The sequence below is a fragment of the Psychrobacter sp. CoH-33_TS_01 genome (assembly GCF_058189395.1).
The window spans coordinates 286,199-401,541 of the sequence record NZ_JBVGQI010000003.1 but is presented as its reverse complement, the minus strand read 5'-3'; the positions used below and the strand labels follow the sequence as shown (position 1 = coordinate 401,541).

Sequence of the window (115,343 nt, the reverse complement as noted above, 5' to 3'; positions counted from 1 at the left end):
GGATGATTGACTCTTCATAAAGATGTTCTCATTAAAATAGACCTCTTAAGGCGACGATTCAGGCCAATGCAGCCCAGTCGCTTAAAAAGTTATATTCTCAAAGTGTTAAAGTATTTTTCAAATTTGCAACAGGCTATAAAAGACACGACTCTGTACAGAGCCATTACGGACAATAAGCCGTATGGTCAAAATTCGCCCTGAGTGATAATTGACAGTGACTAGCGAATAATTGCTAGCTATAAGAAAGGTTTACCACAAACGCCTTATAAACCCCAGAAATGTCGCCGGTTTGTAACATTACTTTAACGTTCATTACATCATTATTACCAAGCAATAAAAAAGGCAACTTGTTAGTTGCCTCTTTTATAGTTATTGATAATATTTACCGAGAAATGTCTATTGCCAGTAGTGCTTTATATTATTTTGCATTTAAGCATTGATGATAGCGGCCAATTGTTTCGCCTGCTCAGCCAGCTCGTCTTGATTGGCCATCGTAACCGCATGCTTGCCAAGCTCATGGATACTAGAGGGAATCAAATGGACATGGTAATGAAATACCGTCTGCCCTGCTTCTGAGCCGTTTAGCTGCATCTGGATAATACCATCACGTTCAAATACTTGGCGCTGCGCCTGCAGGACTTTTTTGGCGGTCATAAACACCGCACTGGCGTATTCAGGCTCCAAATCACTTAGCTCGACCGCTTGCTGCTTGGGGATTACCAAGACATGGCCTTTGGCTTGCGGCATAATATCCATGAAAGCCAAGGTCTTATCATCTTCGTAGACCTTGTGGCAAGGGATCTCACCTTTGAGCATTTTGGCAAAAATATTGCCTTCTTCATAAGTTTTAGTCGTTTGGGTCATCACGTACTCCTTGTGTTATATTGCCTACATCTTAGAATTAGCACTAAATATGAGCTAAATAATAGCTGAATAAGAACTAAGATAAAAATCATCATTAAAAACAGCTCAAACTCTAGCATAGATAGGCCATTAAACCCAATAATGGCGCAAGTCATTTACCAATACTATGCGGTCGCTCAGTCTAGCCAAACTGCATTGATAAAGCCTGTCGATGCCCTAATTATATAAGTTACCGCCCAGACCACTCTTATAAAAGTAGCGAAACTATGATTGCAGCAGACACCACGGACGTAACCCCTTCATCTTTTTCAATACCTGCCAACACTCTATGGCTTAACGAGTTGCTAATTGATGCCTCTATTAAATGGCAAGTACACAATTGCAAAATCACTGATGAGACCGTGACGCAAGATGCCACATTGCCGTTTTTATATCACTATGATACTTTAAGTGCCGATTTAAAGGCGGCGCATCCGCTGACCCCTGCTCTCTTAAAACGCTTTAATGAGCCTATGTCGGCCGCTGAAGCTGCGTACCTTTTGCAGCTGCCTGTCGCTACTATTCCCGCGCCATGGCAAGTCAAGGTCATTGGCACCTTAGTGCTGTTTTCTGAGTCGCTACAAATTGCGGTACGCTTAAGGTTTACCAATACCGCCAAGGCATTAGAGCCTATTTATATTAGCGATAAAACTCAGGCGGTGGCTCAGGCGATGCAGACTTGGCACTTCTTTAGCGATGTCTTCGTGTTGAATAAATGCGCTAAGCCTATAGGAGTATTGCCAGCGGAATCTTATGCTAGTACGCTCATAGGGGCTAACGATGCTGACCATCAAGCCGCTGCTATAAACACTGCTACCATCGATACTGAAACAACTGGTAATACTGAGGCGACTCACGACTCTAGTCGCTATTCTCATAACGCCAATAGTGTTGCTAATGTTAATAGTACGAATAGTGCTAGCAATGACGCTACCGGTCTGTTGGATGAGCGCGCATTACTGCAAAACACGGCGCTATTATTGCCACGAGAAAATCAGTATCAGCACTTGCAACCGCGTTATGCCGTCGCCTTATTGAGCGAACTTGAAGCGCATAAAGCCGATCTACCTGAACTGGATAAAGCTATACAAGCTCGGATTGCCTAGGCCGTATAACTTTTAATTATGAAATAGTTATTTATTCAGACCTATAGCTTGGCGCCGTTCTTAGGTACAATAAGGTATTAGATATAATATTTGATGAAATGGCATGTTTTATTAACTAGCATTGTCTTTAAATAGCCTATTTTTATTAACTAGGGTTATACCGTAAAACTCCACCTCGCTCGATAGTTATCTTATTCCTAAGATTATTATACAGCTCAAGCGCATAACACGGTCATGCGCTGCATTGGCTTTATCTTGTTTAGCCCTAACATTATCAGAAAGGACATCTCATGGACTACCGCTCAAAAACTTCAACTGGCGGCCGTAATATGGCCGGTGCTCGTGCCCTATGGCGTGCTACAGGTATGACTGACGGCGACTTTGGCAAGCCTATTATTGCCATTGCCAACTCATTTACTCAGTTTGTACCGGGTCACGTGCATCTAAAAGACTTAGGGCAGATGGTCGCGCGTGAGATTGAAAAAGCTGGCGGTGTCGCAAAAGAGTTTAATACTATCGCAGTCGATGACGGTATCGCCATGGGTCACAGCGGTATGTTGTATTCCTTGCCGAGTCGCGATTTAATTGCCGACTCTGTCGAATACATGGTCAATGCTCACTGTGCCGATGCCTTAGTGTGTATTTCTAACTGCGATAAAATCACCCCAGGTATGTTGATGGCGGCTATGCGCCTAAACATCCCGGTAGTATTTATTTCAGGTGGCCCAATGGAAGCCGGCAAAATCTTAGCCAGTACCGTCGGTAAAAGCCATAATAGTGAAGACAGTGATGGTAGCGCCATCCGTAAGTTAGACCTCGTCGACGCGATGATGGACGCGGCTGATGACAATATTAGTGATGAAGATGTCGCCGCTATCGAAGCCTCCGCTTGTCCTACTTGTGGCTCATGCTCGGGCATGTTCACCGCCAACTCGATGAACTGCTTGACCGAAGCCTTAGGTCTAGCCTTGCCGGGTAATGGCTCACTATTGGCCACCCACTCGCTACGTCGCGAGCTGTTCTTGGAAGCGGGCCGCACCATCGTAGCCCTAGCCAAACGTCGCTATGAGCAAGATGATGATTCGGTACTGCCGCGCTCTATCGCCACCAAAGCCGCTTTCGAAAATGCCATGACCCTAGATATCGCTATGGGCGGCTCTACCAATACTATTTTGCATTTATTAGCCGCTGCCAATGAAGCGGAAGTTGACTTTAAAATGCATGATATCGACCGTTTAAGTCGCAATGTGCCTTGTTTATCTAAAGTCGCCCCAGCCTCACAAAAATATCACATGGAAGATGTGCACCGTGCTGGCGGCGTCTTTGCGTTATTGGCTGAGCTCGATCGTGCCGGCTTGCTGCATACGGACTTGCCGACTATCCACAGTGCTACGATGAGAGAAGCTATTGATAAATGGGATATTATGAATCCTGACAATGCTGAAGCACGCGCCCGCTATATCGCAGCACCAGGCGGCATCCGTACTACTGAAGCCTTCTCACAATCGCAAGAATGGTCAAACCTTGATGTCAACCGCGAGTCAGGCTGTATTCGTAGCGCCCAACACGCCTATTCTACCGATGGCGGCCTAGCGGTATTATACGGTAATATCGCCGAGCGTGGCTGTGTAGTCAAGACCGCTGGCGTTGATGACAGCATCCTAGTCTTTACCGGTCGTGCACGTATCTTTGAATCACAAGATGATGCAGTAGCGGCTGTGCTTGCGGATCAAATCGTCGCGGGCGATGTGGTCATCATCCGTTACGAAGGCCCTAAAGGTGGCCCAGGTATGCAAGAAATGCTGTACCCAACCACTTACTTGAAATCAAAAGGTTTAGGCAAAGAGTGCGCGCTACTCACTGATGGTCGCTTCTCGGGCGGTACCTCGGGATTATCCATTGGTCATGCCAGCCCAGAAGCGGCTGAAGGCGGCGCTATCGGTCTAGTACAAGAAGGCGATACCATCCATATCGACATCCCTAACCGTACTATCAACATGCAGGTCAGTGATGCTGAATTAGCCGCGCGTCGTGAAGAGATGGAGAGTCGCGGTAGCAAAGCTTGGAAGCCAGTGAGTCGTGAACGTTATGTCACGCCTGCGCTACGAGCCTATGCCGCAATGACCACCAGTGCCGATACTGGTGCTGTCCGTGATGTCAGTCAAGTCGAGCGTTAATAGCTTTAGACTTAGGGTCACGCGAGCCTAGTCTTAGCAAGGCTATAATTTTTAAAAAAGTAAAATCTCAGAAGCAAGTCAGTCTTTACTGGCTTGCTTTTTTTATTGCTAAATTTGTCTACAAAGCGTGTATATTTTATTTAACTTTGGTGTATTTTGCGCTTGCTGTTTATTTTTTGAGCCCTTGTTAAGTTAAACTACGAGCTTCTTAACTAATATTGGCACAGCTCATGATTGAAAATTACAATCTGTTTTTATTAGTTTGTGGTATTGCCTTTTTATTTGGTACGTTTTTCCCTATTTTGTTCCGTCGTATACCGGTCTCCTTACCTATGCTCCAAGTCGGCTTCGGTATTGCCATGGGCTATTGGTGGTTATCGCTGCCCTTTTTAGACCCTATACAAAATGGCCTAGTTATTGAAAAAATGACGGAATTCGTGGTCTTGGTCTCTTTGGTAGGTGCAGGGCTCAAACTCGATACGCCTTTGAACTGGCAGCTGTGGCGACCCACCGTGCGACTGCTATTAATTACTATGCCTATCGGTATTCTGCTCATGGGCACCTTAGGCTATTATGCGTTTGGTTTAAGTTTGGGCGCAGCGATATTGTTAGGTGCCGTATTGGCCCCTACCGATCCCGTATTGGCGTCTAGCATTCAGGTAGGCCCGCCCAATAGCGGCGGCGAAGATAAGACCCGCTTTGCTTTAACGTCTGAAGCTGGCTTAAACGATGGTTTGGCTTTTCCCTTCGTCTATCTGGCTATCAAAATTGCTGAGGCCAACAGTCAAGGTCGAGTCATCACTTCCTCATTAATGTGGGAGTGGTTTACCCATGATGTGTTATGGAAGATTATTGTTGGGGTGTTGGTAGGGATTGTCGTAGGCAAGCTGGTGGCTAAGATTGTCTTTTCTAAAAAGGCTAGCGAGACCACATTGTCGCAAGGCTATATGGTTATCGCCTTAACCTTACTGGCTTATGGTTTAGCAGAATTCGTCCACAGTTATGGCTTTATCTCAGTATTTGTAGCCGCACTGGCCTTCCGCCGCTCTGAGCGTGACCATGACTATCATGCCAAACTGCATGATTTTGCTGAGCAGTCCGAAGGGCTATTTATGTCCGTGGTGCTCATAGGATTTGGTATCTTAATTGGCCAAGCTTTAATGTCTGGCATCGAGCTGACTTGGCGGGTTTATATTGTTAGCTTTGTTTTCTTGCTAGTAATTCGTCCGCTTGGCGGTATGATTGCCTTGGCAGGCATGGACATGCAGCGTAATGAAAAATATGTGATTTCTGCCCTAGGTATCCGCGGTTTGGGCACGCTTTATTACTTATCTTATGCGCTTAACCAAGGCTTCTTTAATGAGGCCGATTCGTTAAAGTTATGGATTGTCTGTATTATAGTAATTTTAGTGTCCATCGTCTTACATGGTATGACGGCGTCAAAATTATTAAAGTTAACCCCTAGACCCAGTTAACCAGCAGACGCCATACCTCCTTCCGCTTTAGATTATCTGTAGTTTATTTTTAATCGTATTACCCACAAAAAAGCGCCCAGTAGCAATGATCTGCTGAGCGCTTTTTTTATTAAAGGGTTAAGCTAAGTCAAAGTGCTGATTCATCAGTCATCACATAAGTCTAAAATAGCTTCATTTAACGCAAACTGGCGAATATCGCTAAACATAGTGCCATTATGATTATGCACATAAGCGACCGCTAAACCGCGCGAAGGATCGCACCAAGCTACCGAACCGTTATAGCCCATATGCCCAAAAGCATAGGCTGTATCATGACAAGGGCTAGGCAGACGATGGTACCCAAGGCGCCACTGCATACTAGCAATAGCAGGCTCAGTAGGCGCACCTACCGCCGGCATGACCGCATCCATACCTGTAACATGAATATGCGACAGCTCAGCAAAAGTAGCGGCATCAATGATTTGTTTACCTTGCCAAACGCCTTTATTAGCCAACATGGCATAAATGGTCGCTAGAGCTTTAGCAGAAGCCACCCCATTGGCCGCAGGAATACAACCTTGCAGCACTTCAATACTATGATAATTGACCGGGGTCTCGCCTCTAGGGCTTAGCGCTGCTTTATAAGCCTCTAAATCCATCAGCCTAGGGTCAAAATACAAGCGATTAATTTGCGCAGCGGTAAGGTCATGTTGCTTGGCAATCCCTAGGGCTTCAGCACGAGCTTGCCAGCAGTCATAAGCAGGAAACTGCTTAAACAGTGACTGCTTCTCTTCTTCGCTAAAAGACGCCCGCTCAGACTTATCTAAAGGCACCGTGAAATTTCTAGGTAATCGCGCTACTTGTCCTAACTGCTCCGTCGGCACACCAAAATAACAAGCCTCAGCTATCCCGAGGGGCTCGGTGAGATATTGGCGCAGCGCTGCCGCTAGACTTAATTGGGTAGCCTGCTCTATCAAACCGCCAATCACCCAACCATACACCAGCGCGCTATAGACACTCTGATACTGTGGCGGGCTAGCTAGATTGTTTGGACTGTCTGAGCTATCCGCATCGGGATGCGTCTTTTTCCAACGTCTCTTGGCTGCTGAGCCTAAGAGAATAGGCTCGGCAATAGGCATAGCCGCGATACGCGCCAACATAGTGTCCCACGCTAGCAGCTCCAAACTGTCATCGACAAGGGCAGCAATATTAAACAGGCCGGCTTGGTGCGATAACACTTCGCGTAAAGTAATGTCCTGCTTACCGTTCGCTGCAAAGTCTGGCCAATAGTGAGCAACGGCCTGGTCGTAATCCAAGATACCATTCGATACTAAAACATGCACTAAAGTGGCGAGCACCCCCTTCCCCGTCGAATAATTGAGTGACAAGGTATCGGCGGTCCAAGGCTGCTGCGTTTGCGCTACCCCAGTACTGACCTCAGCGATACATTCGCCATCTCGGAAGACGACCAATGAGCCGCCAGAAGGCGCATCATCACTAGATACTAAAGTTAGCAGGTCTTGCAGATCACTCGTTATACTCTCTGGCGTCCGTATCACAGTATTTTTCCTATCTTAAAGCGCATTATTTTTATGGGTTTTATGACTTATCTGAATATTTACCGCATCATTGAATATTTACTGCAGCACTGAACCACGTTATCCTTTTAGCGCGGTACCAATAAGCGATTATGGACTTCTTGCTCTAAGGTAGTCAGACCATGAGCCCGACCACGCTCTAACGCCGTCTCCATCTTACGACCACGTAACCACCCTGCCCGCAAGGCCATAGCTGCCCCAACCCGATTGCCGGTCTGACAATGCATCGCAATTTTTTTGCCATGATGCTCACGCAGCAGTCGATCAAACGCCAATAGATTGACCTGCTTCAAATCCGCGGCCCCACTAATAGGCAACTGACTGTAAGTCATGCCATGACGACTGGCGGCCTCAGCTTCATCAAAGGCCAACTCTTCATCGGGTTGCAGGTTGATAATATGCTGGACGCCAGCTGCGGCTAAAGCAGCAATCTTGGTCTCATCCAATGCCCCGCAAACGATAGTATTGGCATCGGGATGAAATAGCGTATCAAAATATTCGTTTAATACTGCAGTAATTTGCTCCTGCGTAGGTTCTGTATCAAGGGTTACTTCGGCAGTGTCTAGTCTCGTATTGGCGCTCGTCTCACTCATACTTTTCTTCTTTATTCTGCTAATAGGATAATAGGGTTTTATTAAAAGCCATGAAATTATACCGTTAAAACCCTTCAAGGCCTAAATTGTTGGTTAAAAACTTATAAAAAAAGGCCAGCGAATTGTACTCGCTAACCTTTTTTCTATTCTCAACAGCAAGTATCGACTCACCCACTGCTTAAGTTTATTCTACTAAAATTAACTCTACGCTTAGCGTTAGTCGTTATCTTCAGCCACTAAACGGATATCGCCCGAAAGATGTGGCTTTTCGTTTTTAGCATTATATAGCGCAAACTGGCAGTGGCTATCAGTATCTTCTAAGACACTGACTGGCTCTGCTACTAACACGACTTCGGCAGGCAATAAGATAGGTAATTTAAAAGCCACATCGACGGTATAAGCGTCTGGTAAATCACCAATCAATGCCAAGCATTTGGCTTTAGACCACATACCATGCGCGATAGCTTTTGGAAAACCAAAGGCTTTTGCAGACAAAGGATGTAAATGAATCAAGTTATAGTCCCCAGATACTGAGGCATAACGACGGCCGATATCTTCGGGCGCTTCAAAGACACTGTTGGCGCCGCCTTCTCTAAAGATAGGCTTGGTAGTGACCGTTTTTTCTCGTTTGACGGTTGGTCTAGGCTTGCTACTGCGCGAAAGATACGTTGAGGTGCCTTCCCAAACCACGTCTTCGCCAGACTTCACTACCGTGACAAAATCAAACTGCTGACCTCTGTCATGGTCACGTAAATTAGCAAATTTAACCGACATAGCGACGGTCTCACGCTCACCAATAGGACGGTATTGCGTGACGCTATTGTTCACATGCACCATGCCTAGCATAGCAAACGGGAACGGCTCTTTGACCATCATATTCATCTGTAAGGCTTGGGATAATACGGCAAAATAAGTTACTGGTACCTTACCGTCATCTGCGAAACCACAAATCTTGCGGTAATCATCAAGATTATTTTGATCGATGTGCAAGCTCGACACGCTATAAGTGGCGTCCGATAGCTGGTCTTTAGTTGCCTTTTTATTATCCCCAATCGGCAATAGGCTCTTGATGATATTGGCATAAGTGGTATGCGCTTTTGGCAGCGCGTCATAATGTTTATCTGACATAATTACGTCCTGATAGTCGAGTCAAATGACGATAGTGCTAGTGGCAGTAACGAGCGAATCCCCTAGGCTATCGTATAGAAAGGTAAAACAAATTTTTTGTCATAGTGCTTTTCAGACCAAGGCTTTAAAGCTATCCGTTGAGCCTAGTAGTAAGCTAATGGCTTTTATCTTACCTGATTGCTTTACGGCGACAAAGATAAAGCCGTCTTTGTAAACTTTGCTTACTAAAAAATTGCTAGATGCAGTAACACAGATTTTTATAAGGCAGCCTATTGTGGCAATAGCCCTAATCACTATAGTGGTATTAGTTAATATAATAAACAATTTCAGTACACGTTTGTAAGCTGATTTTTATTACTTTATGTGACCACTCTTAAACATGATAAGGGCATATTCATATCATAAAGGCATGATGTCCCTTATAAAAAAGCCGCCCGTAGGCGACTTCTTTTAGGCCACTACCAGAGCAGCTTGCTATTGCCTGCCCCTCTCATAGTGTCCACACTATCATGGGCAATTAAGCACCCAATAGGTTTTGACCACAGACGCGTACGATGTTGCCGTTTAGGCCACCTGAAGCTGGTGAAGCCATCCACGAGATAGTCTCTGCGACATCGATAGGCAGACCGCCTTGGCTCATAGAGTTCATACGACGACCCGCTTCACGGATAGCGAAAGGAATGCTAGCCGTCATTTCAGTTTCAATAAAGCCAGGCGCTACAGCGTTGATTGTCATACCAGAACCACTCGCTGCAAACTGCTTAGCGGTCGCTTCTACTAGACCGATAACACCGGCTTTAGAAGTCGCATAGTTGGTCTGACCATTGTTACCCGCGATACCAGCAATAGACGATACACAGACGATACGTGCGTTGTCATTGAGCGCGTTTTGTTCAAGTAAATAACGGTTTAAGGTAGCGATACTGGCCAAGTTAATGTTGATGACCATATCCCATTTTTTCTCATCCATATTCGCTAGAGTCTTATCACGGATAACACCAGCGTTATGTATGATAGCGTCTAGGCCACCACGTTTAGTAGCGGCAGCAGTGATTTGCTTGCCCGCATCTTCAGCGGTGATATCGACGGTCAATACAGAACCACTGATTTCGCCGGCGACTTTCTGTAAGTCAGACTGCTGCTGTGGCACATCTAAGCAGATGACATGCGCGCCGTCACGGGCTAGAACACGGGCGATAGCTTCACCAATACCACGGCTCGCACCAGTGACCAGCATAGTCTTACCCGCTAACGACTGATTCCAGTCCACATCGATAGCTTCACCGTCTTTCACACGAACCACTTGGCCTGAGACATACGCCGAACGGGCTGAGGCAAAGAAACGCAAGGTAGAATCAAGGTTTTTCTCATTGCCTTCGCCGACATAAACTAGCTGGGCAGTAATACCACGCTTAAATTCTTTACCAACTGATCTCACAAAGCCTTCTAGTGAGCGTTGGGCTAAAGCGGTATCGATATCGGTAATATCTTCTGGTGGACGACCAATCACGATCACACGGCCTGATTGCTCAACGCGGCGCGCTACCGGATGGAAGAAGTCATACATTTGCTTTAATTCAGCAGCGTTGCTGATATTGCTGGCATCAAATACCAATACTTTAAACTTATCTTCTGTGCTGCTAGCGACTTTGGCATCGACGCCAATCTCGTTTAGCGCTTCAGTGTCGGTCGCATCATCGCTCACATACACTTCGGCATGCAAGTCGGCTAACACATGAGCCACTGCCTCACGCACACGGTTGTCTTCACCAGCAGCGCTGCCTATCAAGACGCTACCACGAACAATACGCTGACCACTCTCGAAACGGTCTAGGGTAACGGGTAACGGTAGGCCTAAGTTTTTAGCTACTTTTTTGCCTATTGAAGATTGGATGAAATCACCATAACGATCTGACATAAATGCTCCTTTGCAGTTTTATTAACGAATTAATTAGGAAATTAAAATGTAAAAATGACTAAAAATAATGCTTTATAGTCAAAAAATATAACGCATCATAACGAATAATAAGGGCTACGTAAAACCGCAAACCTTATCTGGCACCAACAACACGGTGGACAAAATAGCTAACGGATTAAAAAAACCGCTCTATTCCCAACCTACCCTTAAACTAATATTGTAAAAAAACCCCAACAGCTTGCAGGCTATTTATGCCCCCTTCCTCAAGCCACTAAAGCAACTTTATCGCGGCTTGTACTGCAACTTGTATAATAGTCAATCCTGTTTGCCACTAGCACATAGTAAGGCATCTTTGTAAGTCGGACTGACTATTACTGCTAGTCGAATAAACTACTACCACTAGTCGCTCTGCCAACTTATCGCTATTAAAACATATTCCTTAGCAGCGGCCCGTAGCATAGTTTAGGTTTTTCGCAGTGTTATGCGTAGCGACTGTTGCTATTTATTAAAGACTTAAGCTATTAACAAATAACAACTATCTACGCCAACCCTCTAACAGTAAAGCCGCAAAAATGCTAGTCACTATCTCATTACCGCACAGACACGCTAATAGTAATAAGAATTACTAACTGGTAATTGCCATTTAACGAAGTTGTGCTAAAATGAAACTCTTAGTTCTAAGTGATTTTATCACTAATAACTTTATATTATTTGACTTATCAGTTTATTTTTGTTTTTTTCATTAATTACAAACTTATTTTTTGGCAATAAATTATCCTACTAGCCTTTATACTGACAACGGATTGCTGAAGACGGTGACATTTTATTGCACCTTGGACTTAATTTAGTCACTTTACGTGGTCATAGTGGGTCATTATTAACGCATGGTAGGTGCAGCAATATTAAGAACAGCACTGCTGGTGGTCAAGCCCCACGGTAATCAAGCCTCACTGTTATTAAGCTTCAATTTTATATTTGGAGCAGGCTATTTATTTAACTATCGTTTATTTAGAGAGCTTTGATCTAAGTCAGTTTTATTTAAGTACTATGCTCCGCGATAAAGCGATGCTAGCCACGCTTTATGCTTTTTTTCGAATACTATTTCATTAGCCATAATTTTATCCACTACTACTTAAGGAATAACCATGAGTAATAAAAAAGACAGCCCAATAGTGGCAGCGACTGTAGTTAAAGCCGGTGCTACTGCCAAGACTGAGTCAAATTCTGCTAAGACTGCTGAGTCAAAACCCAATGAGTCTACAGCGCATTTTGATTCCATCGCAGAGCTAAAGGCTGAAGTATTGGATGGACAACCAGAGACTAATGACAAGGCAGCAGATAGCAAAGCTAACGACGCTAAAGCCAGTGAAAGTAAAACGGCTGAGAAAAAAGCTGACGACAAAAAAGTGGCAGATAAAGAGTCAAATGTGACCAAAGCACCTGTAACTAAAGCTGCTGAACCTAAAACAACAGATTCTAAAACAACTGAAGCAAAGCCAGAAACTGCTAAGCCTGCTGCTAAAGCTGCGACCACTACGGAAACAGATACAAAGGCACAGACTAAAACTGAAACCCCTAAAAAACCCACCACTAAACAAGAAGACACTATGAAAGATGACACTAAAAAAGACGCCGCTGATAAAGCCCCTGCAGCCGCGACTAAATCACAAGCCGCACCTAAATCAGCTTCTAGAAACGGTCAAATCCCTGTAGCTATCATAGGCGGTAATCGCATCCCATTCGCTCGCTCTAACGGCCCTTACGCCAACGCTAGCAACATCGATATGCTAAGCGCTGCATTGAACGGCTTGGTAGAGCGTTTTGACTTGCAAGGCAAGCGCGTTGGTGAAGTCGTCGCTGGTGCTGTACTGAAGCTAAGCCGCGATTTAAACTTAACTCGTGAAGCGGCCTTGAACACGGCACTAGACCCACACACGCCAGCTTATGATATCTCACAGGCTTGTGGTACTGGCTTGCAAGCGACTTTCGCTGCTGCGAACAAAATCTCTTTAGGCATCATCGACTCTGCTATCACTGGTGGCGTAGATACCACTTCTGATGCGCCTATCGCTGTGGGTGATGGCCTACGTAAAGCCCTAATCCAATTGGGCGCAGCTAAGACCAACAAAGACCGCCTAAAAGCGCTATTAAACATCAACCCTAAAGAGTTGATCGATGCGCCGCAAAATGGTGAGCCACGTACTGGTCTATCAATGGGCGATCATCAAGCCATCACAACGCTAGAGTGGAACATTAGCCGTGAAGACCAAGATGAGTTGGCCTTTAACAGCCATAAAAACTTGGCGCGCGCTTATGACGAAGGTTTCTTTGATGACCTAATCACGCCATATAAAGGCCTGACTCGTGATAATAACTTGCGTCCTGATACCAATAAAGAAAAGCTAGCGACGCTTAAGCCTGCCTTTGGTAAGAAAAATGCTAACCCAACCATGACAGCAGCGAACTCTACGCCACTAACTGATGGTGCGTCTTGTGTATTACTAGCGAATGACGAGTGGGCAGCAGCCAACGGCTTTAAACCACTAGCTTATCTAGTGCATCAAGAGACTGCAGCGGTAGACTTCATCGGTAAATCAGGTGAGAAAGAAGGCCTATTGATGGCACCAGCTTATGCCGTACCACGTATGCTTGAGCGTGCTGGTCTAACTTTACAAGACTTTGATTTCTATGAAATCCATGAAGCTTTTGCTTCACAAGTATTGTCTACCCTAGCCGCTTGGGAAGACGAGACTTTCTGTAAAGAGCGTTTAGGTCTAGACGCCCCACTAGGCTCAATCGACCGTAGCAAGCTAAACGTCAATGGCTCGTCGCTAGCCGCAGGCCATCCATTTGCCGCTACTGGTGGTCGTATCCTAGCGTCAGCCGCTAAGATGCTAGATCAAAAAGGATCAGGCCGTGCCCTAATCTCTATCTGTGCTGCAGGTGGCCAAGGCGTAACTTGTATCCTAGAAAAATAAGCCCTTGGTAAATTAGGCTTATCAATAGAGATGAGGCTGTTAACAATAAAATAGCCCCTCTCGTAAACCCCCTCTCACTAAGGTTGGAGGGGGTTTTTTTATGGCTGCATATTAGGGTAAACGAGCCTCAGACTCTGCTCTAAAATAACTAAGATTTTGCTCTAAAATAAATAATAGTAACGACAATTTGCTGTCATTAAGCCATGTTATGATTAATTATGAGCCCATCAAAGCTTTACTTACTAAAGCCACTTATGCCGTCATCTTACAGGAGCTATTATGTCAACACCCCCTACCTCGCTTGACCTTGACGCGTTATCTACCCAAGAAAATATCGAGCTGACAGCCCCCGAAAAAGATATCTTTATCCAGCGCATGGAAAAAGAAATATATAACGATGAGCTGCGCCGCAAGATGCATCAAGACCTGATTGATACTTACGATGAAGAGCTTGAAAATGAAATTGACGATTATGTGCGTGATTATCGCTTTACCGGCCAAGGCCTGAGCGAGCAAGAGAAGCTCGATCGCCAGACCTATTTTCAAGAATTGGTGCGCCTGCAAAGAGAGCTGATTAAATTGCAGGACTGGGTCGTTGAGACCGGCGAGCGCATCGTAGTCATCTTTGAGGGCCGAGACTCTGCGGGTAAAGGAGGCGCGATTAAGCGTATTACCCAACGGTTAAATCCGCTTGTTTGCCGTGTGGCTGCGCTACCAGCTCCGACAGAGCGCGAACAAAGCCAGTGGTACTTTCAGCGTTACGTCTCGCACCTACCTGCAGCGGGCGAGATTGTCTTGTTCGATCGCAGTTGGTATAACCGGGCTGGGGTTGAAAAGGTGATGGGCTTTTGTACTGACGCTCAGTACGAGGAGTTTTTTCAATCGGTCCCTGAGTTTGAGCGCATGCTGGTGCGCTCTGGGATTCGTCTGATTAAATATTGGTTTTCTATTACCGATGAGGAGCAGCATTCGCGCTTTCTCAGCCGCATCCATGACCCCTTAAAACAGTGGAAACTGTCGCCTATGGACTTAGAATCACGGCGCCGTTGGGAGGACTATACCAAGGCTAAAGAGACCATGTTTGAGCGTACCCATATCCCAGAAGCGCCTTGGTGGGTGGTTGAAGGCGATACGAAAAAACGGGCGCGGCTAAACTGTATTGCCCATTTACTCGAGCAAATACCTTACCAAGAAGTCCCCCGTGATGAAGTCGCTCTGCCTGAGAGAAAAAGTGGTGAAGAATACTACCGTGAGCCTATCCCCGATGATATGTATGTGCCGTCACGCTACTAAGCCTAATTATGCAGCGGGCCTGTCTTATAGAAGCTACTTAATCACTCAACAAAAAGCCCTGATAATCAACAGGGCTTTTTTAATATAACAAATATCAGCTACATCGTATAAGTAGACTGCGCCGATTCAATCTTACCGGCGAGTAATCGTTCTATTTCATTCTTTACTTTAAGACCTACTGGGTCTTGGCCAAACTGTACGGCAAACCCTGCCGGACGACCTGCTTGCGCCTTGTGATTAATCCAGACGACTTTACCATTGAGCGGCATACGCTCACTAGAGCCCGGTAAAGTCACGGCGACAAACACTTCATCGCCCAATTTTTGCAAGCGGTCACTGGTCACGAATAAAGCACCATTGGTGACAAAGGGCAGATAACTGGCATACAGCGTTGCCTCATCTTCGATATTGCAGGTAATGATCCCGCCCATTCCCGGCATGGCCACGGCGACTCTCCAAATATGATGAATAGATAATGATGAATAGACAATAATTAGTAGGTAATAAAGTGGTAAATAATAAGTATAGTTTGCTGATTTTAAGTCTGAGCAATACTTTGCATTAGCTTATCATAAGCTAATTTTTCCTGCACGTTTTGTTGGATGGCCCGTTTGCTGCTAGCAATGACGCGTGCCAGCTCCTCTAAAGCCGCTATTGACGGCATAAACTCTGCAGGGACTGCCTCGGCAATATCGCAATCTTGTTGTAGGCTGTCGAGCCCTAAAACTATACGGTTAATATCAATCAGCATCAGCTCGGTCAATTGGGTAAATTCCGCTAGGCTGAGCTCTTTTTGCCAATAGTCACTGGCCGCTAATGCACTGCGCTTGCCCGCCCGTAAAGCCAGCCAAACGGTCAACCATACTTTGCGCTTGCCATACCACGGCGCACTGGCCATAGCCACTGCCGCTAATGGCGCCCCGTTCGCTAAAGACAACAGCTGAGCCACCTCAGCATCACTCACTTGCCCGCCCAACTGCTCTTTAATATAACCTGTCGCTAGCTCGTAAGGGATACGCTGTAGCGGCAGTTGTTGCACCCGACTTTTAATCGTGGGCAGAAGCTGCGCTGGGCTGTCAGTGATTAATAATAAATGTACTTTAGGCTGCGGCTCTTCTAAAGTTTTTAAGAGCGCATTGGCGGCACCAATCGTCATCTGCTCGGCATAATCAAAGACACAAACGCGGATGCCTTGGCTGCCTTGATGCACAAAAGAAATCAATTGGCGAATATCATCCACCTTAATCGTGCGCTTTGGAATATCCGAGCTATCTTTAGTCGTGGACTTACTCGCCTTAGATTTACCCGTTGGCTCTTCTTCAGTCTCTACCATTGGCAAGCTATGCAGCGGCAAGACTTGCAGATTGGGATGGGTACCCGACTTGAGCCAATCGCAACTCTCACAGACTCCGCACGCCCCAAGCGGATGGCTGGCACGCGCGCGGCATAATAACCAAGCTACCAGCCGCCAAACAAACTGCCGTTTACCCATGCCCTCAATACCTGCTGCCAATAAAGCATGCGGCAAAGCAGCCTGATTTTGCGGAGCCGTCAGTTGCGTCCATGCCTGCTGCTGCCAAGGCAGTAACGGGGCAAAGAAGTCCAGACCACTATTCTCTAATGGCGAACCCATTGCAGCATTTTGTGAGGGAGTGGTCGTCATAGCATATCCTACGGTGCGCGCTTATATTTATATCTATTTTTATTTCTATTCAAATAGGCTGAGCGGCATGGCATTGAGTCGGTCCAAGTCTTCTTGAGTATCGACACCGGGGGGCAACAGCAGCTGGGCTTGGGCGACAGCAATCTTGCCACCATTTTCTAAAATACGCAGCTGCTCTAGGCTCTCTAACATCTCTAACGGGCTTTGTGGCCAGCTGACGAATTGCTTTAATAGTCCCACGCGATAAGCATATAGGCCCAAATGACGGTAGGCATTTTTAGGCACAGCTAAAGTGGGGTTGTCTACCAAGCCATCGTGGTTGGCTAAAGCCAGCGCATGATCTCGGTCACAAGGGATAGGCGCGCGGCTAAAATATAAAGCTCGCTGATTTTGATCCGAGACTACCTTAACTACGGAGGGTCGCATAAAGGTTTCATGGTCTTCGATGGGCTCACACAACGTCGCCATCACACTGTCCTCATCCTGCTCTAGCAATTGCTGGCACTGCTCTAATAATTGTGCCGGCACTAGCGGCTCATCCCCTTGCATATTCACCACGATATCATGGTCGGGCCAGCCTTTTACATCAGCAACTTCTGCTAATCTATCGGTTCCTGAGACATGGTCGCCACTGGTCATGACCACTTCATAGCCCGCCTCCTCGCATAAGCGGGCAATATCATCATTGTCCGTAGCAATGCAGACGTCATCTGCAAACTTAGCCGCGCTGGCCTTCTCCGCCACCCATAAAATCATTGGTTTACCATGGATTAGCAGTAAAGGCTTACCCGGTAGACGCGTGCTTTTAAAACGAGCAGGAATCACAATATGAGTACGCGCCACCGGAGTCTGAGACGCCGCTGACATATAGCCAGTCGACATAGAGCTTTTTGGCATAAGAGAGAGTCCTATCTGATAAAAATAATAAAGAGTTGGTTAGAATTAGCGCATAACTACTGATTATTGCGAGCCACTAATTATTGAATAACCATAAACAAGTAAGAAAATGCTAGCACCATGACCTCATTACAAGGGTAGCCCGACTGCCTTAAGTTGACGTTGCAGCGTCTCGTAACAAACCGGTGATAACTGGGCTTGTACCGGTAAAACCCATAGTCTGGCCAATAGCTGGATTAAATCTTGGCGCTGTTGCGGAGCGGTGGCTGCCTGTTGTAGTTCTTGTTCAGCCAACACCCGAAACTTAATGGCGTCTTTACTGGTCATCACAATAGGATAATCAGTATAGCCTGAGAGTTCTGTCCAAGTAAAAGCGTGGTGGTCTGGGTAAGGATGCTCAATCACCGTAAAGCCTAAATTGCGCAAAGTGGTAAAAAACCGCTGTGGATAGCCGATACCGCTCAGTGCATGGACGGGAGTATTGCTATCTAGTAAGGGCAGGTAGTAGTCTAGTGGCAGTAATGGCAGCAGTCCGCTGGGCTGTAGCGTCATGGTCAATGCGGTCGCTAAATTGCTATCCACTTGCGCATAGTGGGGCAGGTTTTGGCGCTGCTGCTGATTAGCAACCGATTTATCTTTACCCGTCACCGTATCCGGAGTTTGATGCCAAATCACCGTAGCCCCTTCGAGGCGGCTAATCGGCTCACGTAAAAACCCGGTCGGTAGCAATTGTCGATTACCAAAGCCGCGGCTAGCATCCACGACTATCCATTCAATATCGCGGGCTAGCGCATAATGCTGCAGACCATCATCCGCGATAATTAATTGGATATCCGGATGCGCTGTTAGCAAGATCTCGATGGCTTGTTGGCGATTCGGACACACGGCCATCGCCACCCCAGTTTGCGCGACGATTAAGCAAGGCTCATCACCGACTTGGCTGGGCAAACTATGCTGAGTTACTAGCAGCGGCATAGCGGCCTCATCGCCCCCATAACCGCGACTGATAACCCCAACCTGAATACCGCGTGGTTGCAAATAGTCGACTAGCGCCATAATTAATGGGGTTTTACCGCTACCCCCCACCGTAATATTACCAATGACTAAAACGGGGACGGGTGCTCGATACTGCTGACGCCAACCCCGCTGATAGCTGAGCTGACGTAAGCGGCTCACTAATGCGAATAAGCCGGTCAGTGGCCAAAATAACCACAGCCACCAAGCTTGTCGCTGCCACGCCTGCGTAATCCGGGTTTCAAGACTCATCTTGACGCTGTATCTTCATTATCTACGGGGTCTACTCCCGAGCTAGCCTTGGCTAAACTAGGGAGAGCAGAAGGCTGTAACGGCTTTGCAAAAGGCGCCTCATTATTGAAATCGCGGGCATACATTTGCGCGTAATGACCGGCCGCAGCCATCAACTCGGTATGGGTACCAATCTCCAATAAACGCCCACCATCTAATACGGCGATGCGATCAGCCGACTCAATAGTTGTCAGGCGATGCGCAATCACAATGGTCGTCCGGTCTTTCATCACATTATCTAACGCTTGCTGAATATAGTATTCTGACTCATTATCTAGCGCACTGGTGGCTTCATCTAAAATAAGAATCGGCGCATCTTTTAATAAGGCGCGGGCGATCGATAAACGCTGACGCTGGCCGCCGGACAGTTGTAGCCCTTCAGCCCCAATATGGCTGTCATAGCCCTGCGGTAACTTCATAATAAAGTCATGGGCGAAAGCTGCTTTGGCCGCCGCTATCAGCTCTTCTCGAGACTTACTGGCGAGGCTGCCATAAGCAATGTTATGGGCGACGGTCGCATTGAACAACACCACTTGCTGACTGACGGTAGCAATTTGCGAGCGTAAGCTATCGAGTTTAATATCATCAATCGGTATGCCATCGATACAGATACGCCCACCGGTAGGCTGTAGTGCTCGCGTCAGTAAATTTACTAACGACGATTTACCCGCACCACTGCGGCCCACTAGAGCAACGGTCTCCCCTGCTTTAATATCTAAATCAAACTCTGACAAAGCTACCGTGCCATCTGGATACGCTAAAGTGACTTTATCTAAGCTCACGTGACCATTAATAATTGGGGATAGTGTGCCGGTATCTTCCTCTTCTGGCTCATCTAATAGCGCAAAGATAGACTCACCGGCGGCAATACCTTTTTGCAGCTTTTGGTTGATATCTGTCAATGAGCGTACTGGTTTACTTAGTAGACCGGCAGCAGCGATATAAGAGATAAATTGGCCGGCAGTAATATCGCTAATCACAGCGGGACGTAACGCCAACCACACCACTACTGACATCGCCATTGCCATCAATAACTGGACGGCTGGCGTGTTAATGCTATTGGTAACGACTACTTTCATGCCTTGGCGTAGGTTCTTTTTAGACGTCTTATCAAAGCGCTGGGCTTCATAGGCTTGGCCGCTGTAATTTTTGACGACCTGATAACCACCGATGACTTCGTTGGTAATATGGCTGACATCGCCCATCGTCTCTTGGATGCCTTTGGACAGTCGTAAGTAGCGTTTAGACGCCACCCGAATGAGCCATAAAATCGGAGGTAACACGAGGAATAAAATTAAGGTCAGACGCCAGTTGCTATAGAGCAAAAAGCCAATTAAAGCTACTACTGTCAAGCCATCGCGCAAGACCGTCTTCATAGAATCGGTACTGGCAGCAGTCACCTGCTCGACATCAAAGATGAGCTTGGATGAGATGGTGCCGGCGGGATTGGCCAAATAAAAGGCAGTCGGTAGACGCAGCAGCTTATTAAAGACCTCGACTCGGAGCTCATACACTAAGTTGCGCGAGATGAGCGCGGAATAATAATTACCCAAAAAGCTGCCCACGCCGCGCACGAAAAATAGCGCAATAATCAATATGGGAAACCAATTTTGGCGCGAGCGATCGTTCTGATTCACCGCATCAGTAATGTACTGCAGCAGCTTGGCAATCCAAATCTCAGTCCCAGAGTTAATCGCAAAGCCGATAATCGTCAGTAATAACGCCCACCAGTACGGCTTGAGATAGCTCAGCAGGCGCCATAGTGTTTTTCTTTTTAGGGGCGCAGGAGTACTCATGGGTACGGCAATAGCCGGGGCTATTGGAGACTTAGAGACAGAGCTATTGGGGACGGAGTTCTTAGAGGACATAGGCGTATTTCGTCTAGGCTGAGCTGCTGAGCTAGACACCTCAGAGCTAGAGTTTGTGGATTCAACTGGCGGCTGAGCGTTCGGCAAGCTGGGCTTGAGGGGCTCGTTGGGCATGAATACCTCAAAAATGGCGTTTATCGTATAGCGTTTATCGCATGACTTGGGTAGGGTTAGCTACCGAGACTTACAATACAGCTGCGGCATGGACTTAAAAATAACGACTATTTAGACAATTAAAAATTAGTTAATAAATCAATTGGTAGGAGTACGGTTTGCGGGCATTACCGTGCTGATATTCAAATTTAAAAACCCTAGTTTACCCGCGATATCCATCACCTTAACTACAGATTGGTGACTGGCATTGGCATCGGCCGCAATCACAAACAGCATTTCGCGATTGCCGTTGGTAGCTTGGTTAATGAGGCTGACCAGCTCGGTTTCGTTCTGACTGACCAAAGCCATGCCATTGACCATATAACTGCCGTCTTCTTGAACCGCCACTTCTATTTTTTCACTATCGGTACTAACGCTCACGCCCGCAGCTTCTGGCAAAATAATGTTAAGCCGACTGAATTTATTAAACGAAGTGGCTAATAATAGAAACACAATTAAAAACAGCAGACAATCAATCATCGGCGTTAAGTTGATTTCTAACGGCTCCACCGTGGGCTTGCGAAAACGCATAGACAGACTCTGCTTATTCTAAAAGAGGCTTTATTATAAATAGTCATTTGCAATAGTGCTGATACTAATAATGCTACTGATACTGGCATTAGCCATTACTACTGAGCGCTCTACTGCCCTATTAAATACTAATGACCTTGCTAAGACATGTTAGCGGTGTTGTCTTTTTTGCTGATTCTACTAACATGGGCTTTGATTTGTGAGTGCACGGGTAGCGGCTCTTCTTCTAGCTCAAGCAGGTCAATTTCGTCTAGTGGGGTACTGCTCGCCGTACTAAGAGGCGGCGTTTCGCTAATTAATTGTGCGGTGGACAGTAAATTATAGTCGTAGACATCCTGTAGCATTAAACCGGCTTCAGTCTCAAACTGGGCATTAATATCGACTATGCGGCGTTGAAAATAGCGATAAGCTACCAAAGCAGGAATCGCCACAAACATACCTGCGGCCGTGGTAATGAGTGCTTGTGATACCCCGGCAGCCAATAGCGTAGGGTCTTGCATCGCACCCTCGGTTACCGCCAAAAAAGACGCAATAATGCCAAGCACGGTACCCAATAAGCCTAGTAATGGCGCAATAGCACCGATGGTACCGAGCATATTGATGTTTTTTTCTAATTTGTGAATCTGTACGCTGGCACGATTCTGCATATGCATGGTCATCGACTCAAGGCCATACTGACGATACAGCAAGCCGGTCGCTAGAATATCGCCTAATGGGGATGCGTCTTTGACACTTAATAGTAGCGTTTTGCTAAGGGCAGGTTTATTGCGCAGACGGTCTATCAATTGCTCTCGTAACGCCGGCGGGGCCACTTTGGCGTAGCGTAAACGCACAGTGCGCTCAATGACGATGACCAGTACAATGACTGAACAGATCACGATTGGCATCATCAGCCAACCCCCTGCCTTTACTAACTCCCACATAACGCCACTCTTATTTTCGTTCGTTGCTTTTATTACCATCGATACTGATTGTTTTTATTATGGGTCAGCTCGGTGGTTTGGCAGATTGCTGTTTATGCTTTACGTTTACTAGCTTTCAAGTATGGACCTGACCAGCAAAAGGCCCTGTTAGGCTTTTAAATGAGCAATCAATGCGGCCAGCTCATCTTCACTATGGAAGAATATTTCGACACTGCCTTTGCCGCCTTTCTTTTGCTTTAGCTTGACCGTCGCACCCAATACATCGGATAAACGTTGGTTAAGGCGCTCGATTTCATGGTTGGCTGCTAAATCTTGTTTTTCTTCTTTAGGCTCTGGCTTGAGGATGGATTTGACCAACTTTTCGGCCTCACGTACGGTCAAACCGCCATCAATAATTTTCTTCGCAATAATAGGTTGCTGGCCTTGTGACAAAGGCAATAGAGTGCGGGCATGGCCCATATCTAGCTCATTGTTAGCCAGATGGTCTTTTACCGTATCGTGCAGTTGGTTGAGGCGCAATAAATTCGAGACGGTCGTACGCGCTTTGCCCACCACTTCAGCGATCATGGCGTGACTCATGCCAAATTCGGTATGGAAGCGCTGTAAGGCTGCGGCTTGCTCAATGACCGACAAGTCTTCGCGCTGAATGTTTTCAATGAGGGCGAGCGCAATGGCCAGCTCATCAGATAAGGCTCGCTCGATAGCAGGGATTAAGGTCATGCCGGCCATTTTTGCCGCACGCCAACGGCGCTCACCCGCGATAATCTCATGGGTCACTTGCGCTTGAGTCTTGCTTTCTTTGTCCAGCAGCGGACGAATCACGATAGGCTGCATGATGCCATGTTGTTCGATGGAGGCCGCCAGCTCCGCTAAAGCCGCCTCGCCCATATCACGACGCGGTTGGTATTTACCAGCCTGTAATCGGTCTAGAGCAATCTGCACTAAGCTAATTTGGTCTTCAGCAGGAATGACGGTATCGCTGTCTTTTTTGAGTGCTGCCACAGGCTTGCGTGAGGCTTTGGCTTTGGCAGCACTTGCTTTAGAGGCTTTGGCAGCTACCGCTGATGTGGCTTGTTTAGACTCAGCTGCATTAGCCTCAGTATTGGCATCATTACCATTGAGCAGTGATGGCTTCTCTGGCGCACGCTCGGTGGGCAGGCTATCATCTTGCAACGCTGCCGCTGTGATCTGCTTTTCTTTTTTGATAGAGCCTAGCAGTGCATCTAGACCCCGATTAGCAGCCAACCCTCGTTTTTTCGCCATGATTACCTGTCCTCTAGTACTAACATCTAAATCTAATTGGGTTAAAATGTAACTCAGAGCCGGCGATTACCACGATTTGCCAAGCTACTTTACTGAAATAAGTTACGGTTTATTGTGTGCTGCTGCTAGCCGACGCGTCTGTGAGATCACCTCATTGGCCAGACGCTGATAGGCCTGCGCCCCTTTTGAGCTCTTCTCATAATCCAATATTGTCATACCATGCGCAGGGGCTTCAGCCAAACGCACATTACGAGGAATAACCGTCTTATACATGATATCACCGAAGTGAGCATCGAGTTCATTGGACACATCATTGGCGAGCGTATTGCGCGAATCGAATAAGGTACGCACTACCCCGCGAATATGCAATCTTTCATTCAGCTCTTTTAGCCGCTCGATAGTCTCTGAGAGATCCGCCAACCCTTCTAGCGCATAATACTCACACTGCATAGGGATAATTACCCCATCTGTAGCGACCATCGCATTGACGGTTAATAGGTTTAAGCTTGGCGCACAATCGATGACGACATAATGATAGGTCTCCAAGGTATCCCCAGCGGCAATGGCTGTTTTGAGCAACTCATGGCTATTGACCTGACCCATCAAAGTGATGTCCATGCCGGCCAGCTCTCTGTTAGCACCAATGACATCAAAGCCGGCAGGACTGCTCACGATAGCCTCTTTTAGCGCGACCCCATCTAATAACACATCGGCCATAGTCAGTGCCAAGTCATTCTTTTCTAAACCGGTACCGGTAGTGGCATTGCCCTGCGGATCTAAATCTATCAGCAGCACACGCTTACGTTTGGCCGCCAAACAGGCTGCCAAATTGACCGCCGTTGTGGTCTTGCCTACCCCACCTTTTTGATTTGCAATTGCTAGAATTTCCATACACTCACTCAGTTAAAGCCTTGCTATTGTCATCATATCGTCAAGCCCACCCTATCATTGCGTGGTCTTGGCAGCGAAGTGACGCAGTTATATTTTTGGTATTAATAGTCTTTATTCTGCAAAATTTGTCCAACTTGTACGCTGCAATATCCCATGAGCAGCCCAACTATTGAGCATCCGCTCTGGGGAGGTGCTCTACCCAATACCCTAACCTACTGCAGAGCTCATAGTAAAGATTACCCAATCCTGGCCAGATTCACCAGTAAAATAAACGGGCAGTCTATCTTACCCTAATCTCATCGAACTAGGGCTGCTATTAGCATGGGGGTATGAAACGAAGGCTTATATAGATCGGCCCTGACGCTAGCCGAGTCGGTTAATTATGCTATATAAGCTTGTTATTATTGGGGAAGAAGAGCGACCAAATGGCGAGATTCATTGAGCCGAGGTACGGTCAAGGCTTGGACGGTAATCTGCCAGTGCTCACCCAATTGGGCCAGCTCATCCGCTTCAGGAGCCAGACCTTTCATAGCTTGCAAACTGCCTTGCGGCTGCATACGCGGCGCGGCCAATGCCACAAAGTCGCTTAAGCTTGCAAAAGCCCGTGAGGTTACCACATCGTACTGCTCAGTGTGAGCTTCAATACGCGAGGCAATAGGATTTACATTAGGCAATTTAAGCTCAGAGGCTATTTGCTTAATAAAGCGAATCTTTTTTTGGTTGCTATCCAGGGCAGTACACTGACGCTCTGGCTGACAAATGGCAATAATAACCGCAGGTAGACCCGCTCCGGTACCGATATCCAATAAGGAGCCGGCCGGTAAATGCGGTACCACAGCTAAACAGTCGATGACGTGCTTAATCAGCGCTTCTTTGGGTTGGGTAATCGCGGTCAGGTTATAGGCCTTGGTCCACATCAATAGCTTATCGAGATACAATAGCAACGTGCGCTGCTGCTCTAGGGACAACTCGAAACCGAGCTCGTCGACAGCTTGCGTCAATAGCTTGCTCAGCTCAGGCAATGCTGGGCCTATTTTTACCATACCAGTAGGGTCAGTCAAATCCAAAATAATCATCTCAATGTTAATGCCAAGTTGAACCAAAACGGTCGGGCAGTTTAAAACAAACCAGCTAGCTACTAGGGCGGTAAACCGTTTTTCTTATGCTAATGTGGCTCGTAGTAGCCCGCTAAAAACTACCAGGGCGCTGCTATAAGCGCATCATTTTATCACGCACAGCATATGATGGATAGGTTAAGATGCGGCTATGCCCGTTTCTATTGGCGCAAGCCGACTTTCGGTGTACTCTATACCCTTAAAAAGACGATTAAGCGCGGCTGATATGCTAAAAATCGGTGCTCATGCAATAGGGAATAGGCAAATTTAAAGACATAATAAATGAGGCCAAGAGCTGCCGCTATATCAATGCTAAGACTGCAAAAAATGTCTTCTAGTCGCACACTATCAATTTTAAATCAAAACCACTACGGCAGCAGCTATATAAGGGTCATGATGAATATATAGCTTATTCCTCAGAACTATCTCAAAGTTATTTCAAGGCTATCCCAAGATTATATAGACCGACCCCCTATAAATAGCCCCTGTTTAACCCCATAATAAGACCCATAGGCTAGATTTACACCCTGCTAATACAAAGTTAATAATGACTTTTTTAACCTATTGGCTTGATACCATTTAGCCCCAACTTACTTTTTAATGAATGTCTGCGTTTTTAATCATTCAATAGCACCTTCATTCAAGGCGCAATCCTTAGTTGGATTGGGCGGACTTCTGAACACACTTGGTGAGACCCTCGCCTCACTTTTGGTAGACATGCATGACGACAGCGAATATGACCTCAAAAAACAATAATTTAGTTAGTGACAATGTAGTTAGTGACGATGTTGCTAAAAAAACCGTCGCTAAAAAGCCAGCCACCACTACTGTAGCCCCTGATGATAGCGTCAGTACGAAAAAAGCCACTGAGAAGAGCAGTAAAAAGCAGGCGCGTTTATTGGCGGCAATGGACGAAACTATGCTGCCGACCAATGTGGCTACCCGCTGCCTGCTCACCCCGCAACAATTAAAGCGTCGCAGTGATCCGTCGACGTTGCCCAAAACTACCGATAATGCGCAGCCATTGAATATCGAATATGGCCAATCGCGCGCTATTAAAGCTATTAAGACCGCGCTGGGTATCCATGCTAATGGCTATCACATCTTTGCTGCTGGCGAAAATGGTCTGGGCAAGCGTACTTTGATTATGCGTATGCTCAGTCAAGTCGCGGCGAGCCAGCCTACTCCGCAAGATTGGGTCTATGTGCATAATTTTAAGACCCCACGTACCCCTACTTCGATTGCGCTGCCGCCGGGAGAAGGCGATCGTCTCAAGAGCGTTATGGACGAGCTCTGGCTCAATGCGAAAAAGCGCCTGAATCAACGTTTTCGCAGTGATGGCTACCAAAGTCAGATTGAGCGTATCAAAAACCAGACCCATCAGGAAGAAACCAAGGCCTATGAAGCTTTGGATGCAGAAGGCAAACAGTACGATTTGACCTTAAGCTTTCGCGAGTCTGATAATAAAGCTGTTTTTGTACCAACGGATAAAATGGCTGCAGCCGACGCGTCAGCACAGGATGCTAATAGCCAAAATACTAAATCGATGTTGCACAGTACGCAATCTTTAACTGCGACTAAGTCTACGCAAACTACTAAAACGCAGAAAACTAAAACCGACAAGGCTCATGCTAATACGGCAGCAGCAACGTCTCCACAAACCGCGGCCATCACTCCTGACTTGCATCAAAACCATATGCATAAGCGCCTGAATCAATTGACGATTGCTTTAGAGCAATTGGAAGATGAGGCCAATAGTGCTATGGAAGCGCTAAATCACAGCGTGGCCACTCGTGCGCTTACGCCGCTGTTTGCTGAGGCGAAAGCACACTTTCAAGACCTACCCACCGTGAGCAGCTATTTAGACACGGTTATGGCCGATATGGTCACCCATGTCGAGCATATCGTGAATGGCGATGATGAAGCCTTTCGTGCCGCCCCAATGAGCACATCGCCCAGTCGCTATGCGGTCAATGTCTTGGTTTCTAGAACGCCAGGTAGCGGCGCGCCCATGGTCTTTGAAGACTTACCAACGCATCTAAATTTACTGGGTCACGTTGAGCAGATTACCCAGCTGGGCACCGTAATGACGGATGTCAGTATGGTTCGTGACGGCTCGCTGCACCGTGCCAATGGCGGCTATCTGCTGCTAGAGGCCAGCCACTTACTTGAGCACCCGTATGCTTGGCAAGGGCTTAAGCGTGCGCTACAGTCCAAGCAGATTAAGCTGTCGAGCTTGGAGCAGATGCTCACCTTGACGGGCAGTCTGTCGCTAGCACCGGAAGTGATTTCACTAGACGTCAAAGTGGTCCTTATTGGTGAGGCCGATCTCTATTATGAATTGCTAGAACTTGAGCCTGAGTTTAATGCCGTATTTAAAATACGCGCAGACTTCCATGATGAAGTGCCGCGTTGCCCTGCCGCAGAACAAGCCATCGTCGGTAGAATGGCAGATATGATTAAGGGCGCTAAGCTATTGCCTTTTGATAACCAGGCTCAAGCGGCTATTTTGGATCATTTGAGCTTGCAAGCCGAAGATCAAAACAAGCTGAGCTTACATAGCGACCGCCTGATCCAGCTGTTACATGAGTCCAATCGCCATGCCAAGCTGCAAGAGCAGGCCACCGTGACCAGTAGCGATGTCCAACAAGCAATCGCCGATATGCATGAGCGCTCAAGCTACCTCAAAGAGTTGTATTGGCAAGAGCTTAAAGAAGGCCAGCAGCTCATCGATACCAAAGGCAAAGCCGTCGGTCAATTAAATGCTCTCACGGTAATCAGTTACGCCGACAGCGAATTTGGGATGCCGGCGCGTTTGACGGCGTTGATTCAGCCAAATATTGGGGCGGGCGATATCTTAGATATCGAACGTGATGTCGAATTGGGCGGCAGTTTACATGCCAAAGGTATGCTAATTATGACCAGCTATCTGCGCGCGCTATTTAGTCAGCATCATGCATTGAACTTTAGTGCCTCGCTTGCCTTTGAGCAGAGTTATGCCCATATTGATGGCGATAGTGCTACGCTGAGTGAGGCCTGCGCCCTACTCTCTGCCTTAGCAGATGTGCCCATCAAACAAGCCTTGGCTATTACCGGCTCGATGAATCAGTTGGGCGAAGTACAGGCCGTCGGCGGCATTAATGCAAAAATCGCTGGCTTCTTTGATGCCTGCCGCGAGCAAGGCTTTAATGGCAATCAAGGGGTGATTATCCCTGCCGCTAATATCTCGCAACTGATGCTGCCGGAAGAAATTATCGCAGCGGTAGCCGCAGGGCAATTTCACATCTATGGCGTTTCTAGCATTCATGAGGCGTTGGCTTTGCTGAGCGATATGCCAGTCAGCATCCTAACCAAAAAAGGCAACTATAGTAAACGCTCTTTATTTGGTAAGATTATCCGCCGGTTGCGCTCTTGGGAAGAAAGCGATGAGGAAGAGGATGTGGGTGATGAGCCTGCAGAGGCGGCTCCAGCAAAGACTTCGCCCGCCCCAAAGCGCGTCATTAAAAAACCTATTGCTAAAGCGCCGCAACCTTAGGGCAGCTGCGCCGTTTTAGGCTAGCTGTGGTTTACTATAGGGTAAGCACGGTATGGATTTTGACTGGATGGGACGCTACAGTGACCTTGAGCATTGATAAATAGCGGTGCTTTTTTGACTGAAACCTGCTTATAATATTGCACAATTAGCTAACATTATTTTTTAGACTTTTTATCTTTTTTTGGCTGTATTCTCGCGTAAATTACTGACCGCCAACCACCTAAAATAAGTAGACTATGGATAACTCATCGACGACGCATGGTGCCGCTACGACCGCCCGCCAATGGCAAGTGCTCTCGCAATTAGAGCGCGGCCGCTGGATAGGTACAGCACAAATCTATGATCAGCTCAATATGGCCGGGTTTGAGGTGAGCTTGCGCACGGTACAACGTGATTTGAATGCCTTGGCAAAGCGCTTTCCGATCGAAAAGAACAATGCCAACCCGCAAGGCTGGCGCTGGCGCGAAGATGCCCCGCTACAAAGTCTGCCGCATATGAATCTTTCGCAAGCCGTAGCGTTCAACATGGTTGAGGCCAATCTTACTCAGCTGCTGCCTCCCGCTATTTTGGACGAGTTATTCCCTTGGTTTGATTTGGCCCGTCGCCAGTTAAAAGACAGCAAAGTCAGCCACACTTGGCTTGACCGCGTACGTATAGAGCCGGCGACCCAACCACTTATCGCGCCCCATATCGAGCCGCAGTGTAAAGACAATATCTACCACGCCCTCTTTCACCAGCAGCAAATCCTTGCCGCCTATACTAGACGCAATCAGCCCGAGCCCAGTGAGTACTTACTCAACCCTCTAGGCATTGTGCAACGTGGCGTGGTGATTTACTTACTGGCCTCGAGGGTCGATGATGCCGAAGCTATTATTCGTACCTTTGCGCTGCACCGTTTTGCGAGTGTCGAAGTACTTGAGCAAACTGCCATTACCCCAGAAGGGTTTGATTTAGACAGCTATCTGGATGCGGGCGGTATGGGCTTCTCACATTCTTTATTTACCCAACTGCCCAATCGCGGCAAACAAACTGAAGTGAGCTTACGCTTTAATCAGTCGGCGGGTAAAAGCTTGACCGAAAGTCAGCTGAGTCCCGACCAAACGGTAGAGATGCATGAAGACGATACCATGACCATCACAGCGACTATCAACCTAACCTCCCAGTTGGTCTGGTGGTTGCGTGGGTTTGGTAAAGGGCTCGTCGATGCCAAGCCAGAGTTGCTATTTACGGCCGTCAAGCAAGATGCCATAGTCTAGACTCGTCTGCACTTTGGTTAATTTGCTGAGTTTATTCATTATAACTCGCTGCTTTATAACTTACCGTCACCCCTATTCGTATAAAAATTATTTAGCTTTTAAGGAATCTCATGTCAGATGTAGCGACCGCCAGCTCATTAGCCCTTTTATCCAGTCCGCTAAGCGCTTTAAATCTTAACTCCGATACGCTGTACTATGGGCTAAACTTCAAAGCCACCCAGGCGGTCCTGCCTGGGATGATGAATAGACTGCGTAAAAATAAAGGCGATATGGACCTAGACATTGCTTGTGTTCTTTATGATAAAAAGTGCAATCTGGTCGATACCGTTTGGTTTAAATCGTTACGGGATAGCAGTGAGTCTATACGCCATCAAGGCGATAGTTTGAATGGCAAAGACCGTGGCATGAACGCTCTTTATGAAGGCTCAGTAGACCCTGAAATTATAGAGCTGCGTCTCAATGCTGTGCCCTCTTATGTGACGCATATCGCTCTAGTATTGACCTCTTACAAGGGGCAGCCGTTACGTCGTATTGAGGCAGGCAAGTTGCACTTAAGCGATGATGAAGGCAACCCTGCTTTTGAAATAGACTTAAGAACATTGCCGGCGAAGTGTAATGGCCTATGGGTCGCGCATCTGCGCCGTGAAGTCGATGACTGGCATCTCACCTTACAAGTCTTACCCACTGATAGTAATGATATTCCTAAGATAGCGGCTTTTGTGAGTGCTGAGCTGGCGCGCTCTTTACCACAACCTAGCGTAGGCCGCGCTTTGTAGCCTATACGCTCTCTATAATTTAGCTTAACTTTAGAGCAGAGTAGCTATAAACAAAATAGCTCATAAAAAACAAAATAGCCCATAAAAAATAAGACAGGCCATAAAAAAAGGAGATGGGACTTAGCCCCTCTCCTTTTTTATTTCTATCACGCTGATAATTTATTCTTTAGCGGTTTATAAATGCTCGCCACAATGCGGACAGTAGTTTTTCTTACGCAGCTCTCGCTCGCGATTCTCTAGATTCTGCTCACGAATAACTTGTAAGACAATATCCTGTGCCTGCTCTTTATCTAAGCCTAGCTCCTTACGCATGGCCTCTATTTGCATTTGGTTTTGCACCACATCGATGTCGCCTTCGAGTAATAATTCGCGAAAACGCTGCTCAAGCTCTTCTTTACGCTGCGAGAGCTCGTTCGCTAAACCAGTGGCGAGAATACCGGCTGGTAAAGCTGCTAAACCTACCCCTAAGATAGTAATAACAGCGCCCAGTATTTTACCCGTCGTCGTCATCGGCACGACATCACCGTAGCCCACTGTGGTTAGCGTCACGACTGCCCACCACATCGACTGCGGAATGGATTCAAATTCTTGCGGTTGTGCTTGGTTTTCTACCAGATAAATCCCGCTAGCTGCAGTGACAATTAAAATAAGCAGAATGAAAATAACCGCTTGGAATGACCCGCGCTCTTTATTTAACACCACCAATAAAATACGCATTGACGCGAAATAGCGGGTCAATTTGAGCAGGCGGAAGAGACGAAGGATCCGTAAGAAGCGTAGGTCAATCGAGACGTAGAAGTTGATAAAGGCCGGTAAAATAGCGATTAAGTCAATCAAGGCATCGGGGCTTTTCATCCATTCCCAGCGCTGACGCCAACTGCGTTTCTCTAAATCGCGTTCTGCAATCGACCAAAACCTTAGTAAATACTCGATGCTAAACACAATGATAGAAAAGGTTTCAAACCACGCAAACAGTTGCTGGTTGGGATAATACCAAGTATCGACCGATTCTGCGATGACGGCAGCGACGTTGGTTAAAATCAATAGAATTAGAAAGTAATCAACGTAGCGACTCAACCAAGAGTCATGATATTGGTTCTGCAGATTATTGAAAACAAAACGACGTAGATTATGAATGTAGTGAGAAATCATACCATTCCTAAGCTTGGAGAAAAAACGCCGTCAATGCAAAAAGTCACTAGTTGAGCGAACTTAGCGACGACCCTAGCTGAGCTAGTTTTGAAGAATAAAGGCGCTATTATGCCATAATCACCCTTACTAAGCGGGGGCTTTTTATGAACGGCCGTTTACTGGTGGGGTTTTATGCAGTGAGGTTGCCTACATAGAAGTTTGAGATATCACCTTAACTTAGCCTACGCTTTCGACCAGTATGTGACTCAACCTATGCCTTGATAGCCGAATTTTAATAGCTACTTTTTTAATAGCCGGACTTTTGATAGCTATGTTCTTAATAGCGGGAATGAGCCTAATGGAGCAATTAATCAAAAGCCACACAGACCAGTAATAATGCCAAGAGCATAAAAACGACTAGGCCCAATTGAAAGCCATGATTAACTAGAATAGGGTGCATCTTCCGCTCTGGTCTTTGCAATAGCGGCGCATAACACTCAGGACAGCGATGATCGTCTGTGGTCAATATATCGAGTTGCAGGGCATGTTGACAGCGTGCGGGGGAGTTACTACAGTAGCCGGTCATAAAGAATTCGATATAGGATAGTAGAAAATATTAATGCGCAATCAGTAGTTATGACCACGACATAAAAAAGACCATCCACTGATGGTCTTTTTTGTAGGACTACAGAAGGACTAAATGCTAAAGCTTATAGCAAAATACGTCTTGGATCGGCCAACAACTGCGCCACATAACGAGTAAATACAGCGGCATCCGCACCATTAATCACGCGATGATCATAAGATAATGACAGCGGCAACATCAGACGAGGCTCGAAAGTCTGCTGCTGAGCATTCCAACGCGGCTGCATAGTCGCTTCAGAGACGCCCATGATACCGACTTGTGGCCAATTTACTAGCGGTGTAAAGTAAGTGCCACCAAGATTACCTTGACTAGAAATAGTAAAACTAGCCCCTTGTAAATCTTTAGCGCTCAGCTTCTTATCACGCGCTTTACCGGCCAGCTCACCAATCTCAATAGCCAATTGCTTAATGCCTTTAGCGTGAGCATCTTTAATCACAGGGACAATGAGGCCATCATCCGTAGCGACAGCGATGCCCATATTGACTGACTTTCTAAGGATAACCTGTGAGTTGTCATCGCTTAAGTGGCTATTAAACTTCGGATGCTGCGTTAAAGCATACGCTGTGGCCTTGACGATGAACGCCAAGATAGTTAAGCCAACACCTTGTTTTTTCAGGTCGCCTTTAAGCTCACCACGTAAAGCTTCGGTATCCGTAATGTCTGCTAAATCAAATTGCGTGACTTGCGGCAGATAAGTGTTGTAGTTGAGCTGCGGGATAGAGACTTTCTGTAGACGGGTTAAGTCAATCGTTTCCGTCTCACCCCAAATCTCTGTTTTACTCATATCTGGCAAGGTTGGCAGACCAGAACGGGCAGCACCAGCAGGCGCGGCCGTAGCCGTTTTACCCGCCCCATTAGTGATATTCGCTTTGACATAGCCAAAGACATCTTCTTTCACGATACGTGCGTTACTAGCCGTACCTGCTACCTGCGTGATATCAATACCGAGCTGACGTGCTAACTTACGTACGGCCGGACCGGCATAGACGTCGGCTAATTTTTCATTAACCTGCGTTTCATTGAGCTTCTCAGACGCTTGCGCAGGCTTATCATCAGCTTTAGCAGGGGCAGCCTGGGCCGCTGGCGGTTTAGCTTCCGTCGTCGCAGCAGGCTTAGCCTGTTCTTGCGGTGCCTCTGCAGGTGCTTTGGCCTCAGTAGACGCAGCAGCTTCACTACTTACAATCACAATAAAGTCTTGGCCATTGGCAACGGTATCACCATTGGCGACCAAGATTTTTTCGACTTTACCAGCTACAGGAGCAGGTACTTCGACCGAAGCTTTATCCGATTCAATCAATAAAATTGACTGATCTGCGGTGACAGTATCACCAACTTCAACCATGATTTCAGCGACTTGTGCTTCATCCACCCCAAGGTCAGGTAAGGCATAAGTTTGCGGCGCGGCTGCCGCAGTAGGAGCCGCTTGCTCTTGACTGGCAGCAGGCTTCTCTTTCTCTACCGCTGGTTCTGCTGCTGCAGGCGCTGCTTCTTGCGCAGGCGCAGCTGCATTTTTGTCTTCTGCAGTATCAGCAACAGCGTCCGAACCCTCTTCCGCTTCTAACGTGATGAGCAGTGTGCCTTCGCTCACTTGATCACCTACGCTAATAGCAATGCTGACGACCTTACCCGCTGCACTGCTGGGCACTTCGACAGACGCTTTATCGGACTCTAATAAGACAATGTTATCGTCTTTAGCGATGACATCACCAACACTGACCATAATTTCGCTGACTTCGGCGCTGTCCACACCCAGATCTGGCGCTTTGATTTCCATGTTATCTCTCCAATTCTGTGTGGTTATTCTTTGATGTCGCTATCGTCTAATAGTGTGGCATCCGCTTGGTCCTCGGCACGACCTTCACTGCTAATCTCCTCGTCGTCTTCTTCGACGAATTCTGGCACAGGATGCGGACTAACCTTATCAGGCGCTGGCGCATCTGGAGAATGATCATGGTAAGGCTGTGGCTGCCAAGCTGGTGGCTGATCGACATCGATATCAAAGCTAGTGATAGCATCTTTGACCAGACGCATCTCTACTTCACCTTCATCCGCTAAACGTTTTAAGGTAGCGACGACAATGTGCTCGGCATCTACGTTAAAGAAGCTGCGCAATTTCTTACGGCTGTCTGAGCGGCCATAACCATCAGTACCTAACGTGGTATACGGACGGCTGTCTGGCAACCAAGCACGGATTTGCTCGGAGTACATACGCATGTAATCCGTAGCGGCGACCACGATACCTTCGTGTGGTGCTAGCTGTTCAGTGACCCAAGGCACTCTCTCTTCTTCGAGCGGATGCAGACGGTTGTAGTCATCACACGCCATACCATCACGGGTCAACTCGTTAAAGCTGGTGACGCTCCAGACGTTGGCATTGATATTAAACTCGTCACGAAGAATACGGGCAGCTCGCTCTACTTCACGTAAGATAACACCTGAACCTAGCAGCTGTACTTGTACGCCGCCTTCTTTATCGCTGTTATCTTCAAGCAGATACATGCCGCGTTTGATACCTTCTTCAATACCTTCACGCTCTGGCATCGCTGGCTGGTCGTAGTTTTCGTTCATTAGCGTAATGTAATAATACACACGCTCGCCTTCGCCATACATACGGCGTAGACCATCATGCATAATGACTGCTAGCTCGTAGCCATAGCAAGGGTCGTAGCTAACACAGTTTGGCACAGCGTTGAACAAAATTTGTGAATGACCATCTTGATGCTGCAAGCCTTCACCGTTCAGCGTAGTACGACCCGCAGTAGCGCCTAATAAGAAGCCTTGTGCCTGGCAATCGCCGGCAGCCCAAGCCAAATCACCCACGCGCTGGAAACCAAACATAGAGTAATAGATATACAGCGGAATCATCGGCAGGGCGTTGACTGAATAACTGGTTGCCAAGGCAATCCAAGCACTCATAGCACCGGCTTCGTTGATGCCTTCTTCTAGCATATGGCCATCTTTGGCTTCTTTATAGCCCATCAAGGCTTCGCTATCTTCTGGAGTATAGACCTGACCACCCGCAGAATAGATGCCCAATTGACGGAACATACCCTCTAGACCAAAGGTACGCGCTTCATCCGGTACGATAGGGACTACGCGGTCTTGAATGTCTTTATTCTTCAGCATAGAGGCCAATAGACGCACGAAAACCATCGTGGTAGATTGCTCTTTACCTTTACTGCCCTGCAAGACGCGGTCAAAGATAGACAACTCAGGGATAGTCAAAGGAATATGACCACTACGGCGATTCGGTAGGTGACCGCCTAGTGCCTCACGACGACCTTTTAGGTATTTCATCTCTGCCGAGTCTTCGTCAGGACGATAGAACGGTAGGGTTTCTAACTGCTCATCGGTGAAGGGCAAATCAAAGCGGTCGCGGAAATATTGTAGCGCCTCTTTATCCAACATCTTAATTTGGTGCGCTTTATTCACCGCTTGTGCCTGTGCAGACAAGCCATAACCTTTCACAGTTTTCACTAGGATAACCGTAGGTTGACCTTTGGTCTTCATGGCTTCGCTAAAGGCGGCATAAACTTTAATAGGGTCATGACCACCGCGGTTTAAACGGGCAATCTCTTCGTCAGACAGCTTATCTGCCATTTCTTTCAATTCAGGGTATTTACCAAAGAATTGCTCACGGACGAAAGCAGGATCGCGCGCTTCATAGAGCTGATACTCACCGTCGACCACTTCATCCATACGTTGTTTAAGCACACCCGTATGATCGTTCGCCAACAGATTGTCCCAATGACCGCCCCAGACGACTTTAATCACGTTCCAGCCTGCACCGCGGAATACGGACTCAAGCTCTTGAATGATTTTACCGTTGCCACGTACTGGACCATCTAGACGCTGTAAGTTACAGTTAATCACCCAGATTAGATTTTCTAACTTTTCACGGCCCGCCAATGAGATAGCGCCCAAGCTTTCTGGCTCATCCGTCTCACCATCGCCTAAGAAAGTCCAAATCTTACGGCCTTCTTCTTCTAACAAACCACGGTTAATCAAATAATTATGCACGTGAGCATGATAGATAGACATGATGGGACCCAGACCCATCGATACCGTTGGGAACTGCCAATAGTCTGGCATCAAATACGGATGCGGATAGCTCGATAGACCTTTACCACCGACTTCACGGCGGAAATTCACCAACTGATCTTCGGTTAAGCGACCTTCTAAAAACGAACGCGCATAGATACCTGGGGCTGAGTGACCTTGATAATAGATCATGTCACCACCGAAGTGATCGCTAGCGGCACGGAAAATATGGTTAAATCCCGTCTCATAAAGGGTAGCACTAGAGGCAAAAGTCGCCAAATGACCACCAAGGTCGTCATCATTTTGGTTGGCGCGCATGACCATAGCCAAAGCGTTATAACGCACTAGCGCCCGAATTTTGCGCTCAATGTGTACGTCACCTGGATAGGCCGGCTCGTCTTCTACAGGAATAGTGTTAATGTAGGCGGTATCAAGGCGGTTAAAAGGGAGTCCTTCTTGGACGGCCATATTATACAAGGCCTTTAACAGAAACTGAGCCCGATCCTTATCAGCATGTTTGATGACCGATTCGAAGGCATCCAACCATTCTTGGGTCTCAGAATTGTCGGCATCCTTGTAATAATTCATAATATTTGTCCTTATTGTCGATAGTAATAGCACGTCCATGCCAGCCAATGATTTGGCAATTGCAATTAGATTAATGGTTAGCTCAATGATAAGCTAGAAGTGTAGACTTAAATCATATTGAACAAATAAAGTATGGAGCAACTAGAGATGCGAAACATCTTAGTTAAGTGTGCGGTGTGAATAGTATAACCAGTTTCGCAGAGCTTACCTATCTCCTCAACTAAATGACAACGAATCTAACATTTTGTTATTAAATACAAGGGTAATTTTTGAACGGCGAGTCTTTATTAATTTAGCATAAAAAATTTTGTGCTTAAATTACCAATCATAGCCATAAATCATTGATTCATCGAATTTTTAGAACATTGGCTTGATTTATCTATAAAATAGCGACTACCTCATTAGATAGCTTTAAATATTTAATGACCGTAAGTATCCAGGTCTATTAGAACAAATTCTTATAGCAACGATATGGGCTACCAAGATTGACTGTGCCATTTTGCCGGCAGCTTAGCCCTTGCGTAAATGTAGGAATTTAATTCTATTTATTAGCTATCATAGAGTTGTCGGAGTGAGTATGGGGCAAGTGCGCAAGTCAGCAGGAATCCAATCAGGATTATCCCGCTTAATTAACTACCACGTTTATATTGGCTTGTGCTTGCTAGGACTGTTTTTTATAACGCCTGCTTGGGCGCTAGACAACCCTCTTTCTGAGTCGGCCTATCAAGGTTGGCAGACGGGTGTTACGGCGACTAGCCCTACTTACACCTTTCCGGTCATTCAAGATAGTGGCAGACCAGTCACGTTGACGGCACAGGCTAATTCGACCGGTAGCTTTGCCAGAGTGCTGACGGTCAATAATCCGCCAGCAAATTCAACGTCATTGGGTCGTTATTTCTTATTGAATATGGATGCTAATAACCGCACGGCAACTGGGATGGTTTCCTTTGGCTTTAGCACTCCCGTCACCAATTTAAGCTTAGCGGCTTCTGATATCGATTCTAGTAATTACTGGGACCAGGTAACCGTCTATGGCATTAATAGTGAGCTGTCTGCGACGACTAAGATTGTCCCCGTGGTGAACGGGCGTTATAGCGCTAGTGAAGTCACTACGACCAGCTCAAATAGTGCTTTGATTATCCGTACTGCCAGAGCCAATACTAGCACTTCCATTCTTCTAGACCCCAAGCATACCCAAGGCTTTACTTTTAATCAGGCCGTTGACCAAGTCTTTATTGAGTATGGCAACTACACTCCTAATGGCACGACTACCGTACCAAACGGTCAGTTAATTCGTCTGACTATTGATGCTTTAACCGTACCCGCGCCCCCCGTTACTCCAACAACCAGCTCCTGCCCAGCAGGCGATAAAATGTATTATATTGGGCAAAGTCCTCCCGCTAATGCTACCTTCCTACCTCTAGCTTGGACAGCCGGTCAGCCTAGTAAGAATTTTACCTTCACCGATGCCGCTGCGGGCGATAAAGTAGTAAGTATTAACTTTCCACTTTTGACTGACCTAGCACCCATAAATGGTACGGTTTCGCCTTTTTTTGGCAGTATTACAGATGCCACGGCTAACGCTATCAACCTTGGTCATACTTCTTCAACTACGGGTATTAATCATAGAATTGAAGTTAGTATCAATAGACCCGTCTCTAAAATGGGCTTTGTGGCTCAGGATGTAGATTCAGCGACCAATTCGCCACCTGCCTATATTGAGCGAGTGGACGTGTCTGCTACTGGCGGCAAATTAACCGCACTCACGGCCTTTCATAGCCTCAATGCGAATTTCGATATTGCCACTGCCTTATCGGGTAAGAACTGTGGTCTAGGGCAGTGTCCTGTTACAGTAACTTGGGGCTATAAAGCGGCGAATGCCCCATTTAGCTTGACCCATAGTAACGTAGCATCCGTTAATAATGCCTCAGCCCATGCGTTAGGCTACTCAGACTTTTACTTTTGCCTCGCCCCGCCGAGAGTTATCTTAACTAAAAAATTGGTGGGCACTAGAGCAGTCGCTAGCGATCAGTTTGCCTTATCTGTTGCGCAAACGGCTGCCCCAAAGACCATCATCAAGACTTTTACCACGCAAGGCGCTACGGATAAGATTACGGAAGGTACGGAGACTTCGGGCTCAGTCACTCTAGAATTGAATAAACGCTATACCCTAAATGAGACTATCGTAGGGGCAGGCTCATTAAACAGTTATACCAGCCAATATAGCTGCCGCAACCAAACGCTAGGCAGTAAGACCGTCCTACCTGTTGACGCTACCGGCACTAGCTTTGAATTGGCGAACCTCAATTACGGTGATGAGATTACCTGTGAGATTAGCAACACGACGAATGCCTATATTAAAGGCATTGTCTTTCACGATATCGGTGCCAAACAGCCGCATGCCAACTCGACCATTAGCGCAGGCAGCGTTTCTCTAGCAGATGTCAATCTAGGCGGGATAGATACTGAGACCCCTACAGCTAATAATGCCAATTATTTTAATGGCCTGTATGACTCTAGCTTACCTGAGCCTGGCATCGCTGGCGCGACTATCCGTCTGTATGCGGGCAGTTGTGACGGCAATACTTTTGCCACTCCGCTAGACATCAATAATGGTGCGACGGTTATAACGACAGACAGTACAGGACGCTATAGTATAGTCATCACTGAAAATATCAAGCAACAAGCGGCAGCTAAAAATGGCCAGCTTTGCTTAGTAGAGACCAATGCCAGTGGCTATACTATTGATAGCTCAGAAAATAAAAAAACTATTGTGCTCAATACCGTGACGCCTGCCAGCAGTTTTGATTTTGGCGACGTCCTGCCCGCCTATCAACCTTTAGTACTGCGTAAATACCAGTATGCGCATGATTGCAGCAATGTGACCTCTAGCCTATACCAAACGCCGAAAGCTAGTGGCACAACTGCAGGCTTCACTACCAACCCTATTACTGATATCAATCCTGAGCGCTGTATTGCCTATTACATAGCGGCTTATAACCGCGGTAATTTACCGTTAACCGCCATCAGTATTACCGATAGTGGCCTTATAAGTGCGGGCTCAACGTCTTATCTATATGTGCCTGCGCCCCAAGCGGTTTATGGTACAGCGGCTTTGAGCACTAATAAGACCGCTAGCAATGTGATTGATGCGGCTAATCGTAATAACCCTGCTGTTTATAATGCTCAGCATGTGGCTAAAGATATTTCTAGCATTACCGTAGCCACTATGGCCAAGCAGGAAGTCATAAAGCTTTGGTTTAATACCGTTTTTAGTAAAGGCGCTAGCAACTGATTAATTCGGCTAATAGACGCTCATTATCCTAGCTAATAAGTTAATTTTAAAGAGAATTTGGGGGCTGCCATTGATACCTATTTATCGGTCAATGGTCGCTTTTCAGTATTTATTTATTAGGCTATAATGCTATTCTCTTTTACGTTAACTGTACAAATGTCTTTTGCACAGTATTGCTAGCTCTAGCAGAACCTGTTATTTGTCCACACATTTCTACCATTTTTTTATATCGTCCTTTGTTTAACGCTAGTCTGTAGCTGGTGTTACGCTGCGCAGGGCGCTAATGGAAAGCAGAGTCCGCTTTTCAGTAGTTAGCCAGATTTTTAGTAATTAACCTGCTGTTTAGTAATTAATAATGTTGAATCCCTAAAGTCTAACCGCTGGTATTTGGCTCAATACTATCGCTGTTATTCTATCTGTCAGATGAGTGATAGATGCTATTGACCCAGATTGGAGAATTTCTATGTTCGGTAAGACCAACCAAGCTCTTTTGACCAGCGTATGCCTAATGACAGCGCTATCGATTTCCCCAGCCCAAGCGGCTCCTGCTGATCCCGTGCAGGTTAAATTGACGGCGAATGAAGTGGTCAAAGACAGCAAAGGCGTTGAGCAGTTGCGCAATATCGGCTCATTAAATGGTAAAGAAATCGTGCGTTACAGCGCTACCTATACCAATACCTCAAACGGCGCAATCAGCGATATGGCCGTTACCCTCCCTATTCCAGCCAACATGAGCTTCAATGGTGCTGCTTCCCCTAGCAGCGCGCTCGCTTCAATTGATGGGGTTAACTATCTGCCTATGCCGTTGACGCAAGTCATCGATGGCAAGACAGTAAAAGTACCTTATTCTCAATATAAATCATTACGTTGGCAGATCAAGCTGCTGCCAGCACGCAAGTCCGCTACGGTCACGGCTGACACTCAATTGGACTTAACCAAGTCTTAGTCAGCACGGTTAGTTAGCTTAGTCTTTCTTTAATCTCAACCGTCCCACCAATTGCTGCATTTTCAGTGCGGCCTATCCCCGTGCACCTTTAGGAACTTAATATATGAAAATAACCACCCAGTTAACTTATCTGGCCAGTGCCATGACCGTTGGCCTAATCGGTTTGGCCCCAGCCAGTGCAGCAGCACCAACTACGGGTACCCAAATTACCAACTTTGCTACCGCCTCTTATCAAGTGAACGGTACGCTAGTAACGACGCAATCTAACACCGTCCAGATTACTGTGGGCGATGCACCAAGTTTTGAATTAACGCAAAACCAAGAACAGACCATCAATAAAAACACGGGTGAAGTGACTTTCACGCACACCATCAAAAACACGGGTAATACTGACGATACCTACACTTTAGCTATCTCTAACAATACTGGCGATCAGTTAGATTATGAGAAGTTTACTATCTATCCTGAAGACCCTGCTAACCCGGGTCAACCGAAACTTGATGCTCCTATTGTTGGCAATAAAATTACCGTTGCTGCAGGTAACAGCACTAAGTTCTTTATCGTAGCGAAAGACGATAATATCGGTACGTTTAAAGATGGCAATACCGGTAGTATCACGGTTGAAGCGACTAACAAAACTTTAATCAAGCAAACCAACCAAGATACGGGTGTCATCAAAGCCTCTAACTTAGTGATTGCGAAATCTGCCACAATCACGCTCGATAAAGCTACGATTGGCTCGGCTGAAAACAATGACGAGATTACCTATAGCATCAAGTTTGGTAACACCAGTACTAGTACCGCTGCTGACAATGTCATCATCGTAGATACCTTGCCTGAAGGCGTCACTTACGTTGCTAATTCAGCAAAAATCGATGGCACTGCAGTAGCTGCTAGCAACTTGACTATCGTTGGTCAAAAGATTGTCTATAAGTCTGGTACGGTTGCGGCCAATACCAATACTACTAACGCTCCTGCAGGTACCTTAACCTTTAAAGTTAAGGTTACTGACGAAACTAAAGCCATCAATAACGTGGCTGCTATTGGTAGCGATGTGAACAAGGACAATATTATTGATGAGGCGACACCTGCTACCAGTACGGTAACTACGCCAAATGGTCAAACCAAAATCACGGGTACTATTAACGAAAGCCTGACTGATGATTACTCAGATGCACAAATCATCCCTGGCAATGTAGATAGAGACAACCAAATCACTAAAGAAGTCATTATCACGAATGCTACTTCTAGCAATGCGACTTCTGGCGCAGGCAATGTACAGCTAGCAGACACTACAGTGACTTTTGAGGTTTATGTTCATAATACCGGCAACCTAAGCACCGACTTTGATTTGGCTATCGATACCAATCAAACGCAAGCGGGTCAATTAACCAATATTACTTTCCCAGCTACTACTGGTGATATTGCTCCAGGCGCTGCACAGAAGGTTACGGTTACAGCGATTATTCCTGCTGGCACTATCTTACAAGACAATCAGAACTACCCTGTCTCTATCAAAGTGACCCCTAAAGGCGCAATGACTTCTGACAACGTTCAGTTGATCGTGAATGCGCAAAGAGCCTTAGAATTGCTTAAGCGTCAAGCGGTTATTAAGCCGGTATCTGGTCAAAGCTGTTCTACAGTAGCCAACCAAGCTGCTGGTAAATACAACGATGTAGCCATCTCTAAAGCGGCGCCTGGTGATTGTATTTTCTACCAAATCACCGCGACTAACTTCTACCCTAGCACTATCAGCAAGATTATCTTAAGCGATACTCTAAACGCTAGCGTATTAAACAACTCAACGATGGCTATTAGCCCGGTTTCCACTAAAGGCACGGCTTCTTTTAATAGCACGGCTGTGGTCACTACCGAGTTTGACCTTGCTACTAATGAGTCTGCAGTATTGACCTTTACTCGTCAAATTAACGCTAACTAAGCACTCCTTATTTTAGTAGGGCTTTAGTTTAGTGAAGCCTTATTTTAGTAAAGCTTTAGCTTAGTAAATTTAATTTAGTTCGTAATTTTAGGGGCTATGAGGATATAGATGCTCATAGCCCCCTTCTCTCTACTCTTAAGTAAGGCTGACTCGTAGTATGCGGCTTAATTCACAACCAGTAGCGCTAAAGGTAAAATCCAAGATTGGTAGTCATAACCGATCTTTTTGTGCTGCCCGTTTATCTGGGTTGACCGTAGCTATCTGCTTAAGTCATATGCAAACGGCTGCTGCCGCTGAGTCCGTATTACCTACCCTTATTCCTGCGGCTACCAATGCAGAGCAAGCCCGTTTATTAGAAAATATATTATTAACCAATACTGCTGGAGCTGCTTTTAATAGAGGCGCGCAAGCCAGTAATGTGATGTCTAATACGGTCACTGTTGAACTCCAACGGCCCCGTCTCTTTTACGCTATCGAGTTAACCACGCCACCGATTAAAATAATAAGCGACCAAAAACAATCGCAACTCGTCGAATGGCGCAATACTTTAACCAATAATAGCAATACTAGCGCGACCATCAGTCTTGAAAGCAGCTTACCTGCTGCCCTATCTGAGCTTAAAATCTATCAAGATAATAATAACAATGGCGTAATCGATGCCGGTGACACGCTATTACCTGAGACTATCGTTTTACCGCATGACACCAGCATCAACCTTATCGTCCAAGCTAAAGTAAAGCCTACCTTAGGCAATGGCGCTACGGCACAGCTAGGCCTAAAAGCAGTCGTTGCTGAAGATAACAAAGTAATCGCTACAGCGACCGATAGCTTATTAGTGTTAGCCCCACTCATCCAATTTACTGAGCCTACTTTTACTACGAAACAGCCTACAAGTCAGGTTGGTAAAGAGGTGTTCGTCACTACGACCTACGCACAATGTAACTATCGTGCGGATGCCGTGGATTATGCTTGGGTCAAGGTTACCTCGGAGCTAACCAAAGACAGCTACGCCTTAAAAGCCGTAGAAACCGGCAATAATACTGGCAAATATCGCCTGCTTGCCCCTACGCAAAACAATGCTAATGCGCTCAATGATCAAATCATTCAGACTTTAGATAAAGACACGTTGACCGCGACCCTAGTCGCTTGCGTCGCTCCTACAGTAGCACCCAATCAAACCCCGACTACCAATGATTTAGTTTCTGTCAGCGACCCACTCTCTACTACTATCGCTATCACAGATACGGCGCCTAGCCTACAAGTGACTAAAGAAGGTGATGTCAAAGTCGCTGAATTAGGCGACTATGTCAATTACACCATTACTATCAAAAATACGGGCGCAGCCACGGCTTATAATGTCAATTTAAAAGACGCCCTACCGCAAGGCTTTAGCCTCATTGAGGACTCAGTAAGAATAGCTGGGGCTAAAACCACACAACGCTTTACCAACGAAGGCAAATATAAAGTCCTCGGTATTGGCGAGTTGGCTACAGATGAGACGGCTACGATTCGCTATCGCGTATTAGTAGGGTCTACAGCACTAGGCGGTAACGGTATCAATCGTGCTATAGCTACTGCTAACGACAGTGATATTGATAGTAACAACACGCCTATAACTTCGCGTGAAGCACAATGGCAAGTAGAAGTCAGCCAAGGTCTGCTGAATACCGATGGTATCGTAGTGGGCAAGGTATATAACGATATCAACCGTGATGGCATCCAACAAAAGCAAGCCGGTGAGCTGGGTGTGCCAGGCGTGCGCTTGTATATGGAAAACGGTAACTTTGCCGTGACCGATAGCGAAGGTAAATATAACTTTTACGGCGTCACTGCCAAGACTCACGTAATTAAAATCGACCGCATTACTTTGCCAGCGCATGTTGAGCTCATCGAGCAAGGCAATCGCAATGCCGGCGACCCGAGCAGCCGTTTTGTCGACCTAAAATATGGTGAGCTGCATCGCGCTGACTTCGGTATTGCAGATGGCTTAGGCGATACTTCTCCGGAGCTGGTCGCTGAACTTATTGCCCGCCGTAACCGTATTCAAGGTGAAAACAATGCTCTAGAGCAGGCGATAAATTCCGAGCTTAGCCTAGAGCAAGACGCTATCACAACGTTGAGTGGCAGCTACCGCAGTGACGAAGCCGCGGGTTGCAAGCAAGAGGGTAACAATACTACTAGCGGCAATTGTGAGCAAGCTACCGTCTATAGCGCGCGTGATCAGCGTACGGCCCCTTTGACCCTGCCTGCGCTGACCCCTGTTGCCGCGCCTAAAATGGAAGACCTAGAAAGCTATCTGCAGAATACGACCGATAATAGCACTCGCTTTATCAATCTAACCGCAGGGCAAGTCCTACCGAGCCGTCAAGTCACTGCGCAAATAGCCTCTAATTTAGCGTACGAAGTGAAATTGTTTGCCAATGGTCAATTAGTGCCTGCCAACCGCATTGGTAAGACGGGTCGCTTAGAGAGTGCGCAACTTATCGGCTTTGATTACTTCGGTATTCCTTTAGCGGCGGGTAACAACACGCTCATGATTAAAGCTTATGATGCCAATGAGCAAGAAGTGGACAGCACTTCTATCACAGTGATTGCTCCGGGCGATATCAAGATCGTCACTACACAGATTGACACTCCTATCATCGAGGCGGATGGTGTTAGTAAGATTTATGCCCAGGTTACTCTACGCGATGCCCAAGGCACGCCCGTAGCCAACGACACCTTAATCACGGTAGACAGTAATGTCGGCACTATCGTCAATAAAGACCTGAATCCAGATTTGCCTGGCGTACAGCTGATGGTCACTGATGCGCAAGTATTGGTGGAAATATTATCGCCGCAAACTCCGGGTAAAGGCACTTTAAAAATTACTGCCAACGGCATTGAGTCAGCGCAAAATATCCAGTTTATCCCCAGCCTACGCCCTCTAATCGCAGTGGGTATTATCGAAGGCTCTATCTCGCTCAAAGACTTTGATAGCAAGCAAGTCTCAGCGGATCAGGGCGTATTTGAAAAAGAACTGCAAGAGTTCGCTAGCAATGACGACTTAACCGCGAATGGCCGTGCTGCGTTATTCCTAAAAGGTAAAGTACGTGGTGATTATCTATTAACCTTATCGTATGACAGCGATAAGAAAGGCGAGCGTCTGTTCCGCGATATTCGCCCTGATGACTACTATCCTGTCTACGGCGATGCCTCAGCCAAAGGCTTTGACGCGCAGTCGACTAGCAAGCTGTATATCCGTTTGGATAAAGGCCGCTCTTTTGCTATGTATGGCGACCTAAATACTCAGACGACCAATGATGAAGGTCTACAACTGGGCAACTATAGCCGAAGTTTAACTGGCGTGAAAGCACAGTTTGAAGATGACAATACTCGCATTACCACTTTCGCTGCACAGACTTCATCGTCTCAGAGCGTCAATGAAACTCGTGGTTTAGGTATCTCTGGACCTTACCCACTGGCTGAAAACTTTAACGATATTCTAGAGAACTCAGAATCGGTCGAAGTGTTGGTACGTGATGCCGATAACCCAGGCATTATTGTGTCTCGTCAAAGCTTAACCCGGTTTGCCGATTACGAAATCGACCCTATTAGCCGTAGTCTCTATCTAAAGAGCCCTATTCCTAGCCAAGATTTTAATGGCAATCCGGTCTATCTACGCGTCATCGTAGAAGTAGAGACCGGTGGCGAGCGCTATTGGGTAGGTGGTATTAGTGCCAAACAACAGGTTAATAAGCAAACGTCCATTGGTGGCAGCTACGTCAAAAGTGATGACCCGCTCAATACCGAAGAGCTCGCCAGCGTCAATACCGTCATCAAACTGAACGACCGTACCAAACTGATTGCGGAATACGCCCATAATAAGGCTAGCGACCCCAACTATCAGGCGGCCAACCAGATTAATACGGATGATCTCACGGCGAATGATGTCTCTGGTAATGCCTTACGCCTGAACTTGAGCTACGATGACCACAGCCGTACTAAGGCAGAAGCTTATTATAATAAAGCCGACGCAGGCTTTGTGACCGCGGGTTCAACCATTACAGCAGGTCGCACTGAAACGGGCGTTAGCCTAGACTATCGTCTAGATACGGCGGTCAATACGACCTTAAAACTAGACGGTGTGCGTACACAAGAAGACAGCACCAATGCTAAGCAAGAAGGGTTTAAAGCCGCCATTGAGCGTTTGCTTACCCCCAATCTCGCGGCTGAGTTGGGTGTGCGTTATTATAATAAAGAAGGCGCGGCAGCGCGTAACATTCAAGGCGCAGTCGACGTCACGGGCTTAGGTAGCAATACAGATTTCAATGACGCTACCCTAAACCAATCCGCGCTATCGACGGTGGGTAATGCAGACCAAGACATCCAAGGCACTACCGTCAATGCCAAACTGACGGCTCGCCTGCCTAAGCTCAATAAATCCCTAGTATTTGCAGAATACGAGCAAGACATCAGCCATAGCGAGCGCAATGCTATATCTATCGGTGGCGAGACAGCTTTGGGCAATCTTGGGCGCCTCTATGCGCGTCATGATTTAATCAATAGCTTATCGGGCAGTTATGGCTTAGACGATACCGCTGAGCGCCAACGCACGGTGGTTGGGGTGGATGCCACCTATATGAAAGACGGTCAAGTCTATAGCGAATACCGCATGAGCGATGCTATCAGTGCGCGTGATACTGAAGCTGCACTCGGTTTAAGAAATAAATGGCATGTGCGTCAAGGCTTGACCTTGAATACTTTGTTTGAGCGTGTACAGTCTCTCGATGATACGGCAGAGAACCAATCTACTGCTGTAGGTGTCGGCGCTGAGTATCTGGCACAAGAAGATTATAAAGTATCGGGCCGTTTGGAGAAGCGTTGGGGCGACAGTAGTGATACGTTACTAGCTACGGCGGGCCTAGTCTATCGCTATAGCGATGACGTGACTTTACTAGCAAAAGATATCTACTCCAATACTAGCTTTGCTGAAGGCGAGCGTACCATTAACCGCTTGCAATTGGGCGCCGCTTATCGAGATTTAGACAGCAATCAGTTGGATATGCTCAGCAAACTTGAATACCGTCTGGATGACAATCAAACTGGTAATGATGCTTACGAAAAAGAAGCGCTGATTTGGTCTTTGCATGGCAATTATCACCCTACCCGTCCGTTAACGTTATCAGGGCATTATGCTGGTAAATACCTTCAGTATGATGCAGACGGTACTAGTGATAACAATACCGCGCATGCCGCTTATGTGCGTGGTCTTTACGATATTAGTGAGCGTTGGGATGCAGGCCTACAAGCCGGCAGTTATTGGAATGGCGCGGACAATAGCATGACTTACATGCTGGGCGCAGAAGTGGGCTATAGCCCTATGACCAATCTTTGGTTGTCAGTGGGCTATAACTTTATGGGCTTTACTGATGAAGATATCGCTTCGGATGACACCACTCAGCAAGGCGCTTATGTGCGACTGCGTTTTAAGTTTGACGAAGATTTATTCAAAGGTCATAACCCCAATGACCCGAAATAATGCCTTATACCTGTAGTAGACCACCATCTAGTAGAACGGTACTTAGTAGAATGCTATTTAGTAGAACACCATTGTAAAAAAGACCTCTAGCTAGAGGTCTTTTGCCGCTTAATATTATAGGGCGGGCTACCGACCTAAGCTGTCATAGTGACGGTGAATACTCTCTATATACTCTTAGGAGTCGCCAATATGCGATTTGCCCTTACTCCATTGCGCCATCGTTTACCCTCTATCGCTTCGCTAACTGCGACGACTGCTTTAGTCCTTGCGCTCAGTAGCACCGTCACCTATGCGCAGCCTATTGATACGAGTCTAAAGGTTACTACCGGTAATAAGGTTAATTTGCTAGATGCTGAGAGCTACTGTACGGGAGAGATTGCGACGACCACTCAGCATGCCCAGTATGTCTCTAAGCGCCAGTATGAGATTGACTGTATGATGACCGAGCTCAAATCGTACCAGCAAGCCAATCTAAGTCCTACTGTTCAATATACCTCTTTTAAAGCACAAGCTTGGCTCAGTTACGCCCAAGCAGAAGCTAGTGAAAGCAGCTTAAGCCCTGCAGATCCTGCCAGCTTAGATGCTTGGCAACAAAGCGTCCGTCTCTTACAAGCTTTACGCAATCATCAAGCTGACTCCCTGCTAGACTCCGCTACCATCCCTGAGTATGCCACTTTATTAAGACCAGATTTATGGGCCACCTTAGTAACATTGAAGCAGAACGGAGCTACGGCTGTAGCTCCTAGAGAGTTGGCGTTTAGTGAAGTCAAACTGATTTGGGCTGCTGCTGAACAATGCGAAGCAGACTGGCGCCATGCCCGTGAGCATTTCGATGCAGCGGAGCGTTGGCTGAATCAAGCAAAAACCGCTTATGTCGCTAATGATGGCGCAAAGCTGGCGACCTTGCAGGCTGCAGTATCCAGATTACAAACTGAGCTAACGCCTAAAGTTGGCGCATCTCCACAATGTCAGAAGCTAGATTTAACCTCTATTCGCTAGGATTAGTCCCCTAACCGAACTGCATTAGCTTAGCGATTCTGTCAACTTATCCACTCTATCGCTCGCTTTATTGCGCATTCTATTACCCCCATAAAAAAACCCAAGACACTTACTCATAACTTGTAGCAAGTTATCAGTAAATATCCTGGGTCGCTGTCATTTAGCCAGCAGTTTTATAAAAAACTTACTCGCTAAACCTTTACTTTTTAAGTGGTAATTTCTCTGGCAAGTAGCAGCGTAAGTAAGCAATAGCTGCAGTAATCGCTTCTTGCAAGTAGTGCTCAGTGACACTGCCTTCCAAACGATAAGAGAGCATAAATACCCCATTGGCAATACTATAGCCAATAAGCAATACATCTTTGATATCTTTTAACTCTGGTAAAACATAACGAACTGAGAGTTGATTATAGAACAGCTCAACAATCTGATCATCAATTTGCGTACCAAAACTATCCCCTTCAAAATCCGGGGTATTCGTTTCATACACTAGCTTAGCTTTTAAAGGGTCTTCGCGGAAAATACTCGCGACTTTTTCCATCAAGCCAGTCAAATAAGCCTGCCAGCGGTTATAGTCGGCAGCATTCACCGTATTAAGCGATTCAAACGTCTCGATAGCGTTCAAAAATCTTAATGCCAAAAAGATAGCTTCGACATTCGGGAAAAAGTGATACGCAGAAGCGCGCGGAATACCCGCCTCTTCACAAACGTCTGCTAAGCTAATGTCTTTAATAGCCCGAGTTTCGCTAAGCGTTTTCGCCCCCATTAAGAGCTTTTGACGACGCACACGACCTTGCTGACTGGTAAACTTAAACTTGTTCGGCACTAGCTTTTTTGCCAGCTCTGAATCCACTAGCACATCTTCAATCTTATCTTCATACTGTTTAGTCATTAGGGCCACCTTTGATGTATTCCAACCTATTATCTGGCTTCAGCACGCCAGACAAAGGGCTTTAACTTAAAATAGTTGCTGATATAATTAATTCGCTGCTTTATTATTAAGTGGCTATCTTATTAAGTAGTTATCTATCGTTCACTGACTAATACTTCACTGATCAATAGGGACACTAATTTATAGACATCGCTAGACTTCGTTTACCTGTACTTGATAATAGCCGTGGTTATAATAACAGCTACTTAAACAAACACGCTATTAAACTAATCAAACACAAAGCTCATTTAAGAGATAAAAGCTTAAATTGCAGCCACAACTTAGCCACATTCACGCTAGATATAATGCACCTAGGTTATATAATAAAGTTATAACGTAACAAACTTCTTGAGAAAGCATGATAATCACTTATGCTATATCTGACAAGGCGAATATAGAATTTATTCCAAATTAGGGAGATTAATTTTACTAATCAATCGCCTAAGAGCTTAATCTTAGCTCTGACAATACCGTGATCACTGACTCTATCTTCGTAATCCCACTTAAGATGGTCATTAAAATAGTCCACCCGTTCTACCTCTGCTAAAGCATACTTACTGTCTGACAAAAACTCTTCAGAGACGAACAACTGGTCGATGACTTCTGGTACCCCTTGATGAATGTGCGTATAAGCGACATCCTTCATCCAGCCATAGCGCTTTTGGATGCGTGCTGCGTCAAACAAAGCGATATCTCGCATGCTCTTATCGTAGTTAATCTCGCCGGTTTCTGCCATCAACTGCGTGGTGACACTGTCGGTCACATCATTCATGTCGCCTAATAAAATGACTGGCTCGCGGGTGTGATGGAGCAGCTCGATCAGGGTCATACGAATAGAAGCCGCTTCTGCTGCCCGCATGCACAAGCTACGTAATTTGGCACGTACACGGATATTGGGATCATCGATATCTTCTAATAGCTTACCCTGCTCATCGCGCAGATGATAAGCCCGCTTACTCTTTAAGTGTGCCGTCAATACGTTAATGGGTTGGCCATACACATCATAGCGAACCAATAAGGGCGGACGGTTAAATTGCTTATACAACCCCATATCCGGCACATCAACCCAAGCTTTCGGGTGTATATCCTGTAGCGACTGCGAAGACAATCTATCGAAGCGACTAATAATGCCGACTGCAGGAGTATTTTGCGCGCCCAAACCTTTGGTAATCGGGTCATTGGCAGTATTACTGGCAAAAGGTGCCCAAGCATGGTGCGCTTCAAACCCTAAACCTTTGGCTAAGGCTTCTAAAGCCTCGCTGTCCCAAATCTCTTGTACCGCCAGAATATCAGGATGCGCCTGAGAGAGTAGATTGGTCAGACCGGCTAATTTTCGTTGGTAAGTCGCTTCATCATAAGCCTCAGCGTTCTCATAATAAATCCGTCCTGGATTCGCAAAATTTAATAAATTAGCAGTCGCTATATAAAATGGTTTCTTATTCATAGTTTTGGTCAAGCTTTTATCGAGTAGGCACCTTCTAAAAGAAGCGCCTTAAATATTGGAATGGATTATTGTTATAAACGATCAGGCAGTAGGCTATTGGATTATCATTGAGCTTTATGATAAAAATTTTACGAAATATTCACTCATTTTTTGAAGAACATAGGCCTAAATAGAGCGTATTTTATGAGCTTATATGGCACTACCCTACTGTCGTTACTATGTATTTTACAAGAATCAGTTACCAAAGTCGTAGAGCGTCCTGTTATTTATTATAACAGAATTATTATATTGACTTTCGTGTGGGTTTACTCAATCTGTAGCCGCTATTAATTTCATTCCTAACTCTATTCCAATCAGGCTCAAAGTAGTCCACTCAAGGTCTAATCTAGAGTCACTGGTATAAGTCTACATCCACCGCGATCCATAGCATGATTTCTAGTCAGAAAATATATATCGGCCATTAGTTGCCCCGTCTTAAATAAGATTGACTATAAGCGTTTATAAAAATGCAGGCTATAAAATACCGTCCATAAAAATATAGCCCATAAAAAAGACCCTTAGGCGATGGCCCAAAGGTCTTTAGTAAGATGCACTAGCACTACTTTAAAAACTTTATTTTAAAACAAATTTTACAATGCTAGTGCTTATCTTAAATTAGCGAATGCTATTAGCTCACACGATGCCACGCATCAGCAGAAGCGCGTTTTGCATCTTCCCAAGCTAAGCGAGAATCGCCTTTTACTTCGTTCCAAGATTGCTCTAGTTCGCTTTCGTGGTCTTCAAAGCGAGCATCGGCACCATAGCGAGCACGGTTTGCATAACCGACTGCATAAGCTGGATGATAGTCACGGTCAAAGTCATGGCCTTCACGGTAATAGTCTGCATTGGCATACTGAGCACGCCAATAAGCTTCTTCACGAGTAGGATCAATAGCTTCAGCTGCTGCATGACCTGCACCACCACCGACGATAGCACCAATAGCACCACCGATTAACGTACCTAGCGGGCCTGCCATTGAACCGATTGCTGCACCAGCAGCTGCGCCGCCGATACCACCAACACCAGTACCTATTGGATGCGAGCCTGGCTCACCAGTAATGGGATCAGCATTAAGGTCGTGTTTAGTTTCAGCTGACATTTCTTTTACTGCTGCGCGGTCGATATTATCATGGTCACTCATAAATCCATCCTCATATTATTCATTATTTATTAAGCTGTTTGTTTAATCAGCCTTTTATTAAAACCGTAGCGGCTTGATTATAGTTATCGCTATAAACTCTCATTATCCCGATACACTACTATTCCTTAATAGCGTCATCATTATAGATAATGAGATATAGCATCAAGGCCATACTCGGTGACTACCCTTACAAGTATATAAAGCTAAGCTGGCCCTCGCATAGCTCTGTTATGTAAGATATGTCATTATCACGATAGCGTTGCGTAACAACATGTATCGTACACTGTAGCCGTGTCAACTGTGTAAAGTCTTATTATAGTCAATCCTTTTTAAAGCTAATACTTTATAGGTCAAGGATATAAATTTACTGGCTAGCAGTTATTTTTTCAGCCGCTCTATTTTCCATAGGTTTACTGTCAGCAGCTATACTTTTCAGCAAATCTACTTATAACTTAGTCGATTTGAATCAAGGTTTTTTTAATGGCTTGATGCCATTTTGCCAAATGCTCTTCTCGTCTTGCTGCTGCCATGGTGGGCTCAAACACTCGCTCTATCTGCCACGACTCTTTCATTAAGGCATCATCATAGAGACCACTTTTAATACCCGCGAGCAAAGCTGCCCCCTTGGCGGTGATTTCTGTGTCCTTAGGCCTTAACACCGGCACTCCCAGTAAATCTGCTTGGAACTGCATCAATAGATTGTTATTAGCGGCACCGCCATCTACTCTTAGCTCAGTTAACGGTATGGGCGCATCCTTTTGCATCGCTATTAGCACATCGTAAGTTTGGAAAGCTATGGCCTCTAGGGCCGCCCGTGCTATATGCGCCTTAGTCGTGCCTCGCGTCATACCGCTGATGCTCGCCGTGATATCCGAGCGCCAATAAGGAGCGCCTAGCCCCGTAAAGGCGGGCACTAAGGTTACCGCTTCGCTGTCCGGTACTTGCCGTGCTAAGGCCTCGACATCTTGACTGTGATGAAATAAGCCTAAGTTATCACGCAGCCATTGCACGATAGCTCCCGCCATAAATACACTGCCCTCTAAGGCATAGTTCACTTCGCGTTTGGGCGGCTGTAACATCCGCTTGCCCGACTCGACCAGTTTGCCAATAGAGATACTGTCAGTTAAGTGAGCATCGCTAGGTACTATAGCTGCTTTACGTTTCCAAGCTACCGTAGTGAGCAGTTGGTGCTGACTTAAGGTAGGCTGCGTACCAATATTCATTAGCATAAAACAGCCGGTACCATAAGTATTCTTCGCCATCCCCGCACTCAAGCATCCTTGACCAAACAAGGCAGCTTGCTGATCTCCTAACACCGCATGAATTGGGATTTGTTTAGCAAATAACCCTTTTTTAGTTTTGCCAAACTCTGCATCTGACGCTAAGACCTTAGGCAGCACCTCCGTCGGGATATTAAAGTGTTGCAGCAGCGTATCCGACCACTTGAGGGTATTGATATCAAACAATAGTGTACGCGAAGCATTGGTCACATCAATGACGTGCTCCCCGCCCGTAAGGTTATAGATTAGCCAACTGTCGATTGTCCCCACAGCCAAGTGTCCTTGCTGCGCTAACGCCATAAACTTAGGATGATTCGCAAATAACCAAACAATTTTACCGGCACTAAAGTAGGGGTCAATACGCAAGCCGGTCACCGACTGCATATAAGACTGCATTTGCTCGCCAGCCGCTAGAAAGTCATGGCCAGTTTGCTCTTGTAAATCTGCACACCAAGTCGCCGTACGGCGATCCTGCCAGACGATAGCGGGCGCTAATGGCCTGCCTGTCCGCCTATCCCACACCACCGTGGTCTCGCGCTGATTGGTAATGGCGATACTGGTAATATCGGTGGCCAGCAACCCCGCTTGGTTAATAGCATCGTGCGCACAGCTGATTTGTGTCTGCCAAATTTGCTCAGCATCTTGCTCAACAAACCCCGGTTTTGGCGTCAATAGCGTCGTTGGCTTTTGCACGATTTTAATAGGCCGCGCCCGATCGTCATAGACTATCGCACGGCTCGACGTCGTTCCTTGGTCTAAGGCAAGTACATATCCTGGCATATCATCTATCCTAATTTAGTGGCTTATCCTGGCGGCTTGATGCAAACTTATCAGACTATTACAGCATTTATTCGCACACAGTATTATTTTTATTTTGTTGACATTAAAGTGGCGCATTATCTGCGATTATTAATGCCCTACAAATTTGTCTGTATCATACCCACGTTACCAATACAACCGCACCCCCTGGTAAAGTGTGTCTTGACTCGTCACGATTGTGTCCCTAAAGTAACGCATCGCTAAGCATTAGCTTAGCAAAATCATAATTTTTCTACTATTTTTAGCCGTCTTATTCGTTAAATATCTTAGCGACTTACCCTTTTGAAACTGCTAGGATTAAGACGCAGTCAATAAGCCCGTATCACGACTTATTTGCCCTTTAGCAATATTAACTCAACTCGCTAAAGTAACTAGCCCTAGCGGCTAGTCCTAGTGATTTTGCTGATAGCGCTTATTGATTCATAAACATCCGTATTTTTAAGTTTAGGTGACCCCATGACCTTTAACGACCGCACTTGTACTGCCTTCAGCTTGAAGCCGACTGCGGTATTGATGTTTATCAGTATGTTAAGTGGCTATGCCCAGACGGCCCAAGCCGACACAATAGCCCCTGCTGCGCTGCCCCTGACTGACCCAACGTTTGTCACCACCGAGACGGGCTTTACCACGCAACCGCCTACTGGCGAGCTGGCAAATGCCAACACCACTGCTAGCTTGGTGTCTGACCCTCACCCTACTGTACAAATGAGCCCTTCGCTACCCTTAGAGCCTGCCTCTAGCGTGAGCTTAGCTACGCTGATTGACCCCACCACAAAAAACACGGTCACGAACAGCTACCCTATCCATGTCTCAGACTATATGAGCTTAGCTCAAGCCCAGTCGCTATTAAAACAAGTCTCACCAAAACTCGCCGCAGATCAAGCCGCTATCGCAGCCAGCCAATATCAAACCGAAGCCGCCAACAGTGTGGACCGACCTTTTGTATTCGGGCGTGTCTCGGCAAGTGCTTATACTCTTGAGCGCGATATTAATCTAAGCAGTCTTAAAGGCAATATTATCGACCGCGTCGATGACTTCGAAAACTCTATTCCTATCCTACCTGATTTACCCCTGCCCATTATCCCAGACCTCAGCGATGAATTAGATTCGCGGCTACCCGATAGTTATGATTTTAAGCAATCCGGCTCCAACACCAGCGCGGGTATCGGAGTGGTATGGCCGGTCTATACGGCAGGGCGTAGTGAAGCACTAACGGGGGTAATGGCAGCCCGGACGCAAGAAGCCACTGCCGACCAGCTTATGGATCAAAACGAGCTGAGCACCACTCTAGTTGAGCGGTATTTTCAAGCACAGTTGGCCATTATTGCCGCCTATCTAAGGGATGATGCCCTAGATACCATCCAACAAACCGACCATATGGCCCAGCGTCTATTCGAAGAAGGCTTTATCTCGCATGTCGATCGCTTAGAGGCACAATCCGCCTTAGCAGATGCCAAAAGTGAGGCGGCACAAGCTCGCAATACTGCTCGATTGGCAATGATTGCGTTACAGCGTCTATTGCGTACAGAAGCTCGGGTTCGTCCGACTACCCCACTCTTCGTCTCCACCAAACCTCTACCCGATGTCCGTTATTTCCAAGACTTAGCGCTAGCACGCCACCCGGGCTTACAGAAAGTCGCGGCCAAGCAGCAACAGGCGAATAAGCTGCATGAGCTCTCAGATACCGGCTATAAACCTACTGTACTGATGTATGGCTATGGTCAATTGGATAGAAAGCCCAGTTGGATTGCTGGGGTCTCAGCGACTTGGAAATTGGGGGGTGGTCTGGATAAAGGGGCTACTCTGGCCGCTAGCGAAGCTAAAATTCGACAAGCCGACCTTACCAAGATTGATGTTAGCGATAATTTGCTGCTGTTGGTTGAAAAGAACTGGAACGATGTGAATAATGCCCAATCCCGCTACCAGGCCTTACAGAGTAATGTGGACTTAGCTGCGGAAGTACTGCGCTTACGGCGTCTTGGTCTGCAAGAGGGTGTGAATACCACTATCGATGTGGTGCAGTCGCAAACCAAATACCTCAAAGCACGTACGGAGCAGGCGCAGGCAGCCAATGATTACGTGCAAGCTTTAGCAGCCCTATTAAATAGTGCCGGTGTACCAGAAGCTTTTAATACTTATATGAATGCGGCTGACATCCATCTGCCTACGCTGTATGACCCTAATGCTCCGCTGCCTTAAATTTAGGCCAGTAGCTTAACAGTATTAGCTTACCCACTATTTTTTTATGGTTTTTACCCTTTATTAGTTATTAATAATAAATCGGGTCAGTGCATTAAAGTCTGCAGCCGTGCTATATCGATGCTAAATTTATCCCTATAGCATTGTTATTATAGAATCGTCACTGCTTAGGCTATTTTTATTTATTTGCTGCCCCCATTTTATTATTGCTTAGGAGCAAGTCCGCAATGTCTACCTCGCCTACCCCGAATCCTAGCTCTAGCCCCGCTTATAATAAAAAGAATCCTATAAAGATTATCGTTATCGCTGCCATTGTTTTGGGTTTATTAGCCTTTGTTGCTTACGGCTTATTCAAAAGTGAGCGCAGCAATGAGCCTGAGGCCATCACGCTACAGGGCCAAATGGACATGCAGCAGACCTCTATTGGCGCGAAAGTCCCCGGTCGTATTGCAAAGATATTCGTGACTGAAGGCGATACTGTAACTATGGGTCAGCAGTTAATTGAGATGGACTCGCCTGAGATTAATGCCAAAATTAATCAGGCGAAGGCGGGGCAACAGATGGCCCAAAGCCAATTGGATAAAGCTGAGAATGGGGCTCGCCCGCAAGAGATTGCCCAAGCAAAAGCCGCTTGGCAAGCCAATCAAGCCGCTGCAGATCTGGCCGAAAGCACGTATGAGCGGGTCAACCGCCTTTATGAAGAAGGCTTAATGGCGCGGCAAAAGCGCGATGAGGCCTACACGCAATATGTGGCCAACCAAGATAAAGCGGAAGCCGCCAGACAGCAGTATGAGATGGCCAAAGAAGGGGCACGTAGCGAAGATAAGGCTGGGGCAGCAGCGCAAGTGGCGCAAGTGGATGCCAAGCTAGAAGAGGCTATGGTGGCAAAAGAAGAATCTAACTTAAAGAGCCCTATCTCGGGCATCGTAGATAACGTCATCGTGAGTCCGGGCGAGGTCGTCGGTCAAGGTGTGCCCTTAATCAGTCTAGTCAATCCTGATAAACAATGGGTCGTGCTAAACGTCACAGAAAACTATCTGGGTCAGTTTGCGATTGGCTCAACCTTTACCGGTACCTTGCCTGCTTTATCACAACCCGATGCGCCTTATCAAAAAGAGTTTACCGTTTATGCCAGCTCTGCTTTAGCAGACTTCGCTACTTGGCGCCCGACCAATAATGACGATGGTTTTGATGTGCGTACCTTTGAGATTAAGGCACGACCTACCAAGCCGGACGCTGCGATTCGCTCAGGCATGAGCGTATTGGTCAAAGTTCAGTCGCTCACCACTGCTAAAAAGTCAGGCCAGTAACCGATGTCCTCTTCTAGGTCACAGCGTTCCTCTAAATCAGCGCATTATCCGACTCTCCTGCTCGCTTTTATGCGTAGTGCCAAGTATGAGCGGCGTATACTAATGCATAACCGTTGGGACTTTTCCTTAGTCTTTTGGATTCCGCTGCTGGTGATTTTCATGGTTTGGTGGGTGTTTTCTCGCTCACAAATCGTCGATTTGCCTATCGGCGTTATCGATTATGACCACGGGCCCGTGGCCTCGACCCTCGTGCGCTACCTAGATGCCAGTCCTGATGTGAGTGTTGCCGCCCAATACGGCTCGCCGGCTGAAGCCAAACAGGCTATCCTCGCGCGTGAGATTTTCGGCATCGTTATTATTCCACCGGACTTTCAACGTAGTATTTTATCCGCCAAACCTGCGCCCATAGTGCTGCAAGTAAACGCGCAATACGGCACTCATTCTGGCATCATCCAAAAGGGTGTGCAGTCGGTAGTGGGTACGGTCTCTGCGGGTACCGAGATGCAGCGCTTGGTCAAACAAGGGACGGCCACTAGCCAAGTCAATGCGGCCTACTCGCCTATTACTATTCAGCGGGTGAGCTTGTATAACGCGACTACTGATTATCAGTTGTTTTTAGCGTCGACCGTGTTGCCGGCTATCTTACATATTTTAGCCATGATTGTTGGCGCTACTACAGTAGGGCGTGAGCTACGTGACCATAAGATTGATGTCTGGTATCACTATATTGCCCAAAAGACCAATATTTTACCTTCGCACTACCTTCAATCACGACCTGACGTGACGGTAGCCAAAACCGCTGACCTCAATATTGCTGACATTGATAGTGGGATTCCCTCCCCCACGAATGACGTGGCTATCAATGCTGCCAGTCTACCTCTGCTCATTGCTGGACTGAATGGTAAGCTAATTTGGCCGATGCTGGCTTATAGTTTATGGGCCGCCGTAGCTTTGACTTTGGCCAATGAGATTCACCCCGTAAGTTTTTCTGCTCTAGCCTTGACCTATGGTTGTCTGCTGCTATTGCTGATGGTGTCCTTTTGGTTGGGCGCTATCATTACTTTAGCGACCTTCTCTTTACGGGTAGGACTGTCTGCGACCGGCTTTATTTCTGCTCCTTCTTATGCTTTTGCGGGCGTGACCTTCCCTTATATCGCGATTAACGATAGCGCAAAATATTGGACCGATACTTTGCCGCTTACCCATTATCTGAAGCTGCATATTGCCCAATTACAGATGGGTGCTCCCGTACTCATCTCGTTGCCTATCGTGTATGGTTTTATCGTCGCCACGCTAATCATGATGCTATTGACCGCCTTATTAACGAAACGTGCGCTTGCCCGCCCTGACCGTTGGGGAGCCCGCTAATGACTGACCACTCTAAAGATATGCCCATTAATGACCCGCTTGCTAATGACGATAAAGATTCGGTATTGCCTGAAAATAAGGACGGCAACACTGAGGTATCGGCTATAGAATCTGACAGCATAAAGACGGCTAACTCTCCTAATCCGCAAGAGGAAGTTGATGCTAAACAAGACGGTACAGCAGCCGATAGCAGCCCTGTAGCTACTGACGATTTAAGGACTTATTCTTTAAATATCGATGGTTGGGATAGCAGTGATTTAAGCACTAATAATTTAGAGCTCGGTGAGTTAGCGCTCGGTGACTTAAATGTTGGCGATTTAAATGTTGATAATTTAGAGCTTGGTGAGTTAGCTATTGGCAATTTAGAACTTGGTCATTTGAATATTGTTGACTTAACTAGCGATGAATCCGCTATTAATGAACTTGAGAGTAATGAGTTAGTAGCGACATCAAGTGCACCAAATTTACCAAGTGAGCAAGCCTCACAACCTGCAATAGCTACTGACGCTGACTTAAGCACAACTCGTGATTTAAATAACACTCAAGACTCGCCTGTCCCTATACAGCTAACAAAAGAGACAGAAGAGACAGCCACGAGCGCTACGATAATTACGGCCAGTTCGCTACTGACTGCTGCAAAGGATAATATTGAAGAAGCATCTATCAAAGAAGACGCTATTCAAGCTGACACTGTTAAAGAGAGTCAAAGTATAGAAGATGCGGTTAGCGCAGTGCCTCTAGTCAATGCCAAGGATGTTGCTCCTGCTGCTACACCTTTTGATGAGCCAGTGGATGAGTATACCAATGCCAACCAAGGGTTTTTTAGCGCTTTTCTGCAGACACTAGCCGCCGTCTTTAAAGATAAGGGCGTGCTATTAATGATTATTGTCGCTCCGATTATCTACGGTTTCTTCTATCCTTGGCCTTATTCTGCGGAAGTGGTCAATCAAGTGCCCGTCGGCATCATCGATTATGACCATAGCAGCCTATCGAATACTTTAGCTCAATATTCAGCAGCCAGTCCACAGCTGGAGACCCACTCTTTTCTCAATGAACAAGCGGCTATCGAGGCCATATGGCGCGATGAAATTGCGGGCTATATGATTATTCCTGCTGGCTTAGAAAAGAAAGTGAAGTCCAGCCAGCCCGCCTCAGTGAGTGTCATCGGTAATGGGGGCTATTTATTATTGAATAAAAACGTGCAGATAGGTTTTCTAAAGGCCGTTAGCACCGTTTCAGCAGGCGTAGAAATCAAAAAGAGTGTGGCACAGGGCGCTTATGCCGCCACTGCGCAAGCCAATACCCAAGCCGTACCACTACATATCACGCCCTTATATAACAAGTCTGAAGGTTATGGGGCTTATGTGGTACCCGGTGTCTCTATTCTAATCTTGCAGCAGACCCTCATGATGGGCACTGCCCTACTTATCAGTACCTTATACGAGCAGCGTCGCCATCATACCAGTGCCCGCGGCTGGCTCGGTCGTATCTTTGCGCTGAGCTTCTTAGGCTTTATCATGGGCTGTTTTTATTACGGTTGGGTATTCGATACCCATGATTACGCCCGCGGTGCCAACCTGCCAGGCAGTTTAGTCTTTTTGGCCATCTACTTCCCTGCAGTCGCAGCCTTAGGATGCTTTTTAGGCTTGTGGTTCCGTGAGCGGGAGCGTGGTTTGCAGATATTGATTGTCAGCTCTTTACCGCTATTTTTTATCAGTGACTATCCTTGGCCCGCTGACCAGCTGCCGACCATTTTGCAGTATCTCAGATGGCTGATTCCTAGCAGTTCAGGGATTAATACCTCCGTACAGCTCAACCAAATGGGCGCTAGTCTCACGCAAGTGCTGCCCAGATTATTTATCTTAGCCGCCCTATTTGTCTTATATTACACCGCAATATTGCTATTAGAATCGAGCCGCAAACGTCGGGCTGTTCCTTAATTCTTATAAGACGGATTATTGCAATAGTTAGTTATAGGCCATACAGGCTATCAGCTTCTGGGTAATTTATACAGCCGCTGCCATGACTTACGGTTAATTAGCAACGCTGTCTCATTAATCAAACACCGTCAGCAAAAAACGTTTATTAAAATCGGTTATTAAAAGTATTTATTAACAGCAGTCATTAAAAGTAGCCCTAAAAAAACCGAGCCCCTTAGGAAGCTCGGTTTTTTACTATTGCTACTATAAGTAATGCTTTAAAAAATACGATTCAGACCATTTAATGCCGCAACGCGGTAAGCTTCTGCCATCGTCGGATAGTTAAAGGTCGTATTCACGAAGTATTCTAAGGTGTTATTACACTTCATCACCGCCTGACCAATATGGATAATCTCTGAAGCATGGTTGCCGTAGCAGTGGATGCCCAAGATCTCTAAGGTCTCGCGGTGGAAAAGTATCTTCAATACCCCAGTACGCTCACCGATGATTTGCGCGCGTGCTAAGTGCTTAAAGAAAGCCTGACCGACTTCATAAGGGATTTGCTCATCCGTCAGCTCTTGCTCAGTTTTACCGATACTAGAGATTTCAGGGATGGTATAAATACCTGTAGGTACACTAGAGACCGGTTCAGCGTCTTTATCACCGACCATAAAGGCCGCTGCACAACGCCCTTGGTCATAAGCTGCTGAAGCCAATGAAGGCCAACCAATCACATCGCCTGCTGCATAAATGTTATCGATTTCTGTACGATAAGTATCGTCCACTTTGAGCTGGCCACGGCTATTGGCTTTTAGGCCCACGGCTTCTAAGTTGAGGCCTTCGGTATTGCCCGAACGGCCGTTACACCAAAGGATGGCGTCTGACTTGATTTTCTTACCACTTTTTAGATGCAGGATAACGCAGTCATCATGGGTCTCAAGATGGTCAATCTCTTCGTTATTACGAATCAATACGCCAAACTGTCTAAAGTCATGCGATAGCGAGTCACTGATTTCGCCATCTAAATAGCTGAGCAGTTGGTCTTTATTATTAATCAAATCGACTTTATAGCCCAGACCCGTAAAGATAGATGCGTATTCACAACCAATCACGCCAGCACCATAAATGATGATTTTTTTGACGACATAATCCATCTGTAGGATTTTGTCAGAGTCAAACACACGAGGGTGCTCAAAGTCTAAAATATCAGGGCGATAAGGACGGCTGCCCACCGTGATAATCGCTTTATTAAAGGTAATTAGGTCAAAGCCGTTATTATCATCATGGTCTACTTTTAGAGTATGACCATCGACGAAACTTGCCCAACCATGCAAAATTTCAATCTGATTGCGCTCATAAAAGCGAGTGTGTGTATTGACCTGACGACGCACGACTTGACGGGCATTGGCCAATACTTTATTCAACGGCACCTGCTGATAATCCATCGCTTGCGTAAACATAGGATCGCGGCGGAAGTTAATCAAGTTAAAGACCGACTGACGCAATGCCTTACTTGGGATAGTGCCCACATGCGTACAATTACCGCCCACTTGATCGCGCGGATCGACGACGACGACTTTTTTGCCCGATTTGGCCAGCTTCATGGCCGCAGCTTCACCCGCAGGACCTGCCCCAATGACTACAGCATCGTATTCGTATTGATGGTTGTCTCTTTTGATACGCTGTGAGTCTTTGGTAAATCCTGAATTGATATTAATACGGTCGCCATCTAGCGGACTGATTAAGTTGGGATGGTATAGGTGGTCTGAAGCTTGCTCGTGGGTCTGCTCAACTTTCTCTTTGCTATCCTGCGGAGTAGTCACCTCAGGCATGGTTACTGGCGCGGCCCCACTGTCTTTGTTGGACACTTCTGTCTGGGAATTTTCACCCGTATCATTGGTTTCGTCTTCTTTGCGTTTCTTAGCCATGATTTCCTCTTATTTATAGTAAATTTCTGGTAATGCTTATCTTTACTCTTAGCAGGCTGCTATTAAGAACAACACTATTTATTAAGAATAATACTAACGACTACCAACAATACGTTGCGCCGTAATATTCTGTAGTGTCCAATAGCCGGTCAAGCTCTGTTTGCCCTGATCAATTTGTGGGCGTGCAGTAATCTGATATTCGATATCGGGTTTACCCGCAAAGCCTTCGATCCAATCGTAAGGAATTTGAAAGACTTCACCAGTAGCCGTGCTCTTGGCCAGCATACATTGCATTGGCAAAGCAGACTCACAAGAGACGCGGCCAGGCAAAATCGTTAGGCTCTGCGCTTCCCCTAGAATAATAGTCGGGATGTAGCGCGGCTCAGGCACAGGTTCGCGTTTAAAGACGTTGCTCTGACAACCCGTTATAGCTGCCATTGCCAATAGGACGCTGCCCATGGCCATAGATTTATTGAATTGCATGACGCTCACGATATAGTCCACCTTAGCTGTTTTTATGTGCAATGAAGATAACGTTTGGGGCCGCTACTGTATAGATAGGTCTTAATAAATAAATCCTAAAAACTCTAGGAAAGCCCTGCCTTACAATAGCAACCCAAATAGTAGCGACCCAAACTTAATGGGTCTAAATTAGAATAGATAGGTAATGCAGTTGATATATTGATGCTGGCTTAACCAATGCGGCGTTTTAGCCCCGTCATTTGCAAGATACGCGTGGCAATCTCTTCGACCGACATCTCAGAGACATCGATACTAGGGATGCCATGAGTGATATATATACCTTGGATAGCACGCTGCTCTTGCTGCACCTGTTGATAGCTCGAATAACGGCTATTGGCACGGCGCTCATGACGGATTCTGACCAATCTGTCAGTATCAATCATCAGGCCAAACAGTTTGTCTTTATGCTCGCGCAAGGACTTAGGCAATTGGTTGTCATACAAGTCATCTTCGGTGAGCGGATAGTTGGCCGCTCTAATACCGAATTGTAGCGCCAAATATAACGAGGTTGGCGTTTTGCCTGAGCGTGAGACCCCGACCAGGATAATATCTGCCATATCATAGTGCCGCGTCCGCGCGCCATCGTCATTATCTAGCGCAAAATGCACGGCATCAATACGAGATTTGTAGGTTTCTGAGTCCACCCGATCATGTGCATGACCCGAATGACCATCAGGCTCGATGCCAATCTCATCAGCGATACGACCAATCAAACCTTCGTACATATCTAAATTGCAGGCTTGCGCTGAATTCACCTTTTCACGAATCTCATTGCTCACGATGGTATCGAAAACCAAGGGTAACAGGCCATCGCGTTGATACGCCAAGTTAATCTGCTCGACAGCTTCCTCTGCCCGCTCAATAGAATCCACGTAAGGCAATACTCTAGTCTCAAAAGGGACTGAGGCAAATTGGCTTAAAATAGACCGACCTAACGTCTCAGCCGTGATCGCTGTGCCATCCGAGATAAAAAAAGCACTGCGCAAAGTTTCTGAATTATTCAAATTTAGAGCGTGGCGATTTTGGATAGTGGGTTTCGGTTGGGCGTTTTTGATAGATTCGGGCATAACAACCTCAAAAGGGGCAATGTTTAATAAACAAGAAATGGCCGTATGGTGACGGTATCAAAGCGGGTCGTCAACTGATGGTCTAAAAATAGCGCCATCCTCTCACTGAGTTAATACATAACGGCTCGTGAGGCAGCGTTTCAATAGCGTTTTAATAAGTCGTCGTCCATGCGACTCAGTTTTATAGTACGGTCAGGAATCAGTATGGAGCGCTCAGGAGCTAGCATGGTTTTTTAGAGATAAAAACTAACCATTTATAGCGTCTAACTAGGCAATATTATAACCCCAATAGACCCTCAATACGAATCAATGTTAGCATATAGCGCCATAGACCTTAGATAATACCACCCGGTAATCACTACTAATAACAAGCGGCTCTTTGATAGTGGCTCCTTAATAGCTTCTCATTGATAGCCACTAGTGAACAGCTACCCTTTAATAGCTACTTTCAGTGCTTTGCCCGTCTTATTCATTCGCTAACGTCCTCAAATCGATAACCTACTCATTTAAGCCCTCTCTTGTTAGCGATTTTTCTACCTTTTACAGGCTGTTTTATTCCGCCACGAATTCTTATCAAGGTATTATTTTGCCTATTGATTCTTTCACTCATGAGCGTATTTATCGCTTTACTTTGACTGAAATATCAGGTTTTAACAATTTTAGGCCAAAATAGTGGTAATTTTTGCTAAATTTGTATTTATAAGCTCGAAATTTTCTAAATTTGGCGTTATAATCTACCGTTATAATCGTAAGTAAATAACCTTATTTTCTGGAGTTATCATGACATCAGCCACAGCACAAGTAATCACCCTCGATAAATTAGGCAAAAATGACATCGAGATAGTGGGCGGCAAGAATGCCTCTTTAGGTGAAATGATCAGTCACTTATCAGAACTTGGTGTGAGCGTTCCAGGCGGTTTTGCGACCACTGCCGATGCATTTAATAAATTTTTGATAGACACAGGTCTTATAGATAAGATCAATAGTGAGCTGAAAGACTTAGATGTTAATGATGTCAACAAGCTTACCGCTACGGGTAAAAAGATTCGTGGTTGGATTATCGACCAAGAGCTACCTAGCGATCTTGAGCAAGAAGTGCGTCAAGCCTTTATCGAGATGAGCGCTGGCGAAGATATCGCTGTAGCCGTACGCTCTTCAGCCACTGCTGAAGATTTACCAGATGCTTCATTTGCCGGTCAACAAGAGACCTTCTTGAACATCCGTGGTATTGATAACGTCCTAATTGCGATTAAAGAAGTCTTTGCTTCGCTATATAACGACCGTGCTATCGCCTACCGTGTCCATAAAGGCTTTGAGCATGCGGGTGTCGCTTTATCTGCCGGTATCCAACGTATGGTGCGCTCAGAGACTGGCGCAGCGGGCGTTATGTTCACGCTAGATACTGAAAGTGGCTTTGACGAAGTGGTCTTCATCACAGCGAGCTATGGTCTAGGCGAAATGGTCGTGCAAGGCGCGGTCAACCCTGACGAATTTTACCTATCTAAGCACTTATTGAATGAAGGCCGTCCTTCAATCATCCGTCGTAACCTAGGTAGCAAGCATAAGAAAATGGTCTACGGTGACGAAGGTAGCACGACTAAGTCTACTAAGATCGTCGACGTCGATAAGCAAGAGCGTATGCAGTTTGCTCTAACCACTGAAGAGTTGGTAGAACTGTCTAAACAAGCGCTAGTGATCGAAAAGCATTATGGCCAAGCGATGGATATCGAATGGGCTAAAGACGGCGACAACGGTAAAATCTACATCGTACAGGCTCGTCCTGAAACGGTTAAGAGCCGTCAAGACAGCAACATCATGGAGCGTTATGTCATCAATACTGGCGATGCTAAAGTATTGTGTGAAGGCCGCTCAATTGGTCAGCGTATCGGTGCTGGTAAAGTCCGTATCATCGACGACCTAAACGAGATGGATAAAGTACAAGACGGCGATATCTTAGTGTCTGACATGACGGATCCAGATTGGGAGCCGGTAATGAAGCGCGCGTCAGCTATCATCACGAACCGTGGTGGTCGTACTTGTCACGCAGCGATTATCGCTCGTGAGCTTGGCGTACCTGCTATCGTAGGTTGTGGTAATGCCACTGAGCTGTTAGTCGATGGTCAAGACGTCACTGTTTCTTGTGCGGAAGGCGATACAGGCTTTATCTACGAAGGCCAGCTAGACTTTGACGTTCAGACCAACTCTATCGAGTCTATGCCAGACCTAGCGTTCAAAATCATGATGAACGTGGGTAACCCTGACCGTGCCTTCTCATTCGCGCAAATGCCAAACCAAGGCGTTGGTCTAGCCCGTCTTGAGTTCATCATCAACCGTATGATTGGTGTGCATCCAAAAGCCCTATTGAATATGAATAGCCTGCCACGCGAAGTGTCACAAGCTATTAATGAGCGTATTGCTGGCTATGCTTCACCAGTAGACTTCTATGTCGACAAATTGGTTGAAGGTATCTCTACCCTAGCCGTTGCTTTCCGCAAGCAGCCTGTCATCGTCCGTATGTCTGACTTTAAGTCAAACGAATACGCAAACTTGATCGGTGGTAAGCTGTATGAGCCATCAGAAGAAAACCCAATGTTGGGCTTCCGTGGTGCTAGCCGTTATGTCTCTGACAACTTTCGTGACTGCTTTGAGCTTGAGTGCCAAGCGCTAAAACGCGTCCGTGATGACATGGGCCTAACCAACGTTAAAATCATGATTCCTTTCGTTCGTACGACTAATGAAGCCAAAAAAGTCATCGAATTGCTTGAGAAAAATGGTCTAAAACGCGGCGTAAACGGTCTAGAAATCGTCATGATGTGTGAACTACCGACCAATGCTCTATTGGCTGAAGAATTCCTTGAGTACTTCGATGGCTTCTCAATCGGTTCTAACGATTTGACCCAGCTAACCCTAGGTCTAGACCGTGACTCAGGTATCGTCTCACATCTATTTGATGAGCGTGATCCTGCGGTCAAAAAGCTATTGTCTATGGCAATCTCAGCTTGCCGTAAGCAAGGTAAATACATCGGTATCTGTGGTCAAGGCCCATCAGACCATCCAGATCTAGCGATGTGGCTCATGGAGCAAGGCATCACTTCAGTGTCACTAAACCCTGACTCTGTCTTGGATACTTGGTTCTTCCTAGCCGGTGAAACTGCGCAATAAGCCAGTCTGCCAGCTACTCAGTACAAAAAGAGAACTAAACAGGTGCTAATTAGTGTCAATGGTATGGAGGACAGGTTATATAATCTGCTACCCATGCTGTTGGCACTTAGCACCGTTTTTGTTTTTCTACGATAGATAAGGATACTATTTGCTATGCAGATATTTCTCGCACGTAATAATGTCCAAGCAGGACCCTATACTTTAGAGCAATTGAACCAAATGCTAGGCTCTCAAGAAGTCTCTTTAGATGACCTTATGTGGCATGAAGGCATGTCACAATGGCAGCGTCTAGGGGATGTCACTAGCAATAGAAGACACTATACCCCTGCCGGTACTTCTGAGCTGATTTCAAACTCAACGCCGTCCGTGACCAGCAGCAATGATAGCTCTGGTGAGCGCGTAAGTTTAGAGCAGCTTTATGGTAAGCCTGCAAAGCCAAATACTTCGGATAATGCTGCCAAACCAGCAGCGAGCCGTAACCCTATTTCTTTGGGTAAGCCCGGTAGCAAGCCGATGACGAAGTCGTCTATTACAGGGGCTACTAAAACAGCTAGCGGTAAATCGGTAGTTTTAGCGCCTGTCATGTCGCGCGTGTTAGCCTTAGCTATTAATGGTCTACTGTATTTATTATCCGTATTGCCTTTGCTATTAGCTTTGACTAAGCTTGATATTGATATGGAGCGCTTTCAAGATTTTACGAATTTTGATGCGGCTTATCAGTATACGGTTACTTTAATGCAAGGCATCCCTGATACCACTATCATCATGTCGCAAGCAATGATGTTCGGTCTGTTTGCTATTCAATTATTTTTAATTGTGATGCGTGGCCAATCTCTGGGTAAAGTTATCACTGGGATTCGCGTAGTTGATCAAACGACGCATAAGCTCCCTTCTTTAGGCAGTCGCCTTGGGATTCGCACGTTTTTATTAATCATCATTTATAACATCGTGTTTACCCTGACCAGCTTTTTAGGCTTTGCTTTAATTGCCCTGCACTATTTCATGGTCTCAAAAAGCCCAGACAATATCGGTTGGCACGATAAATTAGCGAAAACCTTAGTGGTTAAGGCTAATGATAAGCAACTTGAAAAACCCAACAAAAAGTAAGCTTTAATGCAGTTCGTCAATGAGCAGCTGAAAAATAGCGCTCAAGTTATGACATTATTGGTTTACCCTAGCCATTACTTTTAGTTTTACCCTTTATATCGAAGGCTTTACATTGCTTTGTAGAGCTAGTATTGATATAATGTGGCGCTTTATAAATTTAAGCAAACCTTCTTTTATCGGTACCCCTTATTTAGATTAAGGGGTTCTTGCATTAGTAGATCTTATTTTTATAACTCTCCTTGCTATCAACATAGGGTTGATAGCTGACTAATCCGTGAGGAGTCCATATGAGACATTACGAAGTGGTGTTAATTGTACACCCTGACCAAAGCGACCAAGTCGTTGGTATGGTTGAACGCTATATCAAATTGGTGCAAGACAACAACGGTATGATCCACCGTTTAGAAGATTGGGGCCGTCGTCAACTAGCCTACCCAATCAACAAGATCCATAAAGCTCATTATGTTTTATTTAACATTGAGTGTGATGGTGATACGTTGGCTGAACTGGAAGAACTATTCCGTTATAACGATGCCATCATCCGCAGCTTAGTTATGCGCCGCGATGACGCTATCACAGAAGAGTCTCAGTTAGCTAAGAACGCTGATGAAAAGCGTGCTCGTAAAGCTAACCGTCGTCCTGATTCAGACAATCGCTCTGATGACAATGATGATGACCACGATGACACTGACGATAGCAGTGACGACTAATTAAAGGAGAAATCTCATGGCACGTTTTTATCGCCGTCGTAAGTTCTGCCGTTTTACTGCAGAAGGCATCACCCACATCGATTATAAAGATGTAGAATTATTAAAGCAGTACATCAGCGACAATGGCAAGATTGTTCCTAGCCGTATCACTGGTACTTCTACTAAATATCAGCGTCAACTAGCGACTGCTATCAAGCAAGCTCGTTATCTTTCGCTATTACCGTATACTGACAACCATCAGTAAGACCGAATATCTAGGAGTGACTCATGCAAGTTATTTTGTTACAGCGTATCGTCAACCTTGGTAAGCTCGGTGAGACTGTCGATGTGAAGCCAGGTTACGGACGTAACTTTCTTATCCCTCAGGGCAAAGCCCTTCCTGCTACTGCTGCCAACATCGAGAAGTTTGAAGCTCGTCGTGCAGAATTAGAAGCTGTAGAAGCTAAAGAATTAGCTGCTGCCCAAGAACGTGCAGATGCGCTTAAAGACGTTAACGTCATTATGCGTGCTAAATCTGGCGACGAAGGCAAGCTATTCGGTTCTATCGGTACTCGCGATATCGCTGAAGCGCTAACCAACTCTGGTCTAGAAGTAGACCGCTCTGAAGTTAAGCTACCTGAAGGTGCTTTCCGTCAAGTTGGTGAATTCAACGTTGATATCCAGTTGCATCATGATGTAACAGCTAGCATCTTAGTTACCATTCTTTCTGAAGATGGTGATAACGAAGATCAAGCGGCTACTGAAGAAGATGACGCTGAATAAGCTAATCCGACTTTAAGTAGGCTGCTGCCCTATCTCACGATAGGTAGTAGCAGTAAAAATAAGGCCAGCTTTTGCTGGCTTTATTTTTGTCTGAGATTTGGTATTTTGTTGGTATAAATAAAGATTGTGTCTGCTATACCAACCAAAATACCAACACTTACTGTGAATTTATAGAAATTACGCTACAAAAAAAGGGTTTAATAGTCTTAGCAATAAACTCTACAAACCAGATAACTAAAGGGCTAGACAAAAAAAACCGACCACATTGAGTGATCGGTTTTTTAATATTTGGTGGAGATGGCGGGAGTTGAACCCGCGTCCGCCAGCATTACGCTCATGAATCTACATGCTTAGGGTCTGTCTTTAATTTTAGTCCGCACCGACCCGACAGTCAGGGTGGATTGGCCGATCCTTTGAGTTTGAACCCCAGAGACTAAGGCAGCCTCTGAAGCGATCCCATATTCGTGCGCTGTACTTAACTGACCAACTATGGGTAATTAGCAGTTAAGAAAGCAGGGGTTTAGGCTGCTAGAGCGTAACTTTCGTCGTTTGCAATTATAACAATATATGTTTGATTTACGAGAGGACATACACTCTCGGCATGCATCATTGAGTTTCATCACCAGCGTCGAAGCCAGAACATCCCCAATGGAACGGAGTATTATATAGGGCAAAGCTATTATCCGCAAGGGTTTCTAAGGGTTAGTTACACTTTATAACACCCTCATTTGCAGTATTTTTACGCCGTAAAACTATCCGACATAATGGCCCAATGGTGCAGCTTGCGTAGTCCATAGCTGCCAGGATCGACCAACTCTAGCATATCCGCACAGGCCTCTGAGCAAAATACCCGATATTCAGGGTTGTAGAACCCTGGGACGACAGTTCTGATAAGGGCTAGGTAATCATACCTAAAGCTCTTGCGCCTATTATACCAACGTAAGGCATAGTCAATATCGCACATGACCGGGACTAGTTCCCAATGGGTGGGGTTCATTTCAATAATCTTACGTCGGATACCCCCATCACGGTGACTGGAGCTAATACAGTCAAAGCGACCATCGTTTAGCTCTTCGATGACCAGCTCACAATGACTGAAGCGTGAGCCGTCTACCATACTGATTAACCTATCAAATATCTTTCCGTAATCCGCAATGTAAAATGCTAAATAAGTGGCTTTCATGGCTATCCCCCTGAAGTCCTTTTATTTAGTATAGCGTAGGAAAACTTTAATTTATTAATTATTTTAAAAATATTATTTATTATATATTCTTAAAAAATTCATATGAATAAAAATCTAACTTAAAATTTATTCGCCAAATTAGATTTGAATTAATTTTAGAAATTCCTTTTCTTCAATGACTTTGATATCTATTCCTTCAGTAATCAATTGTTCTACTTTACGCTGCTTGCTGCTCTTGTCATAACCCGCTAATAGAGAAAGATCTGCTACACCTACCACGAGGTAATCTAGCTTTTTAGACGCACCCGCTTTGACGTTAAACCCGTGTTTAGTAGCAATCTCAACTATCTCTATTCGACTAATACTTAGATTCCCTGTAAAACATATATTTAACCCTGCATAACGTCCATTTTCATCACCCTCTTTTGAACGACTAACCGGATAAGTCTTAGCATTATTATTGTTAAAGCTACGTCGTTTAGACTTACCTTTATTCACCCAGTCATTAATCGAAAGGTTGTTTTCTCTAAGTATAGTGACGGCGATGTGCCCACATGCCTTAGCATCCTCTAAAGCATCATGATGATTGAATTGATAATTCCATTCTTTACAGACATTAGCCAAATTATAACCTTTATGCTCGAAACGACTGCAAGTCTCTCTAACCATTATACTAGCGTCTGCCCATAACCATTCTGGTGAAGGTAAGTTATGCTCTTCTAAACACTTCTTAATAGCACGTTGGTCAAAATTGGTATAACTCACTACAACATTCGTACCAATAAACTGTAAGACCTTACCGTAGACGTCATATATAGTTGGCGCATCCTTCACCATGTGTGCAGTGATACCATGAACTTCAATATTATGATGGCTAAAAGAGCCTTGTGGCATGACCAAACTGCAATAGGTATCGACCAATTTTCCTTTGACATATTTAGCCAATCCTATCTGACAAATTGAGCCCACATTATTATTCGCAGTTTCAACATCAATCGTAACGAAATTCACTACTCTCACCTCATCAAGTTATATTTTTACTATAACCCAACGATTTCTGACTGACAATTGTTAAGTTTAATTTTGATATTGTAGGACCCATCTGTTTCAACTTGGCTACTTACCCTATCCATAAAAAAAGCCTTATATTGCTTGAGGCTTAAAAATAAGGAGGGTACCTAGGGACAACTTACTTCTAGTAAGTTTACGATTATCGCAGTGGTTATCGCACCTTATCTAGGCATAAAATATTTATAATGCTCTACTACTACCTTTTTAGTTTAGAGCTAGATAAACGTAATCTGATAAAAGTCTATTATTATTCATGGTTAGCGTTCCTATTTATAAATTAATTAGAGTACTGCATGGCTAGGGTATGAAATTTTGTACTATTTTTGTCTGAACAATCTTTGATATTTGACATCCAATATTTGAAACTTTGAGTATTTTTTATAACACTAAAATCTATATTCTTTAAAATTACAATACCTGTTTCTTTTGTTGCAATAATATAAGAGTGATTATTGATATGATTGTTTAATCTGCTATAAAAACGATATGTTGCGAGCTTAGAGTTTTCTAAATTGCCTGACCGATATATCCCTTTAGTATATTTATAAACTTTTTCGTCTAGAAGGATGTCTTTAAATTTAGGTGAGCTATTATCTATTTCAATATCAGTAAAAGGTTGTAGCTTTCTCCACTCCTCCTCGCCAATCTGTTCACGCCATTCCTCTGGCGTCACATACACCGTAATACCGCCTTCACTTTCGCATAACTGACTGACATTGGCTTGAATATAAACATATTCGATTACCCAATAAGATATTGGTGCACCCATGGTAAGCATAAACCCTGTTAATGCCCCGTATAGCCTAGCTTTAGGGTTGTCTTTATATAATCCTTTACCCATCTTTGCCCCGACAAGGGTGGCGATAAGAGTAATTAATAGCCAAAGGACTAAACCGATAAGCACGGCAATTGCAAGCATGGTATTCCTTGGTGGGTTCAATGAGTGTAGTAGTGATTGGATTTTTTCGAACGTTTAGTCATGTGTAACGCTTACCCTTTTGAGCTATTTATTTAGAATAAATTTTTAGTCAACATGAGTTCTTATTTTTGGATAAAACATTTTCACACTTTATGTCTACTTACGCACCACATTGTGCCAAAACACCACCCAACCATAAAAGCAGACATAGGTAGGTATATTATTAGTGGCAGTAATGGTTTGAATAGATAGCGGAGTACATTTAGTCTCATAGGAGTATCTTTTGAATGGTTATTATTAATTTATAGTTATTATTTAGACTAAATTAACATATTTATTATAATATTTGATATTAATAGATTGGTTTGAAATACACTGACTAGATTCTTATGACAATTAAAAAAGCCCAACCCCATAACAGGATTGGACTTTTATACTACCTATGAATTTTTATTTACACTTAAATAAGCCGTAGTCTAGCTCAATACTTCATTAAACCACTCACCAATAGCACGAATCTGTGGACCACAGACTTGATGAGCCATCGGATAAGTGACATATTTCACATCATAACCGCGGGCTTGTAAGGTCTTAGTCGCTTGCTGACCCAAAATTTCAGGGACAACAGGGTCTTGCGTACCATGATTGATTAAGATAGGAATATTCTTATTAGCATAGCTAAATTCGATATGGTCATTAGTAGCCAAATACGTCGATAGTGTCAGTAAACCTGCCAGCTTTTGCGAATAGCTCAGCGCCGTATGATAAGCCACTGCCCCACCCTGTGAGAAACCAGCAATAACGATATTTTCCGCAGGCACGCCACGAGCAATCTCACGCTCAATCAAATCATTGATATTTTGCGCAGACTTCTTAATCTGTACCACATCAACTTTGCGATCAATGCTCATCTCAAGGATGTCATACCACGCCGGCATCACCATGCCACCGTTGATAGTTACCGGAATCTGCGGCGCATGCGGAAATAAGAAGCGCACAGCCAAATCCGAACGCAGGCCTAGCTCTGGTACAACGGGTTCAAAGTCATGACCGCTCGCGCCCAAGCCATGTAGCCAAATTACAGCATTGTTGATGTCTTTATTGGCAGGGTTATGTTCTACGATTACGCAGTCTAAATAGTCGCTCATTTTCTATCCTTTTTAGGTCGTTTTATTAGGTCTAGCCAGGGTATATATCTTAGACAAGATAGCTTATCAGACAAGACAGCGAAACTGTCATACCGCTGTCATCAATACTTCAACTGTTCTTGCTAGCTTATAGCTAGGGTCATTAGCTTGTTTAATATTATTAGGGCGCTGAGCTCATTTGCAACAACCAACCTACTTTACACCCCTAACTTCTTGATGCCTTATCTATTTTTTCGCTAGTTTTTGCCTATAGCCATTCATCTTAGCTATTTATTTTAGAGGACAGTTTACATGACAATATTAATGAATTCAGGGCAAACCCTGACATCAAGGATGACTCTCAAAAAAGCCATCAAATTCGCCACTATCGTGCCCCTCTTATCAGCCAGTACTCTACTGATAATGGGCTGTGATGAGGATAATGACAGTGCTCCGGTAGTACCTTCTACGCCCACGACCCCCACGCAGCCCTCCAACCCTGATGTTGGCCAATCAGTAGCCTACAGCTATGGGGTACGGCCCTTTTATTTAGTTGATGATATGGATACAAGCCCCTTAAAAGAAGAACTGCTTGCCTGTACTTCACAAACTCCCAAGAAGACAGACTTCTCTATTTCCCATCGTGGTGCTCCCCTACAGTTTCCAGAGCATACGTATGACAGCTATAAGGCTGCTGCTCGCATGGGCGCCGGTGTCTTAGAGTGTGATGTCGCCTTTACTAAAGACGGTGAGCTGGTCTGCCGCCATGCACAAAACGATCTGCATACCACGACCAATATCGTCGCTACACCGCTAGCAAGTAGCTGTACAGTGCCACCTGCTATAGACGCAAATGGTAATCTCAGCAACGCTGCCAATATCGAATGTCGTACCTCGGATATTACTGCTGCCGAATTCAAAAGTCTAAAAGGTAAAATGGATGCGGCTAATACTAGCGCCTCTACTATTACAGACTATATGAACGCCACTGCACCATGGCGCACCGATTTATATGCCCAAAATGGTCAAGTAATGACGTTAAAGGAACATATCGAACTGGCCAAAAGTCTCGGTATGAAGCACACGCCAGAACTTAAAGAACCCGTCGTAGCCATGCCATTTAATGGCTATAGCTTAGACAACTATCGTCAACAGCTCATCGATACCTATAAAGCCGCAGGGGTCGCCGCCAGTGATGTCTATCCACAGTCTTTTAATATTGCAGATATTGAGTACTGGCTAAAAAATGACCCTGATTTTGGTGCCAATGCCGTCTATCTCATCGACGATAGCAATGAGACCGCAGCGGGCAAGACCTTTGATAAAAATGACTCTAGCACTTGGCTGCACAGTATGGCGGATATCAAAGCTCGAGGCATTAACATCATTGCACCCGCCGCTTGGCTACTGGTCACTAGCGATGGTAATGGCAATCTCATGCCTTCCGAATATGCGAAGCAAGCTAAGGCTAATGGTCTAGAGATTATCACTTGGTCACTTGAGCGTTCAGGTCCGCTAGCTACTGGCGGCGGTTGGTACTATTCTGGCTTAGAAGATGCTATTAATAACGATGGTGATCTCATGACTTACATCGATGTCTTAGCTAAAGATGTCGGGGTAAAAGCTATCTTCTCGGACTGGCCAGCGACCGTTAGCTATTATGCCAATTGCAAAGGCTTATAAAACTTAAATCAATAGCATGGTCATCGCAGCAATAAGTCACAAACCAACTTAATATTAAGTTGGTTTTTTTTATGAAATACTGATAGTTTTAAAGGCATTAATTACATAGTTCTGAAGGCGTTAATTATAACAGTAACTTGCCCTTGCTAAGGATTGAGCATGTTGGAGGTATTAAGTCAGTTATCGGTAGATACCTCGCTAGGGCTATACGGTTGGTTATTCATCGCGGGAGCTATAGCCTTTATTATCTCTACGGTTTCAGGTGGTGGCGGTGCGCTCATGCTGATTCCTATAGTCTCTTGGTTGCTTGGACCTGCTGCTGCGCCACCAGTCATCAACTTAGGTAATTTTGTCAGCCAGCCTGTCCGCCTCTATCTTTTTTGGCGCGATATTAACTGGCAATTGGTGCGCTATTATGCCCCCAGTGCTTTACTTGGGGCTTGGCTAGCGGGGCTACTATTTAGCAAATTAGACGCTCACTGGATTCAGCTGGTGGTAGGCGTATTTTTAGTCTCTACTATACTGCAGTACAGATTCGGCAAAGTCGCTAAAGCTTTTGTTATGCCTAAGGTTGGTTTTATTCCTTTAGGCTTCCTCGTGGCATTTATTAGTACCTTGGCTGGAGGTCTAGGGCCCATTATGAACCCCTTTTACATCAATGCCGGCCTGCAAAAAGAGGACTTGATTGCTACCAAAACAGCGAATTCCTTTATCGTAGGCTTTGCGCAAATAGGCAGTTATACTTTTTTTGGTGTATTGACTGGCAAGCTTTGGTTATTCGGTTTGATATTAGGCTTAGGAGCGGCCTTAGGCAATATCATCGGCAAGCGTTTTTTGAGCAATATGAGCGTCCAACAATTTCGTATCGCGCTAGTTATTCTTATGGTAATAAGCGGCTTAGTAATGATTTATAACAACTGGCAAATACTATTGCCCACCCCTCTTATTCACTGATTCTAAAACGCTAGCTAAGCAGCGACTGCTAGCTAACCACTGACTACACATCAATTTTTCATAGATTATTCATCGTATATAGCGGCACGGCGAACCGTACGCTGGGCAAACTATGCTACGATAATCGCACCCTATGACAGAGCGCCGCCCCATGAGTACTTGTCCGCATATTTTATTAGTCGAAGATGACCCTGCTATCGCTACCTCGTTAAAGGTGACTTTTAAGCGTGAGGGCTGGCAGCTGACTTGGTTAGACAATGCCAGTGCAGTACTGCCGACTTTACAAGATCTGCAGGCCTCAGATACGCCACTCACTGCCATCATATTAGATGTGGGATTACCCGATGGGGATGGTCTGAGCTTATGCCAGCATATTCGTCATGCCGATACTATTGGGGCGCAGACTGATTTGCCCATTTTATTTTTGACTGCGCGCAGTGATGAAGTCGATCGTATCTTAGGATTAGAGATGGGCGCGGATGATTACTGTGCCAAGCCCTTTAGCCCGCGTGAGTTAGTCGCCCGTCTAAAGGCCATTTGGCGTCGTGAGCAATTGATTACGCAAGCACAAAGCGAGCCTACTTCGGCTAATAGCTCGACTGAGCCGCAGCACATACCCTCGCCTTATGGCAATTGGGTTTATCAGCCGCTCGATTATAGCCTGCACTGGCATGACCAAAAGCTCGATCTAAGCAACACCGAGCGCAAGCTACTGATGGCACTGTTAGCCGGCCCCAAGCAAGTCTTTAGCCGTGAGCAATTGTTAGAGGCCATTAGCGACTATCCTGACCACCGTCTCGCCCGCACCATTGACAGCCATATCAAGTCTATCCGTAAGCAATTAGCTAAAGTCGATAGCGATACCGAGGTTATCCATACCCACCGCGGCTTAGGCTATAGCTTAAGTCCGGCATAAGCGGTTATAACACTTTTATGACTACGCCTACTCCACCTCCTAACTCTGACCGTACTTCGAAGGCTAATAATGTCGAGCAACCGGACGCTGCTCAGCAAGCTGATGAGCAAAGTCTTGCCTCAGCAGCCCATAACTGGTATGCCAAACTACATCCTATTGGCGCACCCGCAGAGACAATGAGTAGCGCTAATAGTGATGCGAAGTCTATAGCGACTCAACCGCTAAATTTAAGTATTTTCTTCCGCATTTGGCTAGCGGTAGCCGTGATTATTATTCTCTCCAGCGTCGTCGCTTTTACCCAACTCTTTGAGTACGTCAAACCCACGACCCAACAGGTCATCGAAGATACCCTCGTGGATACCAGCAAACTATTGGCCGTCAGCCTAAGACCGCCTATGCAAACTGGTCTATTATATAACGACGACTATCAGACAACTTTGGATCAAGCTTTCATTGGCCGTAAACCCAGCAAAGCTAATACTCTCAAATTGAACCCGAACCAGCAGCGCTCTGCTAATACGCCAACGCCTTGGTATCATCTCAAGACCCACAGTAGCTTTCGCGTGTATATCACTGATCCACAAGGCATGGTCATTTATGACTCTCGTCAAGGGGCGGACAATGCTGAGGGACAAGACTATAGCCGTTGGAATGATGTCTATCTAACCCTGCGCGGAGGCTATGGCGCGCGCAGTACGGCACAGCGCCCTGGTGATAGTACGTCATCAGTGATGTATGTCGCCCAACCTATCGAAAGCGCTGATGGCACCATACTTGGGGTTGTCAGTGTGGGCAAGCCTGTCGCGACTATCGTGCCTTACTTGGAGGCCACACGCAGTCGTATGCTGACCGCCCTCCTGGTCATCAGTGCCCTCGCCCTCATCATGGCGGGCTTGGTCGCTTGGTGGCTCAAGCAAAGTATGGCACTGGTGGCTCGCTATACCCGCTCACTAGCCAAACAGACTGACAAGCCCTACTTCTACCTAGGTCGTGAGTTAAATGAGCTATCCGATACTATCGAAGGTATGAAAGACCGCTTGGAGAATCGCGCTTATGTCACCGATTATGTGCATACACTTACCCATGAGCTAAAAAGCCCCCTGACTGCCATTCGTGCTAGCGGAGAGCTCTTAGAAGACTCGGATTTAGAAGAAGAAGATCGCTTGATGCTCAGCCAAACCATCACTGAGCAAAGTATCAAGCTGCAATCATTAATAGATCGGTTACTGCTATTAGCCACTGTCGAGCAGCCCACCTTTAAACTACAAAAAGAGCTTTTAGACCTCCCTGAGCTATTGCAGTCCTTACTGACGCTAGCGCAAGCAAAGTTGCAGCAGCGGCAACTGTCTGAAATCCCGCTATGGATTAATGAGCAGCCCATTGATAGCACTACGCTAGCTCAGAATGCCGCTTTGGATCAAAGTCTCACGCTATTCGCCGATAAGTTTTGGCTCAGTCAAGCGCTGCAAAATGTACTCGATAATGCCATCTACTTTGCACAATCGCAGGTGATTATTAATTTGCGCCCTCATGCTAATAGCTTACAGATTGATATCTTTAATGATGGCGCTCCTATTCCTGAATACGCCTTAGCCAAAGTATTCGACCGTTACTTTAGCCTATCGCATCAAGCGATATTTGCGAGCGACCCAGCACAACCACGAATGCAAGCGAAGAAAGGCACTGGCTTAGGTCTAACCTTGGTCAAACAAGTCATTGAGCATCATGGCGGTCAGGTTAGCATTCGCAATATCTCTAAAGACATCATGCGGCCATTAACCACAGATATAGAGACGGCAAACGCTACCTTAATTAATCAGCCTACTAATGGGGTATTGGTCACTATAGAACTACCGTTAGCTGCTCCTATCCCTCATGATTAACGAAACAGCACACGCTAATTATTAAGCTATTACCAATTATTACTACCTTCTGCTTTGGGTTCCAACCTGTCGGGTTTTAACCCCCTTTCTACTACCACTTTACGCTAGCCTCAATTCCATATTTTTTCCATCTGTAGCGCATCATCTTTTCTTATCGTTACCGTAAATTAGATCCTAAGCAAACCATCAGTTTGGCTCTATAGACGACTGATCCTGCTAGATTTATTAACGATAACGAGGATGCCTCATGCAAAAAGCCCTAGTCATAAAAATGTCCATCATTGGCGGTCTCTGTCTCATCTTTGCCATTGGCCTAAACCTAATGCAGTCCTTAGTCTATGAGCGCCAGCAATACTCGGATACGGTCGTCAACGAGATCAGTAGCCAACACGTTAACCCGCAAGAGGTCATTACCCCGTTTATCGCGGTACCGACGATTATCACGCCGAACTGTGATGCCGAAAAGGAACGCAATTGCCGGCCTGCTTTCGAATTAACCACGCCCCAACTTGCCAACACGACTCAAGCGCAGCAATCGCTAGCTGTGAGTACCGATACTTATCAACGTGGTATCTATCATGCGACCAGCTATCAAGGCGACCTCACTTTCAAGCAGCAGTATCAACTTAGCTTGCTTACGGTTCCGGCCAATCCTCCTCTAACGATAGCCGCTACGACACCGACAACCAAACCAGCCGTCCCTAGTCCTGAAAACGTTAACCTTAGCGCTTATATTAAACAAGGGGACAGCATCAGTTACGATTGGTCAGCCGCGCGCTTAATCATCCCAGTCTCTGACTTGCGTGGCGTCTCGCAACTGCCTATTGTTCGTGTCAATGGCAAAGCAATGACCGCCAACTATCCCGTCACACCAAAAATGGCCGGCCTAAGCTATGTAGAAGTCGTGCTGCCCGCAGATTTAATTCAGCAGAAGACGCTACAGGTCACCGTAGACTTGCCCCTTATGGGACTAAGTGCAGTACGAACCATCCCATTAGGCCAGCAGTTCACTATGACTATGGATAGCGACTGGCACGCCCCTAACTTTATTGGGCAAGCTCTGCCTGCTGACAAAACTTTCGATAATCAAGGTTTTCAAGCTACGTGGGAAAACCAATACCTCACCGTCGCCAATAATCAAATGCTAACTCAATGCCTGACCAACCCAAGATCTACCTGCGACATTCAGTCCAATCTCTATCCTGCTGGTATGGACGATAGTATCGATGCAATGCACCAAGCAGAAGTCGCAGTGATAGCAGCGAACGACGCGGCAAACTCTCAATCCATACAAAACATCCAGATGAATGGCTTTGGCGTGAGCTTCGCCGAGCCCAATGATATTTATTTGCAGACCGAACGAGCGATGAAATACGCGCTGCTATTAATCGTAGTCTCTTTTGGTACTTTCTTCCTCTTCGAAATTATTAAATCACTTCGCATTCACCCTATCCAATATTTACTCGTTGGCTCAGCCTTATTGGTGTTTTATGTGTTACTCCTGCCTTTAGCCGAGCAGTTCGTTTTTTGGCAAGCCTACGCTATCGCAGCGACCGCTTGTGTCGGATTGATTGGCTGGTATACCTATTACGTGCTCAATAGTGTCAAAAGAGCTGCAATATTCACTGCAATTTTAGGCGGTCTATACGCTGGCTTCTATGGGCTATTAACCGTAGAGGATTTAAACCTACTCCTCGGCGCCATCTTCTGCTTTGTCTTAATTGCCAGCGTCATGATGCTCACCCGCAAGATTGATTGGTATCGCGTCGCCTAACGCTTATAGCAACTTCTTAAACCTTTGTCATAAATCAAGGATATTTTATGAAACCGACTATCGAGAATATTTCTAATCCGCAATCTCACGTGGGTAGTATGCTGGCGCTAGCAGAGAACTTTCTACTATCGCTACCGGCTGCTACTTTAATATCCAATAACTCTGACATGTCTGCCTTCTCTCCTTTAGCCATCGGCAGTAATCGGCAAGATTGTCTGACCTATCTAGAGCAGCGTAATATAAGGAGTATCAGCTTTGCTCATTGGCTCGCTATACCCCCTCTACACTTGCTATTAGTCTTTAAAGGTCAATGCTGCGTGGCGGTAGAGCATCAGTTATTAAGACCCTAACAAGCTACACTAAAAATAGTTTACTAAAATAGACACCCATAAAAAAAGCGAACAAGTCAGTAGCCTGTTCGCTTTTTGGTATCTGGTATCTGGTATTCATGTTTTAGTTCTAGCTTAATCAAATTTTAGGCAAAAAAAAGCGACTTCACCAGTATGTTTATTTGTTATTGCTTGATACGGATTGCATCGGCTTGCAACTTATGAAATATAAGGGAATTACGGTTTTTCCTATTGCATAGTGCTGCAATCTATTGCAAACTTTGGCAGACCTATTGGCTACCTAATTGGCTACCTAATGTCTATCAAAAAATTCAAAGCGGAAGGCATAAAGACCGACTCGCAAATCAAGCAGGCTATCAAAGAACATGAGGATGGCGATGTTGCATACATCATCCAAGGTCACGAAGGCTTGGATATTCGCATTCGGAAAAATAAGACCTCAAAGACTACTATATTTCGTCATCGCTTTACAAGCCCCGTGACATTAAAGCGCCCATACTTCACTTTGGGCACATATCCCTACTTCACGCTTGAGCAAGCAAAAGACAAATATCGTGCTAATCTTGAGTTATTAAGTCGTGGCATTGACCCCATGCAGGCTGATACAGAAGATGAGCAGATGGCGGCATCAGTGCCAACTTTCGAGGAACTGGCTGCAAAATGGCTTGATGAGCAAAAGGCATCAGGATTATTTGAGCATCGCACAATAGAGCAAAAGCGCAAACACGTAGAGTATGCAAACGTCAGACTTGGCAAGCTGTCAATTGATGCGATCAAAACGCCCCACGTATTAAAAGCTATCAAAGAGATTGAGAGTGACACTATCCCGACCGCCAAACGTGTGAGAGGTGTTTGTCAAAAGATATTTGCACTCGCTATCGGTGAGGGCTATATAGAGTCAAACCCTGCTATAGCCGTAGTCGATTTAATGCTATCAAAGCCTAAGACTGAGCATCATGTATCTATAGTTGAGCCTGAGCGCTTCGGTGAACTACTGCAAGATATTTATGCTGTGACCGATTTTTACGGCCATGCTCAAGATATTATCAAGCTGCAAGCTATGTTGTTTCAGCGCAATCAAGATATGTGCTCAATGAGATGGGCGGACATTAGCTTTACAGCTAAGACTTGGACGTTTAAGCCTTCTAAGACGGGCAACAGGGGCGATATGGTTAGCAGTCTTGTTGTACCGCTACCAGAGCAAGCTATGGCGATTTTAGAGCGTCTGCATAATGAGACGGGCGATACTCCGTTTGTGTTTTACAACAAAAGGCGAGCGTCAAAGTATGAGCATCAGCAGCAGCTTAATAAGTTTTTATGGCGACTAGGCTATAAAGACATTCACACGCCCCACGGCTTTAGAGCATCTGCTATAACAATGATACAAGAGCAGCTATCCTACCCTAAGCATCTGCCCGACTTACAAGCTGGGCATAAGCTCAGAGATAACAATGGCGAGGCGTATAGCCGTGTTAAGTTTTTAGATGAGCGCACCGAGATGATGAACGCTTGGGCGGATTATCTTGATAGTTTAAAAGTGGCGAAATCGCCATAATTACTTGTCACTCAAAAAACCGCCAAATTAATAGCGGCTAAAGGTAGCTAGATGCGGCTAGATGCGGCTAATTATCTTGAGCTGCCCATCGTAAGTTACCGACTACACGCCTTGCCCAGCCACGTCCAAATGTGGGCCACGTTTTAAGGTCGGTAAAAAACTGTAGGCGCTCAGCTAAAAATAAAAACACAACGTCATTTTTATCTTTACTCGCAACTGCTGCAAGTGTCTTGGGTCCGATGATGCCGTCAGCCGCAACGCCCACCGCTTTTTGTAAAAACTTAACAGCTTGGCGGTTGCCGTGATTGTAAGCTGCGTCGACCAATTGCCATGCGATCATTTTATCGAGCTTATCACCTTGCACCGCTTGCCAGTACAGTTTGTCAGCAATGGCTTGCGCCGTGGCTTTAGGCAATTGACGCATTGGACCAGTATAGCCATATTCACGCGCAACACGTTTAGTCACGCCCCACATCGTCTCGCCGCCAGGGTCCTTTGGGTTGTTAACGTAACCGCCCTCATGCGCCATTAATCTATCAAACAATTCTTTAAATTTACTCATATTCTTCCCCAAAAAAAACCGCCAATTAAGGCGGTATTGATCTCTCTATCAGGCCCAATAAAATCAGGACTTGGCTGCTAAAAATCAGCTATAAAAGCCGTTCTTGATCACATCACAATCTAAACTTTCTATCGTTACGACACTTGGGCGCATAACTAACAATGCAAAATAGCGTAATTGACCAGCAGATAGCGTTGAGCAATCGCCCTACCGTGTAGCCCCATGTACCGGTCCACTCCATTTGATAGAGCCATTCGGGGTGATGATAAACAGCTGCAAACGACACCAGCATTAACTCGCACCAGTACAATATGCCGCTTGCCACCACCATTGTTGGTAGAAATGGCGTGTAGACCTTGCGGTTGAGCGCATTGAGCTTGAACACAAAAACGTAAAGCCCTGCAAGTAAGCTGATAAAGCTCACCAATAAATCATAATCAATCGGCTGCATCTTCTTCACCTCTCTTAGTTTTACGCCCAAACACGCGCATCGTTGCCGTGTCTTTGGTTAGGTCATAAACTTCGTTTTGCCGCTTTTGGTCACTGATGTAAACCATCAGCCCCGCGCACAGTGGCGCGCTAAAGCATGATGCAAATAGCGCGAATAATGGCAAAGCTCCCATTGGTGTTGATGTCAAAGCATCAAGTGCTAGACATAGGGCCATACCCCAAAATGTGCCAATAACCACCTTTGCGATAGCTGGGTTCTTGAGCTTGCTATCCACATCAGTAACGTAGATAAAACTAGCACAAAAGCCACCTGCAATCGCAAACACCCATATGCCAAGCCAGGCAACGACAAATGGCGGGGATAGCTGGCTAAGCCCCAAGCCGTCCGCCGCCTTCACCGAAAGAGGGTATGATGCGGCTATAGCAATGAGACAAGCCCACCATAGCCGCGCTATTTTGATTTGTAGCATTGTCTCTCCTTAAATTTTTGGTACAAAAAAACCACCGCTAGGGTGGTTGTGGTTAAAACGCTTTCCATATATAACAACAGATAATGATCGTCAGTAATATCGCTATAAATCGCCATGCCTTCATATCGTTTAGCTCCTTTAGACAAAAGCCAATAATTTTGCTAAAATCTTCCATATGATTTATTCCTTAGTCGTGTAAGGTGTAAATACAAAAACCCCCAAAGGTTGCTGCCCTTGGGGGTTTTGCTTTATGCGTAAAAAAACCACCCGAAGGTGGCTGTAATTAATAACCTGCTACTGATCGTGACTCACTGAGTTGTTTTAAAAACGCCTCAAACATTGCCTCTTGAGACTCGGGGATTGTTGCATTGACCGTGCCGCTACTAGATTGCAAGTTGACATTGATAGTTTTGACCGGTGCGCTTGTGGCAGTGTTTGCCTCGCTTTTCTTACGGGCTAAGTCGGCAGCTACCGCGTCACGGTTATCTTGTATTTGCTCAGGCGTAGCACTGCCTGCCGTACTTGTACTGGTAGAGCTACTGCTATCACTTCGTCTATGCTTCATATTTTTGGCAGAAAAGCTCTCAGCCTGCCTATCAACGGCGGCAGTAACACGCTCCATGTCACGAGCATAAGCCTCCATGCTCGACCACTTGTAACCATCAACAAACCCCATGCTTTTCATGAGCTTTTTGTATGATTCGTCAGCGGTTTCTGACGTGCCATTTAGTTGATTTAAAGCGGCAATCTTATCTCTAATACCTGCTGTTGCTCGCTGCATCATTGCAAGGCTTGCGCTTTCGCTCTTGGTGTTAGCGTCATTTGCAAACTTAGCGTTCCAAATTGACGTTGATTGCTGCTCTCTAGCAGTGGTGTTTTCTCTGACGGCGCCGGTGTTTACACTGGCTTTGCTAGTGTTATCATCTAGCGCTATTGTATGCTTGTCCAGTGCCTCAGCAGCGGCTTTAGCTGCTTGCTCACCGCCTTTCATACCCTCTTGCAGCTTTTTGTGCTGCTCGGCTGTGATGACTGATGACAAGCCATAATGCTTTGTGACCTCATTTAGCGCAATGAACTCTTCTTTGGTCTTAGCAGCATTCAAACCCTCGGCAAATAGCGCTGATAGCAGCCTGGCTTTCTCAGTAGCGCTGTACGTGCTTTCTGATACCGACTTAGCACCGTTGGCAATCAGGTCAAACGTCTGCTGTGTCTTGGTATTAACGCCATTAAGGTTTTGCTGAACATCAATATTGAGCGCTGAAAAAGTACTCTCGATTGCTGTGCGTACTTTCTCGGCTTGTTGCTCAGCTTCCGTGCCCATTTCTTTAATAGAGACTTTAGCTTTTTCAACAGACTCTTTCGCCTTGCCGCCTAAGTCGCCTGTGCCGGCAATCAAGCGATTTATCAACGCAGAACCAACAGTCGCTTCTTGCCCCGTCTCAGTAATTAGTCCTAATAGCTCAGCAAACTGTTCGGGCGCACCAAAACCATCTATCATCTCAGATACGTTTTTACGAATTTCAGCAGTTGACTCCTCTGTTCCCTCTGCGCCCTCTTTTGCTGCCTTAACTATACCCTTGAATGTTTCAGCCATTCCGCTGCCCGCTGCGCTGACAGTTTTCTCGGTATTCTCGCTCTCACCTGCGATTGAGCGCATTGATGCGCCCATGCTTTTAGATGCCTCAGCAAGCTCATCTGTAGCATAGTTGCGGAAATCTTCACTGGCTTGCATTGCACGACCTAGACCTGCTGACAACTTATCAGCAGCGCCTGTAGATATGCCGAAAAACTTAGCAATGGCGCTACCGCCATCAATCATCATTTTCCATAGCTCAGCAAAAATGGTGATGACCATTGACACAGCAACGCCGATTGCAAGCACTCCGCTTTTTAAACCCTGGAAAGCGATATTCAGCGCTTGAAACGCGCCATTAGCTGCGATGCTGATACCGCTTAAGGTTTCTAAGCTGCCGCTAACTTTATCAATGACCGCTGCCATATCTATGTTACGGATAAAATCAACAATATAGCCGGTCGCCTCAGTAAATACCTCACCTATGCTTTTGCCTAACTGCTCTATTTTTCCTGAATCTATCAGCTCACCAATGACGCCACCAACGTCTTTAAAAGCCTGTGATAGCGGCTCTAGGATTGGCTCGCCTAGCGTATCTTTGACTGACTGCCATACACTATCAAGGCTTGCAAACGCACCTTGCCAAGTGCTGTTCATGATTTCGGCTTGCTCTGCTGCTGCACCCCCTGCATTATTTAGCTTGCCTGTTAGGTCATCAAGCGAACCCATGCCTTGCGCCAGTAGTGCTTTTAGAGCTGGCCCTGCCTCCAAGCCTAGCGCATTGATTGCCTTTTGACCCCTATCACCTGACGCTGCAAGTTGTCTGATTGCCTCATTAAAGTCATTAGTCGTAATGCCAATGTTTGCAAGCTCACGCTTAAACGATGATGCACTATTGCCAAACTGTGACAACATTCCGTTAAACGATGTACCTGCTCGGCTAGCGTCAATACCTGCGTTGGCAAACTGACCGATATAAGCAGCCGTTTCCTCTACGCTGATGCCTAGCGATGCCGCAGTGGGTGCAGCATAGGACATGGCAGAACCCAAGCCCCTAACATCAGTGTTAGCACTTGCAGACGCTTTAGCGAGTACGTCAGCAACACGAGCTGAGTCATCAAACGATAATCCCATGCCCTGCACAGTTTTAGTTACAAAGCCTGCTGCCTCGCCTAGTTCTAAAGCGTTACCCTGTGCCAGGGCCAAGACTGACGGCATAGTCTTGAGCGAGTTCTCAACGTTAAGACCTGCACGGGCTAATATTTCAAACCCCGCTGCAGCTTCCGTAGCGTTATAGCGTGTTGACTTTCCAAGCTCAACAGACGCCTCTTTGATGCGGCTCATCTGCTCAGTCGTTGCGCCAGACACCGCTTGCACCGTTGTGAGTTGCTGCTCAAAATCAGCCGCACCCTTGGTGGCATCAGACAAAAAGCCGACTATTTTATAAGCGGCAACGCCCACGCCTAGCGCACCTAGCGCAACGCCCAACTTACCAATGGCGGAGTTGGCGCTATCAATACCTAATGTATTGGATGCAAAATTAATGATGTAGTCTAAATCTGCCATATCTCTCTCGCTTTACTGTGGGCAATAAAAAACCCTCAATTAAGAGGGCGTTGGTTTTCGTTGGGCTAATTAGTCAAGTGCTAAGAAAAGCCATTCTCAAGATGAGAACATCACCATCTAGCTACAGCATCAATACAGGCTAAATAATTGGCTAGCGCAAACTCCCTGATCGCTTCTTCTTGGTACTTATCGGTGCTAAAGTTCGGTTTGCGATACGCATCAGTGATTATCGCAGTGTACATCCTATTGATTTTCATCGCTGCATCACTGCCATTATTTGCTGAATCAAGTGTCGCTAAGGCGGTTTGAATGGTTACACCGTTAAGCCGCGCCCTCATTGCACTCTCTGAAACAGAATTTACAGAATCGCAAATCTGCTTCTTTGAAGCTTTGACATCCTCTTTATCGGCTGCGTATTTATTGCTTGACGCCTCTCGCTTTTCTTTATTGGCGGCATTAATAATTTCATTATTGGCCGCTGCTATTTCGTCATCTGACACAATTCGTGTGGCAGGTTCTGATTTAACGCTCTTGATTGGCGCTGCTATAGGCTGTGGAATGCTAGCGCGCAAAGCCTCGGTTTCAGCCATGCGTGCAATTCTAGCTTTCTCAGACTGAGTGCTGTTGTAGTAGTTATAACCAATAATCGCCAACAAAACTAAGGCCGCAATAATTACTATTTTTTTAATATCCATGATAAAGTGCTCAATAAATTACATTTACCTAACTCTAACTTATTGGTTAGGTTTGAGCAATATCTTCGCCTGCTATTCTAATATTGGAGACACCAATGGACTGTCCTACCTGTAATTCTAAGAGCACTAAAAAACTATCAATGGTCTATGCGCAAGGCACTAGAAACTACAATTCAAGAACATCTGGTAGCAGTGTTAGCAGTCGAGGAACTTTCTCCGGTCGTAGTGGTAACAGAGCCTCATCCTCTCAAAGTGCATTAGCCGCCGCCGCCGCGCCGCCAACGCCAAGTCGCATTCCTAAGATTGTCGCTCTTGTTCTTACTATCACATTCATTCTTCCGTCTTTTACATTAGCCTTTTCTGCGGCTGAAGATGCATCTATTTGGGCAAGAATCTTAGCATTTCTTATTTTGATTACATTTTCAGCTGCAACTTATTTTATCTATAAGTTTTTAAGTAAGTCCCATGAAAAACGCAAAGCGGATTGGGATAGAGCTTGGATTTGCCTGCGCTGTGGTGGAGTTTACGACCCTTTTGTCTAGTAACTAGTCAGCCAAAGGGTTTTAAACTACAAATCCATTGCTCTTTCATCGTAATAAGTGAAGTCAAAAAAGAATTCAGCATCAGGAACCCCATTTAGCGGCAATGTTATAGATGCCTTCTGAGACATTTTGATAGCTCTTAATAGTTTTTGCATATCCTCTTTGGGCATAAAACTATCTTCTTCAATCCTGCCGTCTACAACTTCAACAACCTTATAAACATCGCTTAGACTGCCATTTTTTTTGTATCTTAAACTGCAAGGCGTGTCGCAGGCTGTGCCAGAGAACATGACTGTAATATTTAACGTCTCAACAACTTTGTCACTTAGTCTGGTTTTTTGAATGGTCACAAGCATCATAGCCTCGTTGTACATGTTACCCGTAGGTATAGTGTTTAATGACCGTGATTTAGCAAACTTTGATAAACCTGTCTGACTGTACTCCCAAAGGGATTTTACATTAGGATTGGGGTTGTTCGGCTTTGTTACCGTACTGCCTATACCGCCACCCGGTCTAGCGGCATCCATATCATCAAAACCGCCACCACAGGCTGTTAGGGATAAAAACAGTACGCCAATCAAAAGCTTATTCATTGTAATTTACCAGTAAGTTATTTTTCCCCAACTTTAGCCCATTTGCAACAATTCAGCAACACCTAATCATCACACCTCGATCTCTATATAGGTTAAATCAGGCGCCTCGCCAATAATCTGAGTGCCTCTGATAAAGACCTTGCTGTCTATCTCGTAGGTCGCTTGACCTTGCACATCAGTGTAATTACCATCTGGCATCTCTACCGTGTACTTAGTGCCATCACGACCTTTAACAGTCGCTATCTGCTGAGCGTCACCACGGGTAACGTCAGTAAATAGCTTCCATAAATTTCCCATTGCCATTAGACAAACTCCTTATCAAAATGACGCTCAACGTCAATAGACTGCTCAATTTGCAGCGACCCATTACCGCCAAGACCGCCTGATATGGTCGTACCTCGAACCATGCCGACCCATGAGCCGCCATCATTAACTCTGATTAAAGTCGATGGCGTCAGCAGCCCAATATCGCTGTGCATTGGTAGCGATAATCCAATGTTGCCTATATCACCTGTGTCGCTCAGCACACATTGCCCACGATGCCTTGCAACCGCGGCATCGGTTATCAGGTCGCTGACGACTTGGTTAGGCGTATAGCCGCCTGACGTACCACTGCGCTTAACTAAGGCGCTGATGCTGCCCTCACGCTCGCCTGACACCATCACACCGTTATAGCGTGACTTCTGCACACGGTTGCGGCTGCGACTTGTTATCAGCTGCTCAGGGATAATAATGCTTGGCGTTTGCTCTGCCCATTCCCAACTTGGGATAGGATAGTTACTTAGCACTCGAATAACATCATCTGATGGGTGCGAATTGATAAAGCCACCTGCTGCCTCTGCAATCCACTGTAGGCTGTTGATAGGCGTACGATTGGAGTAGCTGTAAGTATTAGCCGGTACGTCCCAACCAAGCTCGCTGACAAGCTGCCAGTCGAGTGTAAAGCCTGATGGTATGCTATTGCGATTAAGCTCATCATTAGCAATCTGGCGGGCTGTCATGGGCGCTGTGTATTTATAGCCCCTGTGCTGGGCAAATGGGTAAGCAAGTCTTGACGCTCGGCTCTTGCCCTTGATGCTTAAGCTGCTGCTATTAAACTGACTGTTGTCATCGCAAGCGCCTAAGATGAATCGCCATGCTTGACCGTTGACCATCAGCTCAACTTCAATTTCAGGCACATTAGTAATATCAACTTTGCCAAGCTCAGTAAAGGGCACATTGGCACTAAACGTCCAGCAATAACTACTGTTATCGATACCGACATTAAAGCTCAACATCTTAATCTCATCACCGCTATCAATGCGAGTGAGCAATAAATCATTAATCACAAATATAACTCCATCGCTAAATATTGGCTTGTCATCTGGATCAACTTGATACTGACAGCCGACCCCAAAGTTTAGTAAAGCATTGGGCGCAAACCAAGGGCACTCAAAGTTAAGTATGGTCGTACCTTGATAGTCATCATCAATAATCACCACATAAGGCGCAACCCAAGGCGGGATTTTAGACACCTCAAGTTGTGACAGTTTATTACTAGCATTAAACCTAGCAGTCTGCACATATGACGACCATGAGCCGCCTATAGCCTTTGCTGTCTCGATAGCGTATTGCCTACGCATCGCTAAAAAGCGCATAACCTCAGCGTCTAGCGACCTGCTGCGACTAACTAACCTTGCTGTCTCAGCACTAACAATCCGGCTGTGACCGATTAGGCTAACTGTCTTGTTTAAGCTATGCTTACTTGTACCGATTAGCTGTGATTGCTCAGTATTGATACCGATAATCGCAGTGATGTTTTTATTAGACTCAAAAACAGCAGTTAAGCGGTCAGTAACGAGCCCTGAGGATTCAAAGCCTGCCTTGCTGTCAACAAATAATGGCACTGCGCCATCATAGCTACCGCTAGCATTATTGCTCACCAATCTGCTTGACTCGATGCCTCCTTGCTTGTCGCAGATAGCACCCCTAAACACATTGGAGTCATAGCTGATAGCGCCGCTTGCGATAGCATTTAGATTGTAAAAAACTGCGCCCGATATATTAACGTCATCAGCACTACCGCCGCCACCTGAATCAAAACCGAAATTAAGCGTGGTGCTTGACTGCTCAAAAACCTCGGTGAAATTAAGAGTAGTGCTAGGGGTATAATCCGCCATTATTTACCCCATTAAATTTGAATAGACAAATCCGTTATTGTGACGTTACCGCCCGCATAAATACCGCTGCTATCAAGTATTAAATCCGTGCCCACATCGAGCGTTAACATATCGACACCCGCTTTACTCGTTAGCTTTGCTGTGGTTGGCATTACTGACTGTCCCGCTAAAGCGAATTCGGGCAAATTAAAAACTATCTTTCCGCCCGAAATGCTTTGCTCAATCGGGCTTGGCATGACAAACGCTGCAACCGCTACGCCTGACTCATACAACGTTAATGTTGCAGAGCCACTACCGTTAATCGCATCAGCGAGACCCCGTAGCATGGCGTTTTTAGCCTGATTTGTAAGTATCATTTATCAGTCCTAATCATATCCTGCACAACAGCGTTATAGTCACGCTCATGGTCGATAGACACAACGTAGCACTCGGTATTGCTTGGCAGTCCTGACACTGTGTAATTGCCAAATTCATCCGACCATGTTGCACCCAGCAGCTTGCCAGTGAATCTATGATAAACCATGACCTTACGTGATACAGGGATGCTAAGTTCTAGCGTCTGCCCCTCTATAACGCCCTTGTAGCTTGATGGCACTATCATGCCGCCATTGGGTAGCTGTTCTGCACCGCCTAGATTTACTCGGTTATAAACATGATGCTCGGGCGTAAAGTTTGTCGTATATTTAACACCGTCCCAAATAATAAGCTGATGAATTTGCGCCTTGCTATACTCGTCATCATATAGCTCATTGTTGTAATTCATGTAACCTAGGGTTAGGTTTGGCGGGTTTTCGATCGGTCTTGTTGTAGCCTCGCTCGCTACTTCTGTACCATTTATATAGAGCTTTTTGTGAGTGCCAGTTAGCACCCAAGCGAAATGAAATGTCTGATTAACTGGCAGAGCATTGACTTGCATTGAGTGCCTAGTCCCATTACCTGAGTTAAATCTAAACTCACCACTGGTGCTGATGCCCATGTAAAAGCCACGTGAATAACTCTCACCCGCAATGCCAGCAATAATATCGACGTTAATAGAGGGTTTTTTAGCCTGCGGAGTAAGATACATCCACCCCTCAATTGTCATCTGCGGTACAGAGCTGGGCAGACGTGCCTCATATCCCCATTTTGCTGTTGTGTTGCCTGCCAAGTCGTAATAGTAATAACTATTCCTTATTGCGACCTGTGAAGGGGTATTTTTTAACGCTCTTGGAAACGATGATAAATCTCTCAGTCCGCTACTATCAGCCTGTAGCAATAATATAGGTCGCATCATTCAGCCCCTAGATTAAAAACCAAGTCATAACGATTATTTGGCATCGGAATTAGTTTATATAGCGCGCCATCTGATTTTAGTAGCTTGGTATCTGTGCCTTTCGATGGCACAACACCAACACCATCAAAAACACCTGAAAGGAATTTAAGACCTGACGACTCCCTAAAAAATACAGGCGATTGCAACAGTATGTCTTTTGCAGGATATAACACGGCAGAATTAATCGATGTTTCCACGCCCTCCCCCATCTCACCGAAAAACGGAATGATGCTGCTAGGTGCATCAGCGGTAAATGATAGATGAGGCAGACCGACTGACACGCCCAAGCCAAATCCATTTTTTGCAACTAATGCTTGTTTTTTGGTCAGCTCAACAGTAACAAGCGGCATACCAACAACAGAGCCGATTGATTTATATCCGGCATCGCTATAAGGGTATAAAATTAACCAGAATTTAGCACTATCACCTATTAAGATGTAATCCCTAGTGCCGCTTGGCGATATTCCATCATCAGGATTTGCACCATAGACGCTTGAGTAGTACCACTTAAACCACCCGTTACTGCGTCCTGAGATAGACTGCCTGTTCTGCTCGGGGTAAGCAGCATAGTATGGCTCATGCCAGTCAGCAGCATCAAAGCTTGTCATGTTTGAGCAAATCTCAACTGATGCAAACTTAGACGCACTGGCAGAAACACCGCTAAACTTTGTGTCATCAACTCGCAAAAATGCAGGGTAGCGAGGGTCTGGCGATTGATAGCAAGCCTTGCCCTCGCTTGCAAAGTGTTTTGTCCAGCCAATCGGGGCATAACGCACAACAAGCCCTGTCTCGTTAGTCACGGCGGTGCATTTAAAGCTGACAGTAGTTGCGCTAATGTTTGTTACTCTAAGCTCAGCGCCCTGTAAGACCGACTGACTAGAGCCGTCCAAAACAATTACGCTATCTATTAAAAAGCCGTGATTGTTTGGCACTGTTAGGGTGCAAACGCCGTCAGCCCAAGCCAAAGATGCTACAGCCCTGCTATTAGCTCCCTCGACAAGCAAGCTATTAAGCATTTTTACAAGGTCACCCTGAGTGTTTGTAATAACGGGGATTTTATCGCCCATCAACTTGCTATCAAACCATTTAATCATTTTTATATTCGCTCTCTGTCAATGTTAGCGTGGAATCCGATAGTGAAGTCGTAGGTATCAAGCCGTGACAACTGATGCTGCTGAATTGCATTACCAATCCATAGCGGGTAGGCGGCTGCAATAGTATTAAATCGCACCACGTTGCCTGCGTCCCAACCACTGCCCCATGCTGCTGACGGTACGGTAAAGTACGGCTGCCCCGTCATCAGATTAATTGGGGCGGTAGCACTACCGATAGAGCCTGTGCCAATCTCACCGACTGTTTCACCTAAAATCCTGAATGACGTTGAGCCGGTAAAGATAAGCGCCCATCGCTCAGTAATTGCATCGCGATTAGTAACGACAATTGGGTTGTTAGCCGTCTGAATCTGCGACTCTGAGCGCACACCAATCAACTGGTCAGACCACACGCCATTCCATGATTTTTGACTCAAGATATTAGCAACTCGTGATTGCATATCACCTGCAAGCAACATCGTGCTAAATACCGCTTGAGTACTGTAATCGTGAGTGATTGGCGTTGATAGCGTCACACGACCTGATATATCAGTATCAACAACTTGCGCTAAGTCCATGATGCGATATTTGGCAGTAAATGGTGGGGCATATAGCGACACATCAAAAGTACCGTTAAATCCCGCCGTACCTGCATCTAAGTCGATATTAAGCTCGTCATAATCAACTTTGACGCCATCGCTATCAACTATCATCACATCAGACAAGCGCTCAAATCCTAAATCAAAACTATCATTAGGCTGATTGGTTGGCAGCTCCATTGTCTTAAGCTCAGTGATAGCGATTGAGTCACCTGCTTGTACAAACTGCACACGACCGTCTGTTGGCAAGCGTACTGGATCAAGTCCGATAATCTCACTATTAAGCGGCAAGTAAGTGTAAGCAATAGCGTTATAGCGCACCGAATCAGGCCTAACGTAGTACGGCTTATTGATATAATTTGTGCCACCGTCCATATAGATGTTAGCAGCGTCATACCAAGGCTGATTAACCACCGATGGATTAGCAGTAACACCCAATTTCTCGTAAAAATACAGCGCTACAACACCGGCTTTAAAATCCACCGTACCGTGTGCATACTTGCTGCCCGTGATATTGCCTTGAGCATCAGTTGATAGGCTCAAATCAGTGCCGTCAGCGAGCGTACAACTAATCTGCAAGCTTGATTTCTTGATAGGCGCTACTGGCGTTCTAAAAATGATGTTAGCAAGCGGCACGGGGTCGTTTTCACGCGTCATTGATTGCAAGCTTGTGTTGTTACCCATGCTCGCAGCCCAACTTGTTAGCGCAACTACTCCGCCCTCATAATCAATAGTACCGACCTGATTTTTGCCGCTAAAAATAGCGCCTGACTTGTCAGTGATAGCGCTTGTAAATACGGTCGCATTTAGAGAGCCTGAAAGCACCGGAGCGTCAACCGTTTTTGGCAGCTCAAGATACATGGTGCTTGGTGTAAATTTAGGCGTTTTTGCTTCGGTAGCTGTGTTTGTGCGAGCTAATCCTGATACCGTGGGATTTCTAAACTGACGATTAACCGTCTTAGTCCATGGCTTAAATACAGGCGATACGCCCGGTCGAGCCAGTACATCTACACCCGATATTTGCTTAGTCACTGATATCTCAGCATTGATTGTTTTACCCGCAGCATCGACGGTCTGACTGACAATGCTCACTGTGTAAGTCGGGTCGATGTGATAGCTAAAATTACCGCTACCAAAGTCTTGAGTGCCAATGGGCGTACCTTTTGAGTATCGAGCATAAGACTTTGCACTGGTCACATTTAAGCCGTCAAACTCTAGCTTGAGCATATTGCTCTCTGAGTACACCTCGATAAATCCGCCAACAAACGTATCTGTCGTGGTCGCCGATACGACTAGATTGCCACTACCATTTACTGTTGCCGCCCCTGTCACGACCTTTGTAGACTCGGGCAGTAGAGCGTCATAGCTCAACGTTATCTCTGTGCTAGTGGCTAACGTAGTCTTAGGCGCAAACTGCAACTCATTACCAACAAGCTTGCCTGTTGCGTCACCCGTAATCACACCGTTTGACGCTGTAGCTGTTCTGCCACTACCCCATGTAATTGTAATATCACCTACAGGCTGACCGTCTAACGGCAACACATGATAAGCAGGTGCAAGCGCTTGTGAGTTATATTTAGTTGTGCCAAGGTCAGTACCAAACGTATAAATAATATGACTACCGGCATCGGGGATTGCCTCAGTTGCTAGCAGTACCGTCTTACCTCGCACCGTACCTCGACCATTGCCACTTGAATCGACCAAGCTGCCACGACCGTCGTCATGCACAACATAGACACGGCCATTGACCTGATAAGTCACAGTTAAGCTGCCTGCGACCGGCTCAGCGCCTAGCTCACGCACGTAGCTGTAGCCCGCCTCATCATCAACTATCTGATAATCGGTCTGTGATACCCGTGTGACAGCGCTAGCAGGGCTGTACGAGCCTGTAACTTGCTTACTGCCCCAGTTTGCATTGTCATACCATGTAATCTGACCTAAATCATATTTGATAGACCCATACGGTACTTGAGCGCTATCCACAAGCTCGCCATCACTGTCAGTGAGCGTCTTACCGTTAACTATAATCAGTAGCGTCCCTGCGTAAACACCGTTTGGCAGATTAAGGCTAGTATTGGGCGCAATGGTATCGGTCTGATTAATCTGTATCGTGCCGTCACTGCTCTTAATGAGCGTTAGCTGCTGATTAACCGGGTCACGCTGAATTAGTGGCGATTCGACTTGAGTAGATGGCACAATCTGAGTAAAGATGGATTCAAGCTTGACCTGACGTGACGCAAGTGCGGTTACTGGCTCAGCTAAGTGACTGGCACTGTAATATTTAGCAGCGTCAGCAATGCGAGCTTCGCGCAAAATGGCGCGTCTTGCTACCGATGTGTTTTGATAAAACTCTTGCACAGTAAGACCGTTAAAAGCACGTTTTAAGCCCTCGCTAATCTCGATAGTAGCGACACGGCGGGTTACTGACGTTTCAACGTTACGCTGAAATCTGCGCTCGATACTCTCAACTTTAAGCACACGCACATACTGATAAAATTCGTCAGCTAAGCCCTCGTTTTGCACCAATACTAAAGCCTGACCAACTGACGGCAATGGGTCTGCTAAATCTAGTGAGATTTGGATGACACGCTGTCCCTCTAGTTGAGCCTCTAGCACATGACCCGCCCAACGTGATCCAAACGCTAAGTAAGATTCAATCTTGTTTTTAGCATCACTGCGTCTATCAGCAAATGAGGTTGCTTTAAAAGCAAACACACTCATGTTCTCGTTATCAGGCATCTCAGTGATTAAGAATCTGGCTGCTTGCAGTAGCTCAGCCGTTGCCGTTTTAACTGCTAACACGATTTTACGCAGACGCACACGACCAGTTAGCGCATCAATATCTGACACATCAGGAAACAGGTTGTTAGATACACCGTCAGCAATAGGCTCAGCAGTTGGCAATCCGCCCCCGTCTGGAGTATCAGCCATAACCTCGGTCTTTAAAATCTCTAAGTCGTTTTGAGTAATTGCCATGAGTCATCCATCAAAAATTGGGCATAAAAAAACCACTCAATAGAGTGGCAATGTTGAAAATTAGGTAATAAAAAACCCACTAATCAAAGTAGGCTTAATTTACTATTAATTAATAACTGCTATTTTGCGGTATCCAGTTTATCAGCATAAAATTTCAGCTCCCTAGCCACTTCTCTCGCCTCGCTTGCAGTTAGCTTTACGCTTGCCCCGTATGCGGATTCGTAGTGCTTGCTGAAAGACATTGCTATCTTATTGTCAATTATCTTAAATTCTTTTTCGTAATTACTCATATCAAGCACCTCCCCGTTTTTGATAAGTTGCTAGTTTCTGCGGGTTTAATGTGCGCTGCAACAGGCATCTGCAAGCTAACAACTCCTGTTGTGTAGTCAACTGAACCGCAGATTCGACCATCGCTGTCAACCATATTATCTACCTCATTGGAAATACAAGGGCTATTGAAGTCACTACCATGGATTACAACATCTAATTTCATAGCGGCTTTAATTCGGTTATAAACTCTATTATCTTGCATAACACACTCCATATAGTCACTCATCGCCACTTCCGTATTGCTCATTCTCTATTTCTTCATCTTTTATAGCAATGCGTAATAGAGCATGCAATCCACTGGATGCCTCGCTACTGGCTTTAAGCATAGATTTTATATCATGCGTAGAATCAAGCAGAACAGCAACAATGCTTTCAAGTTTTTTCTTCATTGCTATCAAGTCAGATGCTGCCGCTGTTTTTTGGTAAGATTCCAACCACTTATCACTCATATCATTACCCGCTGCATAACCGCCATTAGGATTGTCAGCAACACATTGGCGCAATGTGCGTTCGGGAGCTAGCCTATCTGACCTCGTTATTATACCATCTGTCCTACTTATCTAGCGTATTAATCGCCATCGACATAATGCAAAGTAGGGCTAATAAGAGGGCTAATACGATGCCGCCCAGCGCAATAATTGTTAGCATGGTTGGGTCATTCAGCATTGCCAACCTCGATAAATCTAAGCGTTACGGCAAATAGGTCGTCAAGCGACGGACTAATAAAGTTTTTTAATGGCTTTGCTGTGATAGCTTCGCCTGTTGTATCAAACATGACCTTTGCGCGCTTAACCTGACCATCTGCTCGATAGTCAAGCCAATAAGTAGCGCCCAACTTGTCACGCTCAGCTTTGAGCGCATTGACCGTAGCACGGGTTAAAAACCCCATATCATTAGGCGCTTGCATCGTGTGCGGTCTACCCGCCTTGCGTATCGACTGCTGAACAATCATAGTTCCGTCTAGTGCGTAAATGGTGTTTGACACTAGCGGTGACCAGTCATGCTCATCGCTAGGGTATAGCTCATCGTCAAGCTCAATAACAGCATCGGTGACGGTATTAGTAAGCTTGGTGTCCATGAGTCATCCTTAAGGAGTAGGTGTTTTAATGATGTTGATAATGCGGCCATAACCATCTAGCAAGCTGCCATCAGATTGCACTTGGTCTTGTACGATAAGCGCTGTACCGCCAAACGTAAGCTCGCCCACTTCTTCGTTAATAAACTGCATTGAGTTATCAGTTTTCGGGCTGTAACGATACAATTCAAACGACATTGGGTCGCCACCAAACGCATCAACGCCTTTGAAAAACACGTAGTATTCAGCATTATCGGGCATCGAGAAAAACTCAGATACCGTGATTTCGCCCTCGGTATAACTGGCTTTAAATGGCCCAGTAAACGACTCCAGGTCTTTAAAGGTAACCACGCCGTAATCCGCATCGAGCGTGTAGTTAACATCCTCAACTAAGGTGCCTGGCGTGCCCGTGCTATCAGTAATTGTTAATGCCGATACGTTGACGCCGTTTAGCTTAACTGACTCACCCGCTACGGCTGTTGGGATTACTTCGTCAGTGATAGTATTCGAGCCTTTAGCGATTAGCTCGGCGCCAAACGCCAGTGCTACATCAGCAGGGACCAGCTCGTTGGTTGTCGCTGATAGCTCAACCGTGCGGCCAGTGGTTAAGATTTTGGCGTCTGCACGTTTGCCGGTCTTGGTTTCTTTAATGGTCGTGCTTTCAGTCGATACGCTGAGCTCCACTGAGGTTTGGTTGCCAAGTTCGCGGATCGTGGTCCGTTTACCGTCAACAATACGCGCAATCATTAGCGAGCCTTGCAGCGATTTAAAGTGTTCGTTTCTAGCCATGAGATATACCTCTATTAGATTTTACGTAAAATTTCAAACATGAATGGGAAGTAAGCAAATCCGCTATCGCTGCCATTGGTCACTGGACACGATGTTTTATCGAAACGCCCGTAACCTTTCAATTGCGGGTTAAAGTCCATCATGCAATCATGTAGCTGCATAATGTATGGGTCTGCTAATGCTCGTATGCTCTGAGTGCTAGTAGATTGTGACTCGGTATCATTGATTTTTAAGACGACTAACCACTGGTCGTACTGGATAGACTTGGTGCGATTGTCACGCCCTACTTGCTCGCTGAAGCGTTCGCCATACCAAATCACACTAACTGACGGCGCGTTATTACGATTATCAAGCATAGTCTCAATGCTAAAAGGCGTATCAACATCGATAAGCCCCGTAATATTGTTTTTTATGTGCTCAACCAGTAGCGGCTCAACGGCAAAGTATTGTGATGTTGTCATACAACCGTCGCCCCCGATTTGAAACTGTCATCGTAAAAGTCGCCAGTCTTATCAATGATATTTCCATCATCGTCAATCAATGCCAATTTGCCTGATGCTATTTTATCCAGCCATAAAACAAGGTTTTTATAGTCCTCATTAACGTCATCAGGACGCTTGTTTTTAAATAGCTTGTAGCGAGCAACCAACGCCGTAGCATCTTTTAAAGAGCTTGGAATGGTTGCTAGTGGCAGATAGTCGGACACGTAGCTGTTAACGTAGCGTGTGGCATCAGCTATGCGCGTAGCGGTCGCATCAGGGTCTTTGATGTTGCGTTCAAGACCTGCGATGTCGTCCTCGCCATATCTATCAACTAAATCATCTCTAGTAATCATCACTTCACCCTGTATGTTATTGCCTGACGCATTTGACCGGTATCAATCAGCGGCTTACTTGAACCCTTACGGGCAATAGTAGATGCCGCCAATGGCGTAAATTGAGCCGTTATCATGTATTGCTGTATGTCTGCCACAGCCATAGTGCCGATTGTTTGCCAAGTATTATTGAGCGACTGCTTGCGCCGTATGATTGGCGTAATTTGCTTACCTGCATACGCAAGATACTTTTTACGATTGGCTTTTAATGACGGCTCGATAAACGGACGTTTTGGCACACCCAAGCCTAGCTCATGAATAGCAGCTAGGTCTTTTAGTGCAATCGGTCTAGCCGCCTTGCTAGTAATTGACGGTTTGTGCATCTTGTTATCAAGATAGCCAATCTCAACTTTGCTCGTAAAGTTTCGAGCCGTTGAGCGTATGCGGTCAAGTAAACCGTTATCGCGCGTCGTTACCGATGTGGTAATCATTTGGCTGTTTTGGCATCAGCCTTAGTATCAGGCTTTGCCACCTTGTCATTAGCCTTAGGTGCTGACGTTAGATCAGGATTAACCACTGTTTTAGTGGCGGCTTTATCAATCACCAAATCACCGCTTGCGAATAACTTAGCGCCGATGCCATTTGCTTTGACTTTAGCCAGTTGGTCATCTGCAAGCTCGGTAGCCTTGTCTTTTTTAAAGGCGATATCTGCGACCGTGTAGCTCTCATGCGCGCCCACGTATTTAACCTTTGTCATTTTTTTTAGCTCCTGACTTTGTTTCTTTGGTTGTTGGCTTAGCAACTTCAATCAGTCCGGCATCAACCCATGCCTTCATAACAGTATGCTTATCATCAAAACTAGGCGCGTTAATCACGCCCCCAGCTTCAACAACATCACCAGTTGCTAATACCAAACGCGACTTGCTTACGTTTGTTATTTGCATATTAAACCCCGTCCATGTAACGAACCGCATCAGGATTGCGAATCTCAACACCACCTAAGCGGAAGATACCTGGCACTACAAAGTTGAGCGCACCTGTTTGATACGTTTCTAAGAATTTAAGCGGCATTGGAATGTGCAGCTTTAAGACACGCGGATTACGTGAGTAAGCCATTGCACGATCAAGTGTGCCACCAGTGCCGCCATTGGTTAGCTTGCCAACTGCGCGAATAGTCAATGCCTGACCAGTCAAAGCTGTGTAAGTGTTGTACTGCTGGATAAAGCTCAATAGCGTACCGCCTGAGTTGTTGGTCAGCGGCGTACTAGCTAAGTAGTTAAACTGTGCTAATGGTAATAGCAGGGTATCGGCCGGCATTGTGTTGTTGGTTGCTGACGCCGTACCGCTAATCAAAGCGTTAATATCTTTTAGGATTTCAGATTCAGTAGCAGTGATAAACGTCTTAGTCGCTGAAACAGTGGTTACTGAATCATTGTTAATAAGACCTTTAAAACCTTTGGCTTCGTCACCAACAAAGGCGACCTTATCAACAAAATGCTCGTAAGTCTCACGCGCTGCTACGGCATCGTCAGCGGCTAGATTAACGCCGTTTTGAGTAGAAGCCATTAGCTCCTCATAACCGTAACCGTAACCAATACCCGCCATTTCGATAGTAGATTGGTGCTTGGTGGCAGTCGTACCTGCTAGATTGATGTCGTCAGCATTACCATTGACCCAATCAGCCTTGCCGTACATATCCTTGCTTTTGAATGTAACGGTTTGCGTCCATTCAGGCGCAGAATTATCGACAGGGATTAGGTTTTGGTACTGCACTTCTGGGAATACCGTTTCATAAACTTCGGTTTCGATGTGCTCACGCTGACCATTGATAAAAGCCAGCATTGTGTTTGCTTCGTTCATAATTTCTATCCTTATTTGATTCGTAGCTGAGCAAGTGCGCCCGCTGCTGCCGATGTGTCAAAGATTGCACCTGCAAATGCAGCGCCCGCTTTATTGAATTTGCCAGTTGCTAAATCAACGGCTGCCGCGTCACCCGCTTTAACAGCAACAGTAACTTCGACCCAAATCACGCCTTCTTCTAAGATACGCGCTGTTTCAAACTCAACAAATCCGCCAACCGTTAAATCACGGGCGGTACGATCAAGCACGGTAACGCCTACAAACGCAGTGTCACCAGTGGTAGCAGCTCGGACTGTTTTGTCCTTAGTGCCTTGTACTACAGCACGACCAAATGGAATGCCAGCAGCGCCTTGTACGACACGGCTAATGATGTTTTTGTTTTCAGTGTTGGCGATTGCGCCCGCTACACCTGCGTCCATTTCAGATTTATACATTATGCTGTCGCTCCTTTGTGTGCTGTAGTAAGACCAGCTTTGTATTTGTCATAGGCACTCATTGGTTTGTCATCGCCTACGTTTGGATTGTTTAAGCCATTCAGTGCGCTGTCAGCGGCGATGACTTGAGGTTTGCTATCAGCAGTGGCTAACAGTGCTTTAAACGCTGTATCAATCGCTGACTGCTCAGCATCAGCAACACTATCACCCACGATTGCTTTAACCAGATTGTCATTAGCTTTAGCGGTGATAACATCGCGGCGAATCTGCTCAGATGATTTGCCATCAGTGACAATCTGATCATTCAGCTTTTTAGCGTTGTCGATTGTGGCCACACGGTCAGCAACCAACTGCTCGATTTGCTCAGGTGTGACTTGCTTAGCTGCCAACTCAACATTAGCATCAGCCAATGCCTTGTTATCGCCCACCAACTTATCAATGGTCGCTTGTGTAGCGTTAAGCTCAGACAAGCTAAACGCTTGGTCGCCTACTTTCAGCTCACTGCTTTTTAGCGCGTCAAGTTCTGCGCCTTGTGCTGTGATTGCTTGAGCAAGCGTATTGTTATCGCCCACATCAAACTCTAAGTTACCGATTTTTACTTTCATACCTTGCTCCGTTTTTACCGATTGTTTATCGCCTATTTTGCAGTCATCGCCGCATCTGCCCTCACGGACAACAGCAACATGGTCAGCAACCATACCCACCCATTGCCCGTGAAATGCCTGTCCATTTCCTGTTATGCCAGCCGTCATATCTAATTCAGCGGCATAGCCTAAAGATATTTGTCTTATCTCGTTTTGCTCGATGGACTCAATCGCCCATTTGTCTTTGATAGTCAAGTCAGCGACTAGATAGCCGTTTTCAGCTCGCACGTTTTTAGCTGTGCCTATTACGTGGTCTTTGTAATTTTCACTGTTGAGCTGATTGCCTTTTGGGTGCATCATGACCACATCAGATGCGGTGAATCCGTCTATGACCGCTTGGCTAAATAACACATCAGGCGAGGTGTAAATGCCGACAATATCTGTGGGCCCAAACCCATCAGCAATGCCAATCTCACCCGCGTAATACTCTTTGACCATCGGCTTGGCCAACGTCACGCCCATGCAAATCAAAAACCCTTGTGGCGTGCGTATGCGGCTTGTTGGCTTTAGGTCGATGACCTGGTTAATCTTAATTTTCATAGTTTGCGCCCATTAAAAAACCGCCCATTAAGGCGGCTGTTAATTCATTAGTTCGCTAAAGTCTGGTATTGCAGTGCATCGACAATTGATAGCTTGTCCAGGGTGACCGTCCATAGGTGGTTTGTCCCATGCGATTAAGTCACCGTCCCAATTAGCATGACGCTTTCTCACTCGCTCATCATGGCTCGTTGACCAAAAGTAATGCGTAATGCCTAGTGATTGCTGTCTAATCTGTGACAATCGGCTGTTAATCTTACCCAGTTGGTCACGCGCTATCAGCTTGGCTCTGTTCTTTGTCACGCCCTCAATCTTTAGTAAGTCATCAGCTAGGGTGTCGTTAAGCGTACCTGCTTGCAGACTTGCCATGACAGCCTGCTCTACTCTGTCGAGATACTGCTGTGGTATTGAGTTGATCAGCGCAATGTTAGCCGCTACCGCCTCGTCAACTGCATCTTTAAGTACGCTATCAGCCATTAAGCCGCTAAAGTCGATGCCCGTGGCCTTTAGTATCATGCTGTTTAACTGTCTGTCCGACTGCTGACCTTGCTTACTGACCACCGTTTGAGCCAGTGCGCTAGCAATACCTGATACTTTGGCTTTGACCGTGTTCGCTGTCTTGCTAAACGCAGATTTGAAGTCACCGAACAAGCCATCACCGACCATCACGCTGTCACCGATACCAGGCTGCTCAATCAATGGCATGAGCGCCTTTACTGTCTCAGTGTGCATATCATCAACGATAGCGAGTAATGCCCTTGTGTAGTCCAGCTCTAACTTACGAGATACACGTACTGGCTTTGCTTTAGCCTTGCGCCCTCGCTTGCGCTTACTCGCTTGCTGTATTAGCGGCTTTAACTGGTTTAACATCGTCTTGCCCCATATTAAAGTTAAGACCGCTTAAAAGCTCGATATGGTCATCATCAATCACGGTATAAGTATCTTGCTCAACCAACTGTTTAGCGATTTGAGCCTCGGTGATAATGCCATTCTCAAGATACTTAATATCACGCTCAGCATTGTTTTTCTCAATCTCACTCAACGTCTTTTCGTCAAGCTGCCATAGCGGTGTAAATATTAAGCTTGGCTCAACGCTATCAGGTAACAAATAGCCGCTAATCATATCTAGCAGCTTTTGCAACACTGGTAGCAGGTAATCACGCTGATAGCTGCCTACCGTGTCGTAGTAGTTTTTGAGGTCATGCTCACCTGTTGAGTTAAGTCCAGCAGGGGAGCGACCAAACAATATCGTGTAAGGGATATCTGCTGCGCCTGATAACTGAACCGCGAACTCTTGCATCAAATCAGGCAAGCCACTAAAGTTATAGGTCTTGCTTTGGTAATCCTCCTGTTTATCAAGTAGGACTGTACCGTTATTGCCTTTGAGCATACCGACCAACGCGAACCGTTTAACGATAGCGTCAGTTTGATTTTGAATCTGATTGGCTAAATCTGGCGTTTTGATAATATCAATCTTAGCCTCATGCACTAATGACGCAGCATTTGCATTGACACTGGCATAACGTAACAGCTCGGCATGAATGCTTTGCAGCACGCTATCGCCACCGCGCCATTTAATCTCAATCAAGCGGCTGTGGTGTACGATTTGGTTAGGCATTCCAGCGCCTTGCTGCAACCGATAATAGACCGGCTTGTCATACTCGCCTTGCGCCTCAGAAGCAGGTCGCATCTCTGTACCTGCCGCCAATTTTGATATTGACAAAGTAGTGATATAACTCAAACCCTTGCTTGTATTAATGGGTGTGCTAAGCGGCATATCATCATTGGTTGCAAGTAAGATGTACGACTTGCCATGCAACCTTGCCAAACTCATTGCTTTACTTAAGTGGACATCAAGTTTTAAGCGGTCAAGCTCGTTGTTCAACTTTTGCAACTGATCGCCTGCAATACCGCCAAAGTAATAACCTTGACGCATCATATCTTGTACTGGTCTATCAATGATTTTACGTGCTGTAGCATTAGACTTATTTAGGTTATCCAGCTCCATAACCGACTTTGGCACATGCCATGCAAACGCATCATGACTCGCCTTGTCTCTACTGGTGCCAAGCTTGCTCACTAAATTGACCAGCGTGCTATCAGCAATGTTCATTAGTTTATTTAGCATAAATTATCTCTTAGCCTACAACGTCAAAGACGGATTTTGATTGTCTGCCAATATTAATTAAATCAATAAGCGGGTCGATTTGGTCATCATGGTCGTGCGACATATCAGCACTAAATGCTTCGGCTTCGTCGATAAAATCACCAACCCATGCAGCATTTAACGGTATATAAACAATGCCATCCTCAATGTAAGGATGTGCGTCCATAAACCTTGTGAGCTTGTCTGTATTACGCTGCACAGCTTTTATAGACACCTTTGTTTTGCGCTTTAGGCCTTGTATTAACCCTGTGCCACTTGCTTTATCCTCAATAGCCACATAACGCAATCTAGGCGTGTTTGGATTGTCATTGTGCTTATTGATAAACCTTTCGGCCTGTCTCTCTAAGTCGGGCGCCTCCCATTTACCGCGTAGTACATCAACTATGACTAAATTACCGTCATAATCTTCACCTGCTGCCATAAAGACGCTGTAATCATTAACCTCTTTTGTCTTTTGCGCGGTATCAGCAAAGATTGCCAACCACTTGAGCTGTGGTAAAACTGTATAGCGGCCAAAGTACGAGGCTTTGATTAATCCGCCGCCAAGTTTGGTAGGCGTTTGCATGTACTGGCTGTGGAATGTATAGCGGCTGACCTTTTGACCGTCTTTATCACTGCCGCCTTGCTCAAGCTCTAACAGCGACAATAACGACTCTTTAGATGGCCAATAGCTTTGTCTGCCTTTGTCGTCACGCTCAACGTCCGTAGGCACCAACTTTGCAATGCTAGGCGGTAACGTCTTGATAAACGCATCATCAATCAATGCCGGTATGTTGACGTGCCGCCATTTGCCGCCCATATTCCCATCTAGGATAAATTGCGTGGGGTCATCGCTATGCAATCGCTGCATAATCAAGATAATAGGCGTATCGCTTTTTGCCTTACGACTTTTTACGGTATTAAGCAATTTACGATTAGCTGCTTTGCGCTTAGTGTCACTAAAGGCATCTTCAGGCTTTAATGGGTCATCAAGTACAATCAAGCCGTTAAACTCTTTTGACATACGACCAGCACGGCGACCAGTTACCTGGCCACCCATTGAGGCCGCATAAATATGCCCACCCTCAAATCCCTCTATGTCTGTCTTCCAACTACCCTTTGCGTCTGTGTCACTGGAGATAGCGACTGGCCATAGCTGTTGAAAGTATTTAGATTTAACAATGGTTCGAGCTGTTGATGATACGTCTGTCACTAAGCTATCACTAAATGACAAGTACAAAAACCGTGAGCGTGGATTAAGCGCCAACCCACGAGGGATAATGTTCATCGCCATTTCGGTTTTAGAGCCACCAGGTGGCAAGTTAAAGATGATGTTCTCTGTCTCTTTGCCGTCTTGCGCTCGCTTGATTAATCGGTCTATCTCGTAGGCAATATAATGATGGTGCCAATTGGTTAAAAACTTATCGCCCATACGTTGTTTGAAAAAGTATCGGACAAAGAATAGATGCTGCTTTTCACACTTGTGTTTTATGATCGATAATCGGTTAGCGTCATCATTAGTATTCATCTTCCAACTCGTTATCTATCACCTTGGCAGTTTCAGGCGTTAGCGGTTGCGGCGGGGACATCGAGCCATCGCTTGATGTGTTATCGACCTGCTGCTTCTCGCTATAACCATGATTAGATAGCATTAGTTTTGCGATAGTGGCGTTAAAATTGCCCATTAAGCCGCCATTAACCAACTTGCTTTCTTGGATTTGTTCTAACTTCTCTAACGTGTCCAACAATTCATTGCTTTGGCCTTTGTAGTTGTAGATTGATGAGCGCGGTATATCTAAGTAACATGCCAATCCCGCTACTGTTGGCACTATATCTCCATTGCTTGTGTAGTCAGTTAAATACATCGCAGCCTTACTTATAAGCTCAGGCGTAAGCTGTGACGGTCTACCAACTTTATTCACTTCATCAATCTCAACGCTGTCGAGCATATCGTCATTCATCGTATGCCCTCCGGCAATCACATATAAAAAATGCCCATCAAATCAATGTGGGCAAAGTGGTTAATTAATATGGTGGGCCCAGACGGTTTCGAACCTTCATCTGACCGATTATGAGTCGGTTGCTTTACCCTTAAGCTATGGGCCCGTAGTTATTAAAAATTCATTTTTTGCAAGACTCTATCAGTCTCACATAAAACTTAGCATCACTATTGCCGTAGCTTGCTCGCTCTCTTAGCGTTTTAAGCCGACAATCTCTTAATGCTTGAGTTATCGTGCTATCACAGTAGCTCTCGTATAACTGCTTATTTGTCATAGCATCCTGCTAAAATCTAGGCAATAAAAAAGCCCGATGCGTTAACATCGAGCATTAAAAAAGCCCTCACCGATAAGTTGGCAGGGCTATGACCTATCTACCACCTTTAGCTCATTAAGCCAAGTGATACAGGATTTTGAATCTTTATATTACTGCATAATACAAATTTATATCAAGGTGTTAATCTGCATTATCACCTAAGGAAGTATCAATGCTTCTAAAAATTGCTATCGGTGTTATACCAAAGGATGTGTTAGGACGGCCAGCCATGTTTTTCAATTGACTGACAAAACTTCTAATTACGCCTTGGAGTTCGGAATCGTTTTCAGACTCGTATGTAAAATCATCATACGGCAAGGCATCTAGCACCCCTAGTAAATACCATTCGCCAGCCATAAACTCTCCATGCTTAAAGTTTGTATCATGCGTTGGCGTCGATAGCTCATTCCTATTTAAGGTCATCCATACTTCTTGCACATTATTATTAGCATTAACTAAAAAACGACTTTGTATTGCAAAGGGAACATTTTTTATAAATGCAATTAAATCGTCTTTAACTTTAGCTATATCTTTAGCTTGATCGCGCTCAGTTTTGTCTTGTGATGTTTTAGCTTCTCTTAGGTAGAAATTCAGAGCTGGCTCTACAATCCCTCTAAGCATGTTAACATCTACGATTCCCAGCTTCCCTTTCAGTAAAACCAATTGACCTAAATTAGATTCACTCAACTCTCGATTTATAAATCCCTGCTCATCTAGTTTATCAATCATCTCACGAGGCATTGTGTCAGTAGCATTATAAAAACGCTCACCACCACTATTTGAAAAACCTTTTGTTCCGAGCTTCCCGCCAGTAACAGTAGGCACGCCTATAGTGGCTTCCATGGTTTTTTCATCAGAAACGCCATGTATTTCTTTGTATGACTCAATAGAACCATTACCAGTTAACTGAGCATAGAAAGAGCTTATCTTCCTGCTATCCAAATAAAAGAAATCAAAGAGAGATTCTATGATTGGTAATCCTTGTGCCATTCTTTATCTCCTTCTGATTCGAATCCCTATGGCTATTGTATTTGGCTAAAGATTTATTCAACATATTAAAGTAAGTGCTTGTTGCATCCGCCAACACATCTGCAGGCTTTAAGCCCTCAGAGGCTTTCTTGTTATCGCTTTCATTTTTCATAACCTTCTCCTTACCGATGAAAGCATGCTAATGGACAACATACAGACATTTTGAAAAAGCGTCCACCTTAACCACAAAGACGTAGATGAAACGCGAATACAAAATCTACAACCCACGCCACGATATCCACATAGTAAATTATACTAACATAATTATATGTAGAATTTACTTCCTACATTTGTATTCATTTATCTTGTACTTGCTCAACAAAAAGCCCCACAAATTAATGTAGGGCTTGAAATAAGGTAGCTGCTTACGTATTAATCGGCAGCTTATATGAATAATAGCACCATGTTTTAAAACATACAAGCCTTATCGTTTATTAGCTCGCAATTGATGAAGCCAATGGCGTGATTGAGTAATGGATTAACATGGTAATTGGTCGCTTTCTTCTTACCGCATGGATATTCAAATTGTGACCAGTAGTCATCAGCTATCTGCTTCACTGACCAATTATAAATAAAATGATAGGTAACGATATTATGCAAATGCACAGAATGGCGCATGAGCTTGTTCATCGCCCTGTCTACTGCCAACGCCTCATCGTCTGATATAAAACTCACCTGCGCTCGTTTAGGTGGTTTATCGCCCTTACACTTCTTAGGCGCTGACCTAATCAACATAAGCGACGGACTTTTACAGCCAAGCTCGTTATTGTCGTCACTCACCCATGCGCCGTAAGCAAAAAGTAAGTCCGTTATTGATAAGTCGCTCATTAGTAATCCCGCCCTTGTACCCAGTCAATGTCATTTGGTATCGTTAAAATCATGCCTAAACTTGTAAAATGGTCGTGCATCATGTTCAGGTACTTGTCGTGCTGCTTGATGGTCATCAGCCTTGTTACATGTAAGTCCCACGGAACCATCATAAACTCCAGCTTTTGCTCATAAGAGTAAGGCGGCACCCTATCCCTAATCTTTGAATCGTAAAGCTCTGCAAACGTGTCATTCTCGTTTCTCAGCATTGGCACACCAAAGTGTAATTTGCAGTAAGCGCGGTATTCCTCCGCTGTCATATCGCCTTGCTGTTCTGCTTCGTTCACCCAAAGACGTTGTAACCGATTCTGATCAGATGACCGCTTTTCCCTTATCCCTTTTTCAATATCAACCGTAAATGGCGCGTCCATGTTCTTAATTAGCGATAGCAGCAAATCCCTATCTCCCTCACTCTTAACCCACCGCTTAATTTTCTTAGTCATCAATAATCAACCCCGTTTTGCTCAATCTTGCGTTCCTGCCATTTCAGCAATCGATTCGTTTCCTGCCATTTCTGCATAAACCATTCAAGTGACTGCTCACGACTCATGCCCATGTTGTACTGGTCAAATTTAGCGTGGCATTCGGCAGCCATCGGTATCGTGTACTTGTCATCGGCTTTTAAGCCCCTCGCTTTACCATGCTCGCTGAAATTTGAATGAGCCGCTTGGCTTGGCGCTTTACGTCCACAGCCACAGCAGCAGTCCATCAATCTAATTTTCATGAGCCTGTCGTTATCGCGCTTACTCACTTTCTAGCCTTACGATTTCAGCTTTGATGCTTTCAATTACATACTCCCATTGCTGCGAGCGAATACAAAACATCGCATCTCTAATATTTCCGCCACGATGACTGGCAACCTGATACATTGCTCGCAGCCAAGACTCATCTGTTATGAATCTGTCATCACTCGCCAACTCAGCACATCGCACGGCCTTTTTTAAATCCTCAATATCATCCCACTTGCTGCCACAGCGATAGAGGTACTTAAAACATGCCCCACCGAAGTACATCATGTGCTTAACAACCTCTGTGCAACCAACTCCGCTTGCGTCTTTGTAATGCGGCGGGTGATTAACCATGTCTGCTTTAGGCTCAAAATACTCTAAAAAGCGGCTGACACTCACGTCATACACATCACCATTTTCACTACCAAGCGTATTCAAATAAATGTAATAAGCGCGACTATGGTTCGCCCATTTTATTTTTACATCGCCTTCATTGTTTTTGCCCTGCCAAACACTACCAATCTCAATATCACTCATCTGCTCACCTCGATATATGCGTTAGGCTTGTCAATACACGCCTCTAAATAAAGTCTGACAAACTCCACAAACCCGCTCCAAGTACCCCAGCCGTTTGCAGGACTAAACTGCTCGTAATGCTCACGCCTTGCGTACAAGTCACCCAAGGCACGACTTAGCGGCTCTATCAACTCATGCGCTTGCGTTACGTTAATCTCATCGGGCCGCCATAAATATTCGTAAATCCCTGCAGCATCGGCCATTTTGTTTAAGTTATGCGTTACGTTGCCGCTGTATATCTCGCTATCCCAATAAAACTGGCTCTGCTCGTCATAATTCATATCGTCAAAATCACACGGCTTTAGCTCTTTTAGTAAATAAACATCCAAACTCATCTCACCACCTCGAAATCTTGCATGAATATAAACTTGCGCATTGGCACCGGTGTCTTACTATCACTTGCTTGATACGTCACAAGCTCATCACTCTCAAATATCACTAACACTCGCAGCCCTGTTTTTTTATTCATGTAGAGTTTATTAACCATTGTTTGTCTCGTATTCGTTCAGCGCCTCAACCAACAAATCAACCGACTCGCACATCATTTCAGCGTAAAAAATCTCCCCAGTTGTATTTTCATCGTTGTCATACTCTCTTAGTGAGTCTCGTACCGATTTTGCAGCGTCAATCAAATTCTTTAATCCTTTCATACCACTCATCCCCATATCTCCGTTTTAAGCCCCCTCTAACCCCATTCAGCACCCTTTGCATATAAACGGGATTTAAGCGGCTTGTACCTATCAAATTTTGCCAATGCTTACGGATTTAGCTCATATAGCTCAACGTCTACTCGACCGCCTTTGATAATCTCACCACGCTTAATAATCAGCTCGTCTATCAATTCGTCATCGGCTATCACTTTTGCGTGTGTTAGCGCGTCCCAGACTGCTTTTTGATAGTTATCAATGTCAAACTTACGCTTATCCCTACCGCATATCGTTATATGTGCTTTAATGCGTCCTGTGTGCGTCCTGATACGCCCTAAACTTGCCACGTATGCAATGACCTCACTTCTAAACTTTCTAGCCTTAGCGGACAGATACTTGCCTTTTGGCTTTACTAG

General features: G+C 45.6%; 98 protein-coding genes, 1 tRNA gene, 1 other RNA gene and 1 pseudogene (2 of these 101 running past the window's edge). 30 read left to right on the top strand and 71 right to left on the bottom strand.

Annotated features, from left to right (window positions below):
* Together ACZ2XM_RS07700 and ACZ2XM_RS07695 are read right to left on the bottom strand one after the other, a co-directional pair.
* Nucleotides 1-18: the start of a BCCT family transporter gene (locus ACZ2XM_RS07700; protein ID WP_490587810.1), read on the bottom strand. 2,031 nt of this gene lie to the left of the window's left edge; the window shows 18 of its 2,049 coding nt (coding positions 1-18); the start codon lies at nt 16-18; the stop codon falls past the left edge of the window.
* 411 nt (nt 19-429) lie between these two features.
* Complete coding sequence (locus tag ACZ2XM_RS07695; RefSeq protein ID WP_490587809.1) at nt 430-864, bottom strand: HIT family protein; 435 nt, start codon at nt 862-864, stop codon at nt 430-432.
* 266 nt (nt 865-1,130) lie between these two features.
* On the opposite strand from ACZ2XM_RS07695, the gene ACZ2XM_RS07690 reads away from it, so the two are divergent.
* From ACZ2XM_RS07690 to ACZ2XM_RS07680, 3 genes are all read left to right on the top strand, one after another.
* A complete protein-coding gene (locus ACZ2XM_RS07690; RefSeq protein ID WP_490587808.1) occupies nt 1,131-2,009 on the top strand; it encodes a hypothetical protein in 879 nt (292 codons plus the stop codon).
* A gap of 290 nt (nt 2,010-2,299) precedes the next feature.
* Nucleotides 2,300-4,186, top strand: coding sequence for a dihydroxy-acid dehydratase (gene ilvD / locus ACZ2XM_RS07685; RefSeq protein ID WP_490587807.1), 1,887 nt, complete (start codon nt 2,300-2,302; stop codon nt 4,184-4,186).
* A 230-nt stretch (nt 4,187-4,416) separates the two neighbouring features.
* On the top strand, nt 4,417-5,661 hold the full coding sequence (locus ACZ2XM_RS07680; protein ID WP_490587806.1) for a cation:proton antiporter: 1,245 nt from the start codon (nt 4,417-4,419) through the stop codon (nt 5,659-5,661).
* A 143-nt stretch (nt 5,662-5,804) separates the two neighbouring features.
* On the opposite strand, the gene ACZ2XM_RS07675 is transcribed toward ACZ2XM_RS07680, so the two are convergent.
* The 4 genes from ACZ2XM_RS07675 to ACZ2XM_RS07660 all read right to left on the bottom strand — a co-directional run bounded on the left by ACZ2XM_RS07675 (nt 5,805) and on the right by ACZ2XM_RS07660 (nt 10,877).
* Nucleotides 5,805-7,199, bottom strand: a complete 1,395-nt coding sequence (locus ACZ2XM_RS07675) for a serine hydrolase domain-containing protein (protein WP_490587805.1) — start codon at nt 7,197-7,199, stop codon at nt 5,805-5,807.
* 107 nt (nt 7,200-7,306) lie between these two features.
* A complete protein-coding gene (locus ACZ2XM_RS07670; RefSeq protein WP_490587804.1) occupies nt 7,307-7,831 on the bottom strand; it encodes a protein tyrosine phosphatase family protein in 525 nt (174 codons plus the stop codon).
* 216 nt (nt 7,832-8,047) lie between these two features.
* Nucleotides 8,048-8,959, bottom strand: coding sequence for a MaoC family dehydratase (locus tag ACZ2XM_RS07665; RefSeq protein ID WP_490587803.1), 912 nt, complete (start codon nt 8,957-8,959; stop codon nt 8,048-8,050).
* Nucleotides 8,960-9,476: 517 nt separating this feature from the next.
* On the bottom strand, nt 9,477-10,877 hold the full coding sequence (locus ACZ2XM_RS07660) for a 3-oxoacyl-ACP reductase (RefSeq protein WP_490587802.1): 1,401 nt from the start codon (nt 10,875-10,877) through the stop codon (nt 9,477-9,479).
* 1,145 nt (nt 10,878-12,022) lie between these two features.
* On the opposite strand from ACZ2XM_RS07660, the gene ACZ2XM_RS07655 reads away from it, so the two are divergent.
* Complete coding sequence (locus tag ACZ2XM_RS07655) at nt 12,023-13,855, top strand: acetyl-CoA C-acetyltransferase (RefSeq protein WP_490587801.1); 1,833 nt, start codon at nt 12,023-12,025, stop codon at nt 13,853-13,855.
* A gap of 279 nt (nt 13,856-14,134) precedes the next feature.
* A complete protein-coding gene (gene ppk2, locus ACZ2XM_RS07650; protein ID WP_490587800.1) occupies nt 14,135-15,148 on the top strand; it encodes a polyphosphate kinase 2 in 1,014 nt (337 codons plus the stop codon).
* 98 nt (nt 15,149-15,246) lie between these two features.
* On the opposite strand, the gene ACZ2XM_RS07645 is transcribed toward ppk2, so the two are convergent.
* The 10 genes and pseudogenes from ACZ2XM_RS07645 to rsmG all read right to left on the bottom strand — a co-directional run bounded on the left by ACZ2XM_RS07645 (nt 15,247) and on the right by rsmG (nt 25,685).
* Nucleotides 15,247-15,588 carry a PilZ domain-containing protein gene (locus tag ACZ2XM_RS07645; RefSeq protein WP_490587867.1) on the bottom strand — a complete coding sequence of 114 codons (342 nt, stop codon included), beginning with the start codon at nt 15,586-15,588 and terminating at the stop codon, nt 15,247-15,249.
* Nucleotides 15,589-15,686: 98 nt separating this feature from the next.
* Nucleotides 15,687-16,811, bottom strand: a complete 1,125-nt coding sequence (locus tag ACZ2XM_RS07640) for a DNA polymerase III delta subunit-related protein (RefSeq protein WP_490587799.1) — start codon at nt 16,809-16,811, stop codon at nt 15,687-15,689.
* Nucleotides 16,812-16,856: 45 nt separating this feature from the next.
* A complete protein-coding gene (gene kdsB / locus ACZ2XM_RS07635; RefSeq protein ID WP_490587866.1) occupies nt 16,857-17,678 on the bottom strand; it encodes a 3-deoxy-manno-octulosonate cytidylyltransferase in 822 nt (273 codons plus the stop codon).
* 159 nt (nt 17,679-17,837) lie between these two features.
* Nucleotides 17,838-18,974 (bottom strand): tetraacyldisaccharide 4'-kinase, encoded by a 1,137-nt coding sequence (gene lpxK / locus ACZ2XM_RS07630; RefSeq protein ID WP_490587798.1) that lies wholly within the window; start codon nt 18,972-18,974, stop codon nt 17,838-17,840.
* A 107-nt stretch (nt 18,975-19,081) separates the two neighbouring features.
* Nucleotides 19,082-20,809: pseudogene (gene msbA / locus ACZ2XM_RS07625) on the bottom strand (lipid A export permease/ATP-binding protein MsbA); the annotation flags it as partial.
* A 324-nt stretch (nt 20,810-21,133) separates the two neighbouring features.
* Nucleotides 21,134-21,565 carry an ExbD/TolR family protein gene (locus ACZ2XM_RS07620; protein ID WP_490587797.1) on the bottom strand — a complete coding sequence of 144 codons (432 nt, stop codon included), beginning with the start codon at nt 21,563-21,565 and terminating at the stop codon, nt 21,134-21,136.
* A 140-nt stretch (nt 21,566-21,705) separates the two neighbouring features.
* Nucleotides 21,706-22,488, bottom strand: a complete 783-nt coding sequence (locus tag ACZ2XM_RS07615) for a MotA/TolQ/ExbB proton channel family protein (protein ID WP_490587796.1) — start codon at nt 22,486-22,488, stop codon at nt 21,706-21,708.
* A gap of 147 nt (nt 22,489-22,635) precedes the next feature.
* Nucleotides 22,636-23,751 (bottom strand): ParB/RepB/Spo0J family partition protein, encoded by a 1,116-nt coding sequence (locus ACZ2XM_RS07610; RefSeq protein ID WP_490587795.1) that lies wholly within the window; start codon nt 23,749-23,751, stop codon nt 22,636-22,638.
* A 102-nt stretch (nt 23,752-23,853) separates the two neighbouring features.
* Nucleotides 23,854-24,642: a ParA family protein gene (locus tag ACZ2XM_RS07605; RefSeq protein ID WP_490587794.1), complete on the bottom strand. Its 789-nt coding sequence runs from the start codon at nt 24,640-24,642 to the stop codon at nt 23,854-23,856.
* A gap of 401 nt (nt 24,643-25,043) precedes the next feature.
* The gene (gene rsmG, locus ACZ2XM_RS07600) at nt 25,044-25,685 is read right to left on the bottom strand and encodes a 16S rRNA (guanine(527)-N(7))-methyltransferase RsmG (RefSeq protein WP_490587865.1); all 642 of its coding nucleotides are present in this window, start codon (nt 25,683-25,685) and stop codon (nt 25,044-25,046) included.
* Between the two features lie 808 nt (nt 25,686-26,493).
* On the opposite strand from rsmG, the gene ACZ2XM_RS07595 reads away from it, so the two are divergent.
* The 3 genes from ACZ2XM_RS07595 (at nt 26,494) to ACZ2XM_RS07585 (ending at nt 31,324) form a co-directional block, all read left to right on the top strand.
* Nucleotides 26,494-29,292 carry an AAA family ATPase gene (locus tag ACZ2XM_RS07595; protein WP_490587793.1) on the top strand — a complete coding sequence of 933 codons (2,799 nt, stop codon included), beginning with the start codon at nt 26,494-26,496 and terminating at the stop codon, nt 29,290-29,292.
* Nucleotides 29,293-29,528: 236 nt separating this feature from the next.
* Complete coding sequence (locus ACZ2XM_RS07590) at nt 29,529-30,548, top strand: helix-turn-helix transcriptional regulator (protein ID WP_490587792.1); 1,020 nt, start codon at nt 29,529-29,531, stop codon at nt 30,546-30,548.
* A 110-nt stretch (nt 30,549-30,658) separates the two neighbouring features.
* Entirely contained in the window at nt 30,659-31,324 is a 666-nt protein-coding gene (locus ACZ2XM_RS07585) for a TerD family protein (RefSeq protein ID WP_490587791.1), read from the top strand.
* 174 nt (nt 31,325-31,498) lie between these two features.
* On the opposite strand, the gene ACZ2XM_RS07580 is transcribed toward ACZ2XM_RS07585, so the two are convergent.
* The 4 genes from ACZ2XM_RS07580 to aceE form a co-directional block, all read right to left on the bottom strand.
* Nucleotides 31,499-32,476, bottom strand: coding sequence for an ion transporter (locus ACZ2XM_RS07580; RefSeq protein ID WP_490587790.1), 978 nt, complete (start codon nt 32,474-32,476; stop codon nt 31,499-31,501).
* Nucleotides 32,477-32,822: 346 nt separating this feature from the next.
* Nucleotides 32,823-33,041 (bottom strand): hypothetical protein, encoded by a 219-nt coding sequence (locus ACZ2XM_RS07575; protein WP_490587789.1) that lies wholly within the window; start codon nt 33,039-33,041, stop codon nt 32,823-32,825.
* Between the two features lie 124 nt (nt 33,042-33,165).
* Nucleotides 33,166-34,875, bottom strand: a complete 1,710-nt coding sequence (locus ACZ2XM_RS07570; RefSeq protein ID WP_490587788.1) for a 2-oxo acid dehydrogenase subunit E2 — start codon at nt 34,873-34,875, stop codon at nt 33,166-33,168.
* 23 nt (nt 34,876-34,898) lie between these two features.
* The gene (aceE, locus tag ACZ2XM_RS07565) at nt 34,899-37,730 is read right to left on the bottom strand and encodes a pyruvate dehydrogenase (acetyl-transferring), homodimeric type (RefSeq protein WP_490587787.1); all 2,832 of its coding nucleotides are present in this window, start codon (nt 37,728-37,730) and stop codon (nt 34,899-34,901) included.
* A gap of 577 nt (nt 37,731-38,307) precedes the next feature.
* Between aceE and ACZ2XM_RS07560 the strand changes: the two genes are divergently transcribed.
* From ACZ2XM_RS07560 to ACZ2XM_RS07540, 5 genes are all read left to right on the top strand, one after another.
* Nucleotides 38,308-41,025, top strand: coding sequence for a hypothetical protein (locus tag ACZ2XM_RS07560; RefSeq protein WP_490587786.1), 2,718 nt, complete (start codon nt 38,308-38,310; stop codon nt 41,023-41,025).
* 463 nt (nt 41,026-41,488) lie between these two features.
* Nucleotides 41,489-41,971, top strand: a complete 483-nt coding sequence (locus tag ACZ2XM_RS07555; protein ID WP_490587785.1) for a hypothetical protein — start codon at nt 41,489-41,491, stop codon at nt 41,969-41,971.
* 103 nt (nt 41,972-42,074) lie between these two features.
* Entirely contained in the window at nt 42,075-43,910 is a 1,836-nt protein-coding gene (locus tag ACZ2XM_RS07550; protein ID WP_490587784.1) for an autotransporter outer membrane beta-barrel domain-containing protein, read from the top strand.
* Nucleotides 43,911-44,067: 157 nt separating this feature from the next.
* Nucleotides 44,068-49,431 carry a hypothetical protein gene (locus ACZ2XM_RS07545; RefSeq protein WP_490587783.1) on the top strand — a complete coding sequence of 1,788 codons (5,364 nt, stop codon included), beginning with the start codon at nt 44,068-44,070 and terminating at the stop codon, nt 49,429-49,431.
* Nucleotides 49,432-49,620: 189 nt separating this feature from the next.
* A complete protein-coding gene (locus ACZ2XM_RS07540) occupies nt 49,621-50,430 on the top strand; it encodes a hypothetical protein (protein ID WP_490587782.1) in 810 nt (269 codons plus the stop codon).
* Nucleotides 50,431-50,629: 199 nt separating this feature from the next.
* On the opposite strand, the gene ACZ2XM_RS07535 is transcribed toward ACZ2XM_RS07540, so the two are convergent.
* From ACZ2XM_RS07535 to glpK, 4 genes are all read right to left on the bottom strand, one after another.
* Nucleotides 50,630-51,319 (bottom strand): TetR/AcrR family transcriptional regulator, encoded by a 690-nt coding sequence (locus ACZ2XM_RS07535; RefSeq protein ID WP_490587781.1) that lies wholly within the window; start codon nt 51,317-51,319, stop codon nt 50,630-50,632.
* A 472-nt stretch (nt 51,320-51,791) separates the two neighbouring features.
* Entirely contained in the window at nt 51,792-52,802 is a 1,011-nt protein-coding gene (locus ACZ2XM_RS07530; RefSeq protein ID WP_490587780.1) for an endonuclease/exonuclease/phosphatase family protein, read from the bottom strand.
* A 667-nt stretch (nt 52,803-53,469) separates the two neighbouring features.
* On the bottom strand, nt 53,470-53,982 hold the full coding sequence (locus ACZ2XM_RS07525) for a hypothetical protein (protein WP_490587779.1): 513 nt from the start codon (nt 53,980-53,982) through the stop codon (nt 53,470-53,472).
* 452 nt (nt 53,983-54,434) lie between these two features.
* Entirely contained in the window at nt 54,435-56,042 is a 1,608-nt protein-coding gene (gene glpK, locus ACZ2XM_RS07520) for a glycerol kinase GlpK (protein ID WP_490587778.1), read from the bottom strand.
* 495 nt (nt 56,043-56,537) lie between these two features.
* Here glpK and ACZ2XM_RS07515 point away from each other — a divergent pair, with 495 nt between their 5' ends.
* From ACZ2XM_RS07515 to ACZ2XM_RS07500, 4 genes are all read left to right on the top strand, one after another.
* Nucleotides 56,538-58,280 (top strand): TolC family protein, encoded by a 1,743-nt coding sequence (locus ACZ2XM_RS07515; RefSeq protein ID WP_490587777.1) that lies wholly within the window; start codon nt 56,538-56,540, stop codon nt 58,278-58,280.
* Nucleotides 58,281-58,507: 227 nt separating this feature from the next.
* Nucleotides 58,508-59,590: an HlyD family secretion protein gene (locus ACZ2XM_RS07510; protein WP_490587776.1), complete on the top strand. Its 1,083-nt coding sequence runs from the start codon at nt 58,508-58,510 to the stop codon at nt 59,588-59,590.
* A gap of 3 nt (nt 59,591-59,593) precedes the next feature.
* Complete coding sequence (locus tag ACZ2XM_RS07505) at nt 59,594-60,958, top strand: ABC transporter permease (protein WP_490587775.1); 1,365 nt, start codon at nt 59,594-59,596, stop codon at nt 60,956-60,958.
* Nucleotides 60,958-62,898 (top strand): ABC transporter permease, encoded by a 1,941-nt coding sequence (locus ACZ2XM_RS07500; protein WP_490587774.1) that lies wholly within the window; start codon nt 60,958-60,960, stop codon nt 62,896-62,898. The genes ACZ2XM_RS07505 and ACZ2XM_RS07500 overlap by 1 nt, the downstream gene beginning before the upstream one ends.
* 257 nt (nt 62,899-63,155) lie before the next feature.
* Here ACZ2XM_RS07500 and sthA read toward each other — a convergent pair whose 3' ends face one another.
* From sthA to ppsR, 3 genes are all read right to left on the bottom strand, one after another.
* A complete protein-coding gene (sthA, locus tag ACZ2XM_RS07495; protein ID WP_490587864.1) occupies nt 63,156-64,709 on the bottom strand; it encodes a Si-specific NAD(P)(+) transhydrogenase in 1,554 nt (517 codons plus the stop codon).
* Between the two features lie 189 nt (nt 64,710-64,898).
* Nucleotides 64,899-65,288: a DUF4377 domain-containing protein gene (locus tag ACZ2XM_RS07490; protein WP_490587773.1), complete on the bottom strand. Its 390-nt coding sequence runs from the start codon at nt 65,286-65,288 to the stop codon at nt 64,899-64,901.
* Nucleotides 65,289-65,497: 209 nt separating this feature from the next.
* Nucleotides 65,498-66,394 carry a posphoenolpyruvate synthetase regulatory kinase/phosphorylase PpsR gene (gene ppsR / locus ACZ2XM_RS07485; protein ID WP_490587772.1) on the bottom strand — a complete coding sequence of 299 codons (897 nt, stop codon included), beginning with the start codon at nt 66,392-66,394 and terminating at the stop codon, nt 65,498-65,500.
* Nucleotides 66,395-67,174: 780 nt separating this feature from the next.
* Here ppsR and ppsA point away from each other — a divergent pair.
* From ppsA to rplI, 5 genes are all read left to right on the top strand, one after another.
* Complete coding sequence (gene ppsA, locus ACZ2XM_RS07480) at nt 67,175-69,556, top strand: phosphoenolpyruvate synthase (RefSeq protein WP_490587771.1); 2,382 nt, start codon at nt 67,175-67,177, stop codon at nt 69,554-69,556.
* 153 nt (nt 69,557-69,709) lie between these two features.
* Complete coding sequence (locus tag ACZ2XM_RS07475) at nt 69,710-70,663, top strand: GYF domain-containing protein (RefSeq protein ID WP_490587770.1); 954 nt, start codon at nt 69,710-69,712, stop codon at nt 70,661-70,663.
* Between the two features lie 287 nt (nt 70,664-70,950).
* Nucleotides 70,951-71,373 carry a 30S ribosomal protein S6 gene (gene rpsF, locus ACZ2XM_RS07470; RefSeq protein WP_490587769.1) on the top strand — a complete coding sequence of 141 codons (423 nt, stop codon included), beginning with the start codon at nt 70,951-70,953 and terminating at the stop codon, nt 71,371-71,373.
* A 16-nt stretch (nt 71,374-71,389) separates the two neighbouring features.
* A complete protein-coding gene (gene rpsR, locus ACZ2XM_RS07465) occupies nt 71,390-71,617 on the top strand; it encodes a 30S ribosomal protein S18 (RefSeq protein ID WP_058368567.1) in 228 nt (75 codons plus the stop codon).
* 23 nt (nt 71,618-71,640) lie between these two features.
* On the top strand, nt 71,641-72,135 hold the full coding sequence (rplI, locus tag ACZ2XM_RS07460; protein WP_201496880.1) for a 50S ribosomal protein L9: 495 nt from the start codon (nt 71,641-71,643) through the stop codon (nt 72,133-72,135).
* A 289-nt stretch (nt 72,136-72,424) separates the two neighbouring features.
* Here the strand turns inward: rplI and ssrA are convergent.
* From ssrA to ACZ2XM_RS07435, 5 genes are all read right to left on the bottom strand, one after another.
* Nucleotides 72,425-72,782, bottom strand: a transfer-messenger RNA (tmRNA) gene (ssrA, locus tag ACZ2XM_RS07455).
* Nucleotides 72,783-72,874: 92 nt separating this feature from the next.
* Nucleotides 72,875-73,318 carry a hypothetical protein gene (locus ACZ2XM_RS07450; RefSeq protein WP_490587768.1) on the bottom strand — a complete coding sequence of 148 codons (444 nt, stop codon included), beginning with the start codon at nt 73,316-73,318 and terminating at the stop codon, nt 72,875-72,877.
* Nucleotides 73,319-73,456: 138 nt separating this feature from the next.
* Nucleotides 73,457-74,329, bottom strand: a complete 873-nt coding sequence (locus ACZ2XM_RS07445) for an exonuclease domain-containing protein (protein WP_490587767.1) — start codon at nt 74,327-74,329, stop codon at nt 73,457-73,459.
* Between the two features lie 337 nt (nt 74,330-74,666).
* Nucleotides 74,667-75,308, bottom strand: coding sequence for a hypothetical protein (locus tag ACZ2XM_RS07440; RefSeq protein ID WP_490587766.1), 642 nt, complete (start codon nt 75,306-75,308; stop codon nt 74,667-74,669).
* Between the two features lie 476 nt (nt 75,309-75,784).
* Entirely contained in the window at nt 75,785-76,456 is a 672-nt protein-coding gene (locus ACZ2XM_RS07435) for an alpha/beta hydrolase (protein ID WP_490587765.1), read from the bottom strand.
* Between the two features lie 291 nt (nt 76,457-76,747).
* Between ACZ2XM_RS07435 and ACZ2XM_RS07430 the strand changes: the two genes are divergently transcribed.
* The 7 genes from ACZ2XM_RS07430 to ACZ2XM_RS07400 all read left to right on the top strand — a co-directional run bounded on the left by ACZ2XM_RS07430 (nt 76,748) and on the right by ACZ2XM_RS07400 (nt 85,550).
* Nucleotides 76,748-78,118 (top strand): glycerophosphodiester phosphodiesterase family protein, encoded by a 1,371-nt coding sequence (locus ACZ2XM_RS07430; protein ID WP_490587764.1) that lies wholly within the window; start codon nt 76,748-76,750, stop codon nt 78,116-78,118.
* Between the two features lie 159 nt (nt 78,119-78,277).
* Nucleotides 78,278-79,072 carry a sulfite exporter TauE/SafE family protein gene (locus tag ACZ2XM_RS07425; protein WP_490587763.1) on the top strand — a complete coding sequence of 265 codons (795 nt, stop codon included), beginning with the start codon at nt 78,278-78,280 and terminating at the stop codon, nt 79,070-79,072.
* 151 nt (nt 79,073-79,223) lie between these two features.
* Entirely contained in the window at nt 79,224-79,988 is a 765-nt protein-coding gene (locus tag ACZ2XM_RS07420; RefSeq protein WP_490587762.1) for a winged helix-turn-helix domain-containing protein, read from the top strand.
* A gap of 17 nt (nt 79,989-80,005) precedes the next feature.
* Nucleotides 80,006-81,871 (top strand): two-component system sensor histidine kinase CreC, encoded by a 1,866-nt coding sequence (gene creC, locus ACZ2XM_RS07415; protein ID WP_490587761.1) that lies wholly within the window; start codon nt 80,006-80,008, stop codon nt 81,869-81,871.
* Between the two features lie 247 nt (nt 81,872-82,118).
* Nucleotides 82,119-83,645: a cell envelope integrity protein CreD gene (gene creD / locus ACZ2XM_RS07410; RefSeq protein WP_490587760.1), complete on the top strand. Its 1,527-nt coding sequence runs from the start codon at nt 82,119-82,121 to the stop codon at nt 83,643-83,645.
* A 47-nt stretch (nt 83,646-83,692) separates the two neighbouring features.
* Nucleotides 83,693-83,995, top strand: a complete 303-nt coding sequence (locus tag ACZ2XM_RS07405) for a hypothetical protein (RefSeq protein WP_490587759.1) — start codon at nt 83,693-83,695, stop codon at nt 83,993-83,995.
* A 295-nt stretch (nt 83,996-84,290) separates the two neighbouring features.
* Nucleotides 84,291-85,550 carry a tyrosine-type recombinase/integrase gene (locus ACZ2XM_RS07400; protein WP_490587758.1) on the top strand — a complete coding sequence of 420 codons (1,260 nt, stop codon included), beginning with the start codon at nt 84,291-84,293 and terminating at the stop codon, nt 85,548-85,550.
* Between the two features lie 67 nt (nt 85,551-85,617).
* On the opposite strand, the gene ACZ2XM_RS07395 is transcribed toward ACZ2XM_RS07400, so the two are convergent.
* From ACZ2XM_RS07395 to ACZ2XM_RS07375, 5 genes are all read right to left on the bottom strand, one after another.
* A complete protein-coding gene (locus ACZ2XM_RS07395) occupies nt 85,618-86,112 on the bottom strand; it encodes a glycoside hydrolase family 108 protein (protein WP_490587757.1) in 495 nt (164 codons plus the stop codon).
* 112 nt (nt 86,113-86,224) lie between these two features.
* On the bottom strand, nt 86,225-86,563 hold the full coding sequence (locus ACZ2XM_RS07390; RefSeq protein WP_490587756.1) for a hypothetical protein: 339 nt from the start codon (nt 86,561-86,563) through the stop codon (nt 86,225-86,227).
* Nucleotides 86,550-87,032, bottom strand: coding sequence for a hypothetical protein (locus ACZ2XM_RS07385; RefSeq protein ID WP_490587755.1), 483 nt, complete (start codon nt 87,030-87,032; stop codon nt 86,550-86,552). The genes ACZ2XM_RS07390 and ACZ2XM_RS07385 overlap by 14 nt, the downstream gene beginning before the upstream one ends.
* Nucleotides 87,033-87,315: 283 nt before the next feature.
* Complete coding sequence (locus tag ACZ2XM_RS07380) at nt 87,316-90,171, bottom strand: phage tail tape measure protein (protein ID WP_490587754.1); 2,856 nt, start codon at nt 90,169-90,171, stop codon at nt 87,316-87,318.
* Between the two features lie 110 nt (nt 90,172-90,281).
* Nucleotides 90,282-90,866: a hypothetical protein gene (locus tag ACZ2XM_RS07375; protein ID WP_490587753.1), complete on the bottom strand. Its 585-nt coding sequence runs from the start codon at nt 90,864-90,866 to the stop codon at nt 90,282-90,284.
* A gap of 95 nt (nt 90,867-90,961) precedes the next feature.
* Here ACZ2XM_RS07375 and ACZ2XM_RS07370 point away from each other — a divergent pair, with 95 nt between their 5' ends.
* The gene (locus ACZ2XM_RS07370; protein WP_490587752.1) at nt 90,962-91,408 is read left to right on the top strand and encodes a hypothetical protein; all 447 of its coding nucleotides are present in this window, start codon (nt 90,962-90,964) and stop codon (nt 91,406-91,408) included.
* Nucleotides 91,409-91,434: 26 nt separating this feature from the next.
* Here the strand turns inward: ACZ2XM_RS07370 and ACZ2XM_RS07365 are convergent, their stop codons facing one another.
* The 34 genes from ACZ2XM_RS07365 to ACZ2XM_RS07200 form a co-directional block, all read right to left on the bottom strand.
* Complete coding sequence (locus ACZ2XM_RS07365) at nt 91,435-92,001, bottom strand: hypothetical protein (protein WP_490587751.1); 567 nt, start codon at nt 91,999-92,001, stop codon at nt 91,435-91,437.
* A gap of 69 nt (nt 92,002-92,070) precedes the next feature.
* Nucleotides 92,071-92,304: a hypothetical protein gene (locus tag ACZ2XM_RS07360; protein ID WP_490587750.1), complete on the bottom strand. Its 234-nt coding sequence runs from the start codon at nt 92,302-92,304 to the stop codon at nt 92,071-92,073.
* Nucleotides 92,304-94,160 carry a hypothetical protein gene (locus tag ACZ2XM_RS07355; RefSeq protein ID WP_490587749.1) on the bottom strand — a complete coding sequence of 619 codons (1,857 nt, stop codon included), beginning with the start codon at nt 94,158-94,160 and terminating at the stop codon, nt 92,304-92,306. The genes ACZ2XM_RS07360 and ACZ2XM_RS07355 overlap by 1 nt, the downstream gene beginning before the upstream one ends.
* Before the next feature lie 11 nt (nt 94,161-94,171).
* On the bottom strand, nt 94,172-94,516 hold the full coding sequence (locus tag ACZ2XM_RS07350; protein WP_490587748.1) for a hypothetical protein: 345 nt from the start codon (nt 94,514-94,516) through the stop codon (nt 94,172-94,174).
* Nucleotides 94,513-95,433, bottom strand: coding sequence for a LamG-like jellyroll fold domain-containing protein (locus ACZ2XM_RS07345; protein ID WP_490587747.1), 921 nt, complete (start codon nt 95,431-95,433; stop codon nt 94,513-94,515). Before ACZ2XM_RS07345 ends, ACZ2XM_RS07350 begins: the two co-directional genes overlap by 4 nt.
* A complete protein-coding gene (locus ACZ2XM_RS07340) occupies nt 95,430-96,566 on the bottom strand; it encodes a hypothetical protein (protein ID WP_490587746.1) in 1,137 nt (378 codons plus the stop codon). Before ACZ2XM_RS07340 ends, ACZ2XM_RS07345 begins: the two co-directional genes overlap by 4 nt.
* 2 nt (nt 96,567-96,568) lie before the next feature.
* A complete protein-coding gene (locus ACZ2XM_RS07335; RefSeq protein WP_490587745.1) occupies nt 96,569-100,138 on the bottom strand; it encodes a hypothetical protein in 3,570 nt (1,189 codons plus the stop codon).
* A gap of 119 nt (nt 100,139-100,257) precedes the next feature.
* Entirely contained in the window at nt 100,258-100,428 is a 171-nt protein-coding gene (locus ACZ2XM_RS07330) for a hypothetical protein (protein WP_490587744.1), read from the bottom strand.
* Nucleotides 100,425-100,670, bottom strand: coding sequence for a hypothetical protein (locus ACZ2XM_RS07325; protein WP_490587743.1), 246 nt, complete (start codon nt 100,668-100,670; stop codon nt 100,425-100,427). Before ACZ2XM_RS07325 ends, ACZ2XM_RS07330 begins: the two co-directional genes overlap by 4 nt.
* A gap of 16 nt (nt 100,671-100,686) precedes the next feature.
* Nucleotides 100,687-100,917, bottom strand: a complete 231-nt coding sequence (locus ACZ2XM_RS07320; RefSeq protein WP_490587742.1) for a hypothetical protein — start codon at nt 100,915-100,917, stop codon at nt 100,687-100,689.
* A 206-nt stretch (nt 100,918-101,123) separates the two neighbouring features.
* Entirely contained in the window at nt 101,124-101,546 is a 423-nt protein-coding gene (locus tag ACZ2XM_RS07315; RefSeq protein ID WP_490587741.1) for a hypothetical protein, read from the bottom strand.
* Between the two features lie 9 nt (nt 101,547-101,555).
* On the bottom strand, nt 101,556-102,332 hold the full coding sequence (locus ACZ2XM_RS07310; RefSeq protein ID WP_490587740.1) for a phage tail tube protein: 777 nt from the start codon (nt 102,330-102,332) through the stop codon (nt 101,556-101,558).
* A 14-nt stretch (nt 102,333-102,346) separates the two neighbouring features.
* On the bottom strand, nt 102,347-102,793 hold the full coding sequence (locus ACZ2XM_RS07305; protein WP_490587739.1) for a phage tail terminator protein: 447 nt from the start codon (nt 102,791-102,793) through the stop codon (nt 102,347-102,349).
* Nucleotides 102,790-103,167 (bottom strand): phage protein Gp36 family protein, encoded by a 378-nt coding sequence (locus ACZ2XM_RS07300; RefSeq protein ID WP_490587738.1) that lies wholly within the window; start codon nt 103,165-103,167, stop codon nt 102,790-102,792. Before ACZ2XM_RS07300 ends, ACZ2XM_RS07305 begins: the two co-directional genes overlap by 4 nt.
* The gene (locus ACZ2XM_RS07295; protein ID WP_490587737.1) at nt 103,167-103,637 is read right to left on the bottom strand and encodes a hypothetical protein; all 471 of its coding nucleotides are present in this window, start codon (nt 103,635-103,637) and stop codon (nt 103,167-103,169) included. The genes ACZ2XM_RS07300 and ACZ2XM_RS07295 overlap by 1 nt, the downstream gene beginning before the upstream one ends.
* The gene (locus ACZ2XM_RS07290; RefSeq protein WP_490587736.1) at nt 103,634-103,903 is read right to left on the bottom strand and encodes a hypothetical protein; all 270 of its coding nucleotides are present in this window, start codon (nt 103,901-103,903) and stop codon (nt 103,634-103,636) included. The genes ACZ2XM_RS07295 and ACZ2XM_RS07290 overlap by 4 nt, the downstream gene beginning before the upstream one ends.
* Nucleotides 103,890-104,090 (bottom strand): hypothetical protein, encoded by a 201-nt coding sequence (locus ACZ2XM_RS07285; RefSeq protein ID WP_490587735.1) that lies wholly within the window; start codon nt 104,088-104,090, stop codon nt 103,890-103,892. The genes ACZ2XM_RS07290 and ACZ2XM_RS07285 overlap by 14 nt, the downstream gene beginning before the upstream one ends.
* Before the next feature lies 1 nt (nt 104,091).
* Nucleotides 104,092-105,006 (bottom strand): DUF2184 domain-containing protein, encoded by a 915-nt coding sequence (locus ACZ2XM_RS07280; protein ID WP_490587734.1) that lies wholly within the window; start codon nt 105,004-105,006, stop codon nt 104,092-104,094.
* Nucleotides 105,007-105,017: 11 nt separating this feature from the next.
* A complete protein-coding gene (locus ACZ2XM_RS07275) occupies nt 105,018-105,440 on the bottom strand; it encodes a structural cement protein Gp24 (RefSeq protein ID WP_490587733.1) in 423 nt (140 codons plus the stop codon).
* Nucleotides 105,440-106,624, bottom strand: coding sequence for a DUF2213 domain-containing protein (locus ACZ2XM_RS07270; protein WP_490587732.1), 1,185 nt, complete (start codon nt 106,622-106,624; stop codon nt 105,440-105,442). The genes ACZ2XM_RS07275 and ACZ2XM_RS07270 overlap by 1 nt, the downstream gene beginning before the upstream one ends.
* 39 nt (nt 106,625-106,663) lie before the next feature.
* Nucleotides 106,664-107,491, bottom strand: a complete 828-nt coding sequence (locus ACZ2XM_RS07265) for a phage head morphogenesis protein (protein ID WP_490587731.1) — start codon at nt 107,489-107,491, stop codon at nt 106,664-106,666.
* Nucleotides 107,451-108,749 carry an anti-CBASS protein Acb1 family protein gene (locus tag ACZ2XM_RS07260; protein ID WP_490587730.1) on the bottom strand — a complete coding sequence of 433 codons (1,299 nt, stop codon included), beginning with the start codon at nt 108,747-108,749 and terminating at the stop codon, nt 107,451-107,453. Before ACZ2XM_RS07260 ends, ACZ2XM_RS07265 begins: the two co-directional genes overlap by 41 nt.
* A gap of 10 nt (nt 108,750-108,759) precedes the next feature.
* A complete protein-coding gene (gene terL, locus ACZ2XM_RS07255) occupies nt 108,760-110,295 on the bottom strand; it encodes a phage terminase large subunit (RefSeq protein ID WP_490587729.1) in 1,536 nt (511 codons plus the stop codon).
* Entirely contained in the window at nt 110,285-110,728 is a 444-nt protein-coding gene (locus ACZ2XM_RS07250) for a DNA-packaging protein (RefSeq protein WP_490587728.1), read from the bottom strand. The genes terL and ACZ2XM_RS07250 overlap by 11 nt, the downstream gene beginning before the upstream one ends.
* Nucleotides 110,729-110,798: 70 nt before the next feature.
* Nucleotides 110,799-110,873, bottom strand: a tRNA-Ile gene (locus ACZ2XM_RS07245).
* 348 nt (nt 110,874-111,221) lie between these two features.
* The gene (locus ACZ2XM_RS07240; protein WP_490587727.1) at nt 111,222-112,070 is read right to left on the bottom strand and encodes a DUF6414 family protein; all 849 of its coding nucleotides are present in this window, start codon (nt 112,068-112,070) and stop codon (nt 111,222-111,224) included.
* Nucleotides 112,033-112,221: a hypothetical protein gene (locus ACZ2XM_RS07235; protein WP_490587726.1), complete on the bottom strand. Its 189-nt coding sequence runs from the start codon at nt 112,219-112,221 to the stop codon at nt 112,033-112,035. Before ACZ2XM_RS07235 ends, ACZ2XM_RS07240 begins: the two co-directional genes overlap by 38 nt.
* Before the next feature lie 296 nt (nt 112,222-112,517).
* Nucleotides 112,518-112,937, bottom strand: coding sequence for an antiterminator Q family protein (locus ACZ2XM_RS07230; RefSeq protein ID WP_490587725.1), 420 nt, complete (start codon nt 112,935-112,937; stop codon nt 112,518-112,520).
* Complete coding sequence (locus tag ACZ2XM_RS07225) at nt 112,937-113,419, bottom strand: hypothetical protein (RefSeq protein ID WP_490587724.1); 483 nt, start codon at nt 113,417-113,419, stop codon at nt 112,937-112,939. The genes ACZ2XM_RS07230 and ACZ2XM_RS07225 overlap by 1 nt, the downstream gene beginning before the upstream one ends.
* On the bottom strand, nt 113,419-113,700 hold the full coding sequence (locus tag ACZ2XM_RS07220) for a hypothetical protein (protein ID WP_490587723.1): 282 nt from the start codon (nt 113,698-113,700) through the stop codon (nt 113,419-113,421). Before ACZ2XM_RS07220 ends, ACZ2XM_RS07225 begins: the two co-directional genes overlap by 1 nt.
* A 19-nt stretch (nt 113,701-113,719) precedes the next feature.
* Entirely contained in the window at nt 113,720-114,241 is a 522-nt protein-coding gene (locus ACZ2XM_RS07215) for a hypothetical protein (protein WP_490587722.1), read from the bottom strand.
* Complete coding sequence (locus tag ACZ2XM_RS07210; protein WP_490587721.1) at nt 114,238-114,615, bottom strand: hypothetical protein; 378 nt, start codon at nt 114,613-114,615, stop codon at nt 114,238-114,240. The genes ACZ2XM_RS07215 and ACZ2XM_RS07210 overlap by 4 nt, the downstream gene beginning before the upstream one ends.
* Nucleotides 114,616-114,759: 144 nt before the next feature.
* A complete protein-coding gene (locus ACZ2XM_RS07205) occupies nt 114,760-114,939 on the bottom strand; it encodes a hypothetical protein (protein WP_490587720.1) in 180 nt (59 codons plus the stop codon).
* A 98-nt stretch (nt 114,940-115,037) separates the two neighbouring features.
* Nucleotides 115,038-115,343, bottom strand: partial view of a RusA family crossover junction endodeoxyribonuclease gene (locus ACZ2XM_RS07200; protein ID WP_490587719.1) — the 3' portion only. The gene runs 60 nt beyond the window's last position; only the last 306 of its 366 coding nucleotides appear in the window; its start codon lies beyond the right edge, outside the window — the gene reads right to left on this strand; the stop codon is at nt 115,038-115,040.

Bases quoted from the DNA above. Each gene is read 5' to 3' on its own strand.
- ACZ2XM_RS07620 (WP_490587797.1), bottom strand. From the start codon at position 21,565: ATGCGTTTTCGCAAGCCCACGGTGGAGCCGTTAGAAATCAACTTAACG.
- ACZ2XM_RS07240 (WP_490587727.1), bottom strand. From the start codon at position 112,070: ATGGCACAAGGATTACCAATCATAGAATCTCTCTTTGATTTCTTTTAT.
- ACZ2XM_RS07560 (WP_490587786.1), top strand. From the start codon at position 38,308: ATGGGGCAAGTGCGCAAGTCAGCAGGAATCCAATCAGGATTATCCCGC.
- ACZ2XM_RS07585 (WP_490587791.1), top strand. From the start codon at position 30,659: ATGTCAGATGTAGCGACCGCCAGCTCATTAGCCCTTTTATCCAGTCCG.
- ACZ2XM_RS07645 (WP_490587867.1), bottom strand. From the start codon at position 15,588: ATGCCGGGAATGGGCGGGATCATTACCTGCAATATCGAAGATGAGGCA.
- ACZ2XM_RS07525 (WP_490587779.1), bottom strand. From the start codon at position 53,982: ATGAGTGACCATGATAATATCGACCGCGCAGCAGTAAAAGAAATGTCA.
- ACZ2XM_RS07545 (WP_490587783.1), top strand. From the start codon at position 44,068: ATGCGGCTTAATTCACAACCAGTAGCGCTAAAGGTAAAATCCAAGATT.
- rpsF (WP_490587769.1), top strand. From the start codon at position 70,951: ATGAGACATTACGAAGTGGTGTTAATTGTACACCCTGACCAAAGCGAC.
- ACZ2XM_RS07235 (WP_490587726.1), bottom strand. From the start codon at position 112,221: ATGAAAAATGAAAGCGATAACAAGAAAGCCTCTGAGGGCTTAAAGCCT.
- ACZ2XM_RS07425 (WP_490587763.1), top strand. From the start codon at position 78,278: ATGTTGGAGGTATTAAGTCAGTTATCGGTAGATACCTCGCTAGGGCTA.
- ACZ2XM_RS07330 (WP_490587744.1), bottom strand. From the start codon at position 100,428: ATGAGTAATTACGAAAAAGAATTTAAGATAATTGACAATAAGATAGCA.
- ppsA (WP_490587771.1), top strand. From the start codon at position 67,175: ATGACATCAGCCACAGCACAAGTAATCACCCTCGATAAATTAGGCAAA.
- ACZ2XM_RS07310 (WP_490587740.1), bottom strand. From the start codon at position 102,332: ATGGCTAGAAACGAACACTTTAAATCGCTGCAAGGCTCGCTAATGATT.
- ACZ2XM_RS07640 (WP_490587799.1), bottom strand. From the start codon at position 16,811: ATGACGACCACTCCCTCACAAAATGCTGCAATGGGTTCGCCATTAGAG.
- ACZ2XM_RS07615 (WP_490587796.1), bottom strand. From the start codon at position 22,488: ATGTGGGAGTTAGTAAAGGCAGGGGGTTGGCTGATGATGCCAATCGTG.
- ACZ2XM_RS07490 (WP_490587773.1), bottom strand. From the start codon at position 65,288: ATGCAATTCAATAAATCTATGGCCATGGGCAGCGTCCTATTGGCAATG.
- ACZ2XM_RS07345 (WP_490587747.1), bottom strand. From the start codon at position 95,433: ATGATGCGACCTATATTATTGCTACAGGCTGATAGTAGCGGACTGAGA.
- ACZ2XM_RS07360 (WP_490587750.1), bottom strand. From the start codon at position 92,304: ATGGCAATGGGAAATTTATGGAAGCTATTTACTGACGTTACCCGTGGT.
- ilvD (WP_490587807.1), top strand. From the start codon at position 2,300: ATGGACTACCGCTCAAAAACTTCAACTGGCGGCCGTAATATGGCCGGT.
- ACZ2XM_RS07280 (WP_490587734.1), bottom strand. From the start codon at position 105,006: ATGAACGAAGCAAACACAATGCTGGCTTTTATCAATGGTCAGCGTGAG.
- ACZ2XM_RS07535 (WP_490587781.1), bottom strand. From the start codon at position 51,319: ATGACTAAACAGTATGAAGATAAGATTGAAGATGTGCTAGTGGATTCA.
- ACZ2XM_RS07390 (WP_490587756.1), bottom strand. From the start codon at position 86,563: ATGCAGCCGATTGATTATGATTTATTGGTGAGCTTTATCAGCTTACTT.
- ACZ2XM_RS07295 (WP_490587737.1), bottom strand. From the start codon at position 103,637: ATGATTACCACATCGGTAACGACGCGCGATAACGGTTTACTTGACCGC.
- sthA (WP_490587864.1), bottom strand. From the start codon at position 64,709: ATGCCTGAGGTGACTACTCCGCAGGATAGCAAAGAGAAAGTTGAGCAG.
- ACZ2XM_RS07305 (WP_490587739.1), bottom strand. From the start codon at position 102,793: ATGACAACATCACAATACTTTGCCGTTGAGCCGCTACTGGTTGAGCAC.
- ACZ2XM_RS07275 (WP_490587733.1), bottom strand. From the start codon at position 105,440: ATGTATAAATCTGAAATGGACGCAGGTGTAGCGGGCGCAATCGCCAAC.
- ACZ2XM_RS07670 (WP_490587804.1), bottom strand. From the start codon at position 7,831: ATGAGTGAGACGAGCGCCAATACGAGACTAGACACTGCCGAAGTAACC.
- ACZ2XM_RS07205 (WP_490587720.1), bottom strand. From the start codon at position 114,939: ATGAGTGGTATGAAAGGATTAAAGAATTTGATTGACGCTGCAAAATCG.
- ACZ2XM_RS07225 (WP_490587724.1), bottom strand. From the start codon at position 113,419: ATGACTAAGAAAATTAAGCGGTGGGTTAAGAGTGAGGGAGATAGGGAT.
- creC (WP_490587761.1), top strand. From the start codon at position 80,006: ATGACTACGCCTACTCCACCTCCTAACTCTGACCGTACTTCGAAGGCT.
- ACZ2XM_RS07610 (WP_490587795.1), bottom strand. From the start codon at position 23,751: ATGGCGAAAAAACGAGGGTTGGCTGCTAATCGGGGTCTAGATGCACTG.
- ACZ2XM_RS07450 (WP_490587768.1), bottom strand. From the start codon at position 73,318: ATGAAAGCCACTTATTTAGCATTTTACATTGCGGATTACGGAAAGATA.
- ACZ2XM_RS07430 (WP_490587764.1), top strand. From the start codon at position 76,748: ATGACAATATTAATGAATTCAGGGCAAACCCTGACATCAAGGATGACT.
- ppsR (WP_490587772.1), bottom strand. From the start codon at position 66,394: ATGCCCGAATCTATCAAAAACGCCCAACCGAAACCCACTATCCAAAAT.
- ACZ2XM_RS07550 (WP_490587784.1), top strand. From the start codon at position 42,075: ATGAAAATAACCACCCAGTTAACTTATCTGGCCAGTGCCATGACCGTT.
- creD (WP_490587760.1), top strand. From the start codon at position 82,119: ATGCAAAAAGCCCTAGTCATAAAAATGTCCATCATTGGCGGTCTCTGT.
- ACZ2XM_RS07335 (WP_490587745.1), bottom strand. From the start codon at position 100,138: ATGGCAATTACTCAAAACGACTTAGAGATTTTAAAGACCGAGGTTATG.
- ACZ2XM_RS07505 (WP_490587775.1), top strand. From the start codon at position 59,594: ATGTCCTCTTCTAGGTCACAGCGTTCCTCTAAATCAGCGCATTATCCG.
- aceE (WP_490587787.1), bottom strand. From the start codon at position 37,730: ATGAATTATTACAAGGATGCCGACAATTCTGAGACCCAAGAATGGTTG.
- ACZ2XM_RS07595 (WP_490587793.1), top strand. From the start codon at position 26,494: ATGACCTCAAAAAACAATAATTTAGTTAGTGACAATGTAGTTAGTGAC.
- ACZ2XM_RS07400 (WP_490587758.1), top strand. From the start codon at position 84,291: ATGTCTATCAAAAAATTCAAAGCGGAAGGCATAAAGACCGACTCGCAA.
- ACZ2XM_RS07210 (WP_490587721.1), bottom strand. From the start codon at position 114,615: ATGAGTTTGGATGTTTATTTACTAAAAGAGCTAAAGCCGTGTGATTTT.
- ACZ2XM_RS07340 (WP_490587746.1), bottom strand. From the start codon at position 96,566: ATGATTAAATGGTTTGATAGCAAGTTGATGGGCGATAAAATCCCCGTT.
- ACZ2XM_RS07215 (WP_490587722.1), bottom strand. From the start codon at position 114,241: ATGAGTGATATTGAGATTGGTAGTGTTTGGCAGGGCAAAAACAATGAA.
- ACZ2XM_RS07220 (WP_490587723.1), bottom strand. From the start codon at position 113,700: ATGAAAATTAGATTGATGGACTGCTGCTGTGGCTGTGGACGTAAAGCG.
- ACZ2XM_RS07260 (WP_490587730.1), bottom strand. From the start codon at position 108,749: ATGCTAAATAAACTAATGAACATTGCTGATAGCACGCTGGTCAATTTA.
- ACZ2XM_RS07440 (WP_490587766.1), bottom strand. From the start codon at position 75,308: ATGCTTGCAATTGCCGTGCTTATCGGTTTAGTCCTTTGGCTATTAATT.
- ACZ2XM_RS07580 (WP_490587790.1), bottom strand. From the start codon at position 32,476: ATGATTTCTCACTACATTCATAATCTACGTCGTTTTGTTTTCAATAAT.
- ACZ2XM_RS07575 (WP_490587789.1), bottom strand. From the start codon at position 33,041: ATGACCGGCTACTGTAGTAACTCCCCCGCACGCTGTCAACATGCCCTG.
- ACZ2XM_RS07475 (WP_490587770.1), top strand. From the start codon at position 69,710: ATGCAGATATTTCTCGCACGTAATAATGTCCAAGCAGGACCCTATACT.
- ACZ2XM_RS07285 (WP_490587735.1), bottom strand. From the start codon at position 104,090: ATGCAAATAACAAACGTAAGCAAGTCGCGTTTGGTATTAGCAACTGGT.
- ACZ2XM_RS07315 (WP_490587741.1), bottom strand. From the start codon at position 101,546: ATGGACACCAAGCTTACTAATACCGTCACCGATGCTGTTATTGAGCTT.
- ACZ2XM_RS07680 (WP_490587806.1), top strand. From the start codon at position 4,417: ATGATTGAAAATTACAATCTGTTTTTATTAGTTTGTGGTATTGCCTTT.
- ACZ2XM_RS07375 (WP_490587753.1), bottom strand. From the start codon at position 90,866: ATGGATATTAAAAAAATAGTAATTATTGCGGCCTTAGTTTTGTTGGCG.
- ACZ2XM_RS07605 (WP_490587794.1), bottom strand. From the start codon at position 24,642: ATGGAAATTCTAGCAATTGCAAATCAAAAAGGTGGGGTAGGCAAGACC.
- ACZ2XM_RS07370 (WP_490587752.1), top strand. From the start codon at position 90,962: ATGGACTGTCCTACCTGTAATTCTAAGAGCACTAAAAAACTATCAATG.
- ACZ2XM_RS07320 (WP_490587742.1), bottom strand. From the start codon at position 100,917: ATGAGTGATAAGTGGTTGGAATCTTACCAAAAAACAGCGGCAGCATCT.
- ACZ2XM_RS07350 (WP_490587748.1), bottom strand. From the start codon at position 94,516: ATGATACTTACAAATCAGGCTAAAAACGCCATGCTACGGGGTCTCGCT.
- kdsB (WP_490587866.1), bottom strand. From the start codon at position 17,678: ATGTCAGCGGCGTCTCAGACTCCGGTGGCGCGTACTCATATTGTGATT.
- ACZ2XM_RS07655 (WP_490587801.1), top strand. From the start codon at position 12,023: ATGAGTAATAAAAAAGACAGCCCAATAGTGGCAGCGACTGTAGTTAAA.
- ACZ2XM_RS07395 (WP_490587757.1), bottom strand. From the start codon at position 86,112: ATGAGTAAATTTAAAGAATTGTTTGATAGATTAATGGCGCATGAGGGC.
- rplI (WP_201496880.1), top strand. From the start codon at position 71,641: ATGCAAGTTATTTTGTTACAGCGTATCGTCAACCTTGGTAAGCTCGGT.
- ACZ2XM_RS07290 (WP_490587736.1), bottom strand. From the start codon at position 103,903: ATGACAAAGGTTAAATACGTGGGCGCGCATGAGAGCTACACGGTCGCA.
- ACZ2XM_RS07510 (WP_490587776.1), top strand. From the start codon at position 58,508: ATGTCTACCTCGCCTACCCCGAATCCTAGCTCTAGCCCCGCTTATAAT.
- ACZ2XM_RS07660 (WP_490587802.1), bottom strand. From the start codon at position 10,877: ATGTCAGATCGTTATGGTGATTTCATCCAATCTTCAATAGGCAAAAAA.
- ACZ2XM_RS07270 (WP_490587732.1), bottom strand. From the start codon at position 106,624: ATGAAAATTAAGATTAACCAGGTCATCGACCTAAAGCCAACAAGCCGC.
- terL (WP_490587729.1), bottom strand. From the start codon at position 110,295: ATGAATACTAATGATGACGCTAACCGATTATCGATCATAAAACACAAG.
- rsmG (WP_490587865.1), bottom strand. From the start codon at position 25,685: ATGGTAAAAATAGGCCCAGCATTGCCTGAGCTGAGCAAGCTATTGACG.
- ACZ2XM_RS07570 (WP_490587788.1), bottom strand. From the start codon at position 34,875: ATGGAAATCAAAGCGCCAGATCTGGGTGTGGACAGCGCCGAAGTCAGC.
- ACZ2XM_RS07250 (WP_490587728.1), bottom strand. From the start codon at position 110,728: ATGAATGACGATATGCTCGACAGCGTTGAGATTGATGAAGTGAATAAA.
- ACZ2XM_RS07355 (WP_490587749.1), bottom strand. From the start codon at position 94,160: ATGGCGGATTATACCCCTAGCACTACTCTTAATTTCACCGAGGTTTTT.
- ACZ2XM_RS07695 (WP_490587809.1), bottom strand. From the start codon at position 864: ATGACCCAAACGACTAAAACTTATGAAGAAGGCAATATTTTTGCCAAA.
- ACZ2XM_RS07555 (WP_490587785.1), top strand. From the start codon at position 41,489: ATGTTCGGTAAGACCAACCAAGCTCTTTTGACCAGCGTATGCCTAATG.
- glpK (WP_490587778.1), bottom strand. From the start codon at position 56,042: ATGCCAGGATATGTACTTGCCTTAGACCAAGGAACGACGTCGAGCCGT.
- ACZ2XM_RS07385 (WP_490587755.1), bottom strand. From the start codon at position 87,032: ATGCTACAAATCAAAATAGCGCGGCTATGGTGGGCTTGTCTCATTGCT.
- rpsR (WP_058368567.1), top strand. From the start codon at position 71,390: ATGGCACGTTTTTATCGCCGTCGTAAGTTCTGCCGTTTTACTGCAGAA.
- ACZ2XM_RS07420 (WP_490587762.1), top strand. From the start codon at position 79,224: ATGAGTACTTGTCCGCATATTTTATTAGTCGAAGATGACCCTGCTATC.
- ACZ2XM_RS07380 (WP_490587754.1), bottom strand. From the start codon at position 90,171: ATGGCAGATTTAGACTACATCATTAATTTTGCATCCAATACATTAGGT.
- ACZ2XM_RS07405 (WP_490587759.1), top strand. From the start codon at position 83,693: ATGAAACCGACTATCGAGAATATTTCTAATCCGCAATCTCACGTGGGT.
- ACZ2XM_RS07540 (WP_490587782.1), top strand. From the start codon at position 49,621: ATGCGATTTGCCCTTACTCCATTGCGCCATCGTTTACCCTCTATCGCT.
- ACZ2XM_RS07435 (WP_490587765.1), bottom strand. From the start codon at position 76,456: ATGAGCGACTATTTAGACTGCGTAATCGTAGAACATAACCCTGCCAAT.
- ACZ2XM_RS07500 (WP_490587774.1), top strand. From the start codon at position 60,958: ATGACTGACCACTCTAAAGATATGCCCATTAATGACCCGCTTGCTAAT.
- ACZ2XM_RS07590 (WP_490587792.1), top strand. From the start codon at position 29,529: ATGGATAACTCATCGACGACGCATGGTGCCGCTACGACCGCCCGCCAA.
- ppk2 (WP_490587800.1), top strand. From the start codon at position 14,135: ATGTCAACACCCCCTACCTCGCTTGACCTTGACGCGTTATCTACCCAA.
- ACZ2XM_RS07230 (WP_490587725.1), bottom strand. From the start codon at position 112,937: ATGAGCGACTTATCAATAACGGACTTACTTTTTGCTTACGGCGCATGG.
- ACZ2XM_RS07530 (WP_490587780.1), bottom strand. From the start codon at position 52,802: ATGAATAAGAAACCATTTTATATAGCGACTGCTAATTTATTAAATTTT.
- ACZ2XM_RS07265 (WP_490587731.1), bottom strand. From the start codon at position 107,491: ATGTTAAACCAGTTAAAGCCGCTAATACAGCAAGCGAGTAAGCGCAAG.
- lpxK (WP_490587798.1), bottom strand. From the start codon at position 18,974: ATGAGTCTTGAAACCCGGATTACGCAGGCGTGGCAGCGACAAGCTTGG.
- ACZ2XM_RS07665 (WP_490587803.1), bottom strand. From the start codon at position 8,959: ATGTCAGATAAACATTATGACGCGCTGCCAAAAGCGCATACCACTTAT.
- ACZ2XM_RS07300 (WP_490587738.1), bottom strand. From the start codon at position 103,167: ATGATTACTAGAGATGATTTAGTTGATAGATATGGCGAGGACGACATC.
- ACZ2XM_RS07515 (WP_490587777.1), top strand. From the start codon at position 56,538: ATGACCTTTAACGACCGCACTTGTACTGCCTTCAGCTTGAAGCCGACT.
- ACZ2XM_RS07365 (WP_490587751.1), bottom strand. From the start codon at position 92,001: ATGAATAAGCTTTTGATTGGCGTACTGTTTTTATCCCTAACAGCCTGT.
- ACZ2XM_RS07325 (WP_490587743.1), bottom strand. From the start codon at position 100,670: ATGCAAGATAATAGAGTTTATAACCGAATTAAAGCCGCTATGAAATTA.
- ACZ2XM_RS07690 (WP_490587808.1), top strand. From the start codon at position 1,131: ATGATTGCAGCAGACACCACGGACGTAACCCCTTCATCTTTTTCAATA.